Origin of the sequence: Mesorhizobium sp. M0815, from assembly GCF_040319995.1 — a bacterium.
In the GTDB taxonomy this organism is placed as follows: Bacteria; Pseudomonadota; Alphaproteobacteria; order Rhizobiales; family Rhizobiaceae; genus Mesorhizobium.
On sequence record NZ_JAMYOU010000008.1, the window covers coordinates 109,020 to 199,584 of the forward strand.

95 protein-coding genes and 1 tRNA gene (1 of these 96 running past the window's edge) are annotated in these 90,565 nt (G+C 63.2%); 58 read left to right on the forward strand and 38 right to left on the reverse strand.

Annotation, left to right across the window (positions count from 1 at the left end):
* On the forward strand, positions 1–158 hold the 3' portion of the coding sequence (locus NKI01_RS11960) for an urease subunit beta (protein WP_023722545.1). It extends 148 nt beyond the left edge of the window; the window shows 158 of its 306 coding nt (coding positions 149–306); the start codon falls outside the window, past its left edge; its stop codon occupies positions 156–158.
* 26 nt (positions 159–184) lie between these two features.
* On the opposite strand, the gene NKI01_RS11965 is transcribed toward NKI01_RS11960, so the two are convergent.
* Positions 185–679 carry a hypothetical protein gene (locus NKI01_RS11965; protein WP_023722544.1) on the reverse strand — a complete coding sequence of 165 codons (495 nt, stop codon included), beginning with the start codon at positions 677–679 and terminating at the stop codon, positions 185–187.
* Between the two features lie 126 nt (positions 680–805).
* Positions 806–1,189 carry a hypothetical protein gene (locus tag NKI01_RS11970; RefSeq protein ID WP_023722543.1) on the reverse strand — a complete coding sequence of 128 codons (384 nt, stop codon included), beginning with the start codon at positions 1,187–1,189 and terminating at the stop codon, positions 806–808.
* Between the two features lie 179 nt (positions 1,190–1,368).
* Here NKI01_RS11970 and ureC point away from each other — a divergent pair, with 179 nt between their 5' ends.
* The 7 genes from ureC to NKI01_RS12005 all read left to right on the forward strand — a co-directional run bounded on the left by ureC (position 1,369) and on the right by NKI01_RS12005 (position 6,954).
* Entirely contained in the window at positions 1,369–3,081 is a 1,713-nt protein-coding gene (gene ureC, locus NKI01_RS11975; protein WP_502895920.1) for an urease subunit alpha, read from the forward strand.
* A gap of 47 nt (positions 3,082–3,128) precedes the next feature.
* Positions 3,129–3,722: a hypothetical protein gene (locus tag NKI01_RS11980; RefSeq protein WP_352481502.1), complete on the forward strand. Its 594-nt coding sequence runs from the start codon at positions 3,129–3,131 to the stop codon at positions 3,720–3,722.
* 56 nt (positions 3,723–3,778) lie between these two features.
* Positions 3,779–4,363 carry an urease accessory protein UreE gene (ureE, locus tag NKI01_RS11985; RefSeq protein ID WP_352481503.1) on the forward strand — a complete coding sequence of 195 codons (585 nt, stop codon included), beginning with the start codon at positions 3,779–3,781 and terminating at the stop codon, positions 4,361–4,363.
* A complete protein-coding gene (locus NKI01_RS11990; protein WP_352481504.1) occupies positions 4,356–5,027 on the forward strand; it encodes an urease accessory protein UreF in 672 nt (223 codons plus the stop codon). The genes ureE and NKI01_RS11990 overlap by 8 nt, the downstream gene beginning before the upstream one ends.
* Positions 5,024–5,464, forward strand: coding sequence for a DUF3995 domain-containing protein (locus NKI01_RS11995; protein ID WP_352481505.1), 441 nt, complete (start codon positions 5,024–5,026; stop codon positions 5,462–5,464). The genes NKI01_RS11990 and NKI01_RS11995 overlap by 4 nt, the downstream gene beginning before the upstream one ends.
* A complete protein-coding gene (ureG, locus tag NKI01_RS12000; RefSeq protein ID WP_352481506.1) occupies positions 5,461–6,102 on the forward strand; it encodes an urease accessory protein UreG in 642 nt (213 codons plus the stop codon). The genes NKI01_RS11995 and ureG overlap by 4 nt, the downstream gene beginning before the upstream one ends.
* Positions 6,103–6,186: 84 nt before the next feature.
* The gene (locus NKI01_RS12005; RefSeq protein ID WP_352481507.1) at positions 6,187–6,954 is read left to right on the forward strand and encodes a class II aldolase and adducin N-terminal domain-containing protein; all 768 of its coding nucleotides are present in this window, start codon (positions 6,187–6,189) and stop codon (positions 6,952–6,954) included.
* A gap of 15 nt (positions 6,955–6,969) precedes the next feature.
* Here NKI01_RS12005 and NKI01_RS12010 read toward each other — a convergent pair whose 3' ends face one another.
* On the reverse strand, positions 6,970–7,602 hold the full coding sequence (locus tag NKI01_RS12010; protein WP_352481508.1) for an HAD family hydrolase: 633 nt from the start codon (positions 7,600–7,602) through the stop codon (positions 6,970–6,972).
* Between the two features lie 360 nt (positions 7,603–7,962).
* Here NKI01_RS12010 and NKI01_RS12015 point away from each other — a divergent pair, with 360 nt between their 5' ends.
* Positions 7,963–8,922, forward strand: a complete 960-nt coding sequence (locus NKI01_RS12015; protein ID WP_023722533.1) for a sugar-binding transcriptional regulator — start codon at positions 7,963–7,965, stop codon at positions 8,920–8,922.
* 75 nt (positions 8,923–8,997) lie between these two features.
* Here NKI01_RS12015 and NKI01_RS12020 read toward each other — a convergent pair whose 3' ends face one another.
* On the reverse strand, positions 8,998–9,183 hold the full coding sequence (locus NKI01_RS12020; RefSeq protein ID WP_023722532.1) for a hypothetical protein: 186 nt from the start codon (positions 9,181–9,183) through the stop codon (positions 8,998–9,000).
* A gap of 110 nt (positions 9,184–9,293) precedes the next feature.
* On the opposite strand from NKI01_RS12020, the gene gcvA (NKI01_RS12025) reads away from it, so the two are divergent.
* The 9 genes from gcvA (NKI01_RS12025) (at position 9,294) to NKI01_RS12065 (ending at position 19,215) form a co-directional block, all read left to right on the forward strand.
* A complete protein-coding gene (gcvA, locus tag NKI01_RS12025; protein ID WP_023722531.1) occupies positions 9,294–10,205 on the forward strand; it encodes a transcriptional regulator GcvA in 912 nt (303 codons plus the stop codon).
* 222 nt (positions 10,206–10,427) lie between these two features.
* Positions 10,428–11,738, forward strand: a complete 1,311-nt coding sequence (locus NKI01_RS12030; protein WP_352481511.1) for an ABC transporter substrate-binding protein — start codon at positions 10,428–10,430, stop codon at positions 11,736–11,738.
* Positions 11,739–11,851: 113 nt separating this feature from the next.
* The gene (locus NKI01_RS12035; protein WP_031195183.1) at positions 11,852–12,724 is read left to right on the forward strand and encodes a carbohydrate ABC transporter permease; all 873 of its coding nucleotides are present in this window, start codon (positions 11,852–11,854) and stop codon (positions 12,722–12,724) included.
* Positions 12,725–12,735: 11 nt separating this feature from the next.
* Positions 12,736–13,560, forward strand: coding sequence for a carbohydrate ABC transporter permease (locus NKI01_RS12040; RefSeq protein WP_352484354.1), 825 nt, complete (start codon positions 12,736–12,738; stop codon positions 13,558–13,560).
* A gap of 50 nt (positions 13,561–13,610) precedes the next feature.
* Positions 13,611–14,615, forward strand: a complete 1,005-nt coding sequence (locus NKI01_RS12045) for an ABC transporter ATP-binding protein (RefSeq protein WP_023722527.1) — start codon at positions 13,611–13,613, stop codon at positions 14,613–14,615.
* Positions 14,612–15,382: an L-iditol 2-dehydrogenase gene (locus tag NKI01_RS12050; RefSeq protein WP_352859132.1), complete on the forward strand. Its 771-nt coding sequence runs from the start codon at positions 14,612–14,614 to the stop codon at positions 15,380–15,382. Before NKI01_RS12045 ends, NKI01_RS12050 begins: the two co-directional genes overlap by 4 nt.
* A gap of 72 nt (positions 15,383–15,454) precedes the next feature.
* Positions 15,455–16,933, forward strand: coding sequence for a mannitol dehydrogenase family protein (locus NKI01_RS12055; protein ID WP_352484351.1), 1,479 nt, complete (start codon positions 15,455–15,457; stop codon positions 16,931–16,933).
* Between the two features lie 15 nt (positions 16,934–16,948).
* Positions 16,949–17,632 (forward strand): HAD family hydrolase, encoded by a 684-nt coding sequence (locus NKI01_RS12060; RefSeq protein ID WP_352484350.1) that lies wholly within the window; start codon positions 16,949–16,951, stop codon positions 17,630–17,632.
* Positions 17,629–19,215 (forward strand): FGGY-family carbohydrate kinase, encoded by a 1,587-nt coding sequence (locus NKI01_RS12065; RefSeq protein WP_352548063.1) that lies wholly within the window; start codon positions 17,629–17,631, stop codon positions 19,213–19,215. The genes NKI01_RS12060 and NKI01_RS12065 overlap by 4 nt, the downstream gene beginning before the upstream one ends.
* A 14-nt stretch (positions 19,216–19,229) precedes the next feature.
* Here the strand turns inward: NKI01_RS12065 and NKI01_RS12070 are convergent, their stop codons facing one another.
* Positions 19,230–19,811, reverse strand: a complete 582-nt coding sequence (locus NKI01_RS12070) for a histidine phosphatase family protein (protein ID WP_352963302.1) — start codon at positions 19,809–19,811, stop codon at positions 19,230–19,232.
* Between the two features lie 229 nt (positions 19,812–20,040).
* Here NKI01_RS12070 and NKI01_RS12075 point away from each other — a divergent pair, with 229 nt between their 5' ends.
* A complete protein-coding gene (locus tag NKI01_RS12075; RefSeq protein WP_352484348.1) occupies positions 20,041–21,444 on the forward strand; it encodes an MATE family efflux transporter in 1,404 nt (467 codons plus the stop codon).
* A gap of 16 nt (positions 21,445–21,460) precedes the next feature.
* Here NKI01_RS12075 and NKI01_RS12080 read toward each other — a convergent pair whose 3' ends face one another.
* The 4 genes from NKI01_RS12080 to speB form a co-directional block, all read right to left on the reverse strand.
* Positions 21,461–22,108 (reverse strand): amino acid ABC transporter permease, encoded by a 648-nt coding sequence (locus tag NKI01_RS12080; protein ID WP_023722520.1) that lies wholly within the window; start codon positions 22,106–22,108, stop codon positions 21,461–21,463.
* On the reverse strand, positions 22,105–22,773 hold the full coding sequence (locus NKI01_RS12085) for an amino acid ABC transporter permease (protein WP_352548064.1): 669 nt from the start codon (positions 22,771–22,773) through the stop codon (positions 22,105–22,107). The genes NKI01_RS12080 and NKI01_RS12085 overlap by 4 nt, the downstream gene beginning before the upstream one ends.
* Before the next feature lie 6 nt (positions 22,774–22,779).
* Positions 22,780–23,589 carry a transporter substrate-binding domain-containing protein gene (locus tag NKI01_RS12090; RefSeq protein WP_352548066.1) on the reverse strand — a complete coding sequence of 270 codons (810 nt, stop codon included), beginning with the start codon at positions 23,587–23,589 and terminating at the stop codon, positions 22,780–22,782.
* Between the two features lie 138 nt (positions 23,590–23,727).
* Positions 23,728–24,789: an agmatinase gene (gene speB, locus NKI01_RS12095; RefSeq protein ID WP_352963275.1), complete on the reverse strand. Its 1,062-nt coding sequence runs from the start codon at positions 24,787–24,789 to the stop codon at positions 23,728–23,730.
* 181 nt (positions 24,790–24,970) lie between these two features.
* Between speB and gcvA (NKI01_RS12100) the strand changes: the two genes are divergently transcribed.
* The 8 genes from gcvA (NKI01_RS12100) to NKI01_RS12135 all read left to right on the forward strand — a co-directional run bounded on the left by gcvA (NKI01_RS12100) (position 24,971) and on the right by NKI01_RS12135 (position 33,899).
* The gene (gene gcvA, locus NKI01_RS12100; protein WP_023722516.1) at positions 24,971–25,945 is read left to right on the forward strand and encodes a transcriptional regulator GcvA; all 975 of its coding nucleotides are present in this window, start codon (positions 24,971–24,973) and stop codon (positions 25,943–25,945) included.
* Positions 25,946–26,137: 192 nt separating this feature from the next.
* Positions 26,138–27,442: a nicotinate phosphoribosyltransferase gene (gene pncB, locus NKI01_RS12105; protein WP_352963277.1), complete on the forward strand. Its 1,305-nt coding sequence runs from the start codon at positions 26,138–26,140 to the stop codon at positions 27,440–27,442.
* Positions 27,443–27,618: 176 nt separating this feature from the next.
* Positions 27,619–29,067: a hypothetical protein gene (locus tag NKI01_RS12110; protein ID WP_352963279.1), complete on the forward strand. Its 1,449-nt coding sequence runs from the start codon at positions 27,619–27,621 to the stop codon at positions 29,065–29,067.
* Positions 29,068–29,230: 163 nt separating this feature from the next.
* On the forward strand, positions 29,231–30,535 hold the full coding sequence (locus tag NKI01_RS12115; RefSeq protein ID WP_023718162.1) for an ABC transporter substrate-binding protein: 1,305 nt from the start codon (positions 29,231–29,233) through the stop codon (positions 30,533–30,535).
* An 86-nt stretch (positions 30,536–30,621) separates the two neighbouring features.
* On the forward strand, positions 30,622–31,503 hold the full coding sequence (locus NKI01_RS12120; protein ID WP_023718163.1) for a branched-chain amino acid ABC transporter permease: 882 nt from the start codon (positions 30,622–30,624) through the stop codon (positions 31,501–31,503).
* Complete coding sequence (locus NKI01_RS12125; protein WP_023718164.1) at positions 31,500–32,462, forward strand: branched-chain amino acid ABC transporter permease; 963 nt, start codon at positions 31,500–31,502, stop codon at positions 32,460–32,462. Before NKI01_RS12120 ends, NKI01_RS12125 begins: the two co-directional genes overlap by 4 nt.
* The gene (locus tag NKI01_RS12130; protein WP_352963282.1) at positions 32,459–33,187 is read left to right on the forward strand and encodes an ABC transporter ATP-binding protein; all 729 of its coding nucleotides are present in this window, start codon (positions 32,459–32,461) and stop codon (positions 33,185–33,187) included. Before NKI01_RS12125 ends, NKI01_RS12130 begins: the two co-directional genes overlap by 4 nt.
* Positions 33,180–33,899 (forward strand): ABC transporter ATP-binding protein, encoded by a 720-nt coding sequence (locus NKI01_RS12135; protein ID WP_352484342.1) that lies wholly within the window; start codon positions 33,180–33,182, stop codon positions 33,897–33,899. Before NKI01_RS12130 ends, NKI01_RS12135 begins: the two co-directional genes overlap by 8 nt.
* On the opposite strand, the gene NKI01_RS12140 is transcribed toward NKI01_RS12135, so the two are convergent.
* Positions 33,900–35,327: a sodium:proton antiporter gene (locus NKI01_RS12140; RefSeq protein WP_023718167.1), complete on the reverse strand. Its 1,428-nt coding sequence runs from the start codon at positions 35,325–35,327 to the stop codon at positions 33,900–33,902.
* 40 nt (positions 35,328–35,367) lie between these two features.
* A complete protein-coding gene (gene pncA, locus NKI01_RS12145) occupies positions 35,368–35,967 on the reverse strand; it encodes a bifunctional nicotinamidase/pyrazinamidase (RefSeq protein ID WP_023718168.1) in 600 nt (199 codons plus the stop codon).
* 272 nt (positions 35,968–36,239) lie between these two features.
* Between pncA and NKI01_RS12150 the strand changes: the two genes are divergently transcribed.
* From NKI01_RS12150 to NKI01_RS12175, 6 genes are read left to right on the forward strand one after another with little or no spacing between them, the layout of a single operon-like run.
* The gene (locus NKI01_RS12150; RefSeq protein WP_352484341.1) at positions 36,240–37,100 is read left to right on the forward strand and encodes an FAD binding domain-containing protein; all 861 of its coding nucleotides are present in this window, start codon (positions 36,240–36,242) and stop codon (positions 37,098–37,100) included.
* Positions 37,100–39,853, forward strand: a complete 2,754-nt coding sequence (locus NKI01_RS12155; RefSeq protein WP_352790254.1) for a molybdopterin-dependent oxidoreductase — start codon at positions 37,100–37,102, stop codon at positions 39,851–39,853. The genes NKI01_RS12150 and NKI01_RS12155 overlap by 1 nt, the downstream gene beginning before the upstream one ends.
* Positions 39,850–41,391: a 6-hydroxynicotinate reductase gene (locus tag NKI01_RS12160; RefSeq protein WP_352484339.1), complete on the forward strand. Its 1,542-nt coding sequence runs from the start codon at positions 39,850–39,852 to the stop codon at positions 41,389–41,391. The genes NKI01_RS12155 and NKI01_RS12160 overlap by 4 nt, the downstream gene beginning before the upstream one ends.
* Complete coding sequence (locus NKI01_RS12165; RefSeq protein WP_352484338.1) at positions 41,391–42,266, forward strand: UPF0280 family protein; 876 nt, start codon at positions 41,391–41,393, stop codon at positions 42,264–42,266. Before NKI01_RS12160 ends, NKI01_RS12165 begins: the two co-directional genes overlap by 1 nt.
* On the forward strand, positions 42,259–42,843 hold the full coding sequence (locus tag NKI01_RS12170) for an amino acid synthesis family protein (protein ID WP_023718173.1): 585 nt from the start codon (positions 42,259–42,261) through the stop codon (positions 42,841–42,843). Before NKI01_RS12165 ends, NKI01_RS12170 begins: the two co-directional genes overlap by 8 nt.
* Positions 42,840–43,301 (forward strand): MarR family winged helix-turn-helix transcriptional regulator, encoded by a 462-nt coding sequence (locus NKI01_RS12175; protein WP_023718174.1) that lies wholly within the window; start codon positions 42,840–42,842, stop codon positions 43,299–43,301. Before NKI01_RS12170 ends, NKI01_RS12175 begins: the two co-directional genes overlap by 4 nt.
* A gap of 69 nt (positions 43,302–43,370) precedes the next feature.
* Here NKI01_RS12175 and NKI01_RS12180 read toward each other — a convergent pair whose 3' ends face one another.
* The 3 genes from NKI01_RS12180 to NKI01_RS12190 are packed head-to-tail and all read right to left on the reverse strand — an operon-like array spanning position 43,371 to position 47,190.
* A complete protein-coding gene (locus tag NKI01_RS12180; protein ID WP_023718175.1) occupies positions 43,371–44,336 on the reverse strand; it encodes a substrate-binding domain-containing protein in 966 nt (321 codons plus the stop codon).
* Entirely contained in the window at positions 44,333–45,646 is a 1,314-nt protein-coding gene (locus tag NKI01_RS12185; protein WP_023718176.1) for an ABC transporter permease, read from the reverse strand. Before NKI01_RS12185 ends, NKI01_RS12180 begins: the two co-directional genes overlap by 4 nt.
* On the reverse strand, positions 45,643–47,190 hold the full coding sequence (locus NKI01_RS12190) for a sugar ABC transporter ATP-binding protein (RefSeq protein ID WP_352548078.1): 1,548 nt from the start codon (positions 47,188–47,190) through the stop codon (positions 45,643–45,645). Before NKI01_RS12190 ends, NKI01_RS12185 begins: the two co-directional genes overlap by 4 nt.
* 253 nt (positions 47,191–47,443) lie before the next feature.
* Between NKI01_RS12190 and NKI01_RS12195 the strand changes: the two genes are divergently transcribed.
* Both NKI01_RS12195 and NKI01_RS12200 read left to right on the forward strand, forming a co-directional pair.
* Positions 47,444–48,463, forward strand: coding sequence for a LacI family DNA-binding transcriptional regulator (locus tag NKI01_RS12195; protein ID WP_023718178.1), 1,020 nt, complete (start codon positions 47,444–47,446; stop codon positions 48,461–48,463).
* Positions 48,464–48,718: 255 nt separating this feature from the next.
* Positions 48,719–49,342, forward strand: a complete 624-nt coding sequence (locus NKI01_RS12200) for a L,D-transpeptidase (protein WP_352591290.1) — start codon at positions 48,719–48,721, stop codon at positions 49,340–49,342.
* Positions 49,343–49,499: 157 nt separating this feature from the next.
* On the opposite strand, the gene NKI01_RS12205 is transcribed toward NKI01_RS12200, so the two are convergent.
* The 3 genes from NKI01_RS12205 to NKI01_RS12215 form a co-directional block, all read right to left on the reverse strand.
* Positions 49,500–50,501, reverse strand: a complete 1,002-nt coding sequence (locus NKI01_RS12205; RefSeq protein WP_352591287.1) for an LLM class flavin-dependent oxidoreductase — start codon at positions 50,499–50,501, stop codon at positions 49,500–49,502.
* Between the two features lie 157 nt (positions 50,502–50,658).
* Positions 50,659–51,819 carry an AI-2E family transporter gene (locus NKI01_RS12210; protein WP_023718182.1) on the reverse strand — a complete coding sequence of 387 codons (1,161 nt, stop codon included), beginning with the start codon at positions 51,817–51,819 and terminating at the stop codon, positions 50,659–50,661.
* Positions 51,820–51,937: 118 nt separating this feature from the next.
* Positions 51,938–52,996 (reverse strand): LLM class flavin-dependent oxidoreductase, encoded by a 1,059-nt coding sequence (locus NKI01_RS12215; RefSeq protein ID WP_352963285.1) that lies wholly within the window; start codon positions 52,994–52,996, stop codon positions 51,938–51,940.
* A gap of 231 nt (positions 52,997–53,227) precedes the next feature.
* Between NKI01_RS12215 and NKI01_RS12220 the strand changes: the two genes are divergently transcribed.
* Entirely contained in the window at positions 53,228–53,656 is a 429-nt protein-coding gene (locus tag NKI01_RS12220; protein ID WP_023718183.1) for a DUF6481 family protein, read from the forward strand.
* Between the two features lie 83 nt (positions 53,657–53,739).
* Here NKI01_RS12220 and sugE read toward each other — a convergent pair whose 3' ends face one another.
* Positions 53,740–54,054, reverse strand: coding sequence for a quaternary ammonium compound efflux SMR transporter SugE (sugE, locus tag NKI01_RS12225; protein WP_023718184.1), 315 nt, complete (start codon positions 54,052–54,054; stop codon positions 53,740–53,742).
* 153 nt (positions 54,055–54,207) lie between these two features.
* Positions 54,208–54,333: a hypothetical protein gene (locus tag NKI01_RS12230; protein WP_013528464.1), complete on the reverse strand. Its 126-nt coding sequence runs from the start codon at positions 54,331–54,333 to the stop codon at positions 54,208–54,210.
* Between the two features lie 215 nt (positions 54,334–54,548).
* Between NKI01_RS12230 and NKI01_RS12235 the strand changes: the two genes are divergently transcribed.
* The 3 genes from NKI01_RS12235 to NKI01_RS12245 all read left to right on the forward strand — a co-directional run bounded on the left by NKI01_RS12235 (position 54,549) and on the right by NKI01_RS12245 (position 56,899).
* Entirely contained in the window at positions 54,549–55,358 is an 810-nt protein-coding gene (locus tag NKI01_RS12235) for a transglutaminase-like domain-containing protein (RefSeq protein ID WP_023718185.1), read from the forward strand.
* Between the two features lie 106 nt (positions 55,359–55,464).
* A complete protein-coding gene (locus tag NKI01_RS12240) occupies positions 55,465–56,427 on the forward strand; it encodes a cation diffusion facilitator family transporter (RefSeq protein ID WP_352484329.1) in 963 nt (320 codons plus the stop codon).
* Positions 56,428–56,494: 67 nt separating this feature from the next.
* On the forward strand, positions 56,495–56,899 hold the full coding sequence (locus tag NKI01_RS12245; RefSeq protein ID WP_352484328.1) for a GFA family protein: 405 nt from the start codon (positions 56,495–56,497) through the stop codon (positions 56,897–56,899).
* Positions 56,900–56,942: 43 nt separating this feature from the next.
* Here the strand turns inward: NKI01_RS12245 and NKI01_RS12250 are convergent, their stop codons facing one another.
* Positions 56,943–58,205: a DNA recombination protein RmuC gene (locus NKI01_RS12250; RefSeq protein WP_023718188.1), complete on the reverse strand. Its 1,263-nt coding sequence runs from the start codon at positions 58,203–58,205 to the stop codon at positions 56,943–56,945.
* Positions 58,206–58,308: 103 nt separating this feature from the next.
* Here NKI01_RS12250 and def point away from each other — a divergent pair, with 103 nt between their 5' ends.
* From def to truA, 4 genes are read left to right on the forward strand one after another with little or no spacing between them, the layout of a single operon-like run.
* On the forward strand, positions 58,309–58,839 hold the full coding sequence (def, locus tag NKI01_RS12255) for a peptide deformylase (protein ID WP_023718189.1): 531 nt from the start codon (positions 58,309–58,311) through the stop codon (positions 58,837–58,839).
* A 16-nt stretch (positions 58,840–58,855) separates the two neighbouring features.
* Positions 58,856–59,785, forward strand: a complete 930-nt coding sequence (fmt, locus tag NKI01_RS12260; RefSeq protein ID WP_352548109.1) for a methionyl-tRNA formyltransferase — start codon at positions 58,856–58,858, stop codon at positions 59,783–59,785.
* Positions 59,782–60,291, forward strand: a complete 510-nt coding sequence (locus NKI01_RS12265; protein WP_292662840.1) for a GNAT family N-acetyltransferase — start codon at positions 59,782–59,784, stop codon at positions 60,289–60,291. Before fmt ends, NKI01_RS12265 begins: the two co-directional genes overlap by 4 nt.
* A gap of 18 nt (positions 60,292–60,309) precedes the next feature.
* On the forward strand, positions 60,310–61,065 hold the full coding sequence (gene truA / locus NKI01_RS12270) for a tRNA pseudouridine(38-40) synthase TruA (protein WP_023718192.1): 756 nt from the start codon (positions 60,310–60,312) through the stop codon (positions 61,063–61,065).
* Here truA and NKI01_RS12275 read toward each other — a convergent pair.
* Positions 61,047–61,655 (reverse strand): hypothetical protein, encoded by a 609-nt coding sequence (locus NKI01_RS12275; protein WP_023718193.1) that lies wholly within the window; start codon positions 61,653–61,655, stop codon positions 61,047–61,049. The two genes, truA and NKI01_RS12275, sit on opposite strands and share 19 nt — an antisense overlap.
* A gap of 2 nt (positions 61,656–61,657) precedes the next feature.
* Positions 61,658–62,857: a succinyl-diaminopimelate desuccinylase gene (gene dapE, locus NKI01_RS12280; RefSeq protein WP_023718194.1), complete on the reverse strand. Its 1,200-nt coding sequence runs from the start codon at positions 62,855–62,857 to the stop codon at positions 61,658–61,660.
* Between the two features lie 129 nt (positions 62,858–62,986).
* Between dapE and NKI01_RS12285 the strand changes: the two genes are divergently transcribed.
* Positions 62,987–64,018: a 2-dehydropantoate 2-reductase gene (locus NKI01_RS12285; RefSeq protein ID WP_352495035.1), complete on the forward strand. Its 1,032-nt coding sequence runs from the start codon at positions 62,987–62,989 to the stop codon at positions 64,016–64,018.
* Here the strand turns inward: NKI01_RS12285 and NKI01_RS12290 are convergent.
* The 4 genes from NKI01_RS12290 to dapD form a co-directional block, all read right to left on the reverse strand.
* On the reverse strand, positions 64,008–65,108 hold the full coding sequence (locus tag NKI01_RS12290; RefSeq protein ID WP_023718195.1) for a GGDEF domain-containing protein: 1,101 nt from the start codon (positions 65,106–65,108) through the stop codon (positions 64,008–64,010). The two genes, NKI01_RS12285 and NKI01_RS12290, sit on opposite strands and share 11 nt — an antisense overlap.
* Before the next feature lie 233 nt (positions 65,109–65,341).
* Positions 65,342–66,130 carry a hypothetical protein gene (locus NKI01_RS12295; protein ID WP_352484325.1) on the reverse strand — a complete coding sequence of 263 codons (789 nt, stop codon included), beginning with the start codon at positions 66,128–66,130 and terminating at the stop codon, positions 65,342–65,344.
* Positions 66,131–66,151: 21 nt separating this feature from the next.
* Positions 66,152–66,523 (reverse strand): DUF805 domain-containing protein, encoded by a 372-nt coding sequence (locus NKI01_RS12300; protein WP_031193743.1) that lies wholly within the window; start codon positions 66,521–66,523, stop codon positions 66,152–66,154.
* Between the two features lie 24 nt (positions 66,524–66,547).
* Positions 66,548–67,402 carry a 2,3,4,5-tetrahydropyridine-2,6-dicarboxylate N-succinyltransferase gene (gene dapD / locus NKI01_RS12305; protein WP_352484324.1) on the reverse strand — a complete coding sequence of 285 codons (855 nt, stop codon included), beginning with the start codon at positions 67,400–67,402 and terminating at the stop codon, positions 66,548–66,550.
* A 145-nt stretch (positions 67,403–67,547) separates the two neighbouring features.
* Between dapD and NKI01_RS12310 the strand changes: the two genes are divergently transcribed.
* Entirely contained in the window at positions 67,548–68,387 is an 840-nt protein-coding gene (locus NKI01_RS12310; RefSeq protein ID WP_023718198.1) for an LOG family protein, read from the forward strand.
* 34 nt (positions 68,388–68,421) lie between these two features.
* On the opposite strand, the gene NKI01_RS12315 is transcribed toward NKI01_RS12310, so the two are convergent.
* Complete coding sequence (locus NKI01_RS12315) at positions 68,422–69,129, reverse strand: pyrimidine 5'-nucleotidase (protein WP_023677476.1); 708 nt, start codon at positions 69,127–69,129, stop codon at positions 68,422–68,424.
* A gap of 161 nt (positions 69,130–69,290) precedes the next feature.
* Between NKI01_RS12315 and NKI01_RS12320 the strand changes: the two genes are divergently transcribed.
* Entirely contained in the window at positions 69,291–70,052 is a 762-nt protein-coding gene (locus NKI01_RS12320) for a GGDEF domain-containing protein (RefSeq protein WP_352716554.1), read from the forward strand.
* A 70-nt stretch (positions 70,053–70,122) separates the two neighbouring features.
* Here NKI01_RS12320 and NKI01_RS12325 read toward each other — a convergent pair whose 3' ends face one another.
* Positions 70,123–70,371: a hypothetical protein gene (locus NKI01_RS12325; RefSeq protein ID WP_352548089.1), complete on the reverse strand. Its 249-nt coding sequence runs from the start codon at positions 70,369–70,371 to the stop codon at positions 70,123–70,125.
* Positions 70,372–70,383: 12 nt separating this feature from the next.
* Between NKI01_RS12325 and NKI01_RS12330 the strand changes: the two genes are divergently transcribed.
* Positions 70,384–70,884, forward strand: a complete 501-nt coding sequence (locus tag NKI01_RS12330) for a MarR family winged helix-turn-helix transcriptional regulator (RefSeq protein WP_352548091.1) — start codon at positions 70,384–70,386, stop codon at positions 70,882–70,884.
* Here NKI01_RS12330 and phhA read toward each other — a convergent pair.
* The gene (gene phhA, locus NKI01_RS12335; RefSeq protein WP_352548092.1) at positions 70,879–71,712 is read right to left on the reverse strand and encodes a phenylalanine 4-monooxygenase; all 834 of its coding nucleotides are present in this window, start codon (positions 71,710–71,712) and stop codon (positions 70,879–70,881) included. The genes NKI01_RS12330 and phhA overlap by 6 nt on opposite strands.
* 140 nt (positions 71,713–71,852) lie before the next feature.
* On the opposite strand from phhA, the gene NKI01_RS12340 reads away from it, so the two are divergent.
* The 3 genes from NKI01_RS12340 (at position 71,853) to NKI01_RS12350 (ending at position 74,599) form a co-directional block, all read left to right on the forward strand.
* Positions 71,853–72,329 (forward strand): Lrp/AsnC family transcriptional regulator, encoded by a 477-nt coding sequence (locus NKI01_RS12340; RefSeq protein ID WP_023718203.1) that lies wholly within the window; start codon positions 71,853–71,855, stop codon positions 72,327–72,329.
* A 102-nt stretch (positions 72,330–72,431) separates the two neighbouring features.
* Complete coding sequence (gene bchE, locus NKI01_RS12345; RefSeq protein ID WP_352495033.1) at positions 72,432–73,979, forward strand: magnesium-protoporphyrin IX monomethyl ester anaerobic oxidative cyclase; 1,548 nt, start codon at positions 72,432–72,434, stop codon at positions 73,977–73,979.
* A 221-nt stretch (positions 73,980–74,200) separates the two neighbouring features.
* Entirely contained in the window at positions 74,201–74,599 is a 399-nt protein-coding gene (locus NKI01_RS12350) for a RidA family protein (protein ID WP_352495032.1), read from the forward strand.
* Between the two features lie 132 nt (positions 74,600–74,731).
* On the opposite strand, the gene argB is transcribed toward NKI01_RS12350, so the two are convergent.
* Both argB and NKI01_RS12360 read right to left on the reverse strand, forming a co-directional pair.
* Positions 74,732–75,625: an acetylglutamate kinase gene (argB, locus tag NKI01_RS12355; protein ID WP_023677482.1), complete on the reverse strand. Its 894-nt coding sequence runs from the start codon at positions 75,623–75,625 to the stop codon at positions 74,732–74,734.
* Between the two features lie 96 nt (positions 75,626–75,721).
* Positions 75,722–77,218: an amidase gene (locus NKI01_RS12360; RefSeq protein WP_023718206.1), complete on the reverse strand. Its 1,497-nt coding sequence runs from the start codon at positions 77,216–77,218 to the stop codon at positions 75,722–75,724.
* 126 nt (positions 77,219–77,344) lie between these two features.
* Here NKI01_RS12360 and NKI01_RS12365 point away from each other — a divergent pair, with 126 nt between their 5' ends.
* The 4 genes from NKI01_RS12365 to msrB all read left to right on the forward strand — a co-directional run bounded on the left by NKI01_RS12365 (position 77,345) and on the right by msrB (position 80,017).
* Positions 77,345–77,884 carry a sigma-70 family RNA polymerase sigma factor gene (locus tag NKI01_RS12365; RefSeq protein ID WP_023718207.1) on the forward strand — a complete coding sequence of 180 codons (540 nt, stop codon included), beginning with the start codon at positions 77,345–77,347 and terminating at the stop codon, positions 77,882–77,884.
* Positions 77,881–78,585, forward strand: a complete 705-nt coding sequence (locus NKI01_RS12370) for an anti-sigma factor (RefSeq protein ID WP_352484356.1) — start codon at positions 77,881–77,883, stop codon at positions 78,583–78,585. The genes NKI01_RS12365 and NKI01_RS12370 overlap by 4 nt, the downstream gene beginning before the upstream one ends.
* Positions 78,586–78,787: 202 nt before the next feature.
* Positions 78,788–79,345 carry a fasciclin domain-containing protein gene (locus NKI01_RS12375; protein ID WP_352515757.1) on the forward strand — a complete coding sequence of 186 codons (558 nt, stop codon included), beginning with the start codon at positions 78,788–78,790 and terminating at the stop codon, positions 79,343–79,345.
* A gap of 171 nt (positions 79,346–79,516) precedes the next feature.
* Positions 79,517–80,017 (forward strand): peptide-methionine (R)-S-oxide reductase MsrB, encoded by a 501-nt coding sequence (gene msrB / locus NKI01_RS12380; protein WP_292655897.1) that lies wholly within the window; start codon positions 79,517–79,519, stop codon positions 80,015–80,017.
* A 212-nt stretch (positions 80,018–80,229) separates the two neighbouring features.
* Here msrB and NKI01_RS12385 read toward each other — a convergent pair whose 3' ends face one another.
* Both NKI01_RS12385 and NKI01_RS12390 read right to left on the reverse strand, forming a co-directional pair.
* Complete coding sequence (locus tag NKI01_RS12385) at positions 80,230–81,783, reverse strand: DHA2 family efflux MFS transporter permease subunit (protein WP_352963304.1); 1,554 nt, start codon at positions 81,781–81,783, stop codon at positions 80,230–80,232.
* Between the two features lie 67 nt (positions 81,784–81,850).
* On the reverse strand, positions 81,851–83,029 hold the full coding sequence (locus NKI01_RS12390; RefSeq protein ID WP_352591270.1) for an HlyD family secretion protein: 1,179 nt from the start codon (positions 83,027–83,029) through the stop codon (positions 81,851–81,853).
* A 143-nt stretch (positions 83,030–83,172) separates the two neighbouring features.
* Here NKI01_RS12390 and NKI01_RS12395 point away from each other — a divergent pair, with 143 nt between their 5' ends.
* Entirely contained in the window at positions 83,173–83,922 is a 750-nt protein-coding gene (locus NKI01_RS12395; RefSeq protein WP_352484315.1) for a TetR/AcrR family transcriptional regulator, read from the forward strand.
* 21 nt (positions 83,923–83,943) lie between these two features.
* Here NKI01_RS12395 and yihA read toward each other — a convergent pair whose 3' ends face one another.
* The 5 genes from yihA to rpmH all read right to left on the reverse strand — a co-directional run bounded on the left by yihA (position 83,944) and on the right by rpmH (position 87,719).
* Positions 83,944–84,603, reverse strand: a complete 660-nt coding sequence (yihA, locus tag NKI01_RS12400; RefSeq protein ID WP_352963293.1) for a ribosome biogenesis GTP-binding protein YihA/YsxC — start codon at positions 84,601–84,603, stop codon at positions 83,944–83,946.
* Positions 84,600–85,238: a CatB-related O-acetyltransferase gene (locus NKI01_RS12405; RefSeq protein WP_352591267.1), complete on the reverse strand. Its 639-nt coding sequence runs from the start codon at positions 85,236–85,238 to the stop codon at positions 84,600–84,602. Before NKI01_RS12405 ends, yihA begins: the two co-directional genes overlap by 4 nt.
* Positions 85,239–85,382: 144 nt before the next feature.
* Positions 85,383–87,194, reverse strand: a complete 1,812-nt coding sequence (gene yidC, locus NKI01_RS12410; RefSeq protein WP_352895288.1) for a membrane protein insertase YidC — start codon at positions 87,192–87,194, stop codon at positions 85,383–85,385.
* A 13-nt stretch (positions 87,195–87,207) separates the two neighbouring features.
* Positions 87,208–87,561 (reverse strand): ribonuclease P protein component, encoded by a 354-nt coding sequence (gene rnpA, locus NKI01_RS12415; protein WP_352895289.1) that lies wholly within the window; start codon positions 87,559–87,561, stop codon positions 87,208–87,210.
* Positions 87,562–87,584: 23 nt separating this feature from the next.
* Positions 87,585–87,719, reverse strand: a complete 135-nt coding sequence (gene rpmH / locus NKI01_RS12420; RefSeq protein WP_008833937.1) for a 50S ribosomal protein L34 — start codon at positions 87,717–87,719, stop codon at positions 87,585–87,587.
* Between the two features lie 335 nt (positions 87,720–88,054).
* Between rpmH and NKI01_RS12425 the strand changes: the two genes are divergently transcribed.
* The 3 genes from NKI01_RS12425 to NKI01_RS12435 form a co-directional block, all read left to right on the forward strand.
* On the forward strand, positions 88,055–89,542 hold the full coding sequence (locus NKI01_RS12425; RefSeq protein ID WP_023718217.1) for a sensor histidine kinase: 1,488 nt from the start codon (positions 88,055–88,057) through the stop codon (positions 89,540–89,542).
* A gap of 325 nt (positions 89,543–89,867) precedes the next feature.
* Positions 89,868–89,944 (forward strand) — tRNA-Arg (locus NKI01_RS12430).
* Positions 89,945–90,264: 320 nt separating this feature from the next.
* A partial coding sequence (locus NKI01_RS12435) for an ankyrin repeat domain-containing protein (RefSeq protein ID WP_352963296.1) occupies positions 90,265–90,565 on the forward strand: 301 nt, incomplete at its 3' end.

The window sequence follows — 90,565 nt, forward strand, 5'->3', positions numbered from 1 at the left end:
GATTCGATCGCGACCAGGCCCGCGGCATGCGCCTCGACATCGCTGCCGGCACCGCCATGCGCTTCGAGCCGGGGCAGGAGCGTGACGTTACCCTGGTGCCGTTCGGCGGCAAGCGCGAGGTCTACGGATTTCAGCAGAAGATCATGGGCAAGCTGTGAGATCGAAGGCGTCGAGCAGTTTCGGCTCAGCCGGGCGGCTTGGCCGCCGCATAGATGACGACCTTTCCCGGATCGTCGAATTCCACCGCCAGAACGTCCTCGGTTTGCACTCTCCGCGAGTCGATGGCGTTGAACAGCAATGCGTTCGCCTCGATCTCCTTGCGCAGCTCGGCAATGTCGTCCCGATGTTGCCTGACCTTGTTTTCGATCGCCGGCGGCGGGCCGCCTTCGGTGCGCGCGGCGTCGGTAAGAAACACGATATCGACCTTGTCGAGCTTGGACGTCTTGCGCACGACAGCGATGTTTTCACGCGTGCGGTCGATCGCCGAGCTGACCTTGCCGGCTTCCGCATTTGTCTTGGTCTCTTCCTGGCCGACCTCCGAGCCGACGATCCGGTTGACGGTCTCGGCACTATCGAGGCTCTGCGCGTTCAGCGCGGCGTGCGGAATGCTGGCTGCCAGAAACGCGGTCGCAGCAATCCCATGCAGCCATCTGGTGTCGGAGAAGGTGGTGATCGCCATCGCTCGTTCTCAGGCTCCTTTTCGAGGCTTGTGTCAGGGCGACAGGACCGAAACGTAACTTCCCCTGTGAAGGTTCCCTTTGCGATGCGGCGGGCTGACCGGGCGCCGGCCCGCCGCCTCGCCTCGTCAGCTGGCTTTCTTGGTGATCAGCGTCAGCGCGCCATTGGTGCTCATGCTGGCGGCGATCACCTGCGCCGAGGTGAGTCCTTTCGCTTCGAGCGCGGACTTGACCTCCGGTGTCGCGTCGATCGAGCCGCGCAGCTTCTGCAAATCGGCATCGCTGCGCTTAGCGATCACCTCGTTGACCTTGGCTTGAGTATCCGCCGGCAGATCCTTGATATCGACGACATTGATCGCCTGAATGGTGGGCGCCTGCGGCTGCGCCCCGGGCGCGGCAGGAGCAGGAGCGGCCGGCGCCGGACTGGGCTGCTGCGCAGGCTGTTGCTGGGCGCTGGCGGCGGTTGCGAGCACCAGCGTGGCGGCGGCTGCCAAAAGGGTCGTTTTGCGCATGGATGTTCCTTTCCATCGATTGGCAAATGGTCGTTTTGGGGTGGCCCGCCCACCTCAACCGCCAAATGGGATCGGAAAGTGTCGCTCAGCGGGTCATTGCGTGACCATAGGATGGCGGCAATGTGGGTCCCGGCTTCGACAAGCGGTATTTTCGGGCTGTATTTCGGGAGCAATTGCTGATGGCTAAAATCACCCGCGCCGCCTATGCGCAGATGTACGGCCCGACCGTTGGCGACAAGGTCCGGCTCGCCGACACCGAACTGTTCATCGAGGTCGAAAAGGATCTCACCCTTTACGGTGAGGAGGTGAAATTCGGCGGCGGCAAGGTCATCCGCGATGGCATGGGCCAGAGCCAGGTTTCGCGCGCGCAAGGCGCGGTCGACACCGTCATCACCAATGCGCTGGTCGTCGATGCCACCGCCGGTATCGTCAAGGCAGATATCGGCCTCAGGGACGGCCGTATCGCCGCGATCGGCAAGGCCGGCAATCCGGATACTCAAGGCGGCGTCACCATCATCATCGGCCCCGGCACCGAGATCATCGCCGGCGAGGGCAAGATCCTGACCGCCGGCGGCTTCGACGCGCATATCCACTTCATCTGCCCGCAGCAGATCGAGGAAGCGCTGATGTCGGGCATCACCACCATGCTCGGCGGCGGCACCGGCCCGGCGCACGGTACGCTGGCCACCACCTGCACGCCTGGCCCGTGGCATCTGGCACGCATGATCCAGTCTTTCGATGCGTTCCCGATGAATATCGGCCTGTCGGGCAAGGGCAACGCGTCGCTGCCTGCCGCGCTCGAGGAGATGGTGCTCGCCGGCGCCTGCTCGCTGAAGCTGCATGAGGACTGGGGCACGACACCGGCTGCAATCGACTGCTGCCTGTCGGTCGCCGACGATTACGACGTGCAGGTCATGATCCACACCGACACGCTGAACGAGTCCGGCTTCGTCGAAAACACGGTGGCGGCGATCAAGGGCCGCACCATCCATGCCTTCCACACCGAAGGCGCCGGCGGCGGCCACGCACCTGATATCATCAAGGTCTGCGGCCTGCCCAACGTCATTCCGTCCTCGACCAATCCGACCCGCCCCTACACGGTCAACACGCTGGCCGAACACCTCGACATGCTGATGGTCTGTCACCATCTGTCGCCGTCGATCCCCGAAGATATCGCCTTTGCCGAAAGCCGCATCCGCAAGGAAACCATCGCCGCCGAAGACATTCTGCACGACATCGGCGCCTTCTCGATCATCTCGTCGGACAGCCAGGCCATGGGCCGCGTCGGCGAAGTCGCGATCCGCACCTGGCAGACCGCCGACAAGATGAAGCGCCAGCGCGGTTCGCTGCCGCAGGAGACCGGCGACAACGACAATTTCCGCGTCCGCCGCTACATCGCCAAATACACCATCAATCCGGCCATCGCGCATGGCCTGTCGAAGGACATTGGCTCGGTGGCGGTGGGAAAACGCGCCGATCTCGTGCTGTGGAATCCGGCGTTCTTCGGCGTCAAGCCGGACATGGTGCTGATCGGCGGCATGATCGCCGCCGCCCCGATGGGCGATCCCAACGCCTCGATCCCGACGCCGCAGCCGATGCACTATCGGCCGATGTTCGGCGCCTATGGCAAGGCGATGACCAATTCGTCGGTGACATTCGTTTCGAAAGCCGCGCTCGACGCCGGCCTGCGCGGCAGGCTCGGCGTCGACAAGCAGATGGTGGCGGTCGAGAATACCCGCGGCGGCATCGGCAAGCATTCGATGGTGCTCAACGACGCCACGCCGCATGTCGAGGTCGACCCCGAAACCTACGAGGTCCGCGCCGACGGCGAGTTGCTCACCTGCGAGCCGGCCACCGTGCTGCCGATGGCGCAACGCTACTTCCTGTTCTGAACCATAGGCGTTAGAACGACCGATGTAGAACATGCCGCGCCAGGCCTATGGACCAGCAACTCCCTTACGCCCACGACATTTTCCCGCATATCCGCATTGTCCTGGGCATGGTGATCGGCCTTGGCGTCACACGGCTGCTGTCGGGGCTCGCCCGCATCGTCCAGCATCCCGGCCAGTACCGGCTCTATCCCGTGCACCTCGCCTGGGTTGCGTCGGTGCTTCTGATGCTGGTGCATTTCTGGTGGTGGGAGTTCGGCCTGTTCCAGATCGAGAATTGGACCTTCGGCAAATACCTGTTCATCATCTTCTACGCCGTCACGCTGTTCCTGCTCTGCGCGCTGCTGTTCCCGGATTCGATGCTGGACTACACCAGCTATGAGGATTTCTTTTATTCGCGCCGGGCCTGGTTCTTCGGCCTGCTGGCGGCGACCTATCTGCTCGACGTGATCGACACGCTGCTGAAAGGGCCGGAGCATTTCGCCCATTTCGGCATCGAATATCTGATCCGCACGCCGGTTTTCGTCGCGCTTTGCGTCATTGCGATCCTGCTGCGCGACCGCCGCTTTCACATCGCCTTTGTCGCCGGCGCGCTCGTCTATCAGATATCGTTCATCCTGCGGCTCTTCGACACGATCGTCTGAGCCCCATTGGGGCGGCGGACCGGATAGTCTAGGCTTTTTGCGAAAGGCAGTCTTACATGAAGCTCGATATTCGCACCGACTTCACCAAATTCCCGCGCGCCGTCTCCGTCCTGGCCGCAGGCGAAGCCGGAACCACTACGCCATATGACAGCGCAGTGCTTGCTCATGACGAGCGGCATCTGCGCCGTCGCGCCATCGAAACGGCCCGTAGCGACAAGGTGCTGGTCGACCTGCCCGAACCGGTGACGTTGAACCATGGTGACCGGCTGGTGCTGGAGGATGGCCGCCAAATCGAGATCATCGCGGCCGCGGAGCCGCTCTACGACATCAGGGCCAGCGATCCTGTCCATCTGGCCGAGCTTGCCTGGCACATCGGCAACCGCCATCTCGCCGCCGCAATCGAAGCTGGGCGCATCCTCATCCTGCGCGACCATGTCATCAAGGCGATGCTGGAGGGATTGGGCGCCATTGTGAGCGACGTCTCCGAGCCGTTCAAGCCGGTGCGCGGCGCTTATTCCGGCCATGGCGGGCACGGCCATGCTCATGCCGAGGCGCATACGCACAGCCACGCCGAAGCGCATTCTCATAGCCATAGCGAATCGCATTCCCACAGCCATTCGCACGACCATGACCATGACTGACCAGCCTTCCAACATTGCATTGTTGCGGCTGATGGCGTGGCTGTCGCCTTCCTTCCCGGTCGGCGGCTTTTCCTACAGCCATGGCTTGGAACAAGCCGTGCATGCCGGGCTGGTTGCCGACAGCAAAGACCTTGCAGCGTGGCTGGAAACGCTGGTCGAGATGGGTTCCGGCTGGAACGATGCGGTGCTGTTTGCCGAAAGCTGGCGCCGGGCGCGCGAAGCCGGCGATCTGGTCGAGGTCGCTGCGCTCGCCGAGGCCCTAGCCGGCTCGCGCGAGCGTCATGCCGAAACCATGCTGCAGGGCGCCGCCTTCCTGAAGGCGGCCTCGGCCTGGCCGTGCCAGGTGCTGGACCGCCTGCCGGCCGAATGTGCCTATTGCGTCGCCGTCGGTGCCGTCGCCGGCGGCCACGGATTTATGCTGCGGGATGCGCTGGCCGGCTTCCTGCAGGCCTTCTTTTCCAACCTCGTCCAGGCCGCGATCCGGCTTGGTGTCGTTGGCCAGACCGGAGCGACCGCGCTGCTCGCCGGCTTCGAGCCGCTGGCCTTGGCGACTGCAGCCCGCGCTGCCGACTCGACCCTCGACGATCTCGGCGGCTGCGCTTTTATCTCAGACATCACGGCGATGAAGCACGAGACCCAGTATTCGCGGCTGTTCCGCTCATGATCGTCCTCGCTTTCGCCCTCTCGCTGGTCCTGCTGCTGATCACCGCGCTGCATGTCTATTGGGCTATTGGCGGCATCTGGCCGGGCATGGATGCTGCCTCCTGCGCCCGCGCCGTCATCGGCTTTCATGGCGTCGATGAAATGCCGGCACCCTTCGCCAGCTTCGCCGTTGCCGCCTGCCTCGGCCTGGCGACACTGTGGCCGATGGCGCTCGAGGGCATCTTTGCCACGCCCTTTCCCAAGGCCGGGCTTGCCGCCACGTCGCTGCTCATCGCGCTGGTTTTCCTGGCGCGCGGCATTGCCGGCTTCACGCCGTGGTGGCGCCGGCTGACGCCCGAGCAACCTTTCGCGCGGCTCGATCTGCGTTATTATTCGCCGCTGTGCCTGCTGATCGGCCTCGGCTTCGCCATCCTTGCCTTCACGGAGTTCCCCGCATGATATCCCCGAACGGCCCTCTTCGCATCGGCATCGGCGGTCCGGTCGGCTCCGGCAAGACGACGCTCACCGAAAAGCTCTGCAAGGCGCTGCGCGACGAGTTCTCGATCGCCGTCGTCACCAACGACATCTACACCAAGGAGGACGCCATGATGCTGGCGCGCCTCCAGGCGCTGCCCGAAGATCGCATCATCGGCGTCGAGACCGGCGGCTGCCCGCACACCGCCATCCGCGAGGACGCCTCGATCAATCTGCAGGCGATTGCCGAAATGACCAAAAAATTCCCGGATCTCGACATCATCTTCATCGAATCGGGCGGCGACAACCTCGCCGCCACCTTCTCGCCGGACCTTGCCGACCTGACGCTCTATGTCATCTCGGTTTGCCAGGGCGAGGAGATTCCGCGCAAGGGCGGACCGGCGATCACCCGGTCCGATTTCCTGGTCATCAACAAGAGCGACCTTGCGCCCTATGTGAACGTCAATCTCGATGTCATGGAACGCGACGCTGCCCGCATGCGCGGCAAACGGCCGTTCGGCTTCACCGACCTGTCGCGCGGCAAGGGGCTGCAGGAGGTCATCGATTTTATCGTCGAGCATGGCGGCCTAAGGGTCGGCGCCGCCGCCAGTACGGCAGCATAGCAATCGCGTTCGCCTGCACCAAACGAAACCGGTTGCGCGTCTTCCCGCCGCGCGGCATCCTCGCCTCTTTCACGGAGGTCTACGATGAGCATCACGCGCCTGCAGAAGGAAGTGCTGACCAACCTGCCGTTCTATGAAGAACGTGTCGATCTCGCTTGCGCCTTCCGCTGGACGGCGCGGCTCAACATGCACGAGGCGGTGGCCAATCATTTCTCGCTGGCGGTCAACGACGATGGCTCGCAATTCCTGATGAATCCCAATCAGGTGCATTTCTCGCGCATCAAAGCGAGCGACCTGCTGCTGATCGACGCCAACGATCCCGACACGCTCTCCGGCCCGAATGCACCTGACCCGACGGCATGGGGCCTGCATGGCGCCATCCATCGCAATGTGCGTCATGCACGCTGCGTCATGCATGTCCACTCGATCCACGCCACGGTGCTTGCCTCGCTCGCCGACTCGACGTTGCCGCCGGTCGACCAGAACTCAGCGATCTTCTTCAACCGCCATGTCGTCGACGGGCATTACGGCGGGCTGGCCTTCGAGGAAGAAGGCGAGCGCTGCTCGCAGCTTCTTGTCGACCCGAAGGTCAAGGTCATGGTGATGGGCAACCATGGCGTGCTGGTCATCGGCGACAGCGTTGCCGACACCTTCAACCGCATGTTCTATTTCGAGCGCGCCGCCGAAACCTACATCAAGGCGCTGTGGACCGGCCGGCCGCTGCGGGTATTGTCGGACGAGATCGCCGAGAAAGCGGCAAGGGAACAGGAAGATTATCCGGGCCAGGCCGAACGCCACCTCTCCGAACTGAAGGCGATCCTCGACGAGCAGGAGCCTGCCTACCGGAACTGAGCGCCCGTTAAAGCTTTAAAGTCCCAGATGGGCTCGCAATTCGTCGGCGCTGTTGATGACAATCGCGCCCGGCGGCCCTTCCATCGGCGCCTCCGGCCAGAAGACCGTCTTCATTCCCGCCGCCAGCCCCGCCGTGGCGCCGGTCATGCTGTCGTCGACCGCTACGGCCTCGGCGGGATCGACGCCGGCCAGCCAGGCGGCGCGCAGGAATGGCTCGGGATGCGGCTTGCCTTCGCGCACGTCGTTGCGGCTGATGGTCTTCATTCCGGGGTAGAAAAGGCCGACCGCGCGCAGATTGGCGTCGACGATCAGCCGGTCGGAATTGGACACCACCGCCTGCTCCACGCCAAGCGCGCGCAGCTCGTTGAAAATCTCGATCGCGCCGCTGCGTGGCGTCAGCGTTTGCGCCATCGGCAGATAGTGATCGTATTTGCGTACGATCCAGTCGTCGAAAGGCAGGTCGAGGCCGAACTCGTCGCGCAGCATCTCGTAGACCGGCCATGCGGCGATGCCGAGCACGCGCTCATGCAGGTCGGTTGGCGGGGCGATGCCAACGCTGTGCAGCGCCGCAACCAGCGCCGCCTCGTGCAGCGGCTCGCTGTCGACCAGCGTGCCGTCCATATCCCAGAAAACCGCTTTCGGCGTCATGCGAGGCTCCATTCTCCAGAATCCCTTAAAGCGTTTAGCTCGGGAGATAAACCGCCGCGTCCCCGCTAATGCATGTCGCGCAAAAGTGTGCAGCGGTTTTGTGATAACGACATGCATAAAAAAGAATCTAAAGCGCGTCGCATGAGGCCGATCGAACACGTCGCGCTTTGGAACCGAGATTGGTGCGACCTCGACAGCCTTGCTGTTGCGACGAGACTAGGTCGACCCCGTCACTTCGTTCGAGCCACCAAGTCCGGACCTTAAGCAATTGCTCGTACAATAGGCAATTGCGCACGACCTCATTCCCTGCGAAACTATGGTGCTCCGCCTCTTATGCTCGGCGGGCTGGGAGGCAGGACCTTGAATTCGCGGCAGGATAGCGGCGGCAACAGGCTGGACGACGCGGCGCGCGCCGGCTGGCTCTATTACGTTGCCGGCAACACCCAGGACCAGATCGCCGCCACGCTTGGCATCTCCCGGCAGACGGCGCAGCGGCTGGTGTCGCTTGCAGTCTCCGAAGGGTTGATCAAGGTGCGCGTCGACCATCCGATCGCCAATTGCCTCGACCTTGCGGCACGGCTGAAATCGCGCTTTGCGCTTGATCTGGTCGAGGTGGTGCCGAGCGACCCTTCTTCGTCCTCCACCGTCATCGGGGTCGCGGAGGCGGCGGCGGCGGAGATCGAACGGCGGCTGCGGTCGCCCACACCGATCGTCATGGCGATCGGCACCGGCCGCACGCTGAAGGCCGCGATCGAGCAGCTGCCGCCGATGGAATGCCCGCAGCACAAGGTGGTGTCGCTGACCGGCAATATCTCGCCAGACGGTTCGGCGGCCTTCTACAACGTCATCTTCACCATGGCCGACAGGGTCAAGGCGCGCTCGTTTCCGATGCCTTTGCCGGTCATCGCTTCCTCGCCCGAAGAGCGCGAGATGCTGCTCAGCCAGCCGATGATCCAGCCGACCCTGGCGCTTGCGGCCGAGGCCGACGTCACCTTTGTCGGCATCGGCGATCTCGGCCCGAAGGCGCCGCTTTACGAGGACGGCTTCATTTCGGAGGGTGAATTGAAGGCGCTGCAGAAGGCCGGCGGCGTTGCCGAGATCGTCGGCTGGGTGTTCGATCGCGACGGCCGCATGATCGAAGGCATCACCAACGACCGGGTCTCGTCAGCGCCGCTGCCGTCGCGCGAAAAGTCGCTGGTGATCGCGCTTGCCATGGGCGACCGCAAGCTGCCGGGCATCTTCGCCGCCGTCAACCGGCGGCTGGTCAACGGCCTCATCACCGATGAGCGGACCGCCGCCGCCTTGCTGGCCGGCGCATGATCTCAGAGCCGCTGGCGGTCGGAAACGATCAGGTGAAATCGAAACGCATCTGAACTCCCGATAAAACGAGCGACATTATTGGTGCCGGCCACAAGGATCGTTGCCATCGAGGAAGCCCATGTCGCGCTGCAGATGCGGCGGCAGTTCCCGGACGTCGAGATAGGCGCGTCTCCGCGCCGCGTGCCTTGCCAATCCCCGCGCCAGCCGTGAAAACCAGCCGTGGGCTGGAGCAAGAAGCGGCTTTTCCTGTATTGTGGTCATGATCGTCAGCCTTCGCTATCTCTAGGCGTAATTGATCTTCAACACGGAATATCGGTAGGACCGGCCGGTGCCGCCAATCAAACGTCGATCACTGCCCATAAGGAGGGCTTATGCCGGAGCTCAATTCACGACAGCTGGTTTCGCAGCTTCCTCCGCTTCAGGCGATCCGGGTATTCGAGGCGGTGGCGCGGCATCTCTCCTTCACCAAGGCCGCCCAGGAGCTTGGCATGACGCAGGCGGCGGCAAGCTATCAGATCAAGCTTCTGGAGGAGCGCATCGGCGCGCCCTTGTTCCTGCGCCAACCAAAACAGATCGTGCTGACCGAACCCGGCCAGCGCCTGGCACCTGCGGTCAGCGAAGCGTTCGCGCTGTTGAGCGGCGCCTATGCCGCCGCGCGCACCGGCGCCGATGGCGTGCTTTGCGTTTCGACGCTGCTGACCTTTGCCTCCAATTGGCTGGCGCAGCATCTCGGTTCGTTCCAGGTCGCGCATCCGTCGCTGGCGGTGCGCGTCGATACTTCGAACAGGGTTGTCGACTTTGCCAGAGAGGATATCGACATCGCCATCCGCTCCGGCGGCGGCAACTGGCCGGGCGTCGAGACCCATATGCTTTTCAGGGCCGATTTCACGCCGGTTCTCAGCCCAAAACTCGCGGCCAGCATCGGCGGCGTCAACGAACCGGCCGACCTGCTGCGGCTGCCGATCCTCGACCCGGGCGACATCTGGTGGCGGGATTGGTTTGCCGCCGCCGGCCTGCCGGTCGCGGAATTGGCCAAACGCACCGGCACCAGCATGGGCGCGCAGGCCTACGAGGCCAATGCCGCGATTGCCGGCCATGGCGTGGCGATCGTCACCAAGGCGCTGTTCAAGACCGAACTTGCCGACGGCCGCCTGATTCAGCCCTTCGATCTTGTTGGTGACGACGGCCATGCCTATTGGCTGGTCTATCCGACGGCGCGGCGCAACGTGCCGAAGATCCGCGCCTTTCGTGATTGGATCCTGAACGAGATCGCTTGCCAATAGGCCGAAACCAGGCCACCCGGACAGCAAAGCTCCGGCTTTTGGCGGCGCGATGAGCCCGACCCAACCCTTCTCCACATATACCGCGAGTGTCCCAGGCTTGCCGCTGCACGAGACCAGCGTGCTGCGCTGCAGCAACGAATCCGGCTTGACATAATTCACGGTAAGTGAGTAATTGCTCACAGCCAAGGCAAATGCTCATCTTGGTTCATGGGAGGAATTTTGATGAAACTTCGCACGTTCACCCTAGGCCTGTTGTCGGCCAGCGCGCTTGCTTTCGCCGCGCATGCCGAATCCATCACCATCGCCACGGTCAACAATGGCGACATGGTCCGCATGCAGAAGCTGACCGACGACTTCACCGCCAAGAATCCCGACGTCCAGCTGCAGTGGGTCACGCTCGAGGAAAACGTCCTGCGCGAGCGCGTCACCACCGACATCGCCACCAAGGGCGGCCAGTACGACGTGATGACCATCGGCACCTATGAGGTGCCGATCTGGGCCAAGCAGAGTTGGCTCCTGCCGCTCGACAAGCTCGGCGACGACTATGACGTCAAGGACATCATCCCGGCTATTGCCGGCGGCCTGTCGGTCGACGGCAAGCTCTACGCCGCGCCTTTCTACGGCGAAAGCTCCTTCGTCATGTACCGCAAGGACCTGATGGAGAAGGCCGGGCTCAAGATGCCCGACGCGCCGACCTGGGACTTCATCAAGCAGGCTGCCGACAAAATGACCGACCGCGCCAACGGCGTGAACGGCGTCTGCCTGCGCGGCAAGGCCGGCTGGGGCGAGAACATGGCCTTCCTGACCGCCATGTCGAACTCGTTCGGCGCGCGCTGGTTCGACGAGAACTGGAAGCCGCAATTCGACCAGCCCGAGTGGAAGAACACACTGCAGTTCTATGTCGACCTGATGAAGGCCGATGGCCCCGAGGGCGCATCATCCAATGGCTTCAACGAAAACCTGGCGCTATTCCAGCAGGGCAAATGCGGCATGTGGATCGACGCCACCGTCGCCGCTTCCTTCGTCTCTGATCCGAAGAACTCCACCGTCGCCGACAAGGTTGGCTATGCGCTGGCCCCGGACAATGGCCTCGGCAAGCGCGGCAACTGGCTCTGGGCCTGGTCGCTGGCCATCCCCGCCGGCACCCAGAAGGCCGACGCCGCTCAAAAGTTCGTATCCTGGGCAACCAGCAAGCACTATGCCGAGCTCGTCGCCTCGAAGGAAGGCTGGGCCAACGTTCCGCCGGGAACGCGCTCCTCGCTCTACGCCAATCCCGAGTACCAGAAGGCGGCACCTTTCGCCAAGATGACGCTGGACTCGATCAACTCCGCCGATCCGACGCATCCGACCGTCAAGCCGGTGCCTTATGTCGGCGTCCAGTTCGTCGCCATTCCTGAGTTCCAGGGCCTCGGCACCACTGTCGGCCAGCTCTTCTCGGCGGCACTTGCCGGCCAGTCAGGCGTCGACGATGCCCTGAAGCAGGCGCAGGACGCCGCTACCGCGACGATGACCGAGGGCGGTTACATCAAGTAGGCTCCTCCCGGTGCCGGTTGCCTATGGCGACCGGCAACGGCCGCCCGAATCCCAGTTCGGGCGGCCGGCTTTCACACCGCTGAAAACTTGGCTGACCTCGAAGGGTGACCGTCATGGCTACTCAGCAGACCCGTTCGCTTGCCCGCTTCATGATGGCGCCATCCGTGGTGCTGCTGCTGGTTTGGATGATTGTACCGCTGGCATTCACGCTGTGGTTCTCCTTCCAGCAGTACAATCCGCTCAATCCGATGCGCGACGGCTTCGTCGGGTTTTCGAACTACGCGCTGTTCTATTCCAACCCGGCATTCCTGCAGTCGATCCTCAACACGCTCACCATCGTCGTCAGCGTGCTTTTGATCACGGTGATCGGCGGTATCTTGCTGGCCCTTCTGCTCGATCAGCCGATGTGGGGACAGGGCATCGTCCGCATCCTCGTCATCTCGCCGTTCTTCGTCATGCCGCCGGTGGCGGCACTGGTCTGGAAGAACATGATCATGCATCCGCAATACGGCGTCTTCGCCGATATTGCGCGCTTCTTCGGCGGGCAGCCGATCGACTGGTTCGGGCAGCACCCGCTTTTGGCCATCATCATCATCGTCGCCTGGCAGTGGCTGCCGTTTGCAACGCTGATCCTGTTGACCGCGCTTCAGTCGCTCGACGGCGAGCAGAAGGAAGCCGCCGAAATGGACGGCGCCGGCTTCATCAGCCGCTTCATCTATTTGACGCTGCCGCATATGTCGCGCGCCATAACCGTGGTCATCCTGATCCAGACGATCTTCCTTCTGTCGGTCTATGCCGAGATCCTCGTCACCACCAATGGCGGCCCGGGTTATGCCTCCACCAACCTGCCCTTCCTCGTCTACCAGAAGGCATTGCTGGAGTTCAAAATCGGCCAGGCGTCCGCCGGCGGTATCATCGCAGTCATTCTCGCCAACATCGTCGCCTTCTTCGCCATGCGCGCCGTCGGCAAGAATTTGGATAAATAAGGGAGGAAACGATGGCACGTGCAGTCACCACCCAGCACAAGACGATTGCGACCGCGGCCGCCTGGATCGTCGCGCTGCTGATCTTCTTCCCGATCCTCTATACGATCATCACTTCGTTCAAATCGGAGCAGGAGGCCATCCAGGGCTTCAACCTGTTCCCGTCGGGAACCACGGAGAGCTATTCCGAGGTCCAGGCGCAGAACGGTTATTTCAAATTCTTCCTGAACTCGGTGTTCCTGTCGGTCGGCTCGACCGTCCTGGCTCTGCTTGTCGCCGTACCGGCGGCATGGTCGATGGCGTTTTCGCCAAGCAAACGCACCAAGGACATCCTGATGTGGATGCTTTCCACCAAGATGATGCCGGCCGTCGCCGTGCTGTTCCCGATCTATCTGATCTTCCGCGATACAGGACTGCTCGACAGCCGCATCGGCCTGATGGTCATGCTGATGTTGATCAACCTGCCGATCGTGGTCTGGATGCTCTACACCTATTTCCGCGAGATCCCGGGCGAGATCCTGGAAGCGGCGCGCATGGACGGCGCATCACTCTGGAACGAGATCATCTACGTGCTGACGCCGATGGCGGTGCCGGGCATCGCCTCGACCATGCTGCTCAACATCATCCTCGCCTGGAACGAGGCGTTCTGGACGATCCGGCTGACCACCACCGAGGCAGCGCCGCTCACCGCTTTCATCAGCTCCTTCTCCAGTCCGCAGGGGCTGTTCTGGGCCAAGCTTTCGGCCGCCTCGACACTGGCGATCGCGCCGATCCTGATCATGGGCTGGTTCAGCCAGAAGCAGCTGGTCCGCGGCCTGACGTTTGGGGCGGTAAAGTAACGGGCATCGCCTGACGCAAAACGAAAAACAGCCCTTCGGGGGAGGAAATCATGGGAAACATCACGCTCAAGAACGTCTCCAAATCCTTCGGGGCGACGTCCATCATCCCCGGCCTCGACCTGGTCATCGAGAACGGCGAGTTCGTCGTCTTCGTCGGCCCGTCGGGCTGCGGCAAGTCCACGCTGTTGCGTCTGATTGCCGGCCTGGAGGACACCAGCGGCGGCACCATCATCATCGATGGCCGCGACGTCACCGGCGAGGCGCCGGCCAAGCGCAAGCTGGCCATGGTGTTCCAGTCCTATGCGCTTTACCCGCATATGACGGTGGCCAAGAACATCGCTTTCCCCCTGAAGATGGCGGGCGAGGACCAGGCGACCATCGACAAGAAGGTGAAGGACGCCGCCCGCATCTTGAACCTCACCAACTACCTAGATCGCCGCCCCGGCCAGCTCTCCGGCGGCCAGCGGCAGCGCGTCGCCATCGGCCGCGCCATCGTGCGCCAGCCTTCCGCCTTCCTGTTCGACGAGCCTTTGTCCAATCTCGACGCGGCGCTGCGCGGCACCATGCGGCTGGAGATCAGCGAGCTGCATCACCAGCTCAAGACCACCATGGTCTACGTCACCCACGACCAGATCGAGGCCATGACCATGGCCGACAAAATCGTCGTGCTCAACGCCGGCAATATCGAGCAGGTCGGCTCGCCGATGGAGCTCTACAAGACACCGAAGAACCTGTTCGTCGCCGGTTTCATCGGCTCGCCGAAGATGAACCTGATCGAAGGCGAGCCGGCCGCCAAATATGGCGCCAGGACAGTCGGCATCCGCCCGGAGCATATGAACATTTCGAAGACGTCAGGCGACTGGAAGGCGACGGTCGGCGTTGCCGAACATCTCGGCTCCGACACGTTTTTGCACGTCCAGGCGGATGGTGTCGGGCAACTGACGGTGCGCGCCGACGGCGAGCTTGCCGCCCATCACGGCGACACGATCTATCTGACACCGGACAAGACCAAGCTGCATCGTTTTGGCGCCGATGGGAAGGCGATGCTGCAATGAGGCTCGGAGGTAAATCGGCGCTGATCACCGGATCGGCGCGCGGCATCGGCAGGGCGTTTGCCGAAGCCTACATGCGGGAGGGCGCGACCGTCGCCATCGGCGACATCAATCTCGAGGCTGCCGAGAAGACGGCTTCGGAAATCGGCGGCAACGCCTACGCGGTGAAGTTGGACGTCACCGATCTCGCGTCGATAGATGCGGCTGTCAAGGCGGTCGAAACCAGAACCGGCGGCCTCGATATTTTGATCAACAACGCTGCGCTGTTCGACCTGGCGCCGATCGTCGAGATCAGCAAGGCAAGCTACGACAAATTGTTCTCGGTCAACGTCGCCGGCACACTGTTTACGCTTCAGGCTGCGGCCCGTTCGATGATCGCGCGCGGCAAGGGCGGCAAGATCATCAATATGGCAAGCCAGGCCGGGCGCCGCGGCGAGGCACTGGTCGCCGTCTACTGCGCCACCAAGGCGGCGGTCATCTCGCTCACCCAGTCGGCAGGGCTCGACCTGATCAAGCACCGCATCAACGTCAATGCCATCGCCCCGGGTGTCGTCGACGGCGAGCACTGGGACCATGTCGATGCCTTGTTCGCCAAGTTCGAGAACCGGCCGAGGGGCGAGAAGAAGAGACTGGTCGGCGAAGCCGTGCCTTATGGCCGCATGGGCACGGCGCAAGACCTCACCGGCATGGCGGTGTTCCTGGCCAGCGATGAGGCCGAATACATCGTTGCCCAGACCTACAATGTCGATGGCGGCCAGTGGATGAGTTGAGGGGGCGAAGGCGCTCTTCTCCCCGTCTCCTCCAACGGGGGGAAGAGCCGTCCCGCTAAAGGGTAAAAGCAGATGTCCGTGAAACTCTCTTCTTCCATACTCGCCAAGCTTCCGCCCAAGATCGCCGGCCCGAAATACGATCGCGCCGCGCTCAAGGCCGGCATCGTGCATTTCGGCGTCGGCAATTTCCATCGCTCGCATCAGGCCGTCTATCTCGACGACCTCTTCAATTCGGGCGTCGGCCACGACTGGGCCATCGTTGGCGCCGGCGTCTTCGAGGGCGAGAAGGTCGGCCGCGGCAAGCTGCAGGAACAGGACTGGCTGACCACCGTGGTCGAGCAGGACAGCGGCCATATGAGCGCGCGCGTCACCGGCGTTATGATCGATTTCCTGATGCCGGGCGAAGCGACCGCAATCGTCGAGCGGCTTGCCGATCCGGCGATCAAGATCGTTTCCCTGACCATCACCGAGGGCGGCTATTTTATCGATCCGGCTTCTGGCGTGTTCAATCCGACGCATCCCGACATCGTTGCCGACGCTGAGCCGGGGGCGACGCCGAAGACCGTCTTCGGCCTCATCCTCGCTGGGCTGCTGCGCCGCCGCGCCGATGGCATCGTGCCCTTCACCATCATGTCCTGCGACAACATCCCCCACAACGGCCACGTCACTTCCGATGGCGTTATCGGCCTGGCGCGGCTGATCGACGAGGATCTGGCAAATTGGGTGAACGAAAACGTGGCCTTTCCCAATGGCATGGTCGACCGCATCACCCCGGCCACCACCGATCGCGAGCGCGGCATTCTCTCCAGCGAGTTCGGTCTCGACGACAATTGGCCGGTGTTTTGCGAGCCGTTCAAGCAATGGGTGCTGGAGGACCGTTTCACCGATGGAAGGCCGCCGCTGGAACAGGTCGGCGTGCAGTTCGTCAGCGATGTCGCGCCCTATGAGCTGATGAAGATCCGCATCCTCAATGGCGGCCATGCGACCATCGCCTATCCGGCCGGGCTGATGGACATCCATTTCGTCCATGAGGCGATGCAGGAGCCGCTGGTACGCGGCTTCCTCGACAAGCTCGAGCATGACGAAATCATCCCGACCGTGCCGCCGGTTCCGGACACCGACCTCGAAGATTACTACCAGCTCATCGAGCACCGCTTCTCCAATCCGAAGATCGGCGACACCATACGCCGGCTTTGCCTCGACGGCTCTAACCGCCAGCCGAAATTCATCATTCCGACCATCGCTGACCGGCTGAAGGCTGGCAAAAGTGTCACCGGCCTGGCGCTGGAATCTGCGCTCTGGTGTCGCTACTGCTTCGGCACCACGGATTCCGGTGCCGTCACCGAGCCCAACGACCCGAACTGGGGCCGGTTGCAGGGGACGGCCAAGGCGGCCAGGGACATGCCTGCCGCCTGGCTTGCCATGGAGGACATCTATGGCGATGTCGGCCGCTCGCCGCCGTTCGCCGAAGCCTTCGCCCATGCGCTCAAATCGCTGTGGGCGGACGGCGCGCGCGCGACACTGACGCGCTATCTCGCCGGCGACCTCTGAAGCCGATCCAGCGCGATGACGCCTGAACTGGTCATTTTCGACTGTGACGGCGTGCTGGTGGATAGCGAGATGCTGTCCGTCTCGGCATTGCTGGAGATGATCGCGCTTGCCGGCGGCAACGTCAGCGAGGACGTTGCCTACGAGCACTTCCTCGGCAAGAGCATGAAGAGCGTCCGCGAAATCCTCGCAAGCGACTTCGGGCTCGATCTCACCGACCAGCATCTGACCGAGATGCGCTCCGAACTGATGCGCAAGTTTCGCCAGGAGCTGAAACCGATGCCAGGCATGGCACAGGTCCTGCCGAAGCTCGGCGTGCCGTGCTGCGTCGCCTCCTCCGGCACGCTGGAGCGGATCCGCTATGCGCTCAAGGTTACGGGGTTGCTTGGGCTGCTGGAGCCGCATTTGTTCAGCGCTGCCATGGTGGCGCGGGGCAAACCGGCGCCCGATCTTTTTCTCCATGCGGCTGCTAAAATGGGAGCGGACCCGCGAAACTGCCTCGTCGTCGAGGACAGCCCGGCCGGCATCCAAGCGGCGCGGGTGGCAGGCATGCGCGTCCTTGCCTTCACCGGGGGCTCGCACACCGGCAACCCGGCACTGAAAGCGCGGCTTGCGTCGAGTGAGCCGGACTTTATATTCGCTGACATGCTGCAATTGCCCGATCTGATTGCAGGCCTGGGAGCGAGAGCAAGAACACCTTGACCAACAGTTTCGTTTGCGCGGTCGATGTCGGCACCGGAAGCGCCCGTGCCGGCATTCTCGACACCGGTGGCGCCTTGCTCGGCCGCGCCGAGCACCCGATCGCCATGCAACAGCCGAAAGCCGACCACGCCGAGCACGATTCGCAGGATATATGGTCGGCGGTGTGCATGGCCGTCCGCGCTGCCCGCGAAAAGGCGCGCGTGAAGGCTGAGGATATCGTCGGCATCTCCTTTGACGCCACCTGCTCGCTGGTGGTGCGAGACCGGCATGGCGGCCAGCTCAGCGTGTCGGTATCAGGCGAAAGACGCTGGGACACCATCGTATGGCTCGATCATCGCGCCATTGCCGAGGCCGACGAATGCACCGAAAGCGGCCATGCCGTGCTCGACTATATCGGCGGCGTCATGTCGCCGGAAATGGAGACGCCGAAGCTGATGTGGCTGAAGCGCAACCTGCCCGGAACATGGAACGAAGCCGGCTACCTATTCGACCTCACCGACTTCCTGACCTGGAAGGCAACCGGCTCGCTCGCCCGTTCACAATGCACGCTGACCGCCAAATGGACCTATCTTGCCCATGAAGCGACCGGCTGGCGGCGCGACTTCTTCGAAGCCGTCGGGCTCGGCGACCTTTTCGAGCACGGCAATCTGCCGGAAAAGGCAAGCCCGGTCGGTGCCGATATCGGTGCGCTTAACGCGCAAGCCGCGGCGGAGCTTGGCCTCACCGAAAAATGCCGGGTCGGTGCAGGCGTCATCGATGCGTATGCCGGCGCGCTTGGCGTGCTCGGAGGCTTCGCCGGCAACGCGAAGGATATCGGCCGCCATCTGGCCCTGATCGCCGGGACGTCGAGTTGCGTCATGGCGATGTCGCCCGATCCGCAGCCTTTCGCCGGTGTCTGGGGTCCTTACTACGGCGCCGCCCTTCCCGGCCTATGGCTGTCGGAAGGCGGCCAGTCGGCCACCGGCGCGCTGCTCGATCACATCATCCGCTGGCATGGCGCCGGCGGCGAGCCGGATGCCGCCATGCATGCCAGGATCGCCCACCGCGTCGCCGAGCTGCGCACCGCCGAGGGCGACAACCTCGCCGCAAAGCTGCACGTGCTGCCCGATTTCCACGGCAACCGCTCGCCGCTCGCCGACCCGCATGCCGTCGGCGTCATCAGCGGGCTGACGCTGGATTCCTCCTTCGACAGCCTGTGCAAGCTCTATTGGCGCACCGCCGTCAGCATCGCGCTTGGCGTCCGCCATGTGCTGGAAGCGCTGAACGAAAACGGCTATCTGATCGATACGCTGCACGTCACCGGCGGCCACACCAAGAACCCGCTGTTGATGGAGCTCTATGCCGACGCCACCGGATGCACGGTGGTCGAGCCGCTGGCGGACGAGGCGGTGCTGCTCGGCACCGGCATGATTGCCGCCACCGCTGCCAGGCTTTTTCCCGATTTGAACGCCGCTTGCGTCGCCATGCAGCAAGGCGGCAGGACGCGCGAGCCCAATCCGGCTGCCGCCGGCCGGTTCGATCGCGACTACCGCGTGTTTCTCGAGATGCATCGGCAAAGGCAGGCGCTGGACGCGATCCGATAGATCGGGATCGGCGGCTATCTCTGGTTCCAGCGCCGGACGACCGGTTCGTCAAGGCCGTGCTCATAACCGATCACGCTTACGCTGGCGGTATCCAGCACGAAAAGCGCGCCGTCTTGCGGTGGCAGGCCGAGCCAGCGTGCGGCTAGCACCCTCAGGAAATGCGAACTTGAGAAGACCAGGACATTGCCGCTGGCCTCGAGCAACTGGCTGACGATCCGGTCCGCCCTCGAGCCTACATCCGTGGCGGACTCGCCGCGCGGGCAGCCGTCGCGAAAGAGCCGCCAACCGGGACGCTCGGCGAGGATTTGCTTGGTGGTCAATCCCTCATAGGCACCATAATCCCACTCCGCCAGATCGTCCTTCTTCACGCCTGACGAGCCGAAGCCGGCCAGCGCACAGGTGTTGAGGGCGCGCTGCGACGGGCTCGACCACACCGCCGAGAAGGATAGACCCTTTAGCCGCTCAGTGACCCGCCTTGCCCCATCCTCGCCGGCCGGCGTCAGCGGTATGTCGGTCCGGCCGGTATGTTTTCCGGACGCACTCCATTCCGTCTCGCCATGCCGAACCAGATAGATTTCGGGAAACGCGCTCATCAGGCTGCCTTTCAAAGGAATCCACCGTGACCATAGCGGCTTCCATGGCCTCTCCAATAGCCTGCATTGAGCCGACTGGCTTAACCCTTCCGCAAGTCAGCCTCTTGCCACCGGTGCCCATTTCATAGACAAACCCGTCGTAATGCGGAATCCGGCCGATCTTGGCCATTTTCCGCGCTGAGACGCGGCTTCCGGCTCTTGCCGACGTGCCGCAATCGGATAGGCGGAAAAAATGTCTGCGATCGAAGCCGACGCTCGCGCGCCGGAAAACCTTTGGCGTCGGGAAATCAGGGCGATGCTGGCGCTCGCCTGGCCGATGGTGCTGACCAATCTCGGTCAGACCGCGATGACCGCTACCGACGTCATGATGATGGGGCGGCTGGGGCCGGACACGCTGGCCAGCGGTGCGCTTGGTGCCAACCTTTACTTCATGCCGCTGATCTTTGGACTTGGCCTGATGCTGGCGACCTCGCCGATGATGGCGACCGAGCTCGGCCGTCGCCGCCACTCGGTGCGCGACCTGCGCCGCACCGTGCGCCAGGGTCTGTGGCTGGCGATCCTCATTTGCATTCCGATCTGGGTCTTTCTCTGGCACGGCGAGGCCGTGTTGCTGGCCATGGGTCAGGAACCGGCACTGGCGCATCAGGCCGGCATCTATCTGCGCTGGCTCGAATGGGCGGTGCTGCCCTTTTTCGGCTACATCGTCCTGCGCTCGTTTATTTCGGCGCTGGAGCGGCCGGGCTGGGCACTGATCATCGTTTTCGTTGCCGTCGCCTGCAACGCCTTTTTCAACTGGCTGTTCATGTTCGGCAATCTCGGCATCCAATCGATGGGCATCGCCGGCTCCGGCCTCGCCACCACGCTGTCCAGCACGTTAATGTTCGCCGGCATGGCGGCGGTGGTGATGCTTGAGAAGAAATTCCGGCGCTATCGTCTGTTCGGACGCTTCTGGCGGGCCGATTGGCCGCGCTTCAAGGGCCTGCTGCGGCTCGGCCTGCCGATCGCCGGCCTGCTGGCGTTTGAGGTGACGATTTTCAACGCGGCGGCCTTTCTCATGGGCCTGATCGATGCGGCTTCGCTTGCCGCCCATGCGATCGCCATCCAGATCGCCTCGATCACCTTCATGGTGCCGCTCGGCCTCAACCAGGCGGTGACGGTGCGCGTCGGACTTGCCCACGGCGCCGGCAATCCGGAAGGTGTCAGCCGGGCTGGCTGGACCGCCTATGTCGTCGGTGTCTCCTTCATGGCGCTGATGGGGCTGGTGATGATCCTGTGGCCGCACCTCTTGATCGGGGCCTTCATCGATCTGGGCAACCCGGCTAATGCCGAGGTGGTCGCGCTGGCCGTGTCGTTCCTCGCTTTTGCCGCGCTGTTCCAGGTTTTTGACGGTGCGCAGGCGGTAGCCAGCGGCATGCTGCGCGGCCTGCACGACACCAAGGTGCCGATGATCTATGCCGCGATCGGCTATTGGGGCATCGGCCTGCCGCTCGGCGTGCTGCTCGCCTTCCATTTCGGTTTCAACGGCGTCGGCATCTGGATCGGCCTATCGTCGGGACTGGCGGTGGTTGCTGCACTCCTGCTGGGACGCTGGCTGCGGCGGGACAGGATCGCGCCGCCGCTGGTGTTCGGGCGTTGAATTGCTGGTCGCCCGCTCAGCGGGCCGCCGCCCGCTGTTCCAGCGAGCGCGCATATTGCGTCAGCGGAAAGCACATGACGAAGAAGATCAGCGCTACCAGCCCGTAGACTTTGAACGGTTCGAAGGTCGCATTGTTGATTGCGTTGGATGTCCTCACCAGCTCCTCGAAACCGATGATCGAGGTCAGCGCGGTCGACTTGATCAGCTGCACCAGGAAGCCGACGGTCGGCGCGCGGGTGATCGAAAACGCCTGCGGCAGGATGATCAGCCGGAGTTCCTGCAGATAGTGCAGGCCGAGGCTGGCGCCGGCGTCCCACTGGCCGCGTGGCAATGCATCGACGCCGCCGCGCCAGATCTCGGCGAGATAGGCGCTGGCAAAGAAGGTCAGGCCAAGCACCGCCGCGGTCCACGGCTCGATGCGCAGGCCCAGCATCGGCAAGCCGAAGAACATCAGGAAGAGCTGCATCAGCAGCGGCGTGCCCTGGAAAAGCGCGATGTAGCCGGAGGCAAACCGGCGCGCCCATTTATTCTTGGCGATCCGGAAGAACAGCACGATCATGCCGACCACGGCGCCGCCGACAAAGGCAGCCAACGACAACAGCACCGTCCAGCGCGCCGCCAGCAGCAGGTTGCGCAGAATGTCCCAGAAGGTGAATTCGATCATGACACGCCGGCTCCAAGAAGCCGGCGACCGCCGCCGACCAGCAGCCGGCGCAGCCCAATCGACAGGATGAGATAGACCATCGTCACCACGAAATAGGTCTCGAAAGCCCGGAACGTGCGCGCCTGCAGCATGTCGGCTTCATAGGTCAGCTCGCGCACCGCGATCTGCGACACCACGGCGGATTCCAGCATCATGATGACGATCTGGCTGGTCAGCGCCGGATAGATCACCTTGAGCGCCTGCGGCAGCACGATTTTGATGAAGACCTGGCGCGGCCTGAGCCCAAGCGCCATTGCCGCTTCCGTCTGCCCGGGCGGCACCGCGTCGAGTCCGGCGCCAACGATCTCGATCGTGTAGGCCGCCATGTTGAGCGTCATCGCCAGCATGGCTGCCAGCACGGGATCGAGCCTCACGCCGATGCTTGGCAGCCCGAAGAAGATGAAGAACAGCTGCACCAGGAACGGCGTGTTGCGGATCACCTCGACATAGACGCCGATCGCCCGCTTGAGCAGCAGCGGGCCATTTCGCCGCCCTGCCGCGCCGAGGATGCTGAGCAACGTTCCCGCCAGCGTGGTCACGGCGATCAACAGGATCGTCGTGGCCGCGCCGCGCGCGATCGCCCCTGTCGCCCCGGCAAGCCAGCCGAAGTCGAGGCTATAGGTCACCGGCCGTCAATCCTTGAGATTGGCGGGATCGAGCGGTGTCTTCAGCCAGGCCTTCGAGCTTTCGTCCAGTCTCCCGTCGGCCAGCATCTTGGCAACTGCATCGTTGACCGCTTGCTTGAGGCGGTCTTCCTTCTTGTTGAGGCCGATATGCGAGGGCGAGGTGAGAAGCTGGAACTTTTGCTCCGGCTTCAGCGCCTCCTGACGGGCGAGCACCTGGGCGCCGACATCGTTGCCGACCACCATCAGCTGGGTCTGACCCGAGATGAAGGCCTGGATGACGGAATTATAGTTGTCGAAGCGGCGGATGTCGGCCGAGGCGGGTGCTGCCTCGGTCAGCGAGGTGTCCTCCAGCGTGCCGCGATTGACGGCGATCGACTTGTCGGCAAGGTCTTCCTTGCCTTTGACCGAAAGTGCTGCCGGGCCGATGACGGCGATGTAGTAAGGCGCGTAGGCGGCGGCGAAATCGATCACCTGCTCACGCTCCTTGGAATAGCCGACGCTCATCAGCAGGTCGACGCGCTTGTCGGTAAGATATGGGATGCGGTTCTGGCCGGTCACGCTGACCAGATTGAGCTTGACCTTGAGCTGCTCGGCGATGGATTGCGCCACGTCGATGTCGTAGCCCTTGATGCTCATGTCGGCGCTGGCCGAGGAGAAGGGTGGGAAATCGGAAAAGATACCGACATTGATGGCGCCGGCCTTGGTGATGTCGTCGATAGCGTCGGCATTGGCGGCCTGGGTCGTGAAACCAAAGCCGGTTGCGCCGAGCATCAGCACGGCGGCGATGGATGATTTGAGTTTCATGTGAAATGTCATTGTCGTTCCCCTGCTGGAAGCTTGTTTATGTGAGTGCAACCGCCGGCTCCAGCGCGGCGGTCGCCTTTGGGATTTTCTAGTGGACCATGATCGTCTCCGAAAACCGGTTCCCACTTTTCGGGATCATGGTCGAGCGTGTCAGCCCGCCTTGCTGGTGATTGCCGGGCTGAAGACCATCAGGCTGAGGATCTCGAACAGCACCTGCGCGCCGGCATGCGCCGTGTTGGTGGTCGCGTCATATTGCGGCGCCACCTCGACGACGTCGCCGCCGACGATATTGAGGCCCTTCAGGCCGCGCAGCAGCTCGAGCACTTCGCGCGTCGTCAGCCCGCCGACCTCCGGCGTGCCGGTGCCCGGCGCGAAGGCGGGATCGATGCTGTCGATATCGAAGGAGACATAGGTCGGGCCGTCGCCGACTATCCTGCGCGCCTTCTCGATAATGGCGGGGATGCCGAGGCCGGTCACCTCTTCGACATGCACCACGGTCATACCGGACTCGTAGGTGAACTCCCAAAGGTACTCGGCCGAGCCGCGAATGCCGATCTGGATGGTGCGGCTCGGGTCGAGCACGCCGTCCAGCACCGCGTTGCGGAACGGCCCGCCATGGTGGAACTTGGTCATGTCGAACAGGCCGCTGGTGTCGCAATGGGCGTCGATATGGATCATGCCCACCGGCGCCTTCTTGCCGACAGCTTTCAGGATCGGGTGGCTGATCGAATGATCGCCGCCGACAGACAAGGGCAGGACGCCGGCGTCGACGATCTGGTTGGCGCGGCGTTCGATATCGTCATGGCTGGTCTCCAGCCGGTAGCGGCTCTGGAACGGCACGTCGCCAATGTCGGCGACTTTCAGCTCATGCGTCGGTGCGCATTCCAGCACATGATTGTAGGGGCCGATGCGCTCGATGGCGCGCAGCGCCCTTGGCCCGAAACGGGCGCCCGGCCGGTTGGTGACGCCCAGATCCATCGGCACACCGATCATCGCCACCTGAAGATCGCCGAAATCCGGATTGTCGGCGGCGATTTCACGATAGGGCGCCGCGAGGAAGGTCGGGATGCCGGAATAGGGCGCCAGCCGCGTGCCGGTCTTGGAGAAGATCTTGTCGGCGACACGCTGGAATTTCGGGTCGAACATTTCGCCGCCATGGCTCTCGCCGTATTTGCGGCGCAGCGCTTCGAGCTTGCCGCGGTCATAACCCATGTCGGTCCTCCATGGCTGGTGCAGCGCGGACGGCGGCCTCGATAGCCGCAGCCGTTGGCTGCCTGCAGATTTCACGTCTTGATGCAATGCTTGGGCAAAGTGTCCTGTAGCTGCATTGAAAAATCAATTGATATTGTTAGGGTGTTCGCTGTGAGAAAATCTCACAGAGCTTAGGTTCCAAATGGCCAAGCGTTTGCCACCGCTCAACCCGCTGCGCGCCTTCGAGGCGACGGCGCGCCATGCCTCGCTGACCAAGGCGGCGGCCGAGCTGAACGTCACCCACGGTGCCATCAGCCATCAGATCAAGGCGCTCGAGCAATCGTTGGGCGTCAAGCTGTTCGAGCGTGCCGGCCAGCGGGTGAAGCTGACGCCGCACGGCGCCGAATTGCTGCCGGCGGTGTCGACAGCCTTCGACGGCATTGCCGCCGCCACGCAGCGCATGACACGGCCGGCCAGCACCGGCGCGCTATCGGTATCCTGCGTGCCGGCGCTGCTATTGCTGTGGATGATCCCGCGGCTGGGCAGCTTCACTTCGCAATATCCGGATATCCGGCTGACGCTGATCCCATCCAATGATGCCAAGGACGTCCGCGCACCGCATATCGATGTCTGCGTGCACTATGGTGACGGCAGCTGGACCGATTGCTGGATGCGCAAATGGTCGGGTCTCGAACTGTTCCCGGTGGTCAGCCCGACGCTGATCAACAACCGCCCGATCCGCACCGTCCGCGACCTCGCCGATCACGTCTTCCTGCATGGCGACGACGGCCGCGAATGGCACACCTGGCTGGCCGCCGCCGATGCGCTGGACCTGGAGCGCGGCCGCCGCCACCATCTCGGCGACGCGCGCATGGCGACCGAGGCCGCAGTCCACGGCCATGGCGTGGCGCTCGGCGACACGGTGACGGCAAGCGGACTGCTCGCCAGGGGTCTGCTTGTCGCGCCATTCAGCCTTTCCGTGCCGGCCGTCGACGATTTCTACGTCGTCTGCCGCAACGAGATGCGGTCGGCGCCGATCGTGCAATTGTTCATCGACTGGCTGTTTGCCGAGAAAGAGCAGGCCGATCGCCGCGCCGACGCGCCGGTGGCAGGCCGCATCGGCTTTCGCCGCAAGCGTCCAGCGCTCAAGGTGGTCGGCGCCAAGACCGCATCCTGAGGCCGAAACTGCCGTGGGTGCCGCTTGCCGCAGGGGCTTCTTTTTGTCGGGCCAGCCCGCAAAGCGGGAGGCGCGTTCAAAAATTCGATGCTAAGAGGCATTTGGAGCAATTCCAGGAAAAGTGCGCAGCGGTTTTCCGTCCGGAATTGCGCTAGACAAAAGCTAGAACGAGCAGCGAAGGCGCATTGAGCGATGGCAAAGACCGATATAGCGCGGCGCGTCTACAACCACACCTGGAAGCTCGACCCGATCGTGCGTAGCTTGCTCGACACCGATTTCTACAAGCTTCTGATGCTGCAGATGATCTGGGGCATGTATCCCAAGGTCGACGCCACCTTCTCGCTGATCAACCGTACCACCTCGGTCCGCCTTGCCGAGGAGATCGACGAGACGGAGCTGCGCGAGCAGCTCGACCATGCCCGCACCTTGCGCTTCTCGAAGAAAGAGATGATCTGGCTCGGCGGCAACACCTTCTATGGCCGCAAGCAGATCTTCGAACCGGAATTCCTCGCCTGGCTGGAAAATTTCCGGCTGCCCGAATACGAGCTCTCCAGGCGCGACGGCCAATACGAACTCGCCTTCAGCGGCCCGTGGATGTACACGACGCTGTGGGAGATCCCGGCGCTGGCAATTATCAATGAACTTCGATCTCGCGCGGCCATGCGGGCGTTCGGGCCGTTCGCGCTCGACGTGCTCTATGCCCGCGCCAAGGCCAAGATGTGGGCCAAGACCGAGCGGCTGAAGGCGCTGCCCGGCATCCGCATCTCGGATTTCGGCACCCGCCGCCGTCATTCGTTCCTGTGGCAGCGCTGGTGCGTCGAAGCGTTGAAGGAGGGCATCGGCGAGGCCTTTACCGGCACCTCCAACGTCCTGCTCGCCATGGACAACGACCTCGAAGCGCTCGGCACCAACGCGCATGAGCTGCCGATGGTGTTCGCCGCGCTCACCAATTCGGAAAAGGAATTGAAGCAGTCGCCCTATAAGGTGTTGCAGGACTGGCAGCGCTACTACGGCGGCAATTTGCTGATCGTGCTGCCGGACACCTTCGGCACCGCGGCGTTCCTGCGCGATGCGCCGGACTGGGTCGCCGACTGGACCGGCTTCCGCCCCGACAGCGCGCCGCCGATCGAGGGCGGCGAGAAGATCATTTCCTGGTGGCGCGAAAAGGGCAAGGACCCCAAGCAGAAGCTGCTCATCTTCTCCGACGGGCTTGAGGTCGAGACCATCGAGGAGACCTACCGCCACTTCCGCGGCAAGGTGCGCATGTCCTTCGGCTGGGGCACCAACCTGACCAATGATTTCGAAGGCTGCGCACCGACCGAGACCAACCGGCTCGACGCCATCTCGCTGGTCTGCAAGGTCACCGAGGCCAATGGCAGGCCGGCGGTCAAGCTTTCCGACAATCCGGCCAAGTCGACAGGCGACGAGAAAGAGACCGAGCGCTATCTGCGCATTTTCGGCCAGAAGGACCGCGTGGAGCAGCTGGTGAAGGTGTGAGGGCCGACAAGAAGTATTTCTTGGAAAGCATGAGTTCCCGCCCACCCCCCTCTGTCCTGCCGGACATCTCCCCCTCAGAGGGGGAGATTGGCTCTCATCTCCGCTCTGGCCAACCCTCAACGAGGCAAGAAAAGCGCCGGCCGATTCAACTGCCAATCTCCCCCCTCGAGGGGGAGATGTCCGGCAGGACAGAGGGGGGTGCCGTAGAGCGCTGCCATAACCTAGTAGCCCTGCCGCGGTTCTCCTTCTTCCTGGCCCTTGCACCTGTATTCCTGCCCACCCCCGCCTTCGCCCACGCCTCCGACCGCGGCCACGTCCTGCTCCTCCCCACCGGCTACTACGTCGCCGGCGGCGCGCTCGCCGTCGCCGCCAGTTTCCTTGTCCTGGCGCTACTGAGGCCGGACTCCCTCGACCGCTTCTGGCGCAAACGCCTGCCGCTTTTCACCTTCGGCGACGGCGCGCGGACTGCCGTCAGCATGATATCCTTTGCCGGCTTTGCAATTCTCACTGCCGCCGGCCTGTTCGGCAGCCGCGATCCGCTCTCCAATCCGCTGCCGCTGACCGTATGGACATTGCTCTGGGTTGGGCTGGCTTTGCTGCAAGGGCTCGGCGGCGATCTCTGGTCGTGGCTCAATCCGTGGTACGGGCCTTGCCGCGTCGTCTCGCGCCTGTCCGACAGAATGGAGCCACGGCGGCTGCCCCAGTGGCTCGGCTATTGGCCGGCTTTCGTGCTGTTCTTCGCCTTCGCCTGGTTCGAGCTGATCGACCCGGCGCCCGATGACCCGGGGCGGCTGACCTGGGCCGCCGGCGTCTACTGGCTGCTAAGCTTCGCGGCCATGCAGGTCTTCGGCTACCGCGGCTGGACCCGCAGCGGCGAGTTCCTGACAGTGTTCTTTTCGATGGTGGCGCGCTTCGCCATCGTCGAACGCAACGAGGACGGCCGGCTCAAACTCTGCTGGCCGGGCGCTAAGCTGCTCGAGGATGCGCCGCTGCCGCTCAGCGGCGTCGCCTTCCTGCTGCTTGCGCTGTCGTCGGTATCCTTCGACGGCCTGTCGAAAACCTTCTTCTGGCTAGGCCGGTTCGGCATCAATCCGCTGGAGTTTCCGGGACGCACCGCCTTGATCGGCATCGGCAGTTTCGGCCTTGTGCTGACCTTTGTCGTGCTTGCGGCCGTGTTCGCGCTTGCCGTCTTTCTTGGCCAGCACCTTGCCGGCAGCAAGCATTCCCTCGCTCACGCCGCAGGGCTACTAGTCTGGTCGATCGTGCCGATCGCGCTCGCCTATCACTTCGCGCATTATCTGACGGCGCTGCTGGTCGACGGCCAATATGCGATTGCCGCTCTCTCCGACCCGTTTGCGCTGGGCTGGAACCTGTTCGGCACCGCTGAACTGCCAATTGAAGCCGGCGTCGTCGCCGGCGCCGGCTCGGCGTGGTGGCTGTGGAATCTCCAGGCCGGCGTCATCATAGCCGGCCACATGCTTGCAGTGCTTGTCGCCCATGGCTTGGCCTGGCGATTGCACCCCATTCCCGCTCGCGCCGCGCTCAGCCAGTTTCCGCTCACGTTGCTGATGATCGCCTACACCGTCTTCGGCTTGTGGCTGCTTGCGACGCCAACCGCCGGGTGAACGAGATGCGCGATGCCCGTCAATCGAACCTTGGGGAAAGCTCGCTTGCCACGTCAGAGCTTTGGTGATTTAGTTTGTACACATGCAATTTTCGGCCCTCTTAGCAAGAGTGGCCCGCCTCGCTACAGCCATTGGTCAAAGCTCAAAAACAAGGGGAACTGCCGTGACTGACAAGAATGGGTTTTTCGATCTCTCCAGATCCGCTCTCACCCGCCGCACGGCGCTGAAGGTCCTTGCCGCCGGCGCCGGTCTTGCCGTCGCGCCGGGCTTCGTGCGCTACAGCCAGGCGCAGAGCTCGGCGCCGATCAAGATCGGCTTCCAGTCGCACCGCACCGGCATCGGCGCCGCCTATGGCCGCTGGTACGAGAAGACCACGGCCGCGGCGGTCAAGGCGATCAACGATGCCGGCGGCATCAACGGCCGGCCGGTCGAGGTGATCATCGAGGATGACGGCACCGATCCCGGCCGGGGCGCCGAAGTGGTCGGCAAATTCGCCTCCCAGCACAAGACCGACATCGTCTACGGCACGCTGTTTTCGCATGTCGTCATCGGCTCGGCGCCGGCCGCCGGCGAGGCCAAGATGCCCTATTTCGTCGTCAGTGAAGGTCACCACGTCGCGTCGACCAAATTGAACCGCTACGTCTTCCAGCCCGGCATCACCGACGTGAAGAGCCAGATCCAGTCGATGGCGCCGTGGATTGCCGCCAATGCCGGCAAGAAGGTGACGCAGATATTCCCCGATTTCGCTTTCGGCTACGATCATCGCGACTACCTGCCGCCGGCGCTGAAGGCGCAAGGCGCCGAGGTCATCGCGCAGATCGCCATCCCGCCGACGGAATCCTCCTTCACCAAATATTTTCCGCAGATCCCGGCCGAGACCGAGGTGATTTACCACGTCATGGTCGGCCCGGCGGTGCTCACCTTCGTCAAGGAACTCGGCGAGTTCTACGGCTCCAACCGGCCGCAATTGTTCGGCTTCATCGATTCGCTCGAAGCCACCGACATCAACAGCCCCGGCCTCGAATTCCTCGATGGCAGCCATTTCTGGGAAGGCTCGCCACGCTATGCGCAGCCCGATGACTCCCCTGCACAGAAGGCCTATCGTGCCGCCGTCGGCATCGACGACAATGGTGCATCTGTCGGCGATCCCAAGGACGTCTCCACCGCCGCGCACATGTTCGGCTGCTGGGAAACGCTCTACGTCGTCAAGAAGGCGATGGAGGATGCCGGCTATAAGGGCCCGGAAGACCGCGCCAAGCTGGTCGAGGCGACCGAGGCGTTGACCGAGTTCGCCGAGGGGCCCGAGCATCCGCAGGGACCGAAAACCTTCAACGGCAAGATCCACCAGTGTTTTGGTATCCAGAACATCTCCAAGGTCGAAGGCGGCCGGCTGAATGTCGTCCACAAGACCAAGATCGAGGACGGCCTCTACGAGCCGGAAGGGGATTACACGACGCAGGCGCTGTGAGCTTGGCTGCTGCAGCAAGCGTGAGCGCCAAGACACCCCCCTCTGGCCAGAGGGGGGTGCTTCGCGCATCCGCCGGTGCTTAGCCGATGCACTTCGGACCCCACCTGCTCCTCGCCGCCCTCGAAGGCCTCGTCACCTCCGCCGTCCTGGCGCTGACGGCGCTTGGCCTGTCGCTGGTGTTCGGCGTCATGCGCGTCGTCAATGTCGCGCACGGCGAGTTCTTCATGCTGGGCGCGGTGCTTGCCTGGGCGATTTCTACGGCGATATCCGGCCATCCGGCGCTCGGCTTCCTGGCCGCCCTGGTGCTGGCGCCGCTGATCGTCGGCTTGATCGCACTGCTCGCCGAACGGCTGGTCCTGCGCCGGCTCAACTACAATCCGGAAGCCACCATCGTCGCCACCATCGGCATGCTCTACATCATCCAGCAATTGGCGCTGACCTTCTACGGCCCGGAGGCGCGGCCTGTGGAGCCGCCGTTCAGCTACCGCATCCTCCTGCCGTGGTTCGGCTATTCCGGCTACAAGCTGTCGATCATCGCCGCATCCGCGCTGCTTCTGGTCGCGACCTGGCTGGTGCTGACGCGCACGAAAATCGGCCTCATCATGCGCGCCACGCAATATGACAGCGAGACGGCGCAGGCCTTTGGCATTCCGGTGACCAGAGTCTATGCCGGCGTCTTCGCGCTCGGCGCCATGTTGGCGGCTGTGGCCGCGGTGCTGATCGTGCCGATCAGCCAGGCCCACTATCTGATGGGACAAGACCCGCTGTTGCTGTCGTTCATCGTCGTCATCATCGGCGGCCTCGGCTCGCTGCGCGGCACGGTCGTCGCCGCGGTGCTGATCGGCCTTTCCGACGGCATCATCTCGGTGTTCTTCTCACCGACGCTGGCCAAGATCATCGCCACCTTGCTCGTCGCCATGGTGCTGGTGTTCCGGCCGCAGGGCCTGTTCGGGACGGCATCGCGATGAAGGATGCTTCGCCGGCAAAGCCATATGCGCTGCACCTCGGCGTCATCGCCCTGCTTTTCGCCCTGAGCTTCGTCTTGCCGGAATACCATCACGGCCTGCTCGCTCGCATCATGGTGCTGGCGGTCTTCGCCATGGGCTACAATCTGCTGTTCGGCTATGTCGGGCTGCTCAGCCTCGGCCATGCCATGTTTTTTTCAGCCGGGCTCTATGGCGCCGGCCTCGCCGTCATTCATCTCGGCTGGAGCGTATCGGCCGCCTTTGCAGCCGGGCTTGCCTGCGGCGCACTTCTCGCGCTGGTGATCGCGCTGCTGGCGCTGCGCACCTCCGGCGTCGCCTTCATGATCGTAACAATGATGTTCGCTCAGGTATTCTATCTCGTCATCCTCTATCTCGCCGCCTGGACCGGCGGCGACCAGGGCATGGTCGTACCGCAGTCGATGCGTGTCCTTGTCCTGGGCAGCACGTCGCTCGACCTCACCAACCCGACCGTGCGCTATATGAGCGCGCTGGCGCTGTTCTCGATCGTGCTGCTTATAAGCCTGGCCATAGTCCGCTCCGGCTATGGCCGCGTGCTGGTCGCCATCCGCGAGAACGAGGAGCGGACAAAAATGCTCGGCTACGATACGTTTTCCAACAAGCTCGCCGCCGTCATCGTCTCCGGCACCATCTGCGCGGGTTCCGGCGCCGCCTATGCGCTGCTGTTCGGCTATGTCGGCTCGAGCTTCGCTTCGGTGCAGTATTCCATCCTGCCGCTGCTCTGGGTGCTGCTGGGCGGTGCTGCCACCACGCTCGGGCCGCTGATCGGCACGCTGTTCATGTACTATGTCATCGACGTCGCTAGCGGCTACACCTCCGCCTATCTGCTGATCGTCGGCATCGCGCTGATCCTGCTGGTTTTGTTTTTCCCAAAAGGCATTCTCGGCAGCATTCGCCAGCGCTGGCTCGGATGGCTGCCATGATGCCGCTTTTGACCACCAAAGACCTGTCGCGCAGTTTCGGCGGCTTGCGCGCCGTCGACGGCGTCGACTTCGCGCTGCTGCCGGGCGAGATCCGCGCTGTCATCGGCCCCAACGGTGCCGGCAAGACCACCTTCGTCAGCCTGGTCAGCGGCCGCATCCAGCCCTCGTCGGGCACGATCATCTTCGACGGCGCCGATATCACCAGCCTGCCTGCCTACGCCAGGGTTCGCCTTGGCATCGCCTATACATTCCAGATCACCAGCGTCTTTGCCAATCTCAGCGCCTACGACAATGTTGCCCTGCCGGTGCAGCACACGCTGACCGACAGCCGCTCGAAGGGCGCGGTTCACACCGGCGTCATGGCGGCGCTCGAGCGCACCGGACTTGCCGACTGGGCGCAAATGCCGGCCGGGCAGTTGTCCTACGGTCACCAGCGCCTGTTGGAAGTGGCGATGGGGCTGGCACTGAAGCCGCGGCTGCTGATCCTCGACGAACCGACGCAAGGGCTGGCCGACAGCGAGATCGACAATTTCATCGAGCTGGTGCGCGAGATCGCCGATAGCGCCACCGTGCTTTTGATCGAGCACAACATGCCGGTGGTCATGCAGCTCGCCGACCGCATCACCGTCTTCAACGCCGGCAGGATTTTAGCTGAAGGCACGCCCGAGCAGATCCGCGCCAATGCCGCGGTGCAGGACGCCTATCTGGGGACGACCCATGGCTGAGGCCCAGTCCAGGGCACTGACGATCTCCGGGCTTGATTGCTTCTATGGCGAGGTCCAGGTGCTCTATGGCCTCGATCTCGTCTTGAGCGAGGGCGAGGTGCTCTGCCTGTTCGGCCGCAACGGCGCCGGCAAGACGACGACGCTGAAGGCGATCATGGGCCTGGTGCCGGCAAGCGCCGGCTCGATCCGGCTCGAAGGGCGGGAATTGACCGGCCTGCCGGCGCACGAGGTGCCCAAGGCCGGCGTCGCCTATGTGCCGCAGGGCCGGCGGCTGTTCGCCGAGATGACGGTGGCTGAAAACATCGAGATCGGCCTGATGGCCCGCAACAAGGGCAAGGCGACGCGCGAAAACGTGCTCGATCTCTTCCCGCTGCTGCGCCAGCGCCTTAGGCAGCGTTCTGGCACGCTATCGGGCGGCGAGCAGCAGATGCTGGCCATGGCCCGCGCCCTGTGTCTGGAACCACAGGTGCTCCTACTCGACGAGCCGACCGAAGGGCTGATGCCGTCGATGATCGCCAAGATCCGCGAAACCGTTTCGAAGCTGCGTGCGCTTGGCGTGTCGACAATCCTTGTCGAGCAGCGCGTCGATGCCGTGCTCTCGGTCGCAGACCGCGTTTGCTTCATCGAAAACGGCCGCAACCGCGAGACGGTCGACGTTGAGGAACTGCGTGCTGATCCCTCGGCGGTCCGCCGCTATGTCGGCGTCGGCTGATCAGGCAAAAAACAGCAAGCCGGCGAGCAGGAAAGTCGGGATCAGCACGGCGCCCGACCACGCCATGTAGCCAAAGAAGCTCGGCATCTTGATGCCGCGATGCCTGGCAATGGCATAGACCATGAAATTCGGCGCATTGCCGACATAGGTGTTGGCACCCATGAACACCGCGCCGGCCGAGATGGCCGCCAGCGTCGAGGCGAGCTCGGTCATCAGATGCTGCGCATCGCCGCCGGCCAGCTCGAAGAACACCAGATAGGTCGGCGCATTGTCGAGGAAGGACGACAGCGCCCCGGTCAGCCAGAAATAAGCGAGATTGTCGGGCGCGCCGGTCGGCGAGCTGACCAGCAGCACCAACGGCGCCAGCGCGCCGTCGAGGCCGGCCCGCAATATGGCGACGACCGGCACGATGCAGATGAAGATGCTGGCGAACAGCTTCGCCACCTCGGCAATCGGCCCCCAGCTGAAGGCGTTTGCGCCGCGAAACTCCTTTGGCGAGACGACAAGCGACGTGAAGGCCAGTATCAGGATGGCGGCGTCGCGCACCAGATTCTGCAGCTCGAGGCTGACGCCCTGAAAAGAGAAACTCACTCCCGGCTTCCAGGCAGCGGAAATCAGGATCGCGGCGATCACCCCTGCCAGCAGCGGGATGTTGGCCAGGCCGCGAATGCGCACCTTGCTGTCGGGCGTCGGATCCTTGATCTTCGGCGCGCCTTCCTCCCGGTGATGCATGATGATGTCGATCGCCAGGAAAACCGCCAGCACCACGCCGGCGACGAACAGTGTCTCGGGCAACAGGTGAACTGTCGTCCAGAAGAAATCGACGCCGCGCAGGAAGCCGACGAACAGCGGCGGATCGCCGAGCGGCGTCAGCGACCCGCCGATGTTGGACACCAGGAAGATGAAGAAGATGACGACATGGGCGTTGAAGCGCCGGTTGTCGTTGGCGCGGATGAGCGGCCGGATCAGGATCATCGAGGCGCCGGTTGTGCCGATGATCGAAGCAAGCACAGCGCCGCCCAGCAACAGCCCGGCATTGACCAGCGGCGTGCCGTGGATGTTGCCGGCAACGAAGATGCCGCCCGAAATGGTGAACAGTGCGAACAACAGGATGATGAACGACATGTATTCGGTGAGCAGCGCGTGCAGCACCGCCTGCGTTGCCGACGGGATGCCGAAGGCGAGCGCCAGCGGCCCGATCACCAACGCTGCCCAGAAAGCGGCAATCTTGCCGTAATGGTGCTCCCAGGCATGACGGAAGAGCAACGGCCCGGTCGCGATGCAAAGCAATAGCCCGGCAAACGGCAGCACCCACCACAGCGACATGGCGGCGCCCGGCAATTCGTGCGCTTCGGCCGCGAGAACCGCTCCCGGAGAAAAGATTGCGGCAATCAGTGCAGCACTTGCCGTCAACGCCGCAAACCGCATGGAGCCCCTCAAAAGTCTGTCAGGTTCGGCTGGATGACGTTCAAATCAGTGCCACGCCGGCATCGCGCATCCGGCCCAGCATCCTCTCCACGGAGCCGTTGAGATCGATGCCGCGGCAGGCGTCGAGCCGCACGGACGTCTCAAAACCGAGCTTGACCGCGTCGAGCGCCGAAAAGGCGACGCAGAAATCCGTCGCTAGGCCGACCAGGGTCAGCGTCTCGATGTTCCGATCCCGAAGATAGCCGGCAAGGCCGGTCGGCGTCGTCCGGTCGTTCTCGAAGAATGCCGAATAGCTGTCGATCGCAGGACGGAACCCTTTGCGGATCACCAGCTCGGCCTTGCTCCAGGCGAGGCCCGAATGGAAATCCGATCCCAGGCTGCCCTGGATGCAGTGATCCGGCCACAGCGTCTGGTGGCCATAAGGCACATCGATCGTTTCGAACGGTTGCTTGCCGGGGTGGCTGGAGGCAAAGCTGGAATGGCCGGCAGGGTGCCAGTCCTGCGTCAGCAGGACGTGCTCGGTCCGCCGGATCAGGTCGTTGACCAACGGCACGATTTCGTCGCCGCCAGCCACTTCCAGGGCGCCACCCGGGCAGAAATCGTTCTGCAGGTCGATGACGACAAGCGCTTCGTCGGCCATGGAGCCTCCTTATTTTCTTGGTCTTGAGCTTAGGCTCCAATGAAAACGCGACCGGACGCAGAAACTTGACCAGATGGCCGGCTGCGTCAACCTCTCACGGCATAACAAATGCGTTCCGGGCGCACCGGTGCCCATAGCCGTGCAAACTCTGGCTTTGACAATTCCTGCCGGCTTGATATCATTTGCATACGAATGAATTTCCTGCCTTGCATGCTCGGGAAAATCTTTCGGCAGGATCCCCTCTCGGGAAGTCCATTCTGGGAAGGCAAAGCGTGATCCGTTACGCAAAACCCACCACGGTCGACGACGCCCTCGCTTTGCTGGGCGAAGGACAATGGCGCATCCTCGCCGGCGGCACCGACTTCTATCCGGCACAGGGCAGCAAGCCTTTCCGCGACAATGTCCTCGACATCAATGGCTTGGCGGCATTGCGCGGCATTGCCGAAGCCGAGAACCATTGGCTCGTTGGCGCGCGCACCACCTGGACCGATCTCGTCCGCCATCCGCTGCCGGCGGCTTTCGACGCGCTGAAGCAGGCGGCGCGGGAAGTCGGCTCGGTGCAGATCCAGAACGTTGCCTCGATTGCCGGCAATCTTTGCAATGCCTCGCCGGCCGCCGACGGCGTGCCGGCGCTGCTGGTGCTCGACGCCGAGGTCGAACTGCGTTCCTCGGTGGCGACCCGGCATCTGCCCCTTGCAGAATTCATCCTCGGCAACCGTCGCACCGCTCTGCAGCCCGGCGAAATGGTCACGGCAATCCGCATTCCCAAACCCGCGACCGCCGGCAGCTCCGCCTTCGTGAAGCTTGGCGCACGGCGTTATCTCGTCATCTCCATCGCCATGGCCGCCGCACGCCTGGCCATCGAAGATGGCATCGTCAGGAACGCGGTCGTCGCCGTCGGGTCCTGCTCGGTCGTCGCCAGGCGCTTGGCGGGCGTCGAGGCGGCGCTGCGCGGCCGTCCGGTCGGCCCCGCGCTGGCCACTGCCATCCAATCCGCGCCAATGGACGATCTGTCGCCGATCGGCGACGTGCGCGGCAGCGCCGAATACCGGCTGGATGCGGCGCGCGAGATCGTCGTCCGCGCCGTGCTTGGTGCGATGGGCGCTATTCCCGGCGAAAGGGCGGCGGCCTGATGGGCATGGAGCGAGCCAACATCGCCTTCGAGGTCAACGGCGCCGCCGTCAGCGTTTGCGTACCGCCGGTGCGACGGCTGTCCGCGGTGCTGCGCGACGAGCTGCGGCTGACCGGCACCAAGATCGGCTGCGATGCCGGCGATTGCGGCGCCTGCACGGTGCTGGTCGACGGCGAGCCGGTCTGCGCCTGCCTGACGCCGGCGGCTTCCGCCTCCGGCACCGTGGTAACGACCGTCGAAGGTCTCGCCAACGGCAGGCTGTCGGCGCTGCAGGCCTCGTTCCTCAGCCATGGCGCAGCACAGTGCGGCGCCTGCACGCCCGGCCTGCTGGTCGCCGCAACGGCACTCCTGGACAGGACGCCTTACCCGACCGAGGCCGAAACGCAGGATGCACTGGGCGGTGTTCTCTGCCGCTGCACTGGTTACCGCAAGATCGTCGCCGCGGTGATGGATGCTTCGCGCCATGCCGACGGTCTCGATCCGCGCCTGCCACGATCCGGCCATGCCGTGGGCTCCTCTCCGATCCGCCTCGATGGCGTGCCGAAAGTCACCGGCGTCGAGAAATTCGGCGGCGATTCCTTCCCCACGGATGCACTGTCAGTGCTGGTCGTCCGCTCGCCGCATTATCATGCCGCTTTCACTTTTGGCGATCTCGGCAGCTGGGTGAAATCCTGTCCCGGCATTGCCGGCGTCTTTACCGCCGCCGATATCCCGGGAAAGAATTGTTTCGGCGTCATTGCCCCCTTCGCCGACCAGCCGGCGCTTGCCGAAGGATTTTCGCGCTTTCGCGGCGAGGCGGTGGCCCTGGTTGCCGGCGAACGCGAGGCTATCCTCGATCTCGACCTTGCCGATTTTCCTGTCAGTTGGACCGAATTGCCGCATTGTCTGGACCCTTGCGAAGCACAGGCCAGCGGCGCGCCACTGGTCCATGAAAACCGGCCCTCGAACTTGCTCACCTCCGGCTTCGTCGAGCGTGGCGACCCCGAGGCCGCCCTTGCCGGTGCGGCTTTCGTCGTTTCCGGCGCCATCGACACCTCCTATGTCGAGCATGCCTATATCGAACCGGAAGCCGGCTATGCCTTCATGGACGGCGATACGCTGGTCGTCGTCGCCTGCACGCAGGCCCCCTATATGGACCGCGACGACACGGCAAAAGTGCTCGGCCTTGCCCCGGAAAAGGTGCGCATCGTGCCGACCGCCACCGGCGGCGGCTTCGGCTCCAAGCTCGATGTCTCGCTGCAACCGCTCATCGGCCTCGTCGCCATGAAAACCGGCCGGTCGGCGGCACTCGCCTATACCCGCACCGAATCGATGATCTCGACCACCAAGCGCCATCCCGCTCGGATGAGAGCGAGCATCGGCGCCGATGCCGACGGCCGCGTCACCGGCATGGTCTTCGCCGGCGATTTCAACACCGGCGCCTATGCCAGCTGGGGGCCGACGGTCGCCAACCGCGTGCCGGTGCACGCCTCCGGCCCCTATGCGACGCCGAACTATCGCGCCGAAGGCCGCGCCATCCACACCAATGGCCCGATTGCCGGCGCCTTTCGCGGTTTCGGCGTGCCGCAGGCGACGATCATGCAGGAGACCCTCTATGACGAGTTGGCCGACAAGCTAGGCATGGACCGGCTCGACTTTCGCCTGAAGAACTGCCTTCGGAACGGATCCGAAACAGTTACCGGGCAGCGGCTCGAGTCAGGCGTCGGCATCGCCGACTGCCTGGAGGCCCTCCGCTCACATTGGCGGCGTGCCCTTCGTGATGCCGAAGCGTTCAATGCCGGTAGCAGCATCAAAAAACGCGGCGTCGGCGTGGCCTCTTGCTGGTACGGCTGCGGCAACACCTCGCTGCCCAATCCGTCGACCGTCAAGGTCGGCATCTCGGTATCGGGTGAAGTCGTCCTGCATCAGGGGGCGGTCGATATCGGGCAAGGTTCGAACACTGTCATCGCGCAGATCTGCGCCGACGCGTTGGGGCTTCCGCTTGAAAAGCTCCGGCTGAAAGGCGCCGACACGGCGATCACCCCCGACGCCGGCAAGACATCGGCCTCGCGCCAGACCTTCGTCACCGGCAAGGCCGCCGAAAAGGCCGGCCGCGCCTTGCGCGATGAGATCTTGCGTTTCGCCAATGTCTCGGAAAAGGCGGCGATTGCGCTGGACGGCACAAGTCTGAGCATCGGGGAAGGCGAAGCGACGCGCCGCATCGATCTTTCCTCGCTGAAGGCAGACGCCGAAGGATTCGTCTTCCGGGCCGAGGAAAGCTACGACCCGCCGACGCAGCCGCTCGATGCAAAAGGTCAGGGCAAGCCTTACGCCGTCTATGGCTATGGCGCCCAGATCGCCGAACTGGAGGTCGACCTCAGGCTCGGCACCGTGAAGCTGATAAAAATCACCGCCGCGCACGATGTCGGCAAGGCCATCAATCCCTTGCTTGCCGAAGGCCAAATCGAGGGTGGCATCGCCCAGGGCATCGGCATGGCGCTGATGGAAGAATACATCCCCGGCCGCACCGAAAACCTGCACGACTATCTGATCCCGACGATCGGCGACGTGCCGCCGATCGAGACCATCTTGATAGAAGTTCCGGATCCGGAAGGACCCTTCGGCGCCAAGGGTTTGGGCGAGCATGTGCTGATCCCGACGGCGCCGGCGATCCTCAACGCCATACGCCATGCCGCCGGTGTGGTGGTCACCAAGATTCCGGCGACTCCGACCCGCATCCGCGCCGCCATCCTCGACAAGGAGGCGCGCCGATGAGCGAGCTTGCCGAACGCTTCGAGACACACGATCCCGGCGAGAAGCTGGTGGCGGAGAAGATCCGGTGCGATGCCTGTCCGGTCATGTGCTACATCGCCGATGGCCGCACCGGCGCCTGCGATCGCTACGGCAATGTTGGCGGCAGGATCGTGCGGATGGATCCGCTGACCATCCTCGACCACGCGGCCGAGACAGGCGGCGCGGTCGTGCCCTTTGCCGAGGAAGGCAAGGGCTGGGACGGCGAACTGGTCAACACCGGCCGCCGCTTCGTCACCGCGATCGGCGCCGGCACCACCTATCCCGACTACAAGCCGGCGCCCTTCATCGTCAGCCAGGAGGTCGAGGGCGTCGATCTGGTCACCGTCGTCACCGAGGGCATCTTCTCCTATTGCGGCGTCAAGGTGAAGATCGACACCGACCGTCATATCGGCCCCGAAACGGCAACGGTCCGTGCCGAAGGCGAGGCGATCGGCCATGTCACCACCGGCGAATACGGCTCGCAGATGCTGTCGCTGGGCGGCGTGCATCATTTGACCGGCGGCTCAAAGGCTGAAGGGCGCGCCACCTGTGATGCCATGCTCAGGCTGTGCAACCGCAAGCCGGTCGAGCTCGTCATCGACGGCGGCGCCACCGTCATCGTCGAAGCCGGCAAACCGCCTGTCATCGACGGCAAACTTGAGCAGCGCATGCGCGTCGGCTGCGGTTCGGCCACCATAGGCATGTTCGCCACCCAGTGGCGCGGCCTTGTCGACGAGGTGGTGGTGGTCGACGACCACATCACCGGCGTCGTCTCCGAGCATCAGGCGGGCAAGGTGCTTGGCTGGCAGGATACCGGCATCAAGATCATCGGCCGCCGTTCGACGCCGGGCCGCTATTTCAAGGTGTCGGAGCCCGGCCTCGGCTGGGGCGGCACCAATATCTCCGACCCGCTGTCGATCCTTGGTGAATGGAGCGCCAAAAAGGGTGCGCGCCCCGGCATGTCGCTGCTGATGGTCTCGACCACCGGTGAGCAATTCGCCTATTACGAGCTCGACGACGAATTGAAGCCGGTGCAGAAACCGTTCCCGGAGCGGCTGCGGAAGTCGGTTGAACTGATCGAGGACAATTGCGAGCCGGCGCTCTGCACCGTGCTTTTCGTCGGCGGCGCCGGCGGCTCGCTGCGCGCCGGCGTCACCGAGAACCCGGTCAATCTGACCCGCTCGGTGCAGGGCCTCAAGACCTATGTGACGGTCGGCGGCGCGCCGGTCTATGTCTGGCCGGGCGGCGGCATCACGCTGATGGTCGACGTCATCCGCGTGCCGGAAGGCGCCTTCGGCTATGTCCCGACGCCGGCGCTGGTGGCGCCCATCGAATTCACCATGCGCCGCGACGATTATGTCAGGCTCGGCGGCTATGAAGCCGAAATCCGCAGCGTCGACGATATCCTGGCCAAGGGCGGCGAGTATCTCAACCCGCGCCGCGGCAAGGCCGCACCTCGCGACAATCCCTGGCCGCCGCTGGTGCAGCTGCGGCGCGCGACGACAAATGGGGCAGGGTGATGAACGGCCCGCAGGCGCATTGGCTCGAGGACGGCCGAAGGCTTCACCTCAATCATGGGCCGATCGATCTGATCGTCGAGGCCTTCGGCGAGGCGAGCGAATGCCGCGCCGCCTATCATCAGGCGGCAACGCGCTTCCAGACAATCCTGCCCGAACTGGTCGAAGAGTTGCCCGAACTGCGTCGCCAGGCGCCGCTGCGTCCTCGCATGTTTGTCGGCCCGACGGCACGTCGCATGGAAGCGGCGGTCGTTCCGCTAGCGAAACAATTCATCACGCCGATGGCGGCCGTCGCCGGCTCGGTAGCCGACGAAGTGCTTGGCGTTCTGCTCGCCGGCCGCCGGCTCGAGCGCGCCTATGTCAACAATGGCGGCGACAGCGCGATCCATCTCGGCCACGGCCAGTCGATGACGCTTGCCATTGCCGGAACAGGTCACGGACTGGCAGACCGTCTCACGATCCGCGCCGAAGACGGGATCCGCGGCGTCGCAACAAGCGGCTGGCGCGGCCGGTCCTTTTCGCTGGGCATCGCCGACGCCGTCACCGTGCTGGCGCGGACGGGTGCTGAAGCCGACGCCGCCGCGACCTTGATCGCCAACGCCGTCGATCTGCCCGGTCATCCCGCCGTTACGCGCGTACGGGCGCGCGATCTCGCCCCGGACAGCGATCTGGGCGACCGACAGGTGACGCAAGACGTAGGGCCACTGTCCGCCGTCGAAATCGCTACCGCGTTGGACAGCGGGCTTGCCGTGGCGGAAGACTTTCGGCGGCGCGGCCTGATTGCCGCCGCGGCGCTTTTCCTCGACGGTCAGGCGCGCATCGCAGGTCCGATGGCGCTCGCCAATAAAGTTTTAGAGAGGGAAATTGCCCATGCCTGAGTTTCCGATCCGCAAGATCGCCGTGCTGACCGAAGAGATTTTTCACGAAGGCGGGCCGGTGGCGAAGGTGCCGCGGCGCCGCGCCGCGGCCATGGCCGTGGTGAAGAACCCGTTCGCCGGCCGTTACGTCGAGGAACTGCAGAGCGCGATGGAGGATTTGAAGCCGCTCGGGCTGCTGCTCTCCGACAGGCTCATTGCCGCATTGGGCGGCGACGTGAAACAGATCGACGGTTATGGCAAGGGTGCCATCGTCGGCGCGGCGGGCGAGCTGGAGCATGGCGCGCTGTGGCATGTGCCGGGCGGCTATGCCATGCGCGAACGGCTTGGCGACGCCAAGTCGATCGTGCCGTCGTCGAAGAAGGTCGGCGGCTTCGGCGCGCGGCTCGATGTGCCGCTCGGCCACATCAACGCGGCCTATGTGCGCAGCCATTTCGATGCCATGGAAATCGGCATCAGCGATGGCCCGCGTCCCGACGAGATCCTGTTTTGCCTCGCAATGACCTGCGGCCCGCGCGTGCATGACCGCATGGGCGGGCTGGCTGCCAAGGACATCAAGGCATGGGATGGGCTGAGGTGAGCGCCGAAGACAATCTGCTCAAGCTGGTCGAGGCCGAGGAGCCTGACGAAAACGACTATCGCTTGCAGGAGCAGGTCGGCTTTATCCTGCGCAAGGCGCACCAGCGCCATGTCTCGATCTTCGCCGCACACATCGCCGATCTGACGCCGCCGCAATTTGCCGCCCTGGCCAAATTGCGCGACGTCGGCGAGACCTCGCAGAACCAGCTTGGCAGCCTGATCGCCATGGATGCGGCGACGGTGAAAGGTGTCATCGACCGGCTGAAAGCGCGAGGCTTTGTCGAACTTAGCAAACACGAAGTCGACAAACGGCGCCTGCTGGTCAATCTGACGGCCGAGGGGCGCGACGCGATCGAGAGGCTGATTCCGCTTGCCCGCGAGATTACGCAGGAAACGCTGGCGCCGCTTTCCGCCAAGGAGGCGGCCATTTTCATGAAGCTGCTGGCCAAGCTGGCTTGAGCTGCCACCCGCCGAGCGTTTAGTTGTTACTCCTGCCGGGCGCTGAACGCCCGGCAGGAAAGCCTCGTCTCAGAGGCCGTTGTCCTTCAGGATCTGGGCAGCATTTTCCTTGGTGATCTTCTGCGTCGGCAGGATGATGGTCTTTTCCACCTTCTCGCCGTTCAGGAACTTGATCGCCTGCCGCAGCCCTTCGGCGCCCGGCGTCACATAAGTGAACGTCGCCGTCAGCTCGCCATTGGCGACGAGTTGCACGCCTTCATTGGGCAGGCCGTCGATGCCGATGAACTTGATGTCCTTCTCACGTCCGGCGTCCTTGGCGGCAAGATAGGCGCCATAGGCCATTGGATCATTGTGGCCGTAGACGAGATCGATCTTTTCGTTGTTGCGCAGCGCCGTGGCCATGATGTTGTAGGCCTGGTCCTGCTTCCAGTCGCCCGACTGCTGGTCGAGCAGGTTCTTGATACCCGGCTCCTTGTCGGTGAATTCATGGAAGCCGTCATGGCGGTCATGCGCCGGCTGGGTGCCCATGCCGCCCCAGATTTCGACGACGTTGCCGGCGGCCTTGCCCTTGCCGCCAAGCAGCTCGACGGCATATTCACCGGCAGCCCGGCCGATCAGCTTGTTGTCGCCGCCGACGAACTGCGTGTAGTCGTTGGTTTCGACGTTGCGGTCGAGCACGAAGACCGGGATCTTGGCATCGATCGCCTGCTGCACGACGCCGGTCAGGCCGGCGGACTCTTTCGGCGACACCAAGAGCGCATCGACCTCCTGACGGATCAGGTTTTCGACATCGGCGACCTGCTTCTCGGTCTTGTCCTCGCCGTCGGTTACGATCAGCTCGACTTCCGGATGCTTGGCCGCTTCGGCCAGGATGTCCTTGTTGAACTGGGCACGCCAGGGTTCGATGGTCGTAACCTGCGAGAAGCCGATTTTCCATTTCTTGTCCTGCGCGTGGGCACCGCTGGCAAGCATCGCGGTCGTGGTCAGGAGTGCCGCTGTCAGCGCGGCAAGCTTCAACAATTCACGTCGTTTCATTTCTTGTTTCCTCCAATATTCAGAGACGCGGTCTCTTGCGACGGCCGCTTTGCCGCGGCCGTTTCCTTGTGCGCTTGCCCACCGGGCAATCGCAGATAGAAGAGAAGATCGCCGGCATTGCGCTCCTGTACGAGCACGGTACCGATGATGATCATCCCCTTCAGCACCAGCTGAAGGTTCGAATTGATGTTGTGCAGCTGCAGGATGTTGGAGAGCAGCCCGAAGATCAGCACGCCGCAGAACGTCCCGGTGAGGCTGCCGCGTCCGCCCATCAGGCTGGTGCCGCCGATGACCACGGCGGCAATCGCGTCGAGCTCCAGCCCGGCGCCGGCGTCCGGCTTGCCTTGCCGGTATTGCGCGACATAGAGCACCGCCGCGATGCCGGCCAGCAGCCCCGAAACCGCGTAGGTGGCGATCTTGACGCGGCCGGCGGCGATGCCGGACAGCCGGGCCGCTTCCTCATTGCCGCCGATGGCATAGACATAGCGGCCAAACGGCGTGAAGCGCAGCACGGCGCCGTAGATCAGGATCGCGCCGAGGAAGAACAGGCCCGGCATTGGAATCACGCCGAACACCAGCGAGCGCAGCATTTCGAAATCGGCCGTGGCGTTCGAACCGGTATAGACCGGCAGCACCGCATTGTTTTGGCCGGCGGTCAGCCGGGCGATGCCGAGCGCAGTGACCATCATCGCCAGCGTCACGATGAAGGGCTGCAGCCGCCCGGCGACGATGATGAAGCCGTTGAGCGCGCCGAACAGCAGGCCAACGCAAGGCGCCACCAGCAACACGCCGAGCACGCCGAATTTTGAACCTACCTGGGGCAGCAGGAACCACAGCACCAGACTGCACAGGATCACCCCGACAATGCCGGGGGTAACCAGCCCACGAACGCTATCCAACCTGATGTCGTGCGTGGCCTGCGCGCCGGCGCGGGATTTTTCGATGTTCAGCAGGATGAAACGAGTGACGAGAATGCCGAGGCAAAGGGCTGCCACGGCAACTGTCGGCACCCCCAGCACCACCGCCGGCGTCACGCCGGGGACCGTCAGCAGCATGGCACAGACCACCGTGCAGATCGCCATCAGCGAGCCGACGGAAAGGTCGATACCGCCAGTGATGATTACCGCCGTCATGCCAGTGGCAATCAGCCCCGTGGTCGACACCTGGCGCAGCACATCGAGCAGGTTGCCGTAGGACAGGAAGATGTTGTTGCCCTTGGAGCTGATCGGCGAGCCAAGCACGCCGATCAGGAAGATTGCGATCAGGCCCCAATAGAGCTTCGTCCGGGACAGGATATGCAAAATGCTCATGCAGCAGGCCTCGTCATGGTCCGTCGCGGCGCTGCAAGCCGCATGATGGCCTCCTCGCTGGCTTGCGCGCGGGACAGGATTCCCGTCTGGCGGCCATCGGCCATGACCAGGATACGGTCGGAAAGATGCAGCAGCTCCGGCAATTCCGAGCTGATGACGGCGATCGCCAGCCCGTCTCGCGCCAGCTTGAAGATGAGATCGTAGATTTCCCGCTTGGCGCCGACATCGATGCCGCGCGTCGGCTCGTCGAGCAGCAGCACCCGTGGCCTCGTCGCCAGCCATTTGCCGATGACGACCTTCTGCTGGTTGCCGCCGGACAGCGTGCCGGCCGGCTGCTCGACGGTTTCGCAGCGAATACCGAGCGCCTTGACGGCGTCCCGTGCCAGCCCTTGCTCGCCGGCCAGCGAGCGCAGGCCGAACCGCGCCAGCGCGCCGACCAGCGGCAGCGCGACATTGTCGGTGATCGAGGCCTCGAGATGCAGGCCTTGCGTCTTGCGGTCTTCTGTGACCAGGGCGATGCCGAGCCGGCGTGCATCGCGCGGCGAACGGATTTCTACTGCCTCGCCATCGAGTCTGATCTCACCGCCAGCACGTCCTCCGCTGGACCCGAAGATCGTTTCCAGGATTTCGGTACGGCCCGAGCCCAGCAGCCCGCCGATACCGAGGATTTCTCCTGCGGCAAGATCGAAGCTGACGCCGTCGAGCACGGTGCGCCAGCCATGGCGATTGGGCTTCGATAGCGACAGCTCGCTTACGGAAAGGATGGTGTTGCCACCGGGGATGCGGTGCTCCTGGGAGGAAGCAAGCAGGTTTCGCCCGACCATCGCCGAAATTATGGCGTCTTCGTCGAGCTTGTCCATCGTCTGCGTCAGGACGTGGCGTCCATCGCGAAACACGGTGACCCGGCTGGCCAGATGCATGACCTCGTCGATGCGGTGCGAAATGTAGACGATCGCCACGCCGCTATCGGCGAGCTGGCGGATGATGCGGAACAGCCGCTGGCATTCGGCTGGCGACAGCGCCGAGGTCGGCTCGTCCATGATCAGAATGCGCGCCGACATAGACAGCGCCTTGGCGATCTCGACCAGCTGCTGTTCGCCGACGCGCAAGGCACCGACGCGCGCATCCGGGTCGAGCTCGATGCCGAGCCTTTGCAAGAGCGCGCCGGCAGCGCGGCTGCTCGCCTTGCGGTCGACAATCAGCCCGGCGATCAGCTTCTCGCGGCCGAGAAAGATATTGTCCGCGACGCTGAGTTCGGGAACGAGGTTCAGCTCCTGGTGGATGATGGCGATGCCGGCGCGCTCGGCTTCGCGGACGCCGGCAAAGCGCACCGGATGGCCATCGATACTGACCGTTCCGTTATAGTCCGTATAGACGCCGGATAGTATCTTCATCAGCGTCGACTTGCCGGCGCCGTTCTCGCCCATCAGCGCATGGACCTCGCCGCGCCGCAGTTCGAAGCCGACATCGACAAGCGCGGCGATGCCGCCGAAGGACTTGGAGATGTGCTCGGCGCTCAGCACGATAGCCGAGCCGTCCGCCATAACGCCTTCCGCAGGGATGGAATTGCCGTGCTGCATGACAAGGACGGCCTCCCTCCGTCGTCACCGAACGCCTCAAACGCTAATCTAAACGTTTCGATCATGTCAAGCCAATATCTGGTGTCTAAGATTGTTCCATTTCAATTCTTGCGCAAAACCATAAGATTCCGTACGTATTGCTGCCGCGGAGTGGTGAAACGTTTCGAAAATGACAGCGTCAGGACGAAAAAAGCAGCGCAAATCCACTGCGCCGACCATGCTTCACGTGGCCGAAGCGGCGCGTGTTTCCGTGGCCACCGTATCGGCGTTGATCAACGGCACCGCGACCGTCAGCCCCGAGCTCAGCCAGCGCATCGAACAGGCGATCCGCGACATCGGTTACAAGCGCAACGCCATCGCCCGCAGCCTCAAGATGGGCACCACACGCACCATCGGGCTCACCGTCCCACACATCACCAACCCGTTCTTTACCGACGTGGTTTCGGTGATCCAGCAGGCTTTCGACAGGGCCGGCTACGCCGTCATGCTGTGCTGCACCGACGAGCACCTGAACACGCAGGACGACCAGATCAGGCTGCTGCTCGACCGGATGGTCGACGGGCTGATCGTCGCGCGTGTCGGCGACGGCGCGATCCTCAAACGGATTGTCGACGACGCCAATGTGCCGGTCGTGCTACTCGACCGTGTTTGCCAGGGTGTCGACACCGATGCCGTCGTTCTCGACAATCAGCGCGCGGTGTTCGACGCCATCACTTATCTGATCGATCTCGGCCATCGGCGCATCGGCTACATCTCCGGCTCGTTCGATATCTCGCCGATGCATGACCGCATGGCGGGATACCGGGAAGCCCTCCAGACCGCGGGCCTGCCGGCCGAGCCCGAGCTCGTCCGCTTCGGCAATTTCCACGAAGTCGATGGCTACAACGCCACCATGCAGCTGCTTTCGCTGCACGACCGGCCGAGCGCCATCTTTTCGGCCAACAACCCGATGGTGATCGGCACGATGAAGGCCATCCGCGATATCGGCCTGTCCTGTCCGGAGGATATTTCGGTCGCCTGCTTCGACGATTTTCCGTGGTCGGATGTGTTCCGGCCGCAATTGACCACGGTCGCACAGCCGGTGCAGGCGATTGGCGAACAGGCGGCCAATCTGCTGCTCGACCGGCTCGCCGGCAACAGGGATGCGCCGCCGCGCAAGCTGACGCTCAAGGGACGCCTGATGATCCGCAATTCATGCCGGCCACTTGGCGCGATCGCACAAAGCGTCAGCGCGTAGCGCTTGGGCTCTGTTCAGAAACGTTGTAATGCCGGACGGACAGCGCTCCCTCTGTCCTGCCGACCCCGGCCCTTTCGCAGCCGCTACGGGCGTTCGTCGTTCGAAAACCGAGCAATTGAAGGACGCGGCGCTGATCGAGCCAAGTGGCCAACAATCAGCCCGCCGACAAGCAGGAAAATCTTGGCAATCGAAGCATGTCGGATTAGGAATATGACGAGATGCGGCTGATCGCTCACACGGGCGCCGGCTTGAGTCATGCGCGTGAAATCGATCCTAATCGGGCTGGTACTTGCTGGGATGGTCGCATTCTTCGGCTGCACCACCGGCGGCGCATTAAAGACTTTCCCCTCGGCCTATGGCGGCCTCACCGACGCCGGTTTTCGCGTTCCGCCGGTTCCGATCTACAAGGTTGACCAAAAGTTCCTTCGGCAGACAGTGCCTTATGCGACTGAAGAGGCGCCTGGCACCATCATTGTCGATACAGGAGCGAAGTTCCTCTACTACGTGTTGGGAGACGGTCAGGCGCTGCGCTACGGAATCGGCGTTGGCAAGGCGGGCTTCGAGTGGCATGGCACTGCTCACGTTGCGAGGAAGCGCGAATGGCCGGATTGGAGCGCGCCGTCTGCGATGATCGTGCGCGAGCAGAAGCGGGGCCGCATCATACCGGCTCATATGGAGGGCGGACTCATGAACCCGCTCGGGGCGCGGGCGCTCTATCTTTTCAACGAGAAAGGTGACACTGGATATCGCCTGCACGGTAGCCCTGAATGGTGGTCCATCGGCAAAGCTGTGTCGGCGGGCTGCATTCGCCTCATGAACCAGGACATCATCGATCTCTATAACCGCTCCACAATCGGCACCAAGGTGATCGTCATTTAGTAGACGCCGCGTTTCCGTCTAACAGACGAGCATGACGGATCGAAAACTCTCCGCGTAAAGCGCGCGAACTGTTCGCGATGTCTTCGCACACCTGTTCGCGATGTTCCCTGCCTAAGGCCGGCCTTGCCCGCAACAGTGCCAAGTGGCGAACCAGCTCTCAGGCAGCTTCCGACAGCGATTTGTGGGCGTCGGTCAGGATCTCGAACGAGCGCACCCGCGCCGCATGGTCGAAAATCTGCGCTGTGACCATCAGTTCGTCGGCGCCGGTGCGGCGCACGAATGCCTCGATGCCTTGCCTGACCGTTTCGGGGGAGCCGACGACAGCGCAGGAAAGCGCCTGGCCGAGCATGGTCTTGGCCATTGGATCGAGGTCGCGCTCATATCCTTCGACCGGCGGCGGCAATCGGCCGGGCCGGCCGGTGCGCAGATTGACGAAGGCCTGCTGCAGCGAGGTGAACAACAGCCGCGCCTCGGCATTGGAAGGAGCAGCGAAGACATTGAGGCCGAGCATCACATAGGGCTTGTCGAGCTGCTCCGAAGGCTGGAAGCGCGAGCGGTAGATCTCCAGCGCATGGTCGAGCTCGGCCGGCGCAAAATGCGAAGCGAAGGCGTAGGGCAGGCCGAGCATGGCGGCAAGCTGCGCGCCGTAGAGGCTGGAGCCGAGAATCCAGATCGGCACCTTTTCGCCTTCGCCGGGCACCGCGCGGATGCGTTGGCCGTCTTCGGCTGGCTGGAAGTAACCGATCAGCTCGACGACGTCCTGCGGGAAATTGTCGGCGCCAGCGTCGAGGTTGCGGCGCAGCGCCCGTGCCGTGGGCATGTCGGTGCCGGGCGCCCGGCCGAGGCCGAGATCGATGCGGCCAGGATGCAGAGCGTTGAGCGTGCCGAATTGCTCGGCGATGACAAGTGGCGAATGATTGGGCAGCATGACGCCGCCGGCGCCGACGCGTATCGTCTTGGTGCCGCCGGCAACGTGGGCGATGACTACCGAAGTGGCGGCGCTGGCGATGCCGGGCATGTTGTGATGCTCAGCCAGCCAGTAGCGCTTATATCCCAGCCGCTCGGCATGACGGGCGAGATCGAGCGAATTGGCGAGCGACTGCGAAGCATTGCTACCTTCGACGATCGGCGACAGGTCGAGAACGGAAAGAGCGGTCATCGGCGGGGATTCCTGTGGACCGGACGGATGTAGGAAGCCGTTGCCGGGGCGGCAAATTCAAAATGTTGATAGAGCGCTGTGCGCCCGACGGATGTGCAACCGATGCAAGGTCGTTGATATGCACACCAATCAGTGACGCTTTTGGGCTCTTAAGCCGCTACCTTTTTGGCTCGGAAATCTCTTCATCCTCGATTACCGCCGTGTGCTGCGCCGCGAGGAAATTGCCGACATGGCTGAGACCGTCGAAATGATCGCAGAATACCTTGATGACGACCAGCAGCGGCACCGCCATCAGCGCGCCGACGAAACCCCATAGCCACGACCAGAAGGCGATGGCGATCAGGATCGCCACGGCGTTGATTTCGAGACGGCGGCCGACCACCGTCGGCGTCACGAACTGGCCTTCGACGACGTCGCATAAGAGGACGAAGGCCGGCGCCAGCAGCGCATAGGAAATCGTGTCGAAGCTGATCAGCGCGATGATCGTGACCAGCGTGATGGTGGTCAGCGCCCCGATATAGGGCAGGAAATTGAGCAAGGCCGCTGCCGCGCCCCAGACCTGCGCGTTGGGCACGCCGAGTGCCCACAGGCCGAGCCCGATGACCACGCCGAGACATGTATTGATGACCGTGACAGTAAGCAGATAGTGCGAGATTTCACGCTCGACGTCATAGACTACGCGCAGCGCCCGCTTCTTTTCGCTTAGACTGGGGAAGGACTGGACGATCTTTTCATAGAACATCGTGCCCGAGGCGAGCAGGAACAGCGACAGGACGAAGACGATGGTGACGCTGGCGCCGGCCGACAGCACATTGCCGGCGGCCTGCGAGAGAATACCCGATGGCGCCATCGCCACCCTCTGAACGCCCGGCTCCTGGGACGTCTGTGTCAGGCCCTCGATCTGGCGCGAAATCTCCACGATCCGTTCGAACGGACGGCGCAGTTGTGCCAGACGTTCGGTAAGCTGCTGGCCGATCGTCGAGGTGTTGTTGATGAGGTCGATGACCGGGCCGCTGAGCAGATATCCCGCGACGGCGACGAGGCAAAACGAAAGCAGCACCAGCAGTGTCGCCGAAATGACATCGGGCATGCCATGCTTGCGCAGGAAGCGAACGATCGGCGTCAGCGTCAGCGCCAGCAGAAAAGCCAGAATGACCGGCATGAAGAAGGCGCGGGCGAAGTAAAGCGCGTAGATCGCCATGAGGATGAAGATGCCGACGAGCAGCGAACGCATCAGATGCGCATCCGCCCGCGCCTCGACGCGCGAATCCGGGCTTTCGGCAGCGCTTGCGCCCGAAGCGGCGGGTTCGGCCTTCATTCTGACCCTCGGCGGCACACCGCGATTGGTGTAGACCGTTGGCGAAAACGCCTCTGCGGCTTCAAGGTTCCGTTAGCCGGCGTCACCGGCAAGGCCGCCTCGCGGCTTTGCTGGTGAATCAGGCAACCGGCGCTGCCGCGGCGACGGCCTTCGCAGTTTCCCGGCGCACGATCGGCGCCACCTTGGTGCCGTAGAGTTCGATAGCCTTCATGACCTTGGCGTGCGGCATGGTGCCGATCGCCATTTGCAGCAGGAAGCGGTCGTTGCCGAATATCCTGTGCTGGGCAATGATCTTGTGGGCCGCCTGTTCTGGATTGCCGACGAACAGGGCGCCGTTCGGGCCGCGCGATTGGTCGAAATGAGCCCGCGACGTCGGCCCCCAGCCGCGCTCGCGGCCGATGCGGTTCATCACTTCGGCCTGCGGCCTGTAGAAATCGTCGGCTGCCTGGTCGGCGGTGTCGGCGATGAAGCCGTGCACGTTGAGGCTGGTGGCAAGGCTCGCCGGATCGCGGCCGGCCCGCCTGGCTGCATCCCTGTAGATGTCGAACAGTGGTGCAAACCGCGCCGGTTCGCCGCCGATGATCGCCAGAGCCAGCGGCAACCCGAGTACGCCAGCCCGCGCCGCCGATTGCGGCGTACCACCGATCGCGATCCAGATCGGCAATTTGTCCTGAAAGGGCCGGGGATAGACGCCGCGATCGTTGATCGGCGCGCGCAGACTGCCCGACCAGGTCACCTTGACATGATCAAGGATGGCGAGCAGCAGGTCGAGCTTCTCGGCAAAGAGCTCGTCATAGTCTTCGAGATTATAGCCGAACAGCGGAAAGGATTCGATGAACGAGCCGCGCCCGGCCATGATCTCGGCCCGGCCGCCGGACAGAAGATCGAGGGTGGCAAACTGCTGAAAGACGCGCACCGGATCGTCGGAGGACAAAACGGTGACCGCGCTGGTCAGCCTTATGCGCTTGGTTCGTTCGGCAGCCGCCGCCAGCGCCACCACCGGAGCGGAGGCAGCATAGTCGGGACGGTGGTGCTCGCCGAGACCAAAGACGTCCAGCCCGACCTGATCGGCGAGCTCGATCTCCTCGATCAGGTTGCGCAGCCGCTCATGCGCACCGATCGCACCGGGACCCGGTTCCGGGCTGACGTCAGCGAAGGTGTAGAGACCGAGTTCCATAGTGGTGTCATCCTAGCGTTTTGTCTTGGCGCTACAGGTAGCGATCAGTCCGCTGCGCCGCCAGAGGCCTGGATGGTGAACAGTGCGGGTGGCTTTCAGCCGAATTCGATCGAAATGGCGTCTCCCGGTTGCAACAGATCAGAATTTCATGGCTGGCATACCGTTTTGGCGCTTGAACTCTCGGTTTTCACGCGTATGTAAGCCTCGCAAATTGACTCCAGGGAAGTGGACTTGGCTATCTACAGGGAAAAAGACGTTTTCGAGCGGCGCAATGCCGCAAACGAGGCAAAGAAGGCGCTTCTGGAGCGCTTCAAGGCAAAGCCGGCGGCAGATGATCCAGCGGTGCTGGCACGACAGGCCGAGCGCAAGGCAATCCTCGAGGCCCGCGCGATACGCGAGGCCGAAAAGGCCAGGCTGAAGCAGGAAAAGCTGGCGCGCGAAGCGGCCGAAAAGGCCGAGCGCGAGGCAGCTGCCGAAGCGGCACGCATTGCCGCCGAAGAGGCAGCACAGGCCGAAGCGAAGATCCGGGAAGCTGAAGAGAACGAGCGCATCGCCCGTTTTCTTGCCGACGAGGCCGAACGCAAGGCCAAGCGTGACGCACGCTATGCCGCGCGCAAGCAGCGCACCGGCAGGACGCCGCCCGGCTTCTCCGCCCGATAGCGCCTTCCGGCGCTGATCAGCCGAATTCAAGAATCAGGGCCGCCTTGCAGCGGCCCTGAAGGCGTTTGGTCTGTCGGGCCGACTTAAGCCGCGAGCTTCAGTCCCATAATGCCGCAAACGATGAGCGCGATGCAGGCCAGCCTGATCGCGGTCGCCGGCTCCCCGAGCAGCCATATCCCCAACAGCGCCGTGCCGACGGTGCCGATGCCGGTCCATACCGCATAGGCTGTGCCGACCGGCAGTGCCTTCAGCGCCAGGCCGAGCAAGGTCAGGCTGACAATCATCGAGGCTACCGTCAGGACGGTTGGCAGCGGCTTCGAGAATCCGTCGGTGTATCTTAGGCCGATCGCCCAGCCGATCTCGAACAGGCCGGCGAAGAACAGGAAAATCCACGACATCGGAACGCTCCGTTTCGATGGCTCCCGGCCGATCTCTTGAAAGCGCAAAAACTATCTTCGCCGCATCCATATGGGATGCTCGTGCGCTTAATGAACAACAATACCGGCCGCATTTGCGGCCGGTCGAAATAAGCCAAAACGGTAGCTGCGGCCCTACTTGTCCTTCAGCTTCATCGCCTTCACCGGCGGTGCCTTCAGGGCCGGCGCCGGAGCGGGTTTCTTCGCGTCCTTCTTCGGCTTGCGGGCTTCCTTGCCTGCCTTCATCGCACCTTTAGCCATGATTCGTTCCTCCGGTTGATGTCTGGCGAAGTGAAACAAGAGAAAACGCTAGACTGCAAGAGGCCGCTGCCGTGCAGTCGCCTTGGCCGATGGCTGTCAACCGGTTTCTAATTCCCTCGTAAACCGCAGCGGTCCGTGCGATGGTCCTCTTCGCACTGCAGCATCAGCCCTTGCGTTTCGCCGGCTGATGATCGCGCAGTCCGGTCAGGACGACAATGCGGATCCACATCGGTTGCCAGATGAGCTTCGACTTCCCGCAGGAAACACCGCTGATCGCGATGCTCAACGTCCATTATTCGCGCGCATCCGATCTCGAGCGGCCGGACTTCCTGACGTCGAACCCGCCGGTGCCGATCGAAAGCTATCGCGACAGTTTCGGCAATTGGTGCAACCGTCTCGTTGCGCCGGCCGGGCGCTTTGCGTTCGGCACGGACGCGGTCATCCGCGACCCCGGCTCCTTCGAGACGCGCGAGCTGACGGCATGGCAGCATGAGGTGCGCGATCTGCCGTCGGAGACGCTGCTGTTCCTGCTGCCCAGCCGCTATTGCGAGAGCGACGTGCTGGCGAACGAAGCCTGGCGGCTGTTCGGCAATACGCCGCTCGGCATCCCGCGCGTCCAGGCGGTCTGCGACTTCGTCCATAACCATATCGTCTTCAACTATTTCAATGCACGGCCGACACGCACCGCAGCCGAAGCCTATCGCGAGCAGAGTGGTGTGTGCCGCGACTTTGCCCACCTCGCAGTCGCCTTCTGCCGCGCCCTGAACATCCCGACCCGCTACTGCACCGGTTATATCAGCGATATCGGCCTGCCAAAGCCGTGGTCGGACATGGATTTCGCCGCCTGGATGGAGGTTTATCTCGGCGGCCGCTGGCACGCGTTCGACCCGCGCAACAACGCGCCGCGCATCGGCCGCATCCTGATTGCCTCCGGACGCGATGCCGCCGATGTCCCACTCACCCACATTTTTGGACCGGGCGCGCTGGCTGGCTTCAAGGTCTGGACGGAGGAGGTCATCGAATAGCCTCTCGCGCTGCCCTTTTGAACAACTCGACACTTCGGGCGTTGTTCGAGCTGTGGAGCGTGGGCGTGCTCCGCTAATCTCGGTGCATCAACCAAGGCAGCACACCATGGCGGCGCATGGCGGGTCGAAAAAAGTGATCTATGCGGCGCTCGCCGGCAATCTTGCGATCGCCCTGACCAAATTCGCCGCTGCCTTGTTCACGGGCAGCTCGGCAATGCTCTCGGAAGGCGTCCACTCGCTCGTCGATACCGGCAATGGCAGCCTGCTGCTTTACGGCATGCACCGCGCCGCCCGGCCGGCCGATCGGACGCATCCGCTAGGCCATGGTCGCGAGCTGTATTTCTGGAGCTTCATCGTCGCGCTCCTCGTCTTTGCACTGGGCGCCGGCATATCGTTCTACGAAGGCGTGACGCACATCATGGCGCCGGAGCCGATTGCCAACGCAAAGGTGAACTACGCTGTACTTGGCCTTTCCTTCCTGTTCGAAGGCACCTCCTGGCTGGTGGCGCTGAACGAGTTCCGCCACCAAAAAGGCAGCCACGGCTGGCTCGAGGCGGTGCAGCTCAGCAAGGACCCGAGTGTCTACACCGTACTCTTCGAGGACAGCGCGGCACTTCTCGGCCTCGTTGTCGCCTTCGCCGGCATATTGGCGGCGGAACTGCTGGACATGCCGAAGCTCGACGGCGCCGCGTCGATCGGCATCGCGCTGATCCTGGGCGCGACCGCGATCTTCCTGGCCCGCGAAAGCAAGAGCCTGCTGCTCGGCGAGCCGGCCTCGCCCGAGGTGCAAATGAAAGTGCTGGCCATTGTCCAGCAGGACCCGGCGGTGCGGCGGGCAAATGGCGTACTGACGCTCCATATGGGGCCTCAGGAGATCGTCGCCGCTCTGAGCATCGAGTTCGAGGACCACTTGTCGGCGCCCGAGATAGAGACCTGCGTCGAACGCCTCGAGACACGGCTGAAGGCGGAGATGCCGGAGGTCACGCGCCTGTTCGTCAAGCCGCAGACCACCGGCACCTGGGAACGGCGGAGCAAGGCCTTGGCGGCGTCCGGAGGGGAGCCGGCCTGAGGAAAATGGCTGCGCCATCGGGCAGTCCCGGTTATGATTGCGCGCAAAAGCTCCAGGAGGAACGAAGATGAAAATCGACGGCGGGTGTCATTGCGGCGCCATTACTTACGAGGCCGAGGTCGATCCGGAAAAGACCACCATTTGTCACTGCATCGATTGTCAGAAGCTAACCGGAACGGCCTTTCGCGTCACCGTGCCGGCGTCCGAGGACAATTACACGATCACCAAGGGCGCGCCGAAAATCTACATCAAGACCGGTTCGAGTGGTGCCAAGCGCGCTCAGGCATTTTGCGGTGAGTGCGGCTCGCATCTCTACGCCACGTCGGCGGGCGCGGGACCGAAGGTTTACGGCATCAGGGTCGGCACGGCATGGCAGCGCGATCAACTGGTGCCGAGAAAGCAGATCTGGCATCGCTCGGCGCTGCATTGGCTGCCGGAATTCGAAGGCACAACCATCATCGAGGAGCAGTAGCGCCAGACCGGGCGAAGCCTCGGCTCCGGTTCCGGCGTAGCTCTCAATCGTCGCCTTCGACGACCCTTAGCCTCAGCTGCCCGGTTTTCGAATCGGCAACACGCGCGCTGCTTTCCGCTTTTGCTCCGCTGCCATTCGACCCAGCGGTGTCCTCCGCCGGCTGCACGCCAAACTCCAGCGCCTCGATCTTTTGTCCGCGCCTGGTCACCTTCGATGTCGAGACGAGGATGTCCTCGATATCCTTGGCCGATTGACCGAAATGCGTCTGCAATTTGCGCACCCGCTCGTCGAGCCGAGAGACGTCTTCCATCAGCCGGATGACCTCGCCCTGGATCAGGTGCGCCTGCTCGCGCATACGGGCATCCTTGAGGATCGCCTGGATGACCTGGATCGACAGCATCAAAAGCGATGGCGAGACGATGACGATCCGCGATCGATGCGCCTTTTGGACAACGGCCTCGAAATTCTCGTGGATTTCGGCGAACACCGATTCCGAGGGCACGAACATGAAGGCAGTGTCCTGCGTCTCGCCCTGGATCAGGTATTTTTCGGAAATATCCCGGACATGCACCTCGATGTCGCGGCGGAAAGCCTGAGCGGCGGACTTCTGCAGGTCGGCGCCTTCGGCGGCACGGATGGCATTCCAGGCCTCGAGTGGAAACTTTGCATCGATGGCAAGCGACGGTGCGCCGTTCGGCATCTTCACCAGGCAGTCGGGCCGGCTGCCATTCGACAAGGTCGCCTGGAATTCATAGGCGCCGTGGGGCAATCCGTCGGCGACGATGGCTTCCATACGCGACTGGCCGAAGGCGCCGCGCGTCTGCTTGTTGGAAAGGATCGCCTGCAATTGCACGACCTGGCCGGCCAGCGACTGGATGTTGCCTTGCGCGATATCGATGACCGCCAGCCGCTCCTGCAGCTTGGCGAGGCTCTCATGCGTCGATCTCGTCTGCTCGGTCATGGTCTGGCCGAGGCGGCCGGTCATGGCGTCGAGGCGCTGGCCGATCGACTGGGTCAGTTCGGCCTGACGTGCCCCGAACACTTCGGCGATAGCGCCCATACGGCCCTGCATTTCCGCCTGGCTTGCCAAGATGCCGGCCATCCGCACCTCGGCGTCGCGGGCGTGGTCGGCGGCTTCGGCGGCCGCCATTGCACGCGCCTTGGCCGATCGCCAGAGCGCAATGACGAGCGCCACGAACAGGCCGAGGAACAGCATTGCGCCGAAACCCAGAGCATGGCCGAGCGTGATCGTGGTGGCGCCGAGGCGGGCGACAGGTTCGGACAGGATGGTGGCCAGATCGTTCATGCCGACAGCATAGATGATTCGGTCTGGCGGCACAGATCAAAACGTGAACGACCAGAAGGCGTCCCGGTTGACGCTTTTCCTGCGAGGTCTTAGGTGAGACGCCATGTCGATCAAGCCGCTTATCATCCTCCCCGATCCCGTCCTGCGTCAGGTTTCAAAACCGGTCGAGCGTGTCGACGGTGATTTGCGTAAACTGGCCGGCGACATGCTGGACACCATGTATGACGCGCCCGGCATCGGCCTCGCGGCGATCCAGGTCGGCGAACCCTTGCGCTTGCTGGTGATCGACCTCGCCAAGGAGGACGAGACGCCGGCACCGCACGTCTTCATCAATCCCGAAATCCTCGACAGCTCCGACCAGCGTTCGGTCTACGAGGAAGGCTGCCTGTCGATCCCGGATTACTATGCCGAGGTCGAGCGTCCGGCAGCGGTGCGGGTGAAGTATCTCGATCGCGACGGCAAGCTGCAGGAGATCGAGGCCGAGGGGCTGATGGCGACCTGCCTGCAGCATGAGATCGACCACCTAAACGGCGTGCTGTTCATCGACCACATCTCCAAGCTGAAGCGCGACATGGTGGTCAAGAAATTCAAGAAGCTCGCCAGGGACAAGGCGCCGGGCAAGATGGTGGGATAGGGGTCGACGAATGCCCCTGCGTGTCATCTTCATGGGTACGCCCGAATTCTCCGTGCAGACGCTGCGAGCGATCGCCGGGGCAGGGCATGAATTGGCAGCCGTCTACACCCAGCCGCCGCGCGCCGCAGGCCGGCGCGGGCTCGAGCTGACGCCGTCGCCGGTGCAGCGTGAGGCGGAGCGGCTTGGCATCGAGGTGCGGTCGCCGGTGTCGCTGAAGAGCGAGGCGGAGCAGCAGGCGTTCCGCACCTTGCGCGCCGATGTCGCCGTGGTCGTCGCCTACGGGCTGCTTCTGCCCAAACCTATTCTCGAGGCGCCGCGGCTCGGTTGCCTCAATGGCCACGCATCGCTATTGCCGCGCTGGCGCGGCGCTGCCCCTATCCAGCGCGCCATCATGGCCGGCGATACCGAGACGGGCATGATGGTGATGCGGATGGAGGAAGGCCTCGACACCGGGCCTGTGGCAATGGTTGAAAAATGCGCCATTGGACCCGACATGACGGCCGGCGATCTGCACGACCGGCTGATGATCCTGGGTGCTGCGCTGATGGTGCAAGCGCTCGAACGGCTCGAGCGGAATACGCTGACATTTACCACACAGGCGGAGGTGGGGGTGACCTACGCCAAGAAAATCGATAAATCGGAGACTCGCATAGACTGGCTGCGACCTGCCGGCGACGTGCACAACCAGATTCGCGGCCTGTCGCCCTTTCCCGGTGCATGGTGCGAGGCCGAAATCGGCGGCCGCATGGAACGGCTGAAACTGCTTCGCTCGACGCTCTCGCAAGGCGCCGGCGAACCGGGAGGAATTCTCGATGACCGGCTGACGGTTGCCTGCGGGTCAGGCGCGATCAGGCTGGTCGAAGTTCAACGTGCGGGCGGAAGGCCCATTGCCGCGCAGGAGTTTCTGCGCGGGGCTAAGCTCGAAAAAGGGATGAAATTGTCATGAGCATGATGTCCATACGCGCGGCGACGCCGCGGGACCGCGAGGCGATCCGCCTTGTCGAAGAACACGCATTCGGCCAGCAGGCGGAGGCCGGACTGGTCGACGCGCTGGTCACCGGCGGTGATGCCGTCGTCGAACTGGTGGCGGACGAAGACGGGCAAGTGGTCGGCCATATCCTGTTTTCACGGCTCTTCGTGCAGAATGGCGGCAAGAGCTTCCCGGCAGTCGCGCTGGCGCCGCTGGCAGTCGAGCCGTCGTTCCACGGCACCGGCATCGGCGGTGCCCTGGTCCGCGAGGCTCATATCCGCCTGAAAGCCGCCGGCGAGACGCTCGCTGTGGTGCTCGGCGATCCGGCCTACTATGGCCGCTTCGGCTACAGCCGCGCCCGTGCAGCGAAATTCGAGAGCGACTACCAAGGCGAGGCTTTGCAGGCGCTTGCCTGGGGCGAGGCGCCGGAGACCGGCAGGCTGGTCTACGCCTCGGCCTTCGGCTCAGCCCTCGCCGCCTGATTTCGCCTCGATCCGGGAATGCCGCGTTTTCGCCTCGACATCGAATATGACGGCAGTCTCTTTGCCGGCTGGCAACGCCAGGCCAATCAGCCTTCGGTGCAGCAGGCGATCGAGCAGGCGATCGAGAAGTTCTGCGGCGAGCAGGTCTCTCTGCGCGCCGCCGGCCGCACCGATGCCGGTGTCCATGCGACCGCTCAGGTGGCGCATGTCGATCTGGTCAAGGCATGGCCCGGCGACAAGGTGCGCGACGCCGTCAACGCGCATCTGCAAGCGGCCAAGGCGCACATCGCCATCCTGAAGGCCGCCGTCGTGCCGGATGGCTTCGATGCGCGTTTCTCGGCGATCGGCCGCCACTATCTCTACCGTATCGTCAACCGCCGCGCGCCAGCAGCGCTCGACAAGGGCAAGATCTGGTGGGTACCGAAGCAGCTCGATGCCGCCGCCATGCACGAAGCGGCAAAAGTGCTGCTTGGCCGGCATGATTTCACCACCTTCCGCTCGACCCAGTGCCAAGCCACCAGCCCGGTCCGCACGCTCGACCGGCTGGATGTCAGCCGGGCGGGCGATTTCATCGAAGTCCGCGCTTCGGCGCGGTCATTCCTGCACAACCAGGTGCGCTCGATGGTCGGCTCGCTCAAACGTGTCGGCGAAGGCGGCTGGGCCATTGCCGACCTCAAGGCCGCGCTCGAGGCGCGCGACCGTGCGGCCTGCGGTCAGGTGGCGCCGCCCGACGGGCTGTTTCTAGTCGGCGTCGATTATCCGACGCCTGGCTGATCCGGCACGCTGATACCGAGCAGCGCCTGCAGGCCGAACAGGACGATCAGCGACGCCACGAACATGCCGGCAAAAACAGCGCTGCCGACAGCCGCACCTCTGCCGATGGCAACGTTGGTCATCCGCCAGGTCAATACCATTGACAGCGCGAACAGCAGCAGCGACACCAGCCCGGAGACTTCGTTGGCCGATGTCAGGAAAAGCCGGATCAACGCCGATGGCAGCATCATCCAGGCGATGATCGCCGAGGCCCAGTTGCTGGCGACGACATAATGGACGAAACGGCTGCCGACGCCGACCCGCGGCGCGACCAGGGCCAGGCCGATGAGCGGCAGCACCCAGGCGCCGATATCGACGGTGGCCAGCCGGATCAACATGCTGAAACGGCCGACGAATGCGTCGGGATCGCCGATCTCGTTGGCAATGCCGACCCAGCCGACGATCAATGCCGGCGCCGCGACGACGATGGCAAAAAAGGAGTTCCAGAAACCGTCCGCCGAAAGGTCGAGCAGGCGAAATCCGTCGGCCTTGCCGAGCATCAGCCGCCAGGCGCCGGCAAGCGAAGCATAGGTTTCATCCGCTGAAAGCATCACTAGGATATGTCCTGCGCAAACCAGTCTTCAACGAAGCGCAGATAAATCTGCGTCAGCGTCTCGAGATCGGCAATCGCCACACGTTCGTCGACCATGTGCATGGTCTTGCCGACCAGGCCGAATTCGACCACCGGACAATAATCCTTGATAAAGCGGGCATCGGAGGTGCCGCCGGAGGTGGAGAGCGCCGGCTTCCTGCCGGTCACCGCTTTGACCGAACCGCCAAGCGTCTCGATCAGCCTGTCGTCGCGTGTCAGGAAAACATGGCACGGCCCGTCGCGCCAGACGATCTCGTAGTCGACCGGCGTCTTCTTGCCGGCGCGGTATTTCTTGCGTTTCGCCGCCCGGTCGAGGCGGTTGTGGATCTCGGCCTGGATCGTCTCGGCGGTCCATGTGTCGTTGAAGCGGATATTGAAGGTAGCTGCTGCCTTCGCCGGGATGACGTTGGTGGCGGGATTGCCGACATCGATGGAGGTCACCTCAAGATTCGTCGGCTGGAAATCCCTTGTTCCGTTGTCGAAGACGGGGTGCAGCAAGGCGTCGACCAGCGTCACCAGGCCGCGCACCGGATTGTCGGCTAGCTGCGGATAGGCGGCGTGGCCCTGGCGGCCGTTGACGACGACCGTGCCCGATAGCGAGCCGCGCCGGCCGATCTTGATCATATCGCCAAGCGCGTCGGGATTGGTAGGCTCGCCGACGATCGAGGCATCCCATTTCTCGCCTTTGGCGGCCGCCCATTCGAGCAGCTTCGTCGTGCCGTTGATCGCCGGGCCTTCCTCATCGCCGGTTATCAGCAGCGAGACCGACCCCTTCGGGCCGCCCTTCTGCTCGACATGTCGCGCCACCGCCGCGACGAAACAAGCAATGCCGCCCTTCATGTCGACGGCGCCGCGGCCGAACATCTCGCCATTGGCGATCTCGGCGCCAAAGGGCGGGTGCGTCCAGGCTGCCTCGTCGCCCACCGGCACCACGTCGGTATGGCCGGCAAACATCAGATGCGGGCCATTGCCGGAACGCCGCGCGTAAAGGTTCTCGATGTCCGGTGTGCCGGCTTCGGAAAACACCGGTCGCTCGACCGCAAAGCCGAGCGGCTTCAACATCGCCTCCAGCGCGCGCAGCGCACCGCCTTCGGCGGGCGTCACGGAAGCACAGCGGATGAGTGCAGCGAGATTTCTAACCGGATCGGTAGGCAGCATCATGGGCAAAAGCGATAGTCGAAAGCGCAAGGTCTGTCACGGCCAGACGTGAGGGCCAGCCATGCCGCCGACATTATGGTTTTCATGTCGTATAATTGCGGCAAGGTCTCTCGACCAGAACAGGGCCATCGCATGGTCACGCGTGGCAAGACGATCGTAATCGCCGGTGCCGGCAGTATCGGCTGCTACGCCGGCGGCTGCCTGATACTTGCCGGGCGAAAGGTGTTTCTGCTGGCGCGACCGCGCGTCGAGAAGGCCCTGCAAGAAGCTGGATTGCGCATCACCGACCCTGACGGCCGCGACCGTTCTGTCAAACCGGACGCATTGTCGGTCACCGCCGATCCGGCGGTAGCATTCTCCGATGCCGATGTCATTTTGGTAACGGTCAAGAGCGGCGCGACGCAAGACATGGCCGGGCTGATTGCCGCCCATGCCCGACCGGACGTGGTGATACTCAGCCTGCAGAACGGCGTCGACAATGCCGATAAATTGCGAGCCCATCTCACCGCCCAGCCGGTGCTCGCGGGCATGGTGCCGTTCAACGTGGTCCAATCGCCGGAGGGCGAATTGCCGCTTCGCCTGCACCGCGCCAGCGGCGGCAAAGTGATGATCGAACAGGGCTCGGCGGGCCTTGACGAACTGCTTGATGTCGAGGGGTTTGCCGTCGCGACGCATGGTGACATCGACGCGGTGTTATGGGACAAGCTGCTGCTCAACCTCAACAACGCGCTGGTGGCGCTTTCCGGTCTGCCGCTGGCGGCAGAGCTTGCCGATCGCCGCTGGCGGCTGATCCTGGCCGGTCAGATCGACGAAGCATTGGCGGCAATGACGGCGACAGGCATCGAACCCGCTCGCATCGCCGGCCTGCGTCCCGCACTGCTGCCGAAAGTGCTTCGCCTGCCCGACGGGCTGTTCAAGTTCTTGGCGCGGCGGATGCTTGCCATCGATCCGGCCGCGCGTTCGTCGATGTGGGATGACCTGCGGCGCCGCCGGTCGACGGAGATCGGCGAACTGCAAGGCGCGGTCCTGCGTTTGGCCGAAAAGGCCGGCACGCCGGCGCCTTTGCTGAAGCATGTCACTGCACTGGTGCGCGCGGCCGAGCAGGAGAGGCGCGGATCGCCTTGCTTGCCGCCGGAAGCTGTCGCTGCGACCGTCAGATCGTAGCCCGCACAGGCGCCCAATAACGGCCCTTGCCGGTGCGCTTGGCTTCGTAGAGTGCATGGTCGGAACAGGTGAGCAGGATTTCCGGATCGCCGCCGTCGGCGGGTGCAAAGGCGCTGCCGACGCTCAAGCCGACATGGATGGCGGAACCGACCCCGAGGTCGAAAGGCACCGAGACCTTTTCGATGGCCCGCTTTGCCAGATAGGTGGCCTCGATCTCCGAGGTTGCGGGCAAAAGGATGACGAATTCGTCGCCGCCGATACGGAAGACCACGTCCCCCGGCCGGAAGCCGCGCTTCAATCGTTCGGCCACCTTGCGCAGCAGCACGTCGCCGACCGCATGACCAAAACGGTCGTTGACCTGTTTGAAGCCGTCGAGGTCCATGCTGAGCACGGCAAACGGCTTGCCGCCATTGGCGGCCGGCGCCGCAAGGTCGCGGCACATGTCGCGCAATTTTTCCTGCAGGAAGATGCGGTTTGGCAGGCCGGTCAGCGCGTCCTTGATCGCCAGGTCGCGATTGTCCAGCTCGGCGCGGATCATGCGGGCGTTGATTGCGTGGTTCTGAAGCAGCACGATGATGACGCCGGCCACATAGAACGGCGTTTGAATTCCGACGATCGGCATTCCGGGCGCTGCGGAAAACAATGCACCGACCACGTAAGGCAGGCTTACGGCCAACATGACGAATATGGCGAAGCGCGGGGTGGCCGCATTGCGTGACGACACCACGCCAACGACACCTGCGACATTCAAGGCGGCAAGTACGGAAAGCGCCATATTCCCGCTGGCAACACAGCCATAGCAGCCGAGGCCGAAAACGACCGACCATACACCGCTGGCTGCCATCAGGCCCGCCAGCGGCCCTTTCGAGCCGCGCCTGCGGGCCTGCTCGCATTCCCGCATCAGCAGAACGCGGACGACGAAAAGCATCAGGTCGGCTGCGATCCAGGCGTAGGGCCACCAATCCTTCGTGGCAAGTGCGGCGCTGACCGCAACCACCAGAACGCTGATGGTGCCGAACAAGACTGCGAATTTGCGGTCGAAAGTGGTGTCGAGAAGCCGGGCGCGGACGGCTTCCGGTTCCAATCTCATCGGCGAAGAGAACCAGGCAAACAGGCGAGCGGCGGCGCTCCACGTTTTGCGCGGCTCCTTGGTGGTCAGGGATAGGTCGCTTGCCAGTCGAGCGCTCCGTGCCGGTCGACACAGTTTTCGCCGGCATGCTGGGCCAGGGTGATTAACATTCGCTTAGAGCGTCCGGCGCAAAACCGGGGTTTCGGAACTCCCCGCTCTGCCGCTCTAGCGGATCTGCCGCCGGCTCGCGGGTCTTAGCTTGCCGGCCCCGGTCGTCTGCGGACTGCAGGCCGACGCGGCGGACCCGGCTCGGGATCGGTTTTCTTCGCATGTGCCGGCTGCCCATGAGGGGTTTCGATCAGCGTGATCTTCTGCCAGATCTTTCGCGACAGGTTCGACGCCAGGTTCTCGATGTCATTGACGCCATCGATGACCACGGCGTCATTGACCGACTGGGCAAACAGCGCGGCGATCTTGCCGGTGATCGACAACATTTCGGAGCAATAGTCGAGATAGCGGGCAAGGTCGGCGGCGTTGGTGATGCGGGCTGGCGAATGTGCAGTCGGCTTGAAACTGGCTGAAAGTGCTGCCGGATCCTTGGTCAGCTGGTGCATGTCGATGACGTGGATGAGCGACCGCAGCCCGTGGAGTTGGCGGAACACCCGCTTGCGCTTGATCCGCTCCTCGGAGCGGATCAGGGCCAGGAAGCCCAGCACGGCGAGGATGATCATGTTGAGGGAGGCTTCGATGCCTTGCACCGACTGGAAGGCATCGTGGTTTCCCGAGATGCGGCCGAGCGGCAGGATTGTGCCGACGAACAGGAACATCAGCGCTCCGACGACGAAAGCGGCGATGATGAGGCCGCGCAGCCACCAGATCGGCGCCTCCAGCGCCTTGGCTGCCTTTGCCAGATCGCGCGACAGCGACACGAGCTCGGCGGCGACGCCGCGCAGGCCTGCATCGGGAAAGCGCTCGGCGACGCGCTCTTCCAGCCGTTCGGCGGTTTCGAGGATCAGTTTCGAATCAAGCGAGCGGTAGCGCATGACGAAATGTCCGATTGGCGCTCAGGGTTCGGCCGGTGCGTTGGTGCGCTTGCCGTAGCGGTTGGGGCCTGGGTCACTTTTGAAAAAAGCCAGGATAAAAAGCAGGACGAAGCCGATAATGAGAGAGATCAATGCGTAATAGGCAGGCTTGCCGAAATCATGGAACCGCTTCGCCGTTAGCGCAAAGGTCGACCATGTCGAGACGAACACAGCGATCCATAAGGCGAGCGCCCAATACTGGCTCGCGGCAGTGCCTAACGGCGTTCGCGCGAACTGGTAGAGCAGAAAGAGTTGAACGATGACCGGCAAGAGGCCAGCCAAAACATAAGCGCTCGGATTCACCCGCCCAGAAAGGCTGAAGAAAAGCCATAGGAATTGAGGTTTGTCAGTCAACCCGGTGCATCCGTTCTCGGGAGATCAATCGCGCAGCAATTCGTTGATCGAGGTCTTGGAACGGGTTCTTGCGTCGACCCGCTTGACGATGACGGCGCAGTAGAGGCTGGGGCCGGGCTCGTTGTTTGGAAAAGGCTTGCCCGGCAGTGAGCCGGCGACGACGACGGAATTGGCCGGTACTTCGCCGTAGAAGATCTCGCCGGTGGCGCGGTCGACGATCTTGGTCGATTGGCCGATGAAGACACCCATGCCGAGCACTGAGCCCTCGCGAACAATGCAGCCCTCGACCACTTCGGAACGGGCGCCGATGAAGCAATTGTCCTCGATGATGGTTGGGCCGGCCTGCATCGGCTCCAGCACGCCGCCGATACCGACGCCGCCCGACAGATGCACATTCTTGCCGATCTGGGCACAGGAGCCGACCGACGCCCAGGTGTCGACCATGGTGCCGCTATCGACATAGGCGCCGACATTGACGAAGGACGGCATCAGCACGGCGCCCGGCGCGACATAGGCAGAGCGGCGCACGATCGACGACGGCACGGCGCGGAAGCCGGCCTTCTCGAAATCGACGGCGCTCCAGCCGTCGAACTTCGAAGGCACCTTATCCCACCATACCGCCTGACCGGGACCACCCTTGATGATCTCCATCGGGTTGAGCCGGAAGGACAGCAGCACCGCTTTCTTCAGCCACTGGTTGACGTGCCATTTGCCGTCGGCCTGCCGCTCGGCGACGCGGGCGACGCCCCGGTCGAGCAGGTCGAGCGCCGATTGGATGGCCTCGCGCGTCTCGCCGCGGGTTGCGGTCGAAATGGTGTCGCGTTCCTCGAAGGCGTTCTCGATGATCTTCTCGAGACTCGCGAGATCGGGCTTCGACATGAATTCGCTCCATTACCAAGCTGTTAAGGGCCGGCGCCTTAACCTGTTTGAAAGTCGCGCGGACCCTATGTGAAGGCTTGGGGAGGGTCAATCGCGGCAGCGTCACGGGACGGCGCAAGTGAATGATTGGACGGGTAAAGCAAATATGACTCCCATGGAAAAGGCGGGGTGGACGCCGCTACCGCATTCGGACGAGGATCTGGAGCGGTCGAAAAGCGTGCCGGACACGCCGCAAACGCGCGCGGAGACATATCGGCTGGCCTGGAACGACCCCGATTTCATGACGCGGCGCGAGTTGCGCGCGGTCAGGCTGCAGCTCGAACTGCTGAAACCGGAGATGATCCTGGCCGAGCGCGGCATCCAATCGACCGTCATCCTGTTCGGCGGCGCGCGCATCCCCGAGCCCGGCGGTGAAGCCTGGGCGGCCAAGAACGAGACGCAGAAGAAGAATCTCGAGCAAAACAGCAAATACTATGAGGAGGCGCGCAAATTCGCCCGCCTCTGCTCGCAGCAGTCGGCCACTTCGTACTATCGCGAATTCGTCGTGGTGACCGGCGGCGGGCCTGGCGTCATGGAGGCCGGCAATCGCGGCGCCGACGATGTAGGCGCGCCGTCGATCGGTCTCAACATCGTGCTGCCGCACGAGCAGGCGCCAAACGCCTACGTGACGCCGGAACTCTGCTTTAACTTCCACTATTTCGCGGTCCGCAAGATGCATTTCGTCATGCGTGCCAAGGCCGTTGCGGTGTTTCCCGGCGGCTTCGGTACGATGGACGAGTTCTTCGAGACGCTGACCCTGATCCAGACCGGCCGCATGGAACGGGTGCCGGTCATCCTGTTCGGCAAGGCTTTCTGGGCACGGGCGATCGACCTCGATTTCCTCGCCGAGCAAGGTACGATCACCCCCGGCGACCAGGACATCATCGATTTCGTCGACACCGCCGACGAGGCCTGGGGGATCGTCAGCCGCTTCTATAAGCTCTGATATGCAAGCAAGAATTTGAAGCGCGCCGACTGCCTCAAGCGGGGACTTCGACGATCGCCGTGAGAAAGCCGGCGAGATCGTCGGTGACGAAGTCCACGTCGTCCTCGTTGGCCGGGTCGCGTTCCCAGATTTCCGAGAAGGTCGGCTCGAAATTGCGCGGCACCACCAGCACCGTGGTCATGCCCAGCGATTTCGGCACCGACAGGTTGCGGGCGAGGTCTTCGAACATCACCGCATTTTGCCCGGTGACGGCGTGGAGTTCGGCAAATTTCTCGTAGGATTGTCGCGCCGGCTTGGGGTTCAGCCCGGCTGCGACGATATCGAAAATGTCGTCGAAATGCTCGAGAATGCCCAGCTGCCGCGCGGTGCGTTCGGCATGCCGGCGATCGCCATTGGTGAAGATGAATTTGCGGCCGGGAAGCTGGCGTATGGCGGTGCCGAGGACGGGATCTGGCACCAGCCAGGAATAATCGATGTCGTGGACCTTCTCGAGAAAGTCGTCGGGGTCGATGCCGTGGCGCGTCATCAACCCGTTCAGTGTCGTGCCGTATTCCCGGTAGAGCTCCTTTTGCAGCTTGCGTGCTTCCTCGCGCGGCAGCGTCAGCAATTCTCCGACATAGGCGGTCATCTTCACATCAATCTGAGAGAACAGATTGGAATGGTGCGGATAGAGCGTGTTGTCGAGATCGAACACCCAGTCGGTGACATGGGCAAAGCGGGCGGGGTCGGGAAGCGTCGTCATACCGTCCTTATGGCACGAAACGATCTTTCTAACAGGAGGTTTATCCACAACCTATGCGCGCCCTGGGTGGTGAAAATGGCGCCGTGATTAAAATCTTAAGCATCGCCGAAAGGTGACATTCAGCGCTTGCTGGCACCAAGACGGACCAGTGGGAGCAAGCGATGAATCGCATATTTCTAAAGTCTGCCGCCATCGCTTTCGCCTCCGTCGCCGTCTCACTTTTGCTGACGCTGATCGTCGTGCCGGCAATGGGTTTTCCGATCAATCGCACCATCTGGTTGACGTCCACCGTATGCCCGCTGGCTCTTGCCTGGGGCGCCGGTGCCTATTCGGTCTGGCAGGGCGAAAGGTTGAAGACCGCGCATCGCGAGCTCGCCCGCGCCCATGCCCAGCTCGCCGCCGCCCACAGGCGCTTGGCGGAAAAGGCGAGCCGCGACGACATGACCGGCATGCTCAACCGCGAAAGTTTCTTTGCCGCCCTCGACGGCTCTCGGCGTAAATCCGATCGCGGGGCATTGCTGATCGTCGATGCCGACCATTTCAAGACCATCAACGACAGCTACGGCCATCTGATCGGCGACGAGGCGCTGCTCCTGATCGCAAGTGCGATAGAGCGTGGCGTGCGCAGCGGCGATGTCCTTGGCCGCATCGGCGGTGAGGAATTCTGCGCCTTTCTGATCGGCGCCACCGAACACGAAGCCAGGCGCGTCGCCGAGCGCATCCGCCGTGAAGTAGAGCGTATCCGTTTCCGGCCCGTCGACGAACGAACCGTTCCGCTGACGGTCAGTATCGGCGGGACCACCTGCGGCGAGGACGCCGCAGTGTCGGAGCTAATGCGCGCCGCCGACCAGCGGCTCTACGAGGCCAAGCATCGCGGCCGCAACCTGTCGATCATCGATCGTGACATTTCCGAAGCGGCGTGAGCTCAGCCCTAAGCCTTGTGCTGGAAAAATTCTACCCTATCAGAATTCAACCGCGCCGCGGCCAGTGCTGTCAAAATCCGAAGATGGCGATGCGGAACAGCAGGGCAGCGGCCGCCAGCGCGACCAGTGCAATACCAAGGCCAATGGGAGAACCCCAGCCATACCATTTCATCGCCAGCTTGGCGTATTTGAATTCTTCGGCCGGTGTGAGTGGGCCGCGCGTCTGGTTCTGGTTCCTTGTCCCCTCCTTGCGTGCCGCGACAGGCCGTGCCTTGCGCCCGACGCAGCATATTACTATAATGGCCGTAATGTTAGGCAAATTGATAGTTAGATGATGGAAATAAACTCGTCAAGCATGAATCGGGCCGACATGAAGACGGCCATCAGCCTTGCCATTATGGGCTGGCAAGACGCGACGCAGGCTTATGACGAGGCAGTAGGCGATAGGCTTGAGCTGAGTACGGCGGAACGCCATTGCCTGGCGCTGCTCTATGGCGGCCCGCAATCGGCTGGCGAGGTCGCGGCCGCAACAGGGTTGACGCCGGCCGCAGTCACCGCGCTGATCGACCGGCTGGAGGCGCGCGGCCTGCTGACACGAACGCGCAGCCTCGAGGACAGGCGCAAGGTGGTCATAGAGGCGACGGAACTCACGCGAGAACTATCGGCGCGCTATTATGGTGCGATCGCGCAGGAGGGAGAAAAGGTGATCGCCACATTTAGCGACACCGAGCTGGCCACGATCCTGCGCTTCGTCACCGCGTCGCTCGACCTTCAGCGCGACCAGCTTGCCCGGCTGAAATCCGAGGCCCTGGAAACAGCCGACAGCCTATAGGCTCGCCGGGTCGAGCGCCGGCTCGCCTTTGCGGCGCGCCACGATCGCCGCAAGATCGGCGGTCTCGAAAGCATCACGCAGCACGTCGAACGACGGCAGCACGAAATAGGCACGCTGGAACTTGTCGATCTCGTAGCCGGTGCGCATTACGGTTTCCAGGTCGAAGGCGACATGGTGCGCCTCGCCGCCTTCGACCGCGAACTGAAGCTCGGTGAAGGATGACATCAGCCCGGCGCCGAAAGCCTTCAGCGGCTGGCCCGGCTCGCGTATCAGCCCGTATTCGACGGTGTACCAGTAAAGCCTGGTGATCATCTCGTCGCCGCCGACCGCAATCACGCTGTCGGCCTTCTTGCCATACATCTGCATGAAGTCGGCAAAGACCGGCTGCGTCAGGATCGGCACGTGACCGAAGAAATCGTGGAACATGTCGGGCTCGACAATGTAGTCGAGCTCCTTTTGGGTTCGCAGCCAGTTGGTGACCGGGAAGCGACGGTTGGCGAGGTGGTCGAAGAACGGCTGGGCGGGAATGAGCCCGGGCACGGCGACGATCTCCCAGCCGGTGAGCTTGCGCAGCTTCTCGCTGACCTCACCGAAATCCGGGATCTTGTCGAGAAGGCCGAGCGCCGCAACGCCATCGAGATAGGAATGGTGGGCGAGCTTCCTGGTCAGCTTCGTCTGGCGGTCGCACAGCGTGCGCCACACCGCCTGTTCTTCGTCGTTATAATTGTAGCCCTGCGCCACGGTGAAATCGGCACGGCAGACCGAATAATCGCCGCGAAGGCCTCGCGCCGCGCATTCGCGGGCGTAGTCGGCAACGTTCATCGTCATGGCTTGCTCTCCCTGGAAATCATGATCAGCGGATCGTCGGAAATTCTAGCCGGATGGCGTGAGGCAAATCAGCTTTGATGGTGGCTCAAATGCGGGGTCGGAGGTAAAAGACTCCACGATCGAGCTTTGGGAGAGTGAAAATGCCTCAGTTTGACGAATTCGAGATCAAGATGCTCGACAGCCTGCAGCGCGACGGGCGCAAGCCGGTATCCGAACTGGCGCAGGAGATCGGCCTGTCGACGACACCTTGCGCGCGGCGCTTCGAGGCGCTTCAGCAGGCGGGCATCATCAAGGGCTTCGCCGCGGTGCTCAGCCGTCGCGCCGTTGGGCTGATGGTCGAGGTGTTCATCCAGGTGCGCCTGACCAGCCACAGCGACGGCTCGCCCGAAAGCTTCATCGCCGCCGTCCAGCGGATGGACGAGGTGTCCTCATGCTGGACCATGACCGGCGATCATGATTTCCTGTTGCATGTGATGGTGCCGTCGGTCGATGAGCTCAATGCCTTCGTCATGCACCGGCTGATGCGGCTCGAAGGCGTGCGCGACGTCCACACCCAGCTTGTGCTGCAGAACATCAAGGGGCCGGGCCATGTCCCGCTTGCACATCTCAGACGGTAGGCATTTCTGCGGAAAAGCTGCACACAAACTGCTGAAGCGAGCCAATCTCCAGCGCTAGATCGCCGACTACGACATGCGGACCGCCATTGCATAAGGTCCGCCATGAAAATCGTCCTGATCAACCCGCCACATACGGCCATCGGCAGCCGTGTGCCGGACGACCATCTGCCGCCGCTCGGTTTGCTGGCACTGGGCGGTCCGCTGATCGACGCGGGACATCAAGTGCGACTTGTGGACGCCGAATTCGGGCCGATGCCGCTTGCCACACTGGTCCGGGACGCCTTGAGCGATCATCCCGACTGTATTCTGATCGGCCATTCCGGCTCGACCTCTGCGCATCCGACAGCCCTACTGATCGCCGGCATGGTCAAACACATCGATCCGGCGACAATCCTGATTTATGGCGGCGTGTTTCCGACCTATCACTGGCGCGACATACTGGCCGAAACGGAGGCCTTCGACTTCATCGTTCGTGGCGAGGGGGAGGCGACCATCGTCGCGCTGGTCGAAGCGCTTGAAAAACGCAAGCCGCTGTCGGATGTGGCGGGCATCGCCTTTCGCGACGATTTGCGCCGGCCTTTTGCCACCAACCCGGCAAGGACGATCGCCAATCTCGACGACTACCGCATCGGCTGGGAACTGATCGATATCACTCGCTATAGCTATTGGGGAGGCAAGCGTGCGGTGGTCATGCAGTTCTCGCGAGGCTGTCCGCATCTGTGCAACTATTGCGGCCAGCGGGGGTTCTGGACGCGCTGGCGGCACCGCGACCCCGTGAAGTTCGCGCGGGAGATTGCCTGGCTATACCGCGAGCACCGCGTCGAGCTGATCAACCTTGCCGACGAGAACCCGACCTCGTCCAAAAAAGCCTGGCGCGCCTTTCTCGATGCGATGATCGCCGAGAATGTGCCGGTGCTGATCGTCGGCTCCACCCGCGCCGACGACATCGTCCGCGACGCCGGCAGCCTGCATCTCTATCGCAAGGCCGGCGTCATCCGCTGGCTGCTTGGCATGGAAAATACCGACGAGCAGACGCTCCAGTTGATCCGCAAGGGCGGCAGCACCTCATCCGACCGCGAGGCGATACGGCTGCTGCGCCTCAACGGCATCTTGTCGATGGCGACCTGGGTGGCCGGTTTCGAGGACGAAAGTTTCCGCGACCTCTGGCGCGGCTTCCGCCAGCTGATCGCTTATGACCCCGACCAGATCCAGGCGCTCTATGTGACGCCGCACCGCTGGACGCCGTTCTTCAGGATTGCCAGGGATCGCAAGGTGATCCAGCTGGACGCCCGCCTGTGGGACTACAAGCACCAGGTGCTGCAGATGACCCGCCTCAAGCCGTGGATGTTGTTCTTCGCCGTCAAGCTGATCGAACTGGCCGTGCAGTCGCGGCCCAAGGCCTTGGCGCGCATCCTGTTCCACAAGGATCCGGAGCAACGGCATTCGATGCGCTGGTACACCAAAATGGGCCGCCGCGTCTGGTTCCGCGAAGTCTGGGGCTTTCTGGTTCGCGACCGCCGCCTGAAGAATGGCCCGACGCTCGCCGAATTCTGGGGCGCGCCGCAGGACGAGGAAGAGGAATCGATGGTGGTCGCGCACCCGGCGCGCAGGCTGACACCGCCTGCGACCACGATTTCGTCGCGCGCCTGACCGGCTCGGGCAATCTTTTAACAAGCATACGCAACGTATGTATATTGACATACGGAATGTATGTACCCACTTCGGGATACGGGACGGATATCAGCGACCGCCCCGGAAAATGGAACGCAGCGATCCAAAACCCCGAAGTCTTGCGGGCGGCTCTCACCTTCTCGGAGAAGCCACATCGCGATGGTCGGGACCGGCCTGCCTTGTCTGATTGGAGTGAAACAATGACCAAACGCGATGCGATCTTCCCTGCCGGTCGGCAGGCCCTCTACGAAGTCAATCGCTATTCGGCGGCGATCCGCTCAGGCGGCTTTCTGTTCGTCTCGGGCCAAGTCGGCAGCCGCGAGGACGGATCGCCGGAGCCAGCCTTCGAAAAGCAGGTCCAGCTTGCCTTCGACAATCTCGCGGCGGTGCTGAAGGCCGCCGGTTGCACGTTTGACGACATTGTTGACGTGACCACGTTCCACACCGACCCGGCCAAACAGTGGGAGGCGATTGACGCCGTTCGACTTAGGGCGATCGGTGAACCGCCCTACCCGAACTGGACCGCGGTGGGGGTGAATTGGCTGGCGGGCTTCGATTTTGAGATAAAGGTCATCGCGCGCCTTCCTCAGCCCGGATGATCGATTGGCGGCGAGCGACGAAGGCGGAGACTACCTAGTCGACCGTTCGCCCGCCCGCCTGTCTTGACAAGCGCTGCGATGGTGATCGGATGGTCTTCCGGTCTGTCGCGGCGTTGAACAGACTGAGGCCACTCACGGCACGATCAGCGTGCCGGCGCCGTGTTCGGTGAACAGCTCGAGCAGCACCGCATGCGGCGTCTTGCCGTTGAGGATGACGACGCCAGCGACGCCGCGCTCGATTGCCTCGATGCAGGTTTCAACCTTGGGGATCATGCCGCCCGAGACCGTTCCGTCCTTGATCAGGGCCTTGGCCTCGGCCACGGTCAACTCGTCGATCAGCTTCTTATCCTTGTCGAGCACGCCGGGCACGTCGGTGAGAAACAGCAGGCGCGTCGCCTGGCAGGCGCCGGCGATGGCGCCGGCAAAAGTGTCGGCGTTGATGTTGTAGGTATGGCCGTCGCGGCCGGGCGCCACCGGCGCCAGCACCGGGATCATTTCGGACCGCGCCAGGAGGTCGAGCAATGTGCGGTCGACCTCGACCGGTTCACCGACGAAGCCCAGGTCGAGCACCCGCTCGATGTTGGAATCAGGATCGATCATGGTCTTGCGCGCCTTTTCGGCAAACACCATGTTGCCGTCCTTGCCGCACAGGCCGATCGCCCACTCGCCCTCGGCATTGATCAGCGCGACGATTTCCTTGTTGATCGACCCGGCCAGCACCATCTCGACAATCTCGACGGTCTTCTGGTCGGTGACACGCAAGCCGCCCTCGAATTTGGATTCGATGCCCATCTTGCTGAGCATGGCGCCGATCTGCGGCCCACCGCCATGCACGACGATCGGGTTGACGCCGGATTGCTTGAGCAGTGCGATGTCGCGGGCGAAGGCTTTGCCGAGCGCGATGTCGCCCATCGCGTGGCCGCCATATTTCACCACGACCGTCTTGTTCTCGTAGCGCTGCATATAGGGCAGCGCCCTTGAAAGCAGCGCGGCCTGCATTTCGGCGGTGGCGGCGACATCCGTCATCGGCGTGGTTCCCAGCTTGGCATGAACGGCGGCGTCTTAGCGGGAATTGGACGAGGGGGCAAACGGCTTTGCTGTCACGATCGATCAAATCACCGCCTATGCCGGCACCTGCAGCGGCGCCCGCCGGCCCAGCCATCCCGAGATCTTTTCCATCTGCGCGGCGAACGACAAAAGCGTCTCCTCGTCACCGGGGCGGCCGGCGGCCTGGACGCCTAGCGGCAGGCCGGCATCGGTCACGTAAACCGGAAGCGTGATCGACGGTTGCCCGCTGACGTTCTGGATCGCCGGCCAGTGGGTGAACCAAAGGCTCTTGTCCATCAGCTGGCCGAATAGCGGCTTGAACTTCAGCAGGCCGGCGAGGCGCAGTCTGTCCAGGACATTCTCGATGAATTCGTCGGCGCCTTTCGGGTCCATGGTGCCGCAGGCGAGCGGCGGGTGCGCGATGACAGGCATCAGCACTGCATCATAGTGCGCGGTTTCGGTGATAAGGCGGCGCGAGGTTGCGTGCAGCCGCTGCAGGCCGGCATAGATTTCGCCGGCCGAGAGGATTTCACCGAACCGGCTCATCACGCGCGTGGCGCGTTCGATATCGCCTGAGATGGAGCGGCCGACGCGCAAGGCCTCGCCACGCATCGTGCCGGCCACCGCCGCGGCGACGGTTCTGGCGAAATCGGCGATGAAATCGCGGTCGATATAGGGCAGGTCGATCTCCTCGACGCTGTGCCCGCCTTCGCGCGCCAGCCCAATCGCCGCATCCAGAGCTTTCAAGGTTTCTTCCGAAATCGGCAGGCCGAGCGGCGATTTTCGGTAGAAGGCGAGCTTGAGCTTGCCCGGATCGCGCCCGGCGGCCGCAGTGAAACTGCCGTTCGGCGAGGGTGCCGCGTAGGGCGACAGCGGTTCGGGCCCGTGGGTCAGGTCGAGCAGCAGGGCCGTATCGCGCACCGAGCGGGCCAACGCATGGTCGACGACAAAGCCGTACCAGCTTTCAGTGACGAGCGGCGTCAAGGGCACGCGGCCGCGCGAGGTTTTCAACCCGACCAGCCCGGTACAGGCCGCAGGCACCCTGATCGAGCCGCCGCCATCCGAGGCGTGCGCCACCGGCACGACGCCGGCCGCGACCAGCGCAGCCGCGCCGCCCGAGGAACCGCCGGTCGTGTGAGCGGTGTCCCATGGATTGCGGGTGACGCCGTAAGCCACCGACTCGGTCACCAGCCTCAGCCCGTGTTCGGGTGCGGTGCTGGTGGCGATCGGGACCAGGCCGGCGGCCAGATAGCGTTCCGTCATGACCGAGTTAAAATCGGGGGTGTAGGCTGGGATGCGGCTGCCGCCATGCGTCGGCACGCCCTTCATGGCAATGCCGAGGTCCTTCAGCGCAAAGGGCACTCCGGCAAGCGGCAGCTTGTGGTCGACGGTTTTCGCTCGCGCCCGCGCCGCCTCAAAAAGCGGTTCGGCGATGGCGTTGATCTCCGGCTGGGTGGCCTCGGCCCGGGCGATCGCCGCATCGACGAGATCTTGCGGTGTGATCTCTCCCTTGTGCACGAGTGCGGCCTGGCCGGTTGCGTCATGCTCCCACAGAACCCGCTCGATCGACATGGTCGCCCTCCCGCTCATGGCAAGCTAGCGGGCGGCGATTTCCTTGGCAATCGACGCTGGCGCTGCCAGTGCGCAAGACCATTTCAGTCGTTGCAAATACATTGCAATCGCCTAATTTGGCGGCCGATGACGCCGCAGGACATCAGCAACCTGATTGTCCGGACCTCGATGAAGGACCGGGCTGCGTTCGATCTGCTGTACCGGCAGACCAGCGCGAAACTTTTCGGCGTCTGCCTTCGTGTATTGAAGGATCGGGGAGATGCAGAAGAGGCGCTTCAAGAGGTCTTCGTCAAGATATGGACGAAGGCGGACCGTTTCGCCGTTTCGGATCTGAGCCCGATCTCCTGGCTGGTGGCCATTGCGCGCAATCATGCGATCGATCGGATCAGGGCGCGGCGAGAGCCTGCCGCCTATATCGATGCCGCGCTCGACGTGGCCGATCCGGCGCCGGGGCCGGAGGCCATGGCCGTGGCGGGCGGTGAGTCCGGACGCATCTACCATTGTCTCGAGGAATTGGAGAAGGACCGGGCGGCGGCCGTCCGGGGCGCCTATCTGGATGGCAAAAGCTATGCGGAGCTGGCGGAGCGCTATGGCGTACCGCTGAACACGATGCGGACCTGGCTGCGGCGCAGCCTGTTGAAACTGAGAGAATGCCTGGAAAGATGACGCTGGCTGACGACAATGGACCGGAACGTGGGGGCGACGACCTGTTCGCCGCCGAATACGTTCTTGGCGTTCTGGCCGCCGATGAACGCGAGATCGCGTCGCGCCGCATCGATGCGGACGCCGCCTTCGCGCGCCTTGTGGATGCCTGGGAGGCGCATCTTTCGCCGATGGCCGCCGCCTATCCGGAGACAGAGCCTCCGATCAGGGTCAAGGAAGCATTGGACCGCCGGCTGTTCGCTGCAGAGCCGCGCGCCGGCCTCTGGTCGAGCCTTGGCTTCTGGCGCGGTCTTGCCGCCGCCGCCATTGCGGCGCTGGCAATCTATATTGCCTTGCCTTACGTCAATCCACCGGTCGTCGAGCCGCAAACCCGGCTTGTCGCCTCGTTGGCAGCCGAAGGCAGCGATGTCAAATATCTCGTCGTCTACGACGCCGTCCGTCACGATGTCGGCCTTTCCCACGTCTCCGGCGAGCGGACCGCCGGCAAGGACTTCGAGCTGTGGATGATCGAAGGCAAGAACGCGCCGGTGTCGATGGGCGTCATCCCGGCCGGTGCGACCGCGCATCTGGCCATCCCGCCCGCCGTCCGGGAGAAATTGGCGCAAGGCGCCGTGCTTGCGGTCAGCGTCGAGCCTGCCGGCGGTTCGCCGACCGGCCAGCCGACTGGACCGGTGGTCGCAGCGGGCGATCTGAAGAGCATCTGACCGATTCTTGCTTCGGAAGAAGACCTGAAATCTATCTCTCACGAACAAAAATCATGCAAAGCTTGTCGGCGGTGACCGATTAGCACATGGAAAATTGAAGCGACACAATATTTCTTACGTGAGGACGAAACTCCGGCATTTCTGTTGCGTATCTTCTTGCGTTCCCGAACGAGGGGAACGATAACCCAAGGAGATTGAAATCATGCCTAAATTCGCCACCCTTTTGCTTGCCGGCAAGGTTGCGATTTCTGCGATCGCCACCATTGCCTATGCCCAAAATCCGATGGTCGGCGGCGCCGCCATGTATGCCCAGAAAAACATCGTCGAAAATGCTGTCAACTCGAAGGACCACACGACGCTGGTCGCTGCCGTCAAGGCAGGCGGCCTGGTCGATACGCTGCAAAGCGCTGGCCCCTTCACCGTGTTCGCGCCGACCAACGAGGCCTTTGCGGCACTTCCAGCCGGCACGGTGGAGACGCTGCTCAAGCCTGAAAACAAGGACAAGCTCGTCAAGATCCTGACTTGCCATGTCATCGGCGCCAAGGCGATGGCCGCCGACGTCGCCAAGATGGTCAAGGATGACGGTGGCACCCACAAGGTCAAGACGGTCGGTGGTTGCGAACTGTCGCTCAAGACCGACGGCGGCAAGGTCACCGTGACCGACGAGAACGGCAATGTCGCTAATGTGACGATCGCCGATGTCGAGCAGTCCAACGGCGTCATCCACGTCGTCGACAAGGTTCTCCTGCCGAAGATGTAACAAACGCACGCTGCCGGCGAAGATATCGCTAAGGGCCTCCCTGCGCACACTCCGCGCCGTTCACGCAAGTGGATAGGCGCGGAGTCCCGCTTTGAGGACAGCGATCGTCACCGGCTTTTGATTTCCGTCTGGCGGTCGAATTTGGCACAAGCAGTAACAGGAGGAATGGGCATGAACCGTCGCGAGCTTCTTTTGAGTGGTGCGGCAGCCATTGGCGTTGTCGCAGGCGCCACCGCGCTGCGCATGGGCGGAGCCCAGGATGCACGCGCGGCCGAGACTTTCGAGGTTACCAAGACCGAGGCCGAGTGGCGCGCCATCCTGTCCGACGCGGCCTTCAATGTGCTGCGCAAGGAGGGCACGGAATACCCGGGCACCAGTCCGCTGCTCAACGAGCACCGCAAAGGCATCTTCGCTTGCGCCGGCTGCGACCTGCCGGTCTATTCGTCAGAGACCAAGTTCGATTCCGGCACCGGCTGGCCGAGCTTCTGGCAGGAAATCCCCAACGCGATCGGCAAGACCGTGGACAGGTCGTTGGGCATGACCCGCACCGAGGTCCATTGTCGCCGCTGCGGTGGCCATCTCGGCCACGTCTTCGACGACGGTCCGCCGCCGACCGGGTTGCGGCATTGCATCAACGGTGTCGCCTTGACCTTCAAGCCGGCGACGGCCTGAGGATGGCTGCGCCCCTGACTTTGTCGGAGAGCGCTAGAGCATCGGACCCAAAAGTGCGAAGCGGTTTTGGGAAAATCCGATGCTCAAACAAAAAGTTGGAGCGGTGGAGTGTCCGCCGCTCCAAGACTTCGTAATGGTTGATTTTGCGCATGACCCCGAAATCGCTTTTCGGGGTCATGCGCGAGGGCGCCAGGCGGGGGATCCAGCGCGCCTCAATGGCCTCCGCCACCGCCGCCCTGAGCGGCTGGCTTGCGGATCACCAGGGTGAAGAGCCCAAGCGTCGCGAACAAAACCGTCAGCATGAAGAATACGTCCATGAACGACAGCAGCGACGCCTGCTGCTGGACCATGCCTGACAGTTTGGAGATGGCCGCCTTGGAGGCGTCGAGCCCGGCGGTCTGCTCGAAGTCGAGCGTCATGTTCTGCAGCTTCTGCTGCGCAGCGGCACTTCCCCATTGCACGTGCTCGGAGAGCCTGGCGTAATGGAAGGCATTGCGGTCGATCAGCACGGTGTTGATGACTGCCAGGCCGACGGCGCCGCCGAGATTGCGGGTCAGGTTGAACAGGCCAGACGCATTCTTCAGCCGCTCCGGCGGCAAGGTTCCGAGCGCAATGTTGTTGATCGGCACCATGCAAAGCATCATCGAGCAGCCGCGCAGGATCTGCGGGATCAGCAGTTCATAGAAATCCCAGTCGGCGGTGAGATGCGTCATCCACCAGGTCCCCGTGGCGAAGCCGAAGAAGCCGATCATCATCATGATGCGCGGGTCCATCTTGTTCGACAGGATGCCGGAGATCGGCGCAGTGAAGAACATGGCCAGGCCGCTGACGAACAGCGCCTCGCCGATCATCATCGAATCGTAGCCGCGGATCCGCCCCAGGAACACCGGATAAAGATAGGTCAGACCGTAGAGGCCGATGCCGACGACGAAGGAGAACAGCGAGCCGAAGGCAAAATTGATATTGCTGAAAGCCCTCAGATCGACAATCGGCTCCTCGGCGGTGAACACGCGCCAGAAGAACAGCACCGCGCCGAAGGTCATGATGACGGCGCAGATGAACACCGCCTGATCCTGCAGCCAGTCGTTGTTGGGACCTTCCTCCAGCACATATTCCATGCAGCCCAGGAAGGCGGCCATGCCGGCAAGCCCCCACCAGTCGAACTTGCTGAACAGCTTGAGATTGGGTTTGTCGAAGTCGATCAGCGACCAGGCGGCCGTCGTCACCAGAATGCCGGGCACGACGTTGACCAGGAACAGCCAGTGCCAGGACATGGCATGGCTGATATAGCCGCCGACGGTCGGGCCGATGGTTGGCGCCAGCGTCGCCACCAGGCCGATCATCGGCGAGACGATGGCGCGACGCGACGGCGGGAAGATGGTGAAGGCGGCTGCAAAGACGCTCGGGATCATGCCGCCGCCGATGAAGCCCTGCACGGCGCGGTAGACGATCATCTGGTCGATATTGGTTGCGGTCGCCGCCAGCGCGCTGGCCGCGGTGAAACCTGCCGCCGAGATTGTGAACAGCACCCGCGTCGACAGCATCCGGCTGAGGAAGCCCGACAGCGGGATCATCACCACCTCGGCAATCAGATACGCCGTCTGCACCCACGGAATCTCGTCCGAACTGGCGCTCAGGCCCGCCTGGATCTCGGCCAGCGAGGCCGAGACGATCTGGATGTCCAGGATGGCCATGAACATGCCGAACACCATTGCCAGGAAGGCGATGACGCGGCGTGTCGAGATGTGGTCAACCGGCGCCGGCATGGCTGGCGTCGGCGCCGATCCTGCAGTTAGGGTTGCGGTCGCCATGACCTTTGCTCCCGGTTCCGCTTTACTTCGATGCCGAAGGCGCCGTGCGGCTGTCGACGGCGACGACGACGCTCAGGCCGGCGCGCAGCTTGCCCGTCTTCAGCACATCCGCGGGCACGTCGATGCGAACCGGAACGCGCTGCACCACCTTGGTGAAATTGCCTGTGGCGTTTTCCGGCGGCAGCAGCGAGAACACTGCTCCCGAAGCCGGGGCCAGCGACGACACGGTACCCTCGATGTCCTGACCGTCGATCGCGTCGACCGACACTCTGACCTTTTCACCAGGCACCAGCCGGGCAAGCTGGGTCTCCTTGAAGTTGGCGACGATGTAGAGCTTGTCCATTGGCACGATGACGGCGAGCTTCTGTCCGGGGCTGATCAGGTCGCCCTGCTCGACCGAGCGGTTGCCGACCACGCCGTCATAGGGTGCGCGCAGCACGGTGAAGGACAGATCCCGCACCGCCTTGTCGTGGGCAAGCTGCAGCGAGCCCAGCGTACTTGCCGATTCCGCCCGCTGCGCCTGGAGCACGCCGATATTCGCCTGAGCCGCCGCGATCTGCGCGTCGGCGCCGGCTAGTGCGGCATTGGCTTGCTCGACCGCCGTCTGGGCATCGTCCAACTGGGCCTGGGTACCGACGCGGGTCTTGAGCAACTGGGCGGCACGAACCTGAGCTCGCTTGGCATTATCGGCCGCGGCCTGGTCGGCGGTCTTCTGCGCCTGCGCCTGCTTGAGCGAGGCGCGCGCCGCCTCGGTCTGGGCATCGATGCGGTCGAGCGTCTTGCTCAACGTGGCGATCTGCGCCTCGGCCTGGGCAACGGCTATCTTGTAGTCACCGTCATCGACGATCAGCAGCGGGTCGCCGGCCTTCACCTGCTGGTTCTCGGTCACTTTGACCTGATCGACATAACCCGAGATTTTTGGCGAGATGAACGCGGTGTCGGCCTGGACATAGGCGTCGTCGGTCGTGATCATAAAGCGCCCGTCGGTCCAGTAATCATAGCCATACCAGGCGCCGGCGCCCAGCAGGGCCAGGCCGATGATGGGCAACAACATCGAGCGCATCGAGCGCTTCTTTTTGGCGGGAGCCAGCGGGGTGACGTCGGCGGGTTTGACAGGGGCTTCCGGCGCTTCGATCGCAGGCTGGACCTTGGCACTGGGGAAAGGGCGGACTTGGGCACTGGTGGGCGCGTTCGAGGACATGATATCTCTCTAAATTAACTGGCGCTGAATTTTGTCAGACTGAACCGTTCGGTTCGATCTCGACATTGACTTAGCGCTTAAAGAGGCCCATATCAAGAGCAATCGAACCGGATGGTTCGAATTATTTTACGAGGTGTGACATTATGGCCGAAGCCCCCAAGGCCGCTCCTTTGCCTGAGTCAGGCCCATTGCCCGGCGCTGGCAAGGACCAGTGCGATCTGCTGGACAGTCTGCCGCGCGGCCGCCCGGCCGCGGGGCAAGACCCAGTCAAGCGCAGCCAGATCATCGACGGTGCGCGCCGTGTCTTCATCGACAAGGGCTTCGAAGCCGCGTCGATGAACGACATCACCCGCGAGGCCGGCGTGTCCAAGGGCACCATCTATGTCTACTTCGCCAACAAGGAAGAGCTGTTCGAAGCGCTGATCGAGGAAGAACGCGGCACGATCTTCAAGAACATGTACGAAGTGCTGGACCAGATCGGCGACCTTCGCCAGACGCTGGTGAAGTTCGGCATCGTGCTGTCCATGAAGATCACCTCGGCGAGGGTCATCCTAGCGCAGCGGACGGTGATCGGCGCGTCGGAACGCATTCCGGAGCTTGGCGCGCGATTTTACGAACGCGGCCCGAAGCGCGGCCATGACAGGGTTGTCGTTTTCCTCAACATGGCTATCGAACGCGGCCTGCTGAAGATCGACGATGTCGAGCTTGCCGCCTATCAGTTCACCGAGCTGTGCCTGGCCGGTCTTTTCCGCCAGTGCATATTCGCCTATCGCACCAAAGCGCCAAGTGCGGCCGAGATCGAACATATCGTCAGGTCGGGCGTCGATGTGTTCCTGAAGGCCTACGGCACCGAACAGCTTGCAGAGCAGGAACGGACCTCCAGCCCCGCCTGACCAGCCGTCGGATTCCGTTGCCTATCCGCCGTTCGCGGCGAGCACGATCGCCGCACGCAATTCTTCGAGGCCTTCGCTCTTTTCCGACGACGTGGCGAGCACGAAGGGAAAGGCCGCCGGGCGTTTCTTGATCTTCTGCAGCGTTTCCTCGATCAGCCGTGGTACCCCCGCCGCCTCGATCTTGTCGGTCTTGGTCAGTACGATCTGATACGACACCGCCGCCTTGTCGAGCAGCGACAGCACCTCGTCGTCCTTGGCCTTGATGCCATGGCGGGCGTCGATCAGCACGTAGACGCGCTTCAGCGTCACCCGGCCCTTCAGGTAGTCGAACACGAGCTTCGTCCACTCGTCGACCTTTTCCTTCGGCGCCGTGGCGTAGCCATAGCCCGGCATATCGACCAATGCCATCGGCGGCAGATCGGCGCCTTCTCCCGAAAATCCGCCCGGCACGAAATAGTTGAGCTCTTGCGTCCGGCCCGGCGTGTTGGAGGTGCGCGCCAGCCCCTTCTGGTTGACCAGCGCGTTGATCAGCGACGATTTGCCGACATTGGAGCGGCCGGCAAAGGCGATCTCGGGTGGACCCTCCGGCGGCAGGAATTTCATCGCCGGCACGCCGCGGATGAAGATCCAGGCTCGCGTGAACAATTCGATGCCGATCGTGGTCTTGTTCAACGCGTTCAAACCGCTGCCTCCAGAAGAAAAATGTTGCTGCCACGAATGGCATCGAGATTGCGGCTGATCTTTTCCACCGGCCAGTGCCACCACGCCAGCGCCAGCAGCCGCCGGATGGTCCTGTCGTCGAAGCGCATCTTCACCACCTTGGCCGGATTGCCGGCGACGATCGCATAGGCCGGCACATCGTGCGTCACCACCGACTTTGCCGCCACAATGGCGCCGTCGCCGATCTTGACGCCCGGCAGCATCACCGCTTCCATGCCGATCCAGACGTCGTTGCCGACGATTGTGTCGCCACGCACCTCCTTCGACCATGTCGCCGGGTCGAAGCCTTCTTCCCAGCCGTGGCCAAAGATATTGAACGGATAGGTCGAAAAGCCGGACATGGCGTGATTGGCGCCGTTCATGATGAAACGCGCGCCCTCGGCGAGGGCGCAGAACTTGCCGATGACCAGCCTGTCGCCGATGAACGGATAATGATGCAGCACGCATTTTTCGGCGAATTTGTCAGGTCCGTCAGGGTCGTCATAATAGGTGAAGTCGCCGATCTCGATATTAGGCGCCGTCACCAGCGGTTTCAGAAAGCCGACGCGTGTGTGCAACGGGATCGGATGCTTGATCGATGGATTGGGTCCGGTCATATCGAGCTCCGTCGAGCACCTGCCAGGCAGGTCAAAATAGCGCGATCCGTCCCGCAGTACCAATCGCTTAATCCAGGCCGGCAGCTTGTGCAAAAAGCCCCGGACGAACCGGGGCTTTCTGGTTTCGCATTATCGGAGCGCCGGCTATTCCGCCGGCGACGGTTTCTTGCGGAACAGCGCGACCAGATTGTCCCACAATTCGATCTTGGCGCCCTGCCGCTTCATGATCACGCCCTGCTGCAGGATCGAGAGCGTGTTGTTCCAGGCCCAGTAGATAACGAGACCGGCCGGAAAACCCGCCATCATGAAGGTGAAGATCACGGGCATCCAGGTGAAGATCGCCGCCTGCGTCGGGTCCGGCGGCGTCGGGTTCATGCGCATCTGCAGGAACATCGTCACGCCCATGATCAGCGGCCAGACGCCGATCATCAGCATGTGCGGCAAGGTGATCGGGATCAGCCCGAACAGGTTGAAAATCGATGTCGGGTCCGGCGCCGCCAGATCCTGGATCCAGCCGAAGAACGGTGCGTGTCGCATCTCGATGGTGATGTAGAGCACCTTGTAGAGCGCGAAGAAGACCGGGATCTGCAGCGCCACCGGCCAGCAGCCGGCGATCGGGTTGATCTTCTCGGTCTTGTAGAGCTCCATCATCGCCTGCTGCTGCTTCATCTTGTCGTCCGCGTATTTCTCGCGGATTTCGAGCATCTTGGGCTGCACCTTCTTCATGTTCGCCATCGACGCGTAGGACTTGTTGGCGAGCGGGAAGAAGAGGGCCTTGACGATGACGGTGGTGGCGAGGATCGCCAGGCCGAAATTGCCGAAGAATTTGTAGAGCGTGTCGATCAGCCAGAACATCGGCTTGGTGATGAAATGGAACCAGCCCCAGTCGATCAACAGGTCGAACCGCTTGATGTGGCGATCCTCGGCATAGGCATTGATCTTGCCGACCTCCTTGGCGCCGGCGAAGACCTCGGTCTCAACCGTCGCCGATTGGCCGGCGTCGACATTGATGTGGTCGGTCAGGAAGTCGGACTGATAGCGGTGCCGGCCATCCTCGAAATAGGCATAGCGCGGCTGGAACGGCTGCTTCTCTGTCGGCGCCAGCGTCACCGCCCAATATTTGTCGGTGATGCCCAGCCAGCCGTCGGTCGACTTGCCTGGCTTGAATTCCCTGTCCTTTTCGATGGACGCGTATTTGTGTTCCTGCAGGCCTTCCTCGCCGGTGAAGCCGATCAGGCCTTCGAACAGCACATAGATGCTGGCAACGGCCGGCTTGTCGAAACGGGTGACGCGGCCATAGTTGAACAATGAGACGGCGGCGGCACCCGAATTCTGCACCGTATCGGAAACCGTGAACATATAGTCCCTGTCGACCGAGAATGTGCGCTTGAAGGTCAGGCCCTTGTCGTTACTGAAGGCGAGCGTCACTGGTGTGTCCGGCGTCAGCGTCGGATTGCCGTCGACGTTCCAAACGGTCTTCGGTCCCGGCAGTGTTCCCGCCTTGTCGTCCCCAACAAAGCCGATCTCGGCGAAATAACCGTTGGGCAGCGACTCAGGATTGAGCAGCGCAATCTCGGGCGAGGTCTTGTCGACCGTCTCCCTGTAATGCTTGAGCCGGAGATCATCGAGGCGCGCGCCGGTGAGGTTGATCGAGCCTTCGAGGCTCGGCGTGTCGATCTTGACGCGCTTGGTCGAGGCAATCACCTGCTCGCGGCCGGCCGGCGTCACCGCGTCGCCGCCAGGCGCGTTCGGAATGGCGCCCGGCTGCACCGGTGTTTCGCTGGCGCCCGGACTGGTGCCTTGGGCGGCCTTCTTCTGCTCCGCCACGCGCTGTTCTTCGATGCGGGCGGCCTCACGCTGCATCTCGCTGCGCGGCATCACATAGAAATATTGCCAAAGCGCCAGGATCAGCACCGACAGTGCGATGGTGATAAAGAAGTTGCGGTTGTTTTCCATCGAAGCCCTTGGCCTATCGTGTTCCACGCAATCTGCGGGAGAGTTCGGCCTTCAACTGGCCAAACGGAGTGGTAAGCACGTCTTCGCGCCCGACGATGACATAATCATTGCCGGGCGCCATGTCATCCGCGGCATGCGTGCGCACGGCCTCTCTCAGCCGCCGCCGGATGCGGTTGCGAACGACGGCATTGCCGACCTTCTTGGTGACCGTATAACCGACGCGCGGCGCCTCGCCGTCGCTGCGATCCAGAACCTCGACGAGGACAAGCCGCCCGCGGCGCTTTTCGCCACGGCGGACGGCCAGGAATTCCGCGCGCTTCAGAAGCCGCTTGGGATGGGCACCCGTTGGCTTGCCGGTTGCGGGCAACGATCTTGTCTCTCGCTTGGTGCTCAGGCGCTGAGACGCTTGCGGCCGCGGTTGCGGCGGGCTGCGACGACGCCGCGGCCACCTTTGGTTGCCATGCGGGCGCGGAAACCGTGCCTGCGTTTGCGGACGAGTTTGGACGGCTGGTAAGTACGCTTCATTTGTTTAAATACCGCGGGGTGCGGCCCTTCTTGATTCTGTCACTTTGTAACAGGAGCTTTGCCGGGCCGGTTTTGGCGCGATCGAAACCGCGCCGGGACGAATGGCCCGAGCGTGAGCGGGCTTATAGAAAGAAGGGTTTTGGAAGTCAATCCAGCCTGTCGGGCCGGCGTTGTCGGACTGGCAGGGAAGTCCTTGCGGCCCTTTGTCCGGCTTCGATCAAGGATGAATTTGGCAAAAAAGCCGCAATCGCCTAATCTCACCCGATCAAGCGATCGTGAAGACAAGCAGTCCTTAAGACAAGCAGCCGTGATGACAGGCAGCCGTGACGACGAGCATGAGTGAAGTCCCAGCAACCGACGAAAGCATCGCCGAGGCGAAGGCCGCCACCCGCAGGGTGCCCTTGGCGCGCGGCCTGTCGACCAAGTTGCTGCTGCTCACCATCGTCTTCGTGCTCTTGGCTGAAATCCTCATCTTCGTGCCCTGGATCGCCAGTTACCGGCTGAGTTGGCTGAAGGAGAGGCTGAGTACTGCCGCTGCTGTTTCCATCGTCCTGGTGCAGGGCGAACCTGCCTCGCTGTCGCGTGCCGCCCAGAACGACGTGCTGATGGCGATCGGCGCCAAGGCGATCGCGGTGCGCGACGGCGGCGTCTCGCGGCTGCTGGTCGTGGCCGAAATGCCGCCGCAGGTGGACGAGCATATCGATATCGCCAATGTCGGCATGATCAAGGGCATGACCGGCGCGCTGGACACGCTGTTTTTCGGCGGCAAGAGGATGCTGCGCGTTTTCGGGCCGGTCGGCGACAGCGACAAGGAGTTCGAGCTGATCATGCCCGACCACCGCCTGCGCAATGCCATGCTGATCTATTCGCGCAACGTCGCCTTCGTCTCGCTGCTGATTTCGCTGTTCACCGCCATGCTGGTCTACGCCGCGATAGACCTGATCATGATCGGCCCGATCAGGACGATGACGCGCTCGATGCTGTCCTTTTCCGAGGCGCCCGACGATCCCGGTCGCATCATTCACCCCGCCGCCCGGGCCGACGAGATCGGCGTCGCCGAACGCGAGCTGTCGCAGATGCAGGAGCGGCTGCAAAAGATGCTGACCGAGCAGAAGCACCTGGCCGATCTCGGCCTGGCCGTGTCGAAGATCAACCACGACATGCGCAACATCCTTGCCTCGGCGCAGCTGATGTCGGACCGCCTGCGCCAGGTAAAGGACCCGACTGTTCAGGCCTTCGCGCCAAAACTGCTGCGCGCGCTCGATCGCGCCGTGTCCTATTCGGAAGGCGTGCTGTCCTATGGCCGCACCCAGGAGCCGCCGCCGTCGCGTCGCAGGCTGCGGCTGCGCCAGTTGGTCGAGGACGTCCAGGGCCTGCTCGACATCGAATGCGGCATCGAATTCGTCAACGCCGTCGATCCGGTGCTCGAGGTCGACGCCGATTCCGATCAGCTGTTCCGCGTGCTCACCAATCTTAGCCGCAACGCCGTGCAGGCGATGGCGGCGGACACCGAGAGCGCCGTAGTGCGCCGCCTGACCATATCGGCCGAGCGCATCGGCAGCGTCAGCCGCATCGTCGTCACCGACACCGGCCCCGGCCTGCCGCCGAAGGCGCGCGAAAACCTGTTCGCGGCGTTTCGCGGCTCGGCCCGCAGCGGCGGCACCGGCCTTGGCCTGGCGATCGCCCATGAATTGATCCGCGCCCATGGCGGCACGGTGGAGCTGGTCGAAAGCATCGGCGGCCGCACCACATTCGCCGTCACCATTCCCGACCAGCCGGTCCGGCTCGACCAAGCCCGCAACGGCCTGCGCCGCCCGGCGTAACGAACCGTTTCGTTACGGACCGTTTCAATTCGCAAATGGTTGGTCCGGGACTAAGAGTCCTCGGCTCGGCCGCCGTGCAACGGCTTGTTTCGTTACGGACCGTTCCGATTGGCAAATGACCGATCCAAGACGACGACCTATCGGCTCGGCCGCCGCGTGACGCGATCTTACCTTCGCCGGCCGGCGCATGACGGCAAAACGTGACGGCAAAACTTTTGGCCAGGATCGGCTTGCTTTTCGCAAATTCAGTCGCTAGGGAACAGCTCACATTCGCGGCCGGTCGCCAGGATCGGATCGCGGGGCTATGCAAAGCATGGCCTGTTGCGCGCCCGTAGCTCAGCTGGATAGAGCACCAGACTACGAATCTGGGGGTCAGGAGTTCGAATCTCTTCGGGCGCGCCATTTGTAATGTACATCCCAATCCACCGGCATCGATGGACCGCTTAGCCGCTCATCATTGCCATCGTGGTGGCGCTTTAGCAGTTACCGGCAAATCTGCGGGATTCCCGGCGCTGAGAAACGACTTCTCCTTGGGAGATGAGCCACGGCTGGTCGGCTGATGTTTAGGACCGCCTTGCATGCAGGCGACTGCATGCGCTGCCGCCGCCCGCCACGGCGGCGGCGAACTCGATCACACGTGCGTTGCCGCTATCGAGCATTCGTACTAACCTCGCCCTTCTTGAAATCGTGCCGGGTCCTCAGGCTTGCCTTGGGAGATGCTAATGCGCGGGTTCTTGCCTTTCATTCTGTTGGTGCTTCTACACATTCCGATTGTATCGCATGCCGCCTCCATCCACGACGCCGCCATGAAGGGCGATGTCGCCGGGATCACGGCAGCGCTCGACGCTGGTGCCGGCGTCGATGAGAGCGACGGGGGCGCGACACCACTCTATCTTGCGGTTAGGGGCGGGCATTTTGCGGCGGCAAAACTGCTCATGGAACGCGGTGCCGACGTCAACGCCGCCCCAACACCGGCTTTGGGTCCTGCCCTCATGCCGGCTTTGGCAAAACGCAGGATCGATT

Bases quoted from the DNA above. Each gene is read 5' to 3' on its own strand.
- NKI01_RS12130 (WP_352963282.1), top strand. From the start codon at position 32,459: ATGATGCCGCTTTTGACCACCAAAGACCTGTCGCGCAGTTTCGGCGGC.
- NKI01_RS12425 (WP_023718217.1), top strand. From the start codon at position 88,055: ATGAGTGAAGTCCCAGCAACCGACGAAAGCATCGCCGAGGCGAAGGCC.
- NKI01_RS12140 (WP_023718167.1), bottom strand. From the start codon at position 35,327: ATGCGGTTTGCGGCGTTGACGGCAAGTGCTGCACTGATTGCCGCAATC.
- NKI01_RS12165 (WP_352484338.1), top strand. From the start codon at position 41,391: ATGAACGGCCCGCAGGCGCATTGGCTCGAGGACGGCCGAAGGCTTCAC.
- pncA (WP_023718168.1), bottom strand. From the start codon at position 35,967: ATGGCCGACGAAGCGCTTGTCGTCATCGACCTGCAGAACGATTTCTGC.
- NKI01_RS12035 (WP_031195183.1), top strand. From the start codon at position 11,852: ATGGCTACTCAGCAGACCCGTTCGCTTGCCCGCTTCATGATGGCGCCA.
- pncB (WP_352963277.1), top strand. From the start codon at position 26,138: ATGGCAAAGACCGATATAGCGCGGCGCGTCTACAACCACACCTGGAAG.
- NKI01_RS12200 (WP_352591290.1), top strand. From the start codon at position 48,719: ATGCGCGTGAAATCGATCCTAATCGGGCTGGTACTTGCTGGGATGGTC.
- NKI01_RS12265 (WP_292662840.1), top strand. From the start codon at position 59,782: ATGAGCATGATGTCCATACGCGCGGCGACGCCGCGGGACCGCGAGGCG.
- NKI01_RS12370 (WP_352484356.1), top strand. From the start codon at position 77,881: ATGACGCTGGCTGACGACAATGGACCGGAACGTGGGGGCGACGACCTG.
- NKI01_RS11990 (WP_352481504.1), top strand. From the start codon at position 4,356: ATGACTGACCAGCCTTCCAACATTGCATTGTTGCGGCTGATGGCGTGG.
- gcvA (WP_023722531.1), top strand. From the start codon at position 9,294: ATGCCGGAGCTCAATTCACGACAGCTGGTTTCGCAGCTTCCTCCGCTT.
- NKI01_RS12350 (WP_352495032.1), top strand. From the start codon at position 74,201: ATGACCAAACGCGATGCGATCTTCCCTGCCGGTCGGCAGGCCCTCTAC.
- NKI01_RS12290 (WP_023718195.1), bottom strand. From the start codon at position 65,108: ATGAGATTGGAACCGGAAGCCGTCCGCGCCCGGCTTCTCGACACCACT.
- NKI01_RS12330 (WP_352548091.1), top strand. From the start codon at position 70,384: ATGATGGAAATAAACTCGTCAAGCATGAATCGGGCCGACATGAAGACG.
- ureC (WP_502895920.1), top strand. From the start codon at position 1,369: ATGGCTAAAATCACCCGCGCCGCCTATGCGCAGATGTACGGCCCGACC.
- NKI01_RS12160 (WP_352484339.1), top strand. From the start codon at position 39,850: ATGAGCGAGCTTGCCGAACGCTTCGAGACACACGATCCCGGCGAGAAG.
- NKI01_RS11980 (WP_352481502.1), top strand. From the start codon at position 3,129: ATGGACCAGCAACTCCCTTACGCCCACGACATTTTCCCGCATATCCGC.
- NKI01_RS12205 (WP_352591287.1), bottom strand. From the start codon at position 50,501: ATGACCGCTCTTTCCGTTCTCGACCTGTCGCCGATCGTCGAAGGTAGC.
- dapD (WP_352484324.1), bottom strand. From the start codon at position 67,402: ATGTCGAAGCCCGATCTCGCGAGTCTCGAGAAGATCATCGAGAACGCC.
- sugE (WP_023718184.1), bottom strand. From the start codon at position 54,054: ATGTCGTGGATTTTCCTGTTCTTCGCCGGCCTGTTCGAGATCGGCTGG.
- NKI01_RS12030 (WP_352481511.1), top strand. From the start codon at position 10,428: ATGAAACTTCGCACGTTCACCCTAGGCCTGTTGTCGGCCAGCGCGCTT.
- NKI01_RS11970 (WP_023722543.1), bottom strand. From the start codon at position 1,189: ATGCGCAAAACGACCCTTTTGGCAGCCGCCGCCACGCTGGTGCTCGCA.
- NKI01_RS12135 (WP_352484342.1), top strand. From the start codon at position 33,180: ATGGCTGAGGCCCAGTCCAGGGCACTGACGATCTCCGGGCTTGATTGC.
- NKI01_RS12050 (WP_352859132.1), top strand. From the start codon at position 14,612: ATGAGGCTCGGAGGTAAATCGGCGCTGATCACCGGATCGGCGCGCGGC.
- NKI01_RS12190 (WP_352548078.1), bottom strand. From the start codon at position 47,190: ATGGCGGACGGCTCGGCTATCGTGCTGAGCGCCGAGCACATCTCCAAG.
- NKI01_RS12405 (WP_352591267.1), bottom strand. From the start codon at position 85,238: ATGACCGGACCCAATCCATCGATCAAGCATCCGATCCCGTTGCACACA.
- NKI01_RS12360 (WP_023718206.1), bottom strand. From the start codon at position 77,218: ATGTCGATCGAGCGGGTTCTGTGGGAGCATGACGCAACCGGCCAGGCC.
- NKI01_RS12155 (WP_352790254.1), top strand. From the start codon at position 37,100: ATGGGCATGGAGCGAGCCAACATCGCCTTCGAGGTCAACGGCGCCGCC.
- bchE (WP_352495033.1), top strand. From the start codon at position 72,432: ATGAAAATCGTCCTGATCAACCCGCCACATACGGCCATCGGCAGCCGT.
- NKI01_RS12195 (WP_023718178.1), top strand. From the start codon at position 47,444: ATGCTTCACGTGGCCGAAGCGGCGCGTGTTTCCGTGGCCACCGTATCG.
- NKI01_RS12060 (WP_352484350.1), top strand. From the start codon at position 16,949: ATGACGCCTGAACTGGTCATTTTCGACTGTGACGGCGTGCTGGTGGAT.
- truA (WP_023718192.1), top strand. From the start codon at position 60,310: ATGCCGCGTTTTCGCCTCGACATCGAATATGACGGCAGTCTCTTTGCC.
- def (WP_023718189.1), top strand. From the start codon at position 58,309: ATGTCGATCAAGCCGCTTATCATCCTCCCCGATCCCGTCCTGCGTCAG.
- NKI01_RS12285 (WP_352495035.1), top strand. From the start codon at position 62,987: ATGGTCACGCGTGGCAAGACGATCGTAATCGCCGGTGCCGGCAGTATC.
- NKI01_RS12395 (WP_352484315.1), top strand. From the start codon at position 83,173: ATGGCCGAAGCCCCCAAGGCCGCTCCTTTGCCTGAGTCAGGCCCATTG.
- yidC (WP_352895288.1), bottom strand. From the start codon at position 87,194: ATGGAAAACAACCGCAACTTCTTTATCACCATCGCACTGTCGGTGCTG.
- NKI01_RS12235 (WP_023718185.1), top strand. From the start codon at position 54,549: ATGCGGATCCACATCGGTTGCCAGATGAGCTTCGACTTCCCGCAGGAA.
- NKI01_RS12295 (WP_352484325.1), bottom strand. From the start codon at position 66,130: ATGCGCTACCGCTCGCTTGATTCGAAACTGATCCTCGAAACCGCCGAA.
- NKI01_RS12340 (WP_023718203.1), top strand. From the start codon at position 71,853: ATGCCTCAGTTTGACGAATTCGAGATCAAGATGCTCGACAGCCTGCAG.
- NKI01_RS12215 (WP_352963285.1), bottom strand. From the start codon at position 52,996: ATGGAACTCGGTCTCTACACCTTCGCTGACGTCAGCCCGGAACCGGGT.
- NKI01_RS12250 (WP_023718188.1), bottom strand. From the start codon at position 58,205: ATGAACGATCTGGCCACCATCCTGTCCGAACCTGTCGCCCGCCTCGGC.
- NKI01_RS12315 (WP_023677476.1), bottom strand. From the start codon at position 69,129: ATGACGACGCTTCCCGACCCCGCCCGCTTTGCCCATGTCACCGACTGG.
- NKI01_RS12125 (WP_023718164.1), top strand. From the start codon at position 31,500: ATGAAGGATGCTTCGCCGGCAAAGCCATATGCGCTGCACCTCGGCGTC.
- NKI01_RS12210 (WP_023718182.1), bottom strand. From the start codon at position 51,819: ATGAAGGCCGAACCCGCCGCTTCGGGCGCAAGCGCTGCCGAAAGCCCG.
- NKI01_RS12080 (WP_023722520.1), bottom strand. From the start codon at position 22,108: ATGATCGAATTCACCTTCTGGGACATTCTGCGCAACCTGCTGCTGGCG.
- gcvA (WP_023722516.1), top strand. From the start codon at position 24,971: ATGGCCAAGCGTTTGCCACCGCTCAACCCGCTGCGCGCCTTCGAGGCG.
- NKI01_RS12040 (WP_352484354.1), top strand. From the start codon at position 12,736: ATGGCACGTGCAGTCACCACCCAGCACAAGACGATTGCGACCGCGGCC.
- NKI01_RS12170 (WP_023718173.1), top strand. From the start codon at position 42,259: ATGCCTGAGTTTCCGATCCGCAAGATCGCCGTGCTGACCGAAGAGATT.
- NKI01_RS12005 (WP_352481507.1), top strand. From the start codon at position 6,187: ATGAGCATCACGCGCCTGCAGAAGGAAGTGCTGACCAACCTGCCGTTC.
- NKI01_RS12240 (WP_352484329.1), top strand. From the start codon at position 55,465: ATGGCGGCGCATGGCGGGTCGAAAAAAGTGATCTATGCGGCGCTCGCC.
- NKI01_RS12390 (WP_352591270.1), bottom strand. From the start codon at position 83,029: ATGTCCTCGAACGCGCCCACCAGTGCCCAAGTCCGCCCTTTCCCCAGT.
- NKI01_RS12075 (WP_352484348.1), top strand. From the start codon at position 20,041: ATGTCTGCGATCGAAGCCGACGCTCGCGCGCCGGAAAACCTTTGGCGT.
- NKI01_RS12310 (WP_023718198.1), top strand. From the start codon at position 67,548: ATGACTCCCATGGAAAAGGCGGGGTGGACGCCGCTACCGCATTCGGAC.
- NKI01_RS12320 (WP_352716554.1), top strand. From the start codon at position 69,291: ATGAATCGCATATTTCTAAAGTCTGCCGCCATCGCTTTCGCCTCCGTC.
- NKI01_RS11965 (WP_023722544.1), bottom strand. From the start codon at position 679: ATGGCGATCACCACCTTCTCCGACACCAGATGGCTGCATGGGATTGCT.
- NKI01_RS11995 (WP_352481505.1), top strand. From the start codon at position 5,024: ATGATCGTCCTCGCTTTCGCCCTCTCGCTGGTCCTGCTGCTGATCACC.
- dapE (WP_023718194.1), bottom strand. From the start codon at position 62,857: ATGATGCTGCCTACCGATCCGGTTAGAAATCTCGCTGCACTCATCCGC.
- NKI01_RS12010 (WP_352481508.1), bottom strand. From the start codon at position 7,602: ATGACGCCGAAAGCGGTTTTCTGGGATATGGACGGCACGCTGGTCGAC.
- NKI01_RS12185 (WP_023718176.1), bottom strand. From the start codon at position 45,646: ATGAGCATTTTGCATATCCTGTCCCGGACGAAGCTCTATTGGGGCCTG.
- NKI01_RS12120 (WP_023718163.1), top strand. From the start codon at position 30,622: ATGCACTTCGGACCCCACCTGCTCCTCGCCGCCCTCGAAGGCCTCGTC.
- rpmH (WP_008833937.1), bottom strand. From the start codon at position 87,719: ATGAAGCGTACTTACCAGCCGTCCAAACTCGTCCGCAAACGCAGGCAC.
- NKI01_RS12180 (WP_023718175.1), bottom strand. From the start codon at position 44,336: ATGAAACGACGTGAATTGTTGAAGCTTGCCGCGCTGACAGCGGCACTC.
- argB (WP_023677482.1), bottom strand. From the start codon at position 75,625: ATGACGGATGTCGCCGCCACCGCCGAAATGCAGGCCGCGCTGCTTTCA.
- NKI01_RS12045 (WP_023722527.1), top strand. From the start codon at position 13,611: ATGGGAAACATCACGCTCAAGAACGTCTCCAAATCCTTCGGGGCGACG.
- speB (WP_352963275.1), bottom strand. From the start codon at position 24,789: ATGGGTTATGACCGCGGCAAGCTCGAAGCGCTGCGCCGCAAATACGGC.
- ureG (WP_352481506.1), top strand. From the start codon at position 5,461: ATGATATCCCCGAACGGCCCTCTTCGCATCGGCATCGGCGGTCCGGTC.
- NKI01_RS12245 (WP_352484328.1), top strand. From the start codon at position 56,495: ATGAAAATCGACGGCGGGTGTCATTGCGGCGCCATTACTTACGAGGCC.
- NKI01_RS12090 (WP_352548066.1), bottom strand. From the start codon at position 23,589: ATGACATTTCACATGAAACTCAAATCATCCATCGCCGCCGTGCTGATG.
- NKI01_RS12230 (WP_013528464.1), bottom strand. From the start codon at position 54,333: ATGGCTAAAGGTGCGATGAAGGCAGGCAAGGAAGCCCGCAAGCCGAAG.
- NKI01_RS12275 (WP_023718193.1), bottom strand. From the start codon at position 61,655: ATGCTTTCAGCGGATGAAACCTATGCTTCGCTTGCCGGCGCCTGGCGG.
- msrB (WP_292655897.1), top strand. From the start codon at position 79,517: ATGAACCGTCGCGAGCTTCTTTTGAGTGGTGCGGCAGCCATTGGCGTT.
- NKI01_RS12375 (WP_352515757.1), top strand. From the start codon at position 78,788: ATGCCTAAATTCGCCACCCTTTTGCTTGCCGGCAAGGTTGCGATTTCT.
- NKI01_RS12020 (WP_023722532.1), bottom strand. From the start codon at position 9,183: ATGACCACAATACAGGAAAAGCCGCTTCTTGCTCCAGCCCACGGCTGG.
- NKI01_RS12110 (WP_352963279.1), top strand. From the start codon at position 27,619: ATGTCCGGCAGGACAGAGGGGGGTGCCGTAGAGCGCTGCCATAACCTA.
- NKI01_RS12055 (WP_352484351.1), top strand. From the start codon at position 15,455: ATGTCCGTGAAACTCTCTTCTTCCATACTCGCCAAGCTTCCGCCCAAG.
- NKI01_RS12365 (WP_023718207.1), top strand. From the start codon at position 77,345: ATGACGCCGCAGGACATCAGCAACCTGATTGTCCGGACCTCGATGAAG.
- ureE (WP_352481503.1), top strand. From the start codon at position 3,779: ATGAAGCTCGATATTCGCACCGACTTCACCAAATTCCCGCGCGCCGTC.
- NKI01_RS12385 (WP_352963304.1), bottom strand. From the start codon at position 81,783: ATGCCGGCGCCGGTTGACCACATCTCGACACGCCGCGTCATCGCCTTC.
- phhA (WP_352548092.1), bottom strand. From the start codon at position 71,712: ATGACGATGAACGTTGCCGACTACGCCCGCGAATGCGCGGCGCGAGGC.